Source organism: Petrotoga sp. DB-2, from assembly GCF_054051725.1.
In genome coordinates, this window is sequence record NZ_JBSVZD010000003.1 from 1 (window position 1) to 115,343 (window position 115,343).

At 34.4% G+C, this 115,343-nt stretch carries 106 protein-coding genes, 2 pseudogenes and 1 riboswitch (1 of these 109 running past the window's edge); of the genes and pseudogenes, 36 read left to right on the plus strand and 72 right to left on the minus strand.

Annotated elements, in window-relative coordinates; translation table 11 throughout:
- Positions 1–88 precede the first annotated feature (88 nt).
- From ACW9JY_RS01775 to ACW9JY_RS01785, 3 genes are all read left to right on the plus strand, one after another.
- The gene (locus ACW9JY_RS01775; RefSeq protein ID WP_457283151.1) at positions 89–430 is read left to right on the plus strand and encodes a hypothetical protein; all 342 of its coding nucleotides are present in this window, start codon (positions 89–91) and stop codon (positions 428–430) included.
- The gene (locus ACW9JY_RS01780; protein WP_457283152.1) at positions 423–1,442 is read left to right on the plus strand and encodes a type II TA system antitoxin MqsA family protein; all 1,020 of its coding nucleotides are present in this window, start codon (positions 423–425) and stop codon (positions 1,440–1,442) included. Before ACW9JY_RS01775 ends, ACW9JY_RS01780 begins: the two co-directional genes overlap by 8 nt.
- Positions 1,443–1,862: 420 nt before the next feature.
- Positions 1,863–2,699 (plus strand): DegV family protein, encoded by an 837-nt coding sequence (locus tag ACW9JY_RS01785; RefSeq protein ID WP_457283153.1) that lies wholly within the window; start codon positions 1,863–1,865, stop codon positions 2,697–2,699.
- A gap of 142 nt (positions 2,700–2,841) precedes the next feature.
- Here ACW9JY_RS01785 and ACW9JY_RS01790 read toward each other — a convergent pair whose 3' ends face one another.
- A complete protein-coding gene (locus ACW9JY_RS01790; protein WP_103076124.1) occupies positions 2,842–3,792 on the minus strand; it encodes an ROK family protein in 951 nt (316 codons plus the stop codon).
- A gap of 519 nt (positions 3,793–4,311) precedes the next feature.
- On the opposite strand from ACW9JY_RS01790, the gene ispD reads away from it, so the two are divergent.
- Positions 4,312–4,995 (plus strand): 2-C-methyl-D-erythritol 4-phosphate cytidylyltransferase, encoded by a 684-nt coding sequence (gene ispD, locus ACW9JY_RS01795; RefSeq protein ID WP_457283154.1) that lies wholly within the window; start codon positions 4,312–4,314, stop codon positions 4,993–4,995.
- Here the strand turns inward: ispD and ACW9JY_RS01800 are convergent.
- From ACW9JY_RS01800 to ACW9JY_RS01840, 9 genes are all read right to left on the minus strand, one after another.
- Positions 4,992–6,101, minus strand: coding sequence for an amidohydrolase (locus tag ACW9JY_RS01800; protein ID WP_457283155.1), 1,110 nt, complete (start codon positions 6,099–6,101; stop codon positions 4,992–4,994). The genes ispD and ACW9JY_RS01800 overlap by 4 nt on opposite strands.
- Positions 6,098–7,237 carry an aspartate aminotransferase family protein gene (locus ACW9JY_RS01805; protein WP_457283156.1) on the minus strand — a complete coding sequence of 380 codons (1,140 nt, stop codon included), beginning with the start codon at positions 7,235–7,237 and terminating at the stop codon, positions 6,098–6,100. The genes ACW9JY_RS01800 and ACW9JY_RS01805 overlap by 4 nt, the downstream gene beginning before the upstream one ends.
- The gene (locus ACW9JY_RS01810) at positions 7,234–8,433 is read right to left on the minus strand and encodes an aspartate kinase (RefSeq protein ID WP_457283157.1); all 1,200 of its coding nucleotides are present in this window, start codon (positions 8,431–8,433) and stop codon (positions 7,234–7,236) included. The genes ACW9JY_RS01805 and ACW9JY_RS01810 overlap by 4 nt, the downstream gene beginning before the upstream one ends.
- Before the next feature lie 34 nt (positions 8,434–8,467).
- On the minus strand, positions 8,468–9,169 hold the full coding sequence (dapD, locus tag ACW9JY_RS01815) for a 2,3,4,5-tetrahydropyridine-2,6-dicarboxylate N-acetyltransferase (protein WP_457283158.1): 702 nt from the start codon (positions 9,167–9,169) through the stop codon (positions 8,468–8,470).
- A gap of 362 nt (positions 9,170–9,531) precedes the next feature.
- A complete protein-coding gene (locus ACW9JY_RS01820; protein ID WP_457283159.1) occupies positions 9,532–10,170 on the minus strand; it encodes a 4-hydroxy-tetrahydrodipicolinate reductase in 639 nt (212 codons plus the stop codon).
- Entirely contained in the window at positions 10,167–11,045 is an 879-nt protein-coding gene (dapA, locus tag ACW9JY_RS01825) for a 4-hydroxy-tetrahydrodipicolinate synthase (RefSeq protein WP_457283160.1), read from the minus strand. Before dapA ends, ACW9JY_RS01820 begins: the two co-directional genes overlap by 4 nt.
- A 595-nt stretch (positions 11,046–11,640) precedes the next feature.
- On the minus strand, positions 11,641–12,882 hold the full coding sequence (lysA, locus tag ACW9JY_RS01830) for a diaminopimelate decarboxylase (protein ID WP_457283161.1): 1,242 nt from the start codon (positions 12,880–12,882) through the stop codon (positions 11,641–11,643).
- Between the two features lies 1 nt (position 12,883).
- A complete protein-coding gene (locus ACW9JY_RS01835; RefSeq protein ID WP_457283162.1) occupies positions 12,884–13,855 on the minus strand; it encodes an aspartate-semialdehyde dehydrogenase in 972 nt (323 codons plus the stop codon).
- 74 nt (positions 13,856–13,929) lie between these two features.
- Positions 13,930–14,109: riboswitch (Lysine riboswitch) on the minus strand.
- A gap of 85 nt (positions 14,110–14,194) precedes the next feature.
- Entirely contained in the window at positions 14,195–14,437 is a 243-nt protein-coding gene (locus ACW9JY_RS01840; protein ID WP_103076113.1) for a glutaredoxin family protein, read from the minus strand.
- A 286-nt stretch (positions 14,438–14,723) separates the two neighbouring features.
- On the opposite strand from ACW9JY_RS01840, the gene ACW9JY_RS01845 reads away from it, so the two are divergent.
- A complete protein-coding gene (locus ACW9JY_RS01845) occupies positions 14,724–15,584 on the plus strand; it encodes an alpha/beta fold hydrolase (RefSeq protein ID WP_103076112.1) in 861 nt (286 codons plus the stop codon).
- On the opposite strand, the gene ACW9JY_RS01850 is transcribed toward ACW9JY_RS01845, so the two are convergent.
- On the minus strand, positions 15,573–16,103 hold the full coding sequence (locus tag ACW9JY_RS01850) for a hypothetical protein (protein ID WP_457283163.1): 531 nt from the start codon (positions 16,101–16,103) through the stop codon (positions 15,573–15,575). The two genes, ACW9JY_RS01845 and ACW9JY_RS01850, sit on opposite strands and share 12 nt — an antisense overlap.
- A gap of 16 nt (positions 16,104–16,119) precedes the next feature.
- Between ACW9JY_RS01850 and ACW9JY_RS01855 the strand changes: the two genes are divergently transcribed.
- Positions 16,120–16,536 carry a GIY-YIG nuclease family protein gene (locus tag ACW9JY_RS01855; protein WP_457283164.1) on the plus strand — a complete coding sequence of 139 codons (417 nt, stop codon included), beginning with the start codon at positions 16,120–16,122 and terminating at the stop codon, positions 16,534–16,536.
- Here the strand turns inward: ACW9JY_RS01855 and ACW9JY_RS01860 are convergent.
- The 4 genes from ACW9JY_RS01860 to mreB form a co-directional block, all read right to left on the minus strand.
- Positions 16,526–17,767 carry a hypothetical protein gene (locus ACW9JY_RS01860; protein WP_457283165.1) on the minus strand — a complete coding sequence of 414 codons (1,242 nt, stop codon included), beginning with the start codon at positions 17,765–17,767 and terminating at the stop codon, positions 16,526–16,528. The two genes, ACW9JY_RS01855 and ACW9JY_RS01860, sit on opposite strands and share 11 nt — an antisense overlap.
- A gap of 194 nt (positions 17,768–17,961) precedes the next feature.
- Positions 17,962–19,671: a penicillin-binding transpeptidase domain-containing protein gene (locus tag ACW9JY_RS01865; protein WP_457283166.1), complete on the minus strand. Its 1,710-nt coding sequence runs from the start codon at positions 19,669–19,671 to the stop codon at positions 17,962–17,964.
- Between the two features lie 412 nt (positions 19,672–20,083).
- Positions 20,084–20,650 carry a hypothetical protein gene (locus tag ACW9JY_RS01870; protein ID WP_457283167.1) on the minus strand — a complete coding sequence of 189 codons (567 nt, stop codon included), beginning with the start codon at positions 20,648–20,650 and terminating at the stop codon, positions 20,084–20,086.
- Positions 20,651–20,762: 112 nt separating this feature from the next.
- Positions 20,763–21,782: a rod shape-determining protein gene (mreB, locus tag ACW9JY_RS01875; protein ID WP_103076104.1), complete on the minus strand. Its 1,020-nt coding sequence runs from the start codon at positions 21,780–21,782 to the stop codon at positions 20,763–20,765.
- A 227-nt stretch (positions 21,783–22,009) separates the two neighbouring features.
- Between mreB and ACW9JY_RS01880 the strand changes: the two genes are divergently transcribed.
- Genes ACW9JY_RS01880 through speE form a run of 3 tightly spaced genes read left to right on the plus strand, consistent with a single transcriptional unit; the run spans position 22,010 to position 23,837 of the window.
- On the plus strand, positions 22,010–22,546 hold the full coding sequence (locus ACW9JY_RS01880; RefSeq protein WP_103076103.1) for a helix-turn-helix domain-containing protein: 537 nt from the start codon (positions 22,010–22,012) through the stop codon (positions 22,544–22,546).
- Positions 22,547–22,560: 14 nt separating this feature from the next.
- Positions 22,561–22,959, plus strand: coding sequence for an adenosylmethionine decarboxylase (gene speD / locus ACW9JY_RS01885; protein ID WP_103079574.1), 399 nt, complete (start codon positions 22,561–22,563; stop codon positions 22,957–22,959).
- Positions 22,959–23,837 (plus strand): polyamine aminopropyltransferase, encoded by an 879-nt coding sequence (gene speE, locus ACW9JY_RS01890; RefSeq protein ID WP_103079573.1) that lies wholly within the window; start codon positions 22,959–22,961, stop codon positions 23,835–23,837. Before speD ends, speE begins: the two co-directional genes overlap by 1 nt.
- A 35-nt stretch (positions 23,838–23,872) precedes the next feature.
- On the opposite strand, the gene ACW9JY_RS01895 is transcribed toward speE, so the two are convergent.
- The 28 genes from ACW9JY_RS01895 to ACW9JY_RS02030 all read right to left on the minus strand — a co-directional run bounded on the left by ACW9JY_RS01895 (position 23,873) and on the right by ACW9JY_RS02030 (position 51,011).
- Positions 23,873–24,913, minus strand: coding sequence for a spore photoproduct lyase family protein (locus tag ACW9JY_RS01895; RefSeq protein WP_457283168.1), 1,041 nt, complete (start codon positions 24,911–24,913; stop codon positions 23,873–23,875).
- Complete coding sequence (locus tag ACW9JY_RS01900; RefSeq protein WP_457283169.1) at positions 24,882–25,718, minus strand: 5'-methylthioadenosine/S-adenosylhomocysteine nucleosidase family protein; 837 nt, start codon at positions 25,716–25,718, stop codon at positions 24,882–24,884. Before ACW9JY_RS01900 ends, ACW9JY_RS01895 begins: the two co-directional genes overlap by 32 nt.
- 9 nt (positions 25,719–25,727) lie before the next feature.
- Positions 25,728–27,131, minus strand: coding sequence for a DNA polymerase III subunit gamma/tau (gene dnaX, locus ACW9JY_RS01905; protein WP_457283170.1), 1,404 nt, complete (start codon positions 27,129–27,131; stop codon positions 25,728–25,730).
- Entirely contained in the window at positions 27,128–27,745 is a 618-nt protein-coding gene (locus ACW9JY_RS01910) for an IMPACT family protein (RefSeq protein WP_457283171.1), read from the minus strand. Before ACW9JY_RS01910 ends, dnaX begins: the two co-directional genes overlap by 4 nt.
- Entirely contained in the window at positions 27,735–28,541 is an 807-nt protein-coding gene (locus ACW9JY_RS01915) for an SAM hydrolase/SAM-dependent halogenase family protein (RefSeq protein WP_457283172.1), read from the minus strand. Before ACW9JY_RS01915 ends, ACW9JY_RS01910 begins: the two co-directional genes overlap by 11 nt.
- A 25-nt stretch (positions 28,542–28,566) precedes the next feature.
- Complete coding sequence (locus tag ACW9JY_RS01920; RefSeq protein ID WP_457283173.1) at positions 28,567–29,742, minus strand: ABC transporter permease; 1,176 nt, start codon at positions 29,740–29,742, stop codon at positions 28,567–28,569.
- A gap of 3 nt (positions 29,743–29,745) precedes the next feature.
- A complete protein-coding gene (locus ACW9JY_RS01925) occupies positions 29,746–30,450 on the minus strand; it encodes a hypothetical protein (RefSeq protein WP_457283174.1) in 705 nt (234 codons plus the stop codon).
- A gap of 12 nt (positions 30,451–30,462) precedes the next feature.
- Complete coding sequence (mnmE, locus tag ACW9JY_RS01930) at positions 30,463–31,821, minus strand: tRNA uridine-5-carboxymethylaminomethyl(34) synthesis GTPase MnmE (RefSeq protein WP_457283175.1); 1,359 nt, start codon at positions 31,819–31,821, stop codon at positions 30,463–30,465.
- Between the two features lie 12 nt (positions 31,822–31,833).
- Positions 31,834–34,758 carry a DEAD/DEAH box helicase gene (locus tag ACW9JY_RS01935; RefSeq protein WP_457283176.1) on the minus strand — a complete coding sequence of 975 codons (2,925 nt, stop codon included), beginning with the start codon at positions 34,756–34,758 and terminating at the stop codon, positions 31,834–31,836.
- Between the two features lie 7 nt (positions 34,759–34,765).
- On the minus strand, positions 34,766–35,467 hold the full coding sequence (locus tag ACW9JY_RS01940) for a hypothetical protein (RefSeq protein ID WP_457283177.1): 702 nt from the start codon (positions 35,465–35,467) through the stop codon (positions 34,766–34,768).
- Entirely contained in the window at positions 35,446–35,943 is a 498-nt protein-coding gene (locus ACW9JY_RS01945; RefSeq protein WP_457283178.1) for a hypothetical protein, read from the minus strand. Before ACW9JY_RS01945 ends, ACW9JY_RS01940 begins: the two co-directional genes overlap by 22 nt.
- 357 nt (positions 35,944–36,300) lie before the next feature.
- Positions 36,301–36,606: a hypothetical protein gene (locus tag ACW9JY_RS01950; protein WP_457283179.1), complete on the minus strand. Its 306-nt coding sequence runs from the start codon at positions 36,604–36,606 to the stop codon at positions 36,301–36,303.
- A gap of 2 nt (positions 36,607–36,608) precedes the next feature.
- Positions 36,609–37,304 carry a sigma-70 family RNA polymerase sigma factor gene (locus ACW9JY_RS01955; RefSeq protein WP_457283180.1) on the minus strand — a complete coding sequence of 232 codons (696 nt, stop codon included), beginning with the start codon at positions 37,302–37,304 and terminating at the stop codon, positions 36,609–36,611.
- Positions 37,305–37,316: 12 nt separating this feature from the next.
- On the minus strand, positions 37,317–37,814 hold the full coding sequence (cheD, locus tag ACW9JY_RS01960; RefSeq protein WP_103076087.1) for a chemoreceptor glutamine deamidase/glutamate methylesterase CheD: 498 nt from the start codon (positions 37,812–37,814) through the stop codon (positions 37,317–37,319).
- Positions 37,807–38,439: a CheY-P phosphatase CheC gene (gene cheC, locus ACW9JY_RS01965; protein ID WP_103076086.1), complete on the minus strand. Its 633-nt coding sequence runs from the start codon at positions 38,437–38,439 to the stop codon at positions 37,807–37,809. Before cheC ends, cheD begins: the two co-directional genes overlap by 8 nt.
- A 37-nt stretch (positions 38,440–38,476) precedes the next feature.
- The gene (locus ACW9JY_RS01970; protein WP_103076085.1) at positions 38,477–39,175 is read right to left on the minus strand and encodes a flagellar brake protein; all 699 of its coding nucleotides are present in this window, start codon (positions 39,173–39,175) and stop codon (positions 38,477–38,479) included.
- A gap of 94 nt (positions 39,176–39,269) precedes the next feature.
- Complete coding sequence (locus ACW9JY_RS01975; protein ID WP_103076084.1) at positions 39,270–40,124, minus strand: P-loop NTPase; 855 nt, start codon at positions 40,122–40,124, stop codon at positions 39,270–39,272.
- On the minus strand, positions 40,121–41,437 hold the full coding sequence (flhF, locus tag ACW9JY_RS01980; protein ID WP_457283181.1) for a flagellar biosynthesis protein FlhF: 1,317 nt from the start codon (positions 41,435–41,437) through the stop codon (positions 40,121–40,123). Before flhF ends, ACW9JY_RS01975 begins: the two co-directional genes overlap by 4 nt.
- The gene (flhA, locus tag ACW9JY_RS01985) at positions 41,427–43,559 is read right to left on the minus strand and encodes a flagellar biosynthesis protein FlhA (RefSeq protein WP_457283182.1); all 2,133 of its coding nucleotides are present in this window, start codon (positions 43,557–43,559) and stop codon (positions 41,427–41,429) included. Before flhA ends, flhF begins: the two co-directional genes overlap by 11 nt.
- 18 nt (positions 43,560–43,577) lie before the next feature.
- Positions 43,578–44,711, minus strand: coding sequence for a flagellar biosynthesis protein FlhB (gene flhB, locus ACW9JY_RS01990; protein WP_245855424.1), 1,134 nt, complete (start codon positions 44,709–44,711; stop codon positions 43,578–43,580).
- Complete coding sequence (fliR, locus tag ACW9JY_RS01995) at positions 44,633–45,403, minus strand: flagellar biosynthetic protein FliR (protein WP_457283183.1); 771 nt, start codon at positions 45,401–45,403, stop codon at positions 44,633–44,635. Before fliR ends, flhB begins: the two co-directional genes overlap by 79 nt.
- A 3-nt stretch (positions 45,404–45,406) precedes the next feature.
- Complete coding sequence (fliQ, locus tag ACW9JY_RS02000; RefSeq protein WP_103076080.1) at positions 45,407–45,673, minus strand: flagellar biosynthesis protein FliQ; 267 nt, start codon at positions 45,671–45,673, stop codon at positions 45,407–45,409.
- Between the two features lie 4 nt (positions 45,674–45,677).
- On the minus strand, positions 45,678–46,445 hold the full coding sequence (gene fliP / locus ACW9JY_RS02005) for a flagellar type III secretion system pore protein FliP (protein ID WP_169925079.1): 768 nt from the start codon (positions 46,443–46,445) through the stop codon (positions 45,678–45,680).
- Positions 46,433–46,816 carry a hypothetical protein gene (locus tag ACW9JY_RS02010; protein ID WP_103076078.1) on the minus strand — a complete coding sequence of 128 codons (384 nt, stop codon included), beginning with the start codon at positions 46,814–46,816 and terminating at the stop codon, positions 46,433–46,435. The genes fliP and ACW9JY_RS02010 overlap by 13 nt, the downstream gene beginning before the upstream one ends.
- A gap of 5 nt (positions 46,817–46,821) precedes the next feature.
- The gene (gene cheY, locus ACW9JY_RS02015; RefSeq protein ID WP_103076077.1) at positions 46,822–47,181 is read right to left on the minus strand and encodes a chemotaxis protein CheY; all 360 of its coding nucleotides are present in this window, start codon (positions 47,179–47,181) and stop codon (positions 46,822–46,824) included.
- A 28-nt stretch (positions 47,182–47,209) separates the two neighbouring features.
- A complete protein-coding gene (locus tag ACW9JY_RS02020) occupies positions 47,210–47,638 on the minus strand; it encodes a chemotaxis protein CheW (RefSeq protein ID WP_245855422.1) in 429 nt (142 codons plus the stop codon).
- A 101-nt stretch (positions 47,639–47,739) separates the two neighbouring features.
- Positions 47,740–49,761: a chemotaxis protein CheA gene (locus ACW9JY_RS02025; protein ID WP_103076075.1), complete on the minus strand. Its 2,022-nt coding sequence runs from the start codon at positions 49,759–49,761 to the stop codon at positions 47,740–47,742.
- A gap of 38 nt (positions 49,762–49,799) precedes the next feature.
- Entirely contained in the window at positions 49,800–51,011 is a 1,212-nt protein-coding gene (locus ACW9JY_RS02030; protein ID WP_457283184.1) for a nicotinamide-nucleotide amidohydrolase family protein, read from the minus strand.
- 456 nt (positions 51,012–51,467) lie between these two features.
- Here ACW9JY_RS02030 and nth point away from each other — a divergent pair, with 456 nt between their 5' ends.
- The gene (gene nth, locus ACW9JY_RS02035) at positions 51,468–52,100 is read left to right on the plus strand and encodes an endonuclease III (protein ID WP_457283185.1); all 633 of its coding nucleotides are present in this window, start codon (positions 51,468–51,470) and stop codon (positions 52,098–52,100) included.
- Positions 52,101–52,134: 34 nt separating this feature from the next.
- Here the strand turns inward: nth and ACW9JY_RS02040 are convergent, their stop codons facing one another.
- The 20 genes from ACW9JY_RS02040 to ACW9JY_RS02135 all read right to left on the minus strand — a co-directional run bounded on the left by ACW9JY_RS02040 (position 52,135) and on the right by ACW9JY_RS02135 (position 71,701).
- Positions 52,135–52,584 (minus strand): hypothetical protein, encoded by a 450-nt coding sequence (locus ACW9JY_RS02040; RefSeq protein ID WP_103077148.1) that lies wholly within the window; start codon positions 52,582–52,584, stop codon positions 52,135–52,137.
- Between the two features lie 53 nt (positions 52,585–52,637).
- On the minus strand, positions 52,638–53,642 hold the full coding sequence (locus ACW9JY_RS02045; protein ID WP_457283186.1) for an NAD(P)H-dependent glycerol-3-phosphate dehydrogenase: 1,005 nt from the start codon (positions 53,640–53,642) through the stop codon (positions 52,638–52,640).
- Positions 53,642–54,589 carry a tRNA (guanosine(46)-N7)-methyltransferase TrmB gene (gene trmB / locus ACW9JY_RS02050; RefSeq protein ID WP_103077146.1) on the minus strand — a complete coding sequence of 316 codons (948 nt, stop codon included), beginning with the start codon at positions 54,587–54,589 and terminating at the stop codon, positions 53,642–53,644. The genes ACW9JY_RS02045 and trmB overlap by 1 nt, the downstream gene beginning before the upstream one ends.
- 58 nt (positions 54,590–54,647) lie before the next feature.
- Positions 54,648–54,950, minus strand: coding sequence for a 30S ribosomal protein S20 (rpsT, locus tag ACW9JY_RS02055; protein WP_103077145.1), 303 nt, complete (start codon positions 54,948–54,950; stop codon positions 54,648–54,650).
- Positions 54,951–54,992: 42 nt separating this feature from the next.
- Positions 54,993–56,189, minus strand: a complete 1,197-nt coding sequence (gene metK, locus ACW9JY_RS02060) for a methionine adenosyltransferase (RefSeq protein WP_457283260.1) — start codon at positions 56,187–56,189, stop codon at positions 54,993–54,995.
- 378 nt (positions 56,190–56,567) lie between these two features.
- The gene (locus ACW9JY_RS02065; protein ID WP_457283187.1) at positions 56,568–57,551 is read right to left on the minus strand and encodes a M23 family metallopeptidase; all 984 of its coding nucleotides are present in this window, start codon (positions 57,549–57,551) and stop codon (positions 56,568–56,570) included.
- A 94-nt stretch (positions 57,552–57,645) separates the two neighbouring features.
- Positions 57,646–57,888 carry an RNA chaperone Hfq gene (gene hfq, locus ACW9JY_RS02070; protein ID WP_103077142.1) on the minus strand — a complete coding sequence of 81 codons (243 nt, stop codon included), beginning with the start codon at positions 57,886–57,888 and terminating at the stop codon, positions 57,646–57,648.
- 253 nt (positions 57,889–58,141) lie between these two features.
- On the minus strand, positions 58,142–59,053 hold the full coding sequence (gene miaA / locus ACW9JY_RS02075; RefSeq protein ID WP_457283188.1) for a tRNA (adenosine(37)-N6)-dimethylallyltransferase MiaA: 912 nt from the start codon (positions 59,051–59,053) through the stop codon (positions 58,142–58,144).
- Positions 59,050–59,820 carry a class I SAM-dependent methyltransferase gene (locus ACW9JY_RS02080; protein ID WP_457283189.1) on the minus strand — a complete coding sequence of 257 codons (771 nt, stop codon included), beginning with the start codon at positions 59,818–59,820 and terminating at the stop codon, positions 59,050–59,052. The genes miaA and ACW9JY_RS02080 overlap by 4 nt, the downstream gene beginning before the upstream one ends.
- The gene (locus tag ACW9JY_RS02085) at positions 59,777–60,118 is read right to left on the minus strand and encodes a hypothetical protein (protein WP_457283190.1); all 342 of its coding nucleotides are present in this window, start codon (positions 60,116–60,118) and stop codon (positions 59,777–59,779) included. Before ACW9JY_RS02085 ends, ACW9JY_RS02080 begins: the two co-directional genes overlap by 44 nt.
- A gap of 21 nt (positions 60,119–60,139) precedes the next feature.
- A complete protein-coding gene (locus ACW9JY_RS02090; RefSeq protein ID WP_457283191.1) occupies positions 60,140–62,371 on the minus strand; it encodes an ABC transporter permease subunit in 2,232 nt (743 codons plus the stop codon).
- Between the two features lie 15 nt (positions 62,372–62,386).
- Positions 62,387–63,748 carry a carbohydrate ABC transporter permease gene (locus ACW9JY_RS02095; protein ID WP_457283192.1) on the minus strand — a complete coding sequence of 454 codons (1,362 nt, stop codon included), beginning with the start codon at positions 63,746–63,748 and terminating at the stop codon, positions 62,387–62,389.
- Positions 63,749–63,778: 30 nt separating this feature from the next.
- Positions 63,779–65,107, minus strand: coding sequence for a FliI/YscN family ATPase (locus ACW9JY_RS02100; RefSeq protein WP_457283193.1), 1,329 nt, complete (start codon positions 65,105–65,107; stop codon positions 63,779–63,781).
- Positions 65,094–65,792 carry a hypothetical protein gene (locus ACW9JY_RS02105; RefSeq protein ID WP_457283194.1) on the minus strand — a complete coding sequence of 233 codons (699 nt, stop codon included), beginning with the start codon at positions 65,790–65,792 and terminating at the stop codon, positions 65,094–65,096. The genes ACW9JY_RS02100 and ACW9JY_RS02105 overlap by 14 nt, the downstream gene beginning before the upstream one ends.
- Positions 65,785–66,801, minus strand: coding sequence for a flagellar motor switch protein FliG (gene fliG / locus ACW9JY_RS02110; protein ID WP_103077135.1), 1,017 nt, complete (start codon positions 66,799–66,801; stop codon positions 65,785–65,787). The genes ACW9JY_RS02105 and fliG overlap by 8 nt, the downstream gene beginning before the upstream one ends.
- A gap of 22 nt (positions 66,802–66,823) precedes the next feature.
- Complete coding sequence (gene fliF / locus ACW9JY_RS02115; RefSeq protein WP_103077134.1) at positions 66,824–68,374, minus strand: flagellar basal-body MS-ring/collar protein FliF; 1,551 nt, start codon at positions 68,372–68,374, stop codon at positions 66,824–66,826.
- Positions 68,375–68,400: 26 nt separating this feature from the next.
- The gene (locus ACW9JY_RS02120) at positions 68,401–69,423 is read right to left on the minus strand and encodes a lytic transglycosylase domain-containing protein (protein ID WP_457283195.1); all 1,023 of its coding nucleotides are present in this window, start codon (positions 69,421–69,423) and stop codon (positions 68,401–68,403) included.
- 11 nt (positions 69,424–69,434) lie between these two features.
- The gene (locus tag ACW9JY_RS02125; RefSeq protein WP_457283196.1) at positions 69,435–70,262 is read right to left on the minus strand and encodes a purine-nucleoside phosphorylase; all 828 of its coding nucleotides are present in this window, start codon (positions 70,260–70,262) and stop codon (positions 69,435–69,437) included.
- A 15-nt stretch (positions 70,263–70,277) separates the two neighbouring features.
- The gene (gene hpt, locus ACW9JY_RS02130; RefSeq protein WP_457283197.1) at positions 70,278–70,790 is read right to left on the minus strand and encodes a hypoxanthine phosphoribosyltransferase; all 513 of its coding nucleotides are present in this window, start codon (positions 70,788–70,790) and stop codon (positions 70,278–70,280) included.
- Between the two features lie 176 nt (positions 70,791–70,966).
- A complete protein-coding gene (locus ACW9JY_RS02135; RefSeq protein WP_457283198.1) occupies positions 70,967–71,701 on the minus strand; it encodes a biotin--[acetyl-CoA-carboxylase] ligase in 735 nt (244 codons plus the stop codon).
- A gap of 254 nt (positions 71,702–71,955) precedes the next feature.
- Here ACW9JY_RS02135 and ACW9JY_RS02140 point away from each other — a divergent pair, with 254 nt between their 5' ends.
- The 26 genes and pseudogenes from ACW9JY_RS02140 (at position 71,956) to ACW9JY_RS02265 (ending at position 103,711) form a co-directional block, all read left to right on the plus strand.
- A complete protein-coding gene (locus ACW9JY_RS02140; protein ID WP_457283199.1) occupies positions 71,956–73,059 on the plus strand; it encodes an FtsW/RodA/SpoVE family cell cycle protein in 1,104 nt (367 codons plus the stop codon).
- 3 nt (positions 73,060–73,062) lie between these two features.
- Positions 73,063–73,983 carry a hypothetical protein gene (locus ACW9JY_RS02145; protein ID WP_457283200.1) on the plus strand — a complete coding sequence of 307 codons (921 nt, stop codon included), beginning with the start codon at positions 73,063–73,065 and terminating at the stop codon, positions 73,981–73,983.
- Entirely contained in the window at positions 73,980–74,447 is a 468-nt protein-coding gene (locus ACW9JY_RS02150; protein ID WP_103079522.1) for a 23S rRNA (pseudouridine(1915)-N(3))-methyltransferase RlmH, read from the plus strand. The genes ACW9JY_RS02145 and ACW9JY_RS02150 overlap by 4 nt, the downstream gene beginning before the upstream one ends.
- Before the next feature lie 66 nt (positions 74,448–74,513).
- Positions 74,514–75,776 (plus strand): adenylosuccinate synthase, encoded by a 1,263-nt coding sequence (locus ACW9JY_RS02155; protein WP_457283201.1) that lies wholly within the window; start codon positions 74,514–74,516, stop codon positions 75,774–75,776.
- 20 nt (positions 75,777–75,796) lie between these two features.
- The gene (locus tag ACW9JY_RS02160; protein WP_457283202.1) at positions 75,797–77,269 is read left to right on the plus strand and encodes an NAD(P)H-hydrate dehydratase; all 1,473 of its coding nucleotides are present in this window, start codon (positions 75,797–75,799) and stop codon (positions 77,267–77,269) included.
- Positions 77,270–77,282: 13 nt separating this feature from the next.
- On the plus strand, positions 77,283–77,939 hold the full coding sequence (locus ACW9JY_RS02165; RefSeq protein WP_457283203.1) for a thiamine diphosphokinase: 657 nt from the start codon (positions 77,283–77,285) through the stop codon (positions 77,937–77,939).
- Between the two features lie 15 nt (positions 77,940–77,954).
- A complete protein-coding gene (locus ACW9JY_RS02170; protein ID WP_457283204.1) occupies positions 77,955–78,431 on the plus strand; it encodes a metallophosphoesterase in 477 nt (158 codons plus the stop codon).
- Between the two features lie 18 nt (positions 78,432–78,449).
- Entirely contained in the window at positions 78,450–79,040 is a 591-nt protein-coding gene (yihA, locus tag ACW9JY_RS02175) for a ribosome biogenesis GTP-binding protein YihA/YsxC (protein WP_457283205.1), read from the plus strand.
- A 227-nt stretch (positions 79,041–79,267) separates the two neighbouring features.
- Positions 79,268–81,055 carry an ATPase gene (locus ACW9JY_RS02180; RefSeq protein WP_457283206.1) on the plus strand — a complete coding sequence of 596 codons (1,788 nt, stop codon included), beginning with the start codon at positions 79,268–79,270 and terminating at the stop codon, positions 81,053–81,055.
- Complete coding sequence (locus ACW9JY_RS02185) at positions 81,048–81,812, plus strand: SIR2 family NAD-dependent protein deacylase (RefSeq protein WP_457283207.1); 765 nt, start codon at positions 81,048–81,050, stop codon at positions 81,810–81,812. Before ACW9JY_RS02180 ends, ACW9JY_RS02185 begins: the two co-directional genes overlap by 8 nt.
- A gap of 312 nt (positions 81,813–82,124) precedes the next feature.
- On the plus strand, positions 82,125–83,429 hold the full coding sequence (gene asnS, locus ACW9JY_RS02190) for an asparagine--tRNA ligase (RefSeq protein WP_103077120.1): 1,305 nt from the start codon (positions 82,125–82,127) through the stop codon (positions 83,427–83,429).
- A gap of 20 nt (positions 83,430–83,449) precedes the next feature.
- A complete protein-coding gene (gene ruvB, locus ACW9JY_RS02195) occupies positions 83,450–84,505 on the plus strand; it encodes a Holliday junction branch migration DNA helicase RuvB (protein ID WP_457283208.1) in 1,056 nt (351 codons plus the stop codon).
- Positions 84,498–85,187 (plus strand): YggS family pyridoxal phosphate-dependent enzyme, encoded by a 690-nt coding sequence (locus tag ACW9JY_RS02200; protein ID WP_457283209.1) that lies wholly within the window; start codon positions 84,498–84,500, stop codon positions 85,185–85,187. The genes ruvB and ACW9JY_RS02200 overlap by 8 nt, the downstream gene beginning before the upstream one ends.
- A 243-nt stretch (positions 85,188–85,430) precedes the next feature.
- Complete coding sequence (locus ACW9JY_RS02205; RefSeq protein WP_457283210.1) at positions 85,431–85,733, plus strand: YggT family protein; 303 nt, start codon at positions 85,431–85,433, stop codon at positions 85,731–85,733.
- A gap of 6 nt (positions 85,734–85,739) precedes the next feature.
- On the plus strand, positions 85,740–86,564 hold the full coding sequence (locus ACW9JY_RS02210; protein WP_457283211.1) for an NAD(+)/NADH kinase: 825 nt from the start codon (positions 85,740–85,742) through the stop codon (positions 86,562–86,564).
- 18 nt (positions 86,565–86,582) lie between these two features.
- Positions 86,583–87,341 carry a phosphate signaling complex PhoU family protein gene (locus tag ACW9JY_RS02215; RefSeq protein WP_457283212.1) on the plus strand — a complete coding sequence of 253 codons (759 nt, stop codon included), beginning with the start codon at positions 86,583–86,585 and terminating at the stop codon, positions 87,339–87,341.
- Between the two features lie 47 nt (positions 87,342–87,388).
- Positions 87,389–90,798 (plus strand): annotated as a pseudogene (locus tag ACW9JY_RS02220) (LptF/LptG family permease).
- A 12-nt stretch (positions 90,799–90,810) separates the two neighbouring features.
- A complete protein-coding gene (locus ACW9JY_RS02225) occupies positions 90,811–91,485 on the plus strand; it encodes a uracil-DNA glycosylase (RefSeq protein ID WP_457283213.1) in 675 nt (224 codons plus the stop codon).
- Positions 91,486–91,487: 2 nt separating this feature from the next.
- Entirely contained in the window at positions 91,488–95,012 is a 3,525-nt protein-coding gene (smc, locus tag ACW9JY_RS02230) for a chromosome segregation protein SMC (RefSeq protein ID WP_457283214.1), read from the plus strand.
- Positions 95,009–95,581, plus strand: coding sequence for a methylated-DNA--[protein]-cysteine S-methyltransferase (locus ACW9JY_RS02235; protein WP_457283215.1), 573 nt, complete (start codon positions 95,009–95,011; stop codon positions 95,579–95,581). The genes smc and ACW9JY_RS02235 overlap by 4 nt, the downstream gene beginning before the upstream one ends.
- 176 nt (positions 95,582–95,757) lie before the next feature.
- Entirely contained in the window at positions 95,758–97,065 is a 1,308-nt protein-coding gene (locus tag ACW9JY_RS02240) for a nicotinate phosphoribosyltransferase (RefSeq protein ID WP_457283216.1), read from the plus strand.
- A gap of 15 nt (positions 97,066–97,080) precedes the next feature.
- The gene (locus tag ACW9JY_RS02245) at positions 97,081–97,704 is read left to right on the plus strand and encodes a hypothetical protein (RefSeq protein WP_457283217.1); all 624 of its coding nucleotides are present in this window, start codon (positions 97,081–97,083) and stop codon (positions 97,702–97,704) included.
- 15 nt (positions 97,705–97,719) lie between these two features.
- Positions 97,720–98,661, plus strand: coding sequence for an enolase C-terminal domain-like protein (locus ACW9JY_RS02250; protein ID WP_457283218.1), 942 nt, complete (start codon positions 97,720–97,722; stop codon positions 98,659–98,661).
- Positions 98,662–99,468: 807 nt separating this feature from the next.
- A complete protein-coding gene (locus ACW9JY_RS02255) occupies positions 99,469–99,966 on the plus strand; it encodes a MarR family winged helix-turn-helix transcriptional regulator (protein ID WP_457283219.1) in 498 nt (165 codons plus the stop codon).
- On the plus strand, positions 99,963–101,696 hold the full coding sequence (locus ACW9JY_RS02260) for an ABC transporter ATP-binding protein (protein WP_457283220.1): 1,734 nt from the start codon (positions 99,963–99,965) through the stop codon (positions 101,694–101,696). Before ACW9JY_RS02255 ends, ACW9JY_RS02260 begins: the two co-directional genes overlap by 4 nt.
- The gene (locus tag ACW9JY_RS02265; RefSeq protein ID WP_457283221.1) at positions 101,693–103,711 is read left to right on the plus strand and encodes an ABC transporter ATP-binding protein; all 2,019 of its coding nucleotides are present in this window, start codon (positions 101,693–101,695) and stop codon (positions 103,709–103,711) included. Before ACW9JY_RS02260 ends, ACW9JY_RS02265 begins: the two co-directional genes overlap by 4 nt.
- A 312-nt stretch (positions 103,712–104,023) precedes the next feature.
- Here ACW9JY_RS02265 and iscB read toward each other — a convergent pair whose 3' ends face one another.
- The 9 genes and pseudogenes from iscB to ACW9JY_RS02310 all read right to left on the minus strand — a co-directional run.
- The gene (gene iscB, locus ACW9JY_RS02270) at positions 104,024–105,313 is read right to left on the minus strand and encodes an RNA-guided endonuclease IscB (protein WP_457283222.1); all 1,290 of its coding nucleotides are present in this window, start codon (positions 105,311–105,313) and stop codon (positions 104,024–104,026) included.
- Between the two features lie 434 nt (positions 105,314–105,747).
- A pseudogene (locus ACW9JY_RS02275) lies at positions 105,748–105,876 on the minus strand (oligopeptide ABC transporter ATP-binding protein); the annotation flags it as partial.
- A gap of 380 nt (positions 105,877–106,256) precedes the next feature.
- Positions 106,257–107,933, minus strand: a complete 1,677-nt coding sequence (locus ACW9JY_RS02280; protein ID WP_457283223.1) for an ABC transporter permease — start codon at positions 107,931–107,933, stop codon at positions 106,257–106,259.
- Positions 107,934–107,950: 17 nt separating this feature from the next.
- Positions 107,951–108,925: an ABC transporter permease gene (locus tag ACW9JY_RS02285; RefSeq protein WP_457283224.1), complete on the minus strand. Its 975-nt coding sequence runs from the start codon at positions 108,923–108,925 to the stop codon at positions 107,951–107,953.
- 74 nt (positions 108,926–108,999) lie between these two features.
- Complete coding sequence (locus ACW9JY_RS02290) at positions 109,000–110,754, minus strand: ABC transporter substrate-binding protein (RefSeq protein WP_457283225.1); 1,755 nt, start codon at positions 110,752–110,754, stop codon at positions 109,000–109,002.
- A gap of 18 nt (positions 110,755–110,772) precedes the next feature.
- Entirely contained in the window at positions 110,773–111,981 is a 1,209-nt protein-coding gene (locus ACW9JY_RS02295) for an ABC transporter ATP-binding protein (protein ID WP_457283226.1), read from the minus strand.
- Complete coding sequence (locus ACW9JY_RS02300) at positions 111,981–113,006, minus strand: ABC transporter ATP-binding protein (protein WP_457283261.1); 1,026 nt, start codon at positions 113,004–113,006, stop codon at positions 111,981–111,983. The genes ACW9JY_RS02295 and ACW9JY_RS02300 overlap by 1 nt, the downstream gene beginning before the upstream one ends.
- 389 nt (positions 113,007–113,395) lie before the next feature.
- On the minus strand, positions 113,396–114,631 hold the full coding sequence (locus ACW9JY_RS02305) for a replication-associated recombination protein A (protein ID WP_457283227.1): 1,236 nt from the start codon (positions 114,629–114,631) through the stop codon (positions 113,396–113,398).
- Positions 114,606–115,343, minus strand: the 3' portion of a protein-coding gene (locus ACW9JY_RS02310; protein ID WP_457283228.1) for an NAD-dependent epimerase/dehydratase family protein. The gene runs 204 nt beyond the window's last position; 738 of the gene's 942 nt are visible here — the last part of the coding sequence; the start codon falls outside the window, past its right edge — the gene reads right to left on this strand; its stop codon occupies positions 114,606–114,608. Before ACW9JY_RS02310 ends, ACW9JY_RS02305 begins: the two co-directional genes overlap by 26 nt.

Sequence of the window (115,343 nt, forward strand, 5' to 3'; positions counted from 1 at the left end):
CCGCCGTATACCGAACGGTACGTACGGTGGTGTGGGAGGACGGTAGATAAATTAATTATCTACCTCCTACCCGATTAGGAGCTATAAAATGGTTGAATTTTTTCTAGAATTATTGAAACAATTTATCAATAATAATCAATTACAGCTCGTGAAAAGGGTGAAAAATACTGAGTTTCTAACCAAGATCGGATGGACTGAGGAAGACGTTCATAATTTTTTACTTAACGAATTAACAAAAGATGATTTTATATATGATAGTGTAGAAAAAGATTTTAATTTTCCCGAAGGAACCGTTTATATTTTTAAAAAACAAATTTGTGTTGAGGATGAAGTGTATCAAATTTATATTAAAATTAAATACGTTGAAAAAGAAGATTACATGGTGCTTTTGTCTTTTCATGAATCAGAGGAGGGTGAAGAGAATGTATGAATTGAAAAAACCAAAAGAAAGGTTGTTCTGTGAGCAATGTGGAAAATTGATGGGGTATAAAACTATAAAAAAGAAAGAGAATTATAACGTTAAGAATTTTCCTATTGAAGTCGAACGCACTGTTGCTATATGTGAAGAATGTGGGAATGAATTACTTGAACCATACTATGAGAATGAGAATTTAAAAGCAGCATACAGAAAATATGCTGAATTGAATAATTTGGTGTTACCGGAAGAGATCAAGGAAATTAGAAGTAAGTATAATGTTTCTCAAACATTATTTGCCTTAATTTTAGGTTTAGGAGAAGCTACTATACAACGTTATGAGATGGGTTCGTTACCAACCAAAGTTAATAGCGATTTGATCAAGAGAATTTCCGAACCGATTGAATTTTACAAAATTTTAAAAAGTAATAAAGATAATATTCCCGATATCGAGTATAAGAGGATCTTAGGAAACATTCAAAGAATTCTTAAAGAATTTGAAAATAAACTCGAGATTCAAGAATTGGAAAAAATTCTGTATATTAAACATCCTGAAATAGATATTGAAAAAATGAAAGGTTTAATAGCTGGTTTATTTTATTATTCAAAAGAATATCATCACAAGGATTTTTTATACAAAACCGTCTTTTTTAAATTGCTATGGTTAGTGGAAAAGGAATCCAAAAAAATTCTTGGCAGGCAAATTGCTAATTTGAAATTTATTCATTATAATTATGGTCCAATTCCTAAAGGGGCAAAAAATGAAGAGGGCGTTCTTTTAGATTATTTGATAAAGACGAATTTAATAAAAATGAATATCGATTTTTCTAAGATGTTTTTGAAAGAGACGTATATGATTAGTTTGGTAGATCAAACTCCTTTAAAGAATTTAACAAATGAAGAAAGAAGTGTTGTAGAAAAAATTGTTAAAAATTATGGAGGATTGAGCGCTAGAAAATTAGTTGAAGTATCACATAATGACGTGGCTTATAAAAGTTCAAATTATGATGAAGAGATAGTGATTTAGGGTTAAGCTTTTTATGGATATATCTGATCTATAACAATATACCACCCTATCACACAGCTCCTGTACAACGAGTTTTATAGCGCCCTTCCCCCGCTCCCCACCCATGAGGAAGAGGGACCTGCAGTCCTTTTAACCCTGTTTTTCACACATAAGGAAAAGATCTTTGTTAGCGCCCTTCCCCCGCTCCCCACCCGTGAGGAAAAGGATCTTAGTGCCCCTTTGCCTCGCAGCCCGCCTACTGCTAGCCCTTATGCTTCACAACCGAAGTTTTATCCCTTCGGGCATGTTCTATGATTAATCGATTTTGGAATATTTTTATAAATAAAAATTTCATTAAAAAGTCGATTTTTTATGATATATTGGTATAATATACAATAAAGCTGATTAAATATAATTAAGCTCAATGGAGGGAATAAAATAGTGAAGTTTAAAATAGTAGTTGACAGTTGTTGTGATTTAACAAAAGAAATTAAAGAAAGATTTGATATATCTACAGTTCCATTATTTATTGATGTTGGTGATCAGCATTTTATAGATGATGAGAATCTAGACCGTGAAAAACTACTGGAGGCGATGAGAAACTCTACCGAAGTTCCTAAAACCGCCAGTCCAGGTCCTAAGCCATTTCTAAATTTATACGAGAAATATGAAAATACCTTTGTAGTTACCTTATCTAAGGAGCTAAGTTCGAGTTATCAGAATGCGGTTCTCGCTAAGAATATTTTATTGGAAGAAGCTAAAGACAAATTCGTGAAAGTATTCAATTCTTTTAGCGCTTCTGTCGGTGAAACAATGATTGCTTACAAAATTGGTGAATTAATTGAAGCAAAACTCGGTAGGGAAGAAATAATAAAAAAAGCAGAAAAATATATAGAAGAGATGCAGACCTTATTTGTGCTTGATTCGCTAGATAACCTTATCAAAGCAGGACGTATGGGAAAATTGAAAGGTCAGTTTGCCTCTTTTTTGAATATAAAACCTATTCTGGCAGGTACTAGAGAAGGTACTATAACTTTATTGGATAAAGCACGAGGAAGCAAAAATGCGATTAAAAAGCTAGTTGATAAAATAGGAGAAGTGGGGAATAATTTGAAAGATAAAGTTTTAGGAATTGCTCATTGTAATGCTCTCGAGAGAGCCGAGTATATTAAAAAAGAGGCAGCTAAAAGATATAATTTTAGAGATATAATTATTGTGGAAACTGCAGGAATAAGTACTGTTTATGCTAATGAAGGCGGAGTTATACTTGCATTTTAAAGTGCATTAAATATTGAAAAATCCCCGTTACTACAGACGGGGATTATATATAGTTTTTTGCATTTATCTTTGTTTTATACAGCAAGAACCAATGCGTGCGAAACTTTCTTTCGGTTCTAGATAAGAGATTCTTGATTATGAACTATAAGGGTTTTTCTTCGGCATAAAAGGCTGCAGATGCTGCTCCTAAAATGCCTGCATCTTCCACTAAAGATGATTGTTCTATGGTGTAAGTATCGGCGAAACTGCTCATAACATATTTTTTCGTCATTTCTCTTAATGGAACAAAAAGAGCATCACCTGCTCTGCTTAATCCTCCGCCGATTATAATTTTTTCAGGATTAAAGGCATGAACATAACCTCCAATAGCCCGTGCAAGTGCATCAATGGCAAAATTACACACTACACTGGCAAGAGGATCATTTTTTTCATAAGCTTGAAAAACGTGCTTTGATTCAATCTTTTCCTTTTTCCCAGCTAATTTTAAAACAAGGCTGTCTGGGTACCTATCTATCAAATTTTTGGCTTCTAATGCTATATATTTTGCAGAAGAAGTAGCTTCAACACATCCTCTATTACCACATCCACATTGTGGACCATTTGGTACAACCACAACATGACCCAATTCTGGGGCAAGACCATCTTTACCTGTTAAAAATATGTTGTTACAAACTACACCTGAACCTATGCCTGTTCCTATGGTTAAAGCAATGAAATCGTGCAACCCCTTTGCTTTCCCGAAATACCATTCTCCAAGTGCGAAGGCATTGGCATCGTTTTCTAAAAAGACGTCAACATTTATATTTTCTTTTATCAAGCGAACTAATTCAAAATTTCGCCAGTTTGGAAAGTTTGGTGAAAATCTCACAATTCCATTTTTTCTATCTATAGAACCTGGTGAACCTATTCCAATTGCTGAAAATTCAGTGTTTTCCGTTAAATCTTTCACTGTTTTTGTTATATTAGCTATTACCTGGGCATTTCCCTTTTCAACTTCTGTAGGCCTAGAAATCTTTTTAATTATTCCCTTTTTTTCATCGACTAACCCAGCTTTTATCTCAGTGCCTCCCAAATCGATCCCTACTACTAACATTGCCATCACTCCTTGAAGTGTATTTGCTGTCTTCTGTAATATTTGTTTCTATGATATTTGCTCCCCTTCGCCCAGCAGCGTACCCTTTTTAGGAAGGGACCTGCGGTCCCCTTAGACTCTGGTGGGGGAGGGCTCCGCCCTGTGACCCCTTTTAAAACATTTTTTTGTAAGCTGCGCTTATACTTTGTTAGCGCCCTTTCACCCCGCTCCCCACCCGTGAGGAGAAGGGCCTTTATTAGCTCCCCTTTGCTACGTTCCCCACCCGTGAGGAAAAGGGTCTTTATTAGCACTCCATCAGCCAGCAGCGTACCCTTTTAGGGAAGGGAGCTGCGGTCCCTTAGACTCTGGTGGGGGAGGGCTCCGCCCTGTGACCCCACCTTGCGCACAATTCTGCCAAAAATATATTATAATAAGTTTATCAATCTATTATATCAAAAGTTAAATTAATTATTTAAAAAAAAGATGAAGTTCTACTAAACCTATATTTTAAAATACAAAAAATAATAAAGGGTGAAGAAAATGGTTTATGCAATTATAGTAGCAGCTGGAGAAGGGAAAAGAGCAGGATTTGAAATTCCAAAACAATTTGTAAAATTAAATAACAAAACAATATTGAGAATGTCGGCTGAAAAATTCCAGCAGTCAAAATTAATAGATAAGTTTCTCGTGGTATCACATAGAAACTACGTGGATTTAACAGAAAAAGAAGTTAAAATCTTCTCAAAATTTGAGAATGTGGTAATTGGCGGGAGCAGTAGACAAGAAAGCGTTTATAACGCCCTATTGTATTTGAGTAAAAAAGATAATAAGCCTGATTTAGTTTGCATTCATGATGCCGTAAGACCTTTCGTTGATATTAATAAAATAGATGAAAGCATCTACAAAACAAAAGAAATAGGAGGGGCTGTTTTGGCAGAAATGGCAGAAAACACGGTTTCTCAAGTCAATAACGGTCGGATTTTAAAAACTTTAGAAAGATCCCAGATTTATCTGCATCATACCCCTCAAACTTTCGATTTTGCTAAATTACTTAAAGCTTATCAAAATGTGGAAAAGATCTTATCTTCCTTCACAGATGACGCATCTATATTTATTCATGCTGGTTATGAAACATCGATTGTGGAAGATCACAAAAATAACATCAAACTAACGAAAAAAGAGGATTTTGAACTAGCCAGATGTTTTTTTGAATTGAATCCTTAATCTAAAAATGTTTCAAAAACCTTGATCCCAACATCTATTACCTCATCGGGAGGCAAAAATTCAGGGTTATGAAGACCGTGATGTTCGCCTTTGGAACTCCCTAACCAACACATTAGTGCGGGATATTTTTTTGATATAAAGCCAAAATCTTCACCCGTCATTTTTAGGCCACAGTCAATAAAATTAAATGTTTTTGAGAGTTTAGGAATAAATTTGTCGTATAGCGATGAATCGTTAACGACTTCCGAATAGAAAGACCCTTTGCTTAACGAATAATCAACCCCTGTCATGGTCTTTATCCCTGACAGTATATTTTTCATATCTTCGAAATATTTTAGACTATTTTCGGAATTAACACCTCTGATACTTCCTTCAACATGGGAGTTCCCTGGTAGAATGTTGATCGCGTTACCTGCACTTACTTTACCAACGCCGATTACAAAAGGTTCCATGGGATTTTTTGGAAGTTTATCAAGCACATCTAAAAATATGCGAAGGGCGTTCAACGCATTTTTAGATTGATGGGGAAAGGCAAGATGTGAGGATACCCCTTCAAAATCCACAAAGAACTCAAGGGCTGAAGCAAAAAGCGTACCACGCGTTGAAGCGATGGTCCCCAGGGGGAAGTCATCGTTGACGTGTAGGGCGAAAGCCGCTTTTATATTGAATTTTTCCAATATTCCACTTTTGATAACCCTTTGGGCTCCACCCTTTGATTCTTCTGCAGGTTGAAATAAAAATATTATATTTTTTTTTACTTTATTTTTTATTACGTTGATAAAAAAACCATACAAGATAGCAGTATGAACGTCATGACCACATGCGTGCATGTATTCGTTTTTTGATTTGAAATCAACGTTGGTCTTTTCTTTTATGTTTAAAGCATCGATGTCTGCCCTAAAAAGAAGGTACTCATCGCCACTACCACCATTATACTCAACAATAAGCCCTGTTTTTAGAGGTCTATACACGTTAATACCAACATTGTAAAAGGAAGCGGCTTCTTTTACGGTTCTTTCCAATAATTCTGTAGTTTGATACTCTTCAAGAGATAATTCTGGATTCTCATGTATTTTATGTCTCAATTCGTACGGTGAAAGGATCATTTTAAAACCTTCTCTAATTTTGTCAACATCTTTTCGATATCGTTATATTCAATATTTAAAGGAGGCAGTAGACGAATCACACTATTATGAAGTACATTCAACAAAAGGCCCTCTTGTAGACCTTTTTCCCTCATTTGAGGGTCCTCTTCTTTTAACTCTATGCCAATCATCAAACCTTTGCCTCGAACTTCTTTTACTTTTTCAAAATTTTTCTCTTTTAAATATTGCATTATATAATTTCCTTTTTCTTCAACATCCTTCAGAAGAGAAGGGATGTTTTCCACAACGAACCTAGCTCCCGCAAGAGCTACAGGATTTGGAGCAAAAGTTGAGCCGTGTTCTCCTTTTTCAAAAGCCTGAGATAGATTTTCAAGAAATATCGTACCCCCCAAAGGTATGCCACCGCCTATGGATTTCCCAATGGTTATAATATTAGGAGATAGCCCAAAATGCTGATATGAAAAAATTTTTCCCGTTCGCCCAAGCCCGGCTTGAACCTCATCGCAGACTAAAATAAAATTATATTTCTTTTTTAAGTCCTCTATCAGAGATGCAAATTCTGGTTTGCTTGATACTATTCCGCCTGATCCCAGAATCGGTTCTACAAAAACAGCCAACGTTTCTTCTCCAAATAGATCGAAGTATCTACTTAAATCTTCAACATCGTTATACTTCAGTTCTATAGTGTTGGGAAGTAAAGGTTCAAAGGGCTTTCTTAGATCTTTAAAACCGTTTATAGAAAGTGCACCTAAAGTTCTACCGTGAAAACCATTCTCGAAAAAAACGATCTTATTTCTTCTATCTGTTGCTCTTTTTTTAATAGCTTTTAAAGCAGCCTCTGTTGCCTCTGCTCCAGAATTACTGAAGTAAACTGTACCATTCTTCCCCGTGAAATTAACTAGTTTTTCTGATACGAAAATGGCATCTTCATCGAGAAAAAAATTAGAGGTGTGCATATATCTATCCATCTTTTCCTTCAAAGCTTGTAACAAAGATAGGTGAGAATGTCCAAAACTCATTACTCCTATTCCAGCAAATGTGTCCATAAACGCCTTCCCAGTTTTATCGTAAATGTAACAACCTTCCGCTCTATCAATTTTTATTGGAAACGGATTGTAGACTTTTAGTAGGCTCATAAATCAAACTCCTTTGCTAAACTTTCAACAGCTTTTTGTTTATACTCTTTTGGAATCAAACATGAAATTTTTATTTCCGAAGTAGTCACCAAAAAAATAGGGATATCTTCAATAGCCTTAAAAAACCGGGAAGCCACCCCTCTTGCCTTTTTCATACCTATTCCGACTACTGAGATTTTAACTAAATCATTTTTAAAATCGATAAAATTCTCTTGATAATTTTTAATGGATTCATTTAAAAGTTCTCTAAAATTATCGATTACACTGTCTACGATGCTGAAAGAGAGATCAACTTTTTCATTATTTTTTATGATGGATATCATATCAATGTTTAAGTTTTTATTGGCGGCGATTTCAAAAATTTTATTAATAAAAAAATGGCCCGTTGGAAGATTAAAAATAGTGACTTGAATTTGATTTTCATCCACACTTAAACCGGTTACAACAGGTTCTTCTATATATTCGTTGTAATTATCGACCACGTAACTTCCCTCCTCATCTGAAAAAGACGATGCACAGTATAACTCCACATTAAACTTTTTAGCGATTTCTACCGACCTTGGGTGCAATACTTTCGCTCCTAAAGCCGCCATTTCTAGCATTTCATCGTAAGTAACGTACTTTAATTTTTTTGCTTGGGGATAAATCTTTGGATCAACGGTATAAATACCGGCAAAATTACTGTAAATTTCACATTTGACGTTTAGAGAAGCGGCTAAAGCCACCGCGGAAGTATCAGAACCCCCTCTTCCCAAGGTTGTTAAATCTCCCTCTTCTGTAACACCTTGAAATCCTGTAATAACTAAAACATCGTTGTTTGTAAGGTTTTTGTGGATTGTTTCTTTGTTTATTGCTTTGATCTGAGCCTCATTATAGTCAGAAGTAGTTAATAAACCTAATTGAAAGGCATTCATGGATTTTGATTTGATACCTCTATCGTTCAACATCATCGATAACAGCGAGGCACTGATCTGTTCTCCTGTAGCTAAAAGCATATCCAATTCTCGTGGCTCAGGATTTTTAACTGTTTCTTTAGCTAATGATATCAATCTGTTTGTGGTCTCTCCTCTTGCAGAAACCACAACTAATACTTTAAATCCTTCTTCTACTTTGTTACATATTCTCTTGGCAACATTGTTCAACCTTTCAGAATCTGCAAGAGAACTTCCTCCATACTTTTGAACTATCAATTTCATAAGTAATCCACCCCGGTAAATTTATATAAATAAATTATTTCAAATTTCTAAGTCCTTCTACAAGTTGCGTTTTGGCTTTTGTTTTATCGTCAACCTTCTTAATGAATTTCGCAGGAACTCCGGCTATCACAGAGTAAGGTTCGACATCAGAAATTACAACAGAACCTGCACCGATTATTGATCCCTGACCTACTTTGACCCCTTCTAATACCACTGCGTTAGCTCCAATGAGAACATTATCCTCAATGACCACTGGTTGAGCACTTGGGGGTTCTATTACTCCTGCTATAACTGCTCCTGCACCAATATGGCAATTTTTACCTATTTGAGCCCTTCCTCCTATAACAACGTTCATATCTATCATGGTGTTTTCTTTAATACAAGCACCTATATTGATGACGGCACCCATCATAATAACACAACCGTCGCCTATCTCCACAAGATCCCTTATTATAGCACCTGGTTCTATTCTCGCGTTGTATTTAGACAAATCTGCCAACGGAATAGCTGAATTCTTTCTATCCCTTTCTATTCTGTAATTAATTATATAATCTTTATAAGTCTCAAAAATTGTTTTGAAATCTTCTTCTTCACAAAACAAGATTCCGAATTCATCGTTACCGTAAAATTCTACATTGGAAAAATCTATTTCTTTGAGGTTACCTTTAATGTAGACCTTCAAAGGATTCTTTTTCTTTGAGTTTGCTATTAAATTTATTATTTCTTCGGTGTTCATGATGACCTCCTATTAACTGTTTTAGCGCCCTTCCACCCCGCTCCCCACCCGTTTTATGGAAGGGACCTGCGGTCCCTTAGACCCTGCAGGGGGGGAGGGCTCCGCCCTGTGACCCTTTTAAAACATTTTTTTGTAAGCTGCGCTTAGATTTTGATAGCGCCCTTCCACCCCGCTCCCCACCCGTTTTATGGAAGGGACCTAGGGTCCCTTAGACCCTGCGGGGGGAGGGCTCCGCCCTGTGACCCTTTTAAAACTATTTTTTGTAAGCTATGCTTAGACTTTGTTAGCACCCTTCCACCCCGCTCCCCACCCGTTTTATGGAAGGGACCTACGGTCCCTTAGACCCTGCAGCCGTCGCTGCTTCAAATTACATCTGTAAAGGTAAAATACCCATTCTTTTTATTGGTTACAAACTCTGCGGACTTAAGGACCCCTTCTGCGAAGGCTCTTCTTGATAAAGCCCTATGAGAAATACTGAGAACTTCGCCCAAGTTCGCCATGTACAATACATGATCTCCTGCTACATTCCCCAATCTTAATGAGCTTATCGGTACATCTTTATCCAAGCTTTCTTTTATCATCTTGGCTGTTCCAGAAGGCTTATCTTTTTTAAATCTATGATGTGTTTCAACTATCTCAACATCCCACCCGTCGATTTTATCTTTCAAAAAGTCCACCATCTTTAGAAACAATTGTATGCCGATCGAAAAGTTGTAGCTTTGAACTACGGGTACATCTTTAGCTAAAGCCTTTAAAGCTTCAATCTGTTCATCTTGAAGCCCTGTTGTTCCAATGATCAATGGAACTTTAAATTTTTTCACGTAATCTTCAGTTTTTTCAAAAACTTCGGGAAGTGAAAAATCGATAATAATTTGGGGGGTTTCTTGAAAATACTCACCATCTTTATCGTATCCCCAGACAAATTCATGATTCTTTTCCTCAAAGAGGTCTTTTATTTCTTTTCCCATTCGTCCTTTGTATCCGACTATGCCTATCTTCATAGTAAATTCAACCTTTCCATCTCTTCTTTTAGAAGTTTCTCTGTTTCTTGACTTGCTTTCACCAACGGTAATCTCACGACATTTTCGCATAAACCTAACAAAGAAACGGCGTATTTGACAGGAATGGGGTTGACCTCTTTGAATAAAAGTTTGTTGAGTTTCATAAATTGATTGTTTAATTTTCTTGCCTTTTCTAAATCGTTGTTAAGAATGCTATGAGTCAATTCAACGAAAGGTTTTGGGGCAACATTAGACGTAACCGAGATAAGTCCATCTCCTCCTAAGCTCATTATAGGAAGCACTTGATCATCGTTTCCGGAAAATACCTTTAGAGAATCTGGCTTTATTGAAAATAATTCTACTATTTGTGATATATTACTGCTCGCCTCTTTCACCCCTATTACATTTTTACAGTTTTCGTGGATAGAAACGGCTGTTTCTGGATTTATATTCATGCCAGTTCTCGAAGGAACGTTGTACATTATTATTGGTAAAGTTGTTCTTTCAGAGATGTACTTAAAATACTCTACCAATCCTTTTTGCGTGCTCTTATTGTAGTAAGGGGTGACGATTAATAAACCATCTGCACCAGCACTTTCAGCCAATTTATTGTTTTTCAAAACGTGATTCACGTTATTTGTCCCCGTTCCCACAATAACGGGAACCTTTTTATTGACAATTTCTACTACGGTGTTGACTATTTTTTCTCTTTCTTCCTCTTCAATAGCAGGTGCTTCTCCAGTAGTTCCTAAAACTATTAAACTGTCAACACCGTTATCAAGCTGATATTTAACAAAAGTTTTTAATGAATTATAATCGACGTTTGTTTCCTTGTCGAAAGGTGTGATAATAGCTGTTCCAACACCAGTAAACATTTGGAATTCCTCCTTTAAAGTTTTATATCCCTGTTTATAGCGCCCTTTCACCCCGCTTCCCACCCGTTTTATGGAAGGGACCTGCGGTCCCTTAGACCCTGGTGGGGGAGGGCTCCGCCCTGTGACCCTTTTAAAACATTTTTTTGTAAGTTGCGCTTAGATTTTGATAGCGCCCTTTCACCCCGCTTCCCACCCGTTTTAAGGAAGGGATCTGTGTCCCTTAGACCCTGGTGGGGGAGGGCTCCGCCCTGTGACCCTTTTAAAACATTTTTTTGTAAGCTGTGCTTAGTCTTTGTTAGCGCCCCTTCTCCCCGCTTCCCACCCGTTTTAAGGAAGGGACCTGCGGTCCCTTAGACCCTGGTGGGATAGGGCTCCGCCCTGTGACCCTTTTAAAACATTTTTTTGTAAGCTGCGCTTAGTCGTTATTTGCGCCCCTTCGCCCCGCAGCCCACCCATAAGGAAAAGAGATCTTTCCCTTTCACCCCGCGGCCCGCCCGTTTTTAAGGAAGGGACCTGCGGTCCCTTTAACCCAGCTTGCTTACCATTATGGAAGGGACCTGAGGTTCTTAAAATCTGCTCCCCACCCACAATTGGATTAGAAATTGAAAGTTGCAAAGTAATCATCCAACGTTTCGGCTCTTCTTATCATTTTGAATTCTCTATCTTTGGTGAACAAATACTCAGCAGATCTTAATTTTCCATTATAGTTATATCCCATGGAGTATCCATGTGCACCAACATCATGAAAAACTAAGACATCTCCTCGTTCCAATTTTGGTAATAATCGATCTGTTGCGAGTTTGTCGTTATTTTCGCATAACGATCCCACTACATCGTACAACTCTGTTTTTTCATCAGAATTTTTATTTAAAACAGTTACATGATGATAAGCCTTGTACATAGCGGGTCTCAGTAAATTTGCAGAGTTAGCGTCAATTCCCGCATATTTTTTGTAAGAATTTTTTATATGCAAGACTTTTGTAATGAGGTAACCATTAGGACCCGTGATGTATCTTCCATGCTCCATATATATTTTTGGAGGTTTTAGTCCATTTTCCAGTAAAATATCCTCATACATTTTTTTTATTTGACGTGAGATGTAGTATATATCAAGTTCCTTTTCTTCAGGTTTATAAGGTATACCAAAACCGCCACCGAGATTAATGAATTCAAAATCTATCCCCAATTTTTTATTCACTTCCACAGCAGTTTCAAAAAGAAATTGGGCGACTTTTATGATATTTTGAGGGTTCAATTCGTTTGAGATCAACATCGCATGCAGTCCGAATCTTTTAACCCCGTAATCTTTAAGTCTCGCGAAACCATTCATAAGATCCTTTTTTGGTACTCCAAATTTTGATTCCTTTAAATTCCCTATTATCTCGTTCCCAAAATCCCCACCTGGATTATATCTGATGGACATCATGTCAGGTAACGCATGCTTTTCTTTTAATAAATCAATGTGACTTACATCGTCAAGATTCAAAATGGCGTTTAAAGATAAAGCCTTTTCATACTCTTGCAATGGGGTATCGTTGGATGTAAAGAGAATATCACTATTCACGAACCCGCTTTTTTCTGCTGCCACCAGTTCTGCCATTGAGCTACAATCTACTCCACAACCTTCTTCTTTTGTGATCTTTAATATGTTGGGATTAGGGGTTGCCTTCACAGCAAAAAACTCTTTGAAATCAACCCAAGAAAAAGCATCTTTTAATGTTCTTATTCTATTTCTTATACCTTCTTCATCGTAGAGATAAAAAGGTGTTTGTACTCTCTTTAATAAAGTATTTAACTCTTTCTCTGAAAAGGGAAGTTCTTTTTTCAATCCCTGCACCTCAGTTCAATTCCCTGTGTTTTTGAAGTATTCTAATTGCATTGGTAGCAGCACCAACTCTTATATTATCCGCTATAACCCACATCAAAAAGGTTTTTTCTTCGATCTTTCTTATTCTAGAGACAAATGTAATATCACTTCCCGCAATTTCTATGGGGGTGATTTTTTCCTCGTTGTACTCGACGTTTGGAGTTGATTCAACCAATTTTATAATCTCATCAACAGAAGAATCCAACTTTGTTCTGAAGAAAATCGATTCAGAATGTCCGTAGAGTACAGGCACTCTAACTGTTGTCGGAAATATTTTAATTTCTTCATCAGAAAAAATTTTTCTAGGTTCGTTTATCATCTTTTCTTCTTCAAAAGTAAAGCCGTTCTCCTTTTTTTCGCCTATCAATGGTATAACGTTGTTCTTTATGATCCTTGGAAAATGATTCACTTCGTTTATCCCTTTTTCTTGGTTTAAAAGTTCAGTTATGCCCTTATTTCCAGCGCCAGATACTGCCTGATATGTAGAGACAACTATCTCTTTTAAACCTAGCTCACGATGGATGCCGTTAAGGGCCAAAACCATTTGAATGGTTGAACAGTTAGGGTTTGCAATTATTCCTTTATAATTTTTCAACAACTCTGCATTAATTTCAGGAACAACAAGTGGAATCGTTTCGTCCATCCTAAATTGTGAAGAATTGTCTATTACAACATTTCCGGATTTTTGTGCTATGGGAGCGAATCTTTTTGACACCGAGGCGCCTGCCGAGAAAAAAAGGTAATCAAACTTCTCTTTCATATTCTCTTCTTGCAGCTTTTCCACGGTATATCTTTTAGAACCGACCTCGATCTCTTGCCCTTGAGACCTTTCCGATGCAAACAAACGCAATTCGGAAATTTCGTTTATTAGTTTGTATTCTTCAAATAACTTTAAAAATGTTCTTCCTACCTCACCGGTAGCTCCTACAACTCCAACTTTCAAAAAAAAGCACCTCCAAAAAATCGAAGACCTCTCACAGTGGAGAGGTCTTAATAATAAGAAAATATTTTTTTCTCATTTTCAGCGGCTCTCCACGTTCTTCACGTGACAGTTATGTAGGTATTCCCCACATACCCAGAAGTCAGAAGATGAGGGCTTTCTTCTTACTTCTTCGGCAACCTCGCCTTTCGCTTCTTCTAAAATACCCTCTAAAAATAGAAGAAGTTACTCTTCTCGGTTGCGCCTCCGCTTTAAATAATTAACTTTGTTATAAGATAACATATTCAAATAACACAAAGAATAACAAAAAGTTACTTTTTGATTATTGTTGAAATTATTGTTTTAGTTTATTCCAAGTATACTATCTATTTTGTTTTTATCAAAACCGATTATATAATGATTTCCAATTTGAATTACCGGTGTCCCCATTTGATGAGTTCTTCGAACTAATTCTTCTGCCGCTTTTGGATCTTTTGAAACATCAACTTCTTTAAATTTTATTCCTAAACCTCTAAAATACGATTTGGCTTTTCTGCACCAAGGACAACTTGGAGTTGTATAAACCTTTATCTTTACATGTTGCATGTTATTCTTCCACCTCCTATACCCTATATAGGTATTTTTTATTATAATAACAGAATTTTATAATATTTCTTTTAAGAAGAAGTAAATATAATTTTGTAAAATAGAGATGTATAAATATCAATTTCACGTTTAAAACACGAGGTGACAAACAACGGACTATATTTTTAATTATCCTAAAACCCCAATAAATTACAAAGTAAGAGATGAAAACGATTATTCTGTTTATACTTTCGACACGGTATATACTGACCCTATCTACAAAGAGAACGAAACTCAGGTCATTCATATGTTTAAACCAGAACAAAAAGTTAAAGGGGATATAGTCTTTCTGCACGGTATTGGACCCAACAACGTTCCATACCTTGAATGGTACGGAAGGTATTTTAAGAAATTTGGCTACAGAACAAGTGTTGTGATCCTTCCTTACCATCTAAGTAGAAAACCAAATGATATAGAAGATGGTGACCCTTATTATTCACCCGAGCCAAAGGAATGTACCATACTTTTTCACAATTCTGTAAAAGACGTTCGAAGGACAATAGATTTGCTTGAAACCTTCGATGATTTTTCCGAAAATCATTTGTACTTAATGGGGGTATCTTTTGGAGGAATCATTGGTACTATGACTCTAGCTCTCGATAAGAGGATTAAAAAAGGCATCTTGATGATCACAGGTGGGAATTGGAGATGGATAAACTTTTACTCACCATATACGGAAAAAGTCAGGGAAAGATACGCAAAAGAAAAAAATTCATTTGGTTGTGATTCCGAGGAGTTTTGTAAAAAATTTAGAAGTGATGCGGCAAACTTTGTAAAAAATAATATCAATTCTATAGATGATATATTCCAAAAAACACCTATCACTTGTTATCATTACGACTCTCTGAGTTATGCTAAGTTCGTTAATCAACCTGTCCTTTTTATAAAAGCTCTTTTCGATAAGATCATGCCACATAAAGCCACAAATAATCTTCAACACTTATTACCAAATAAAAAAGTGAAAAGTTTATTGGCAGGACATAAATCAAGTTATATATTCAAAAGAATTGTGGGGCGTTGGGTGATTAATTTTATAGAAAAAGACCAACCCCAAGAGATATGGGAGAAAAGTAATAAAAGAGAAGAAGTTTTAGAATCAAACCGTTAGATCCAATGTTAATCCTAAAATAAACTCCAAATCTAAAGATGAGCTGTTACTTTTATAAATTTCTAAAGATTGAAGGGTGTTGACTAACTTTTTAATTTTTTCTGGATCCGTTTCTGTTCTTAATTCATTCGTTATTTTTTGAATTTCCTTTTCGATCTTTTGCTTTATATCTTTTGTTTCGTCGGTGTGTTTCTCTGTATTTTGCAATTCATAAACGGGATCTTGTGGAGTACTTTTGCTTATTTCTTTTCTATACAAAATAACAGCTTTGGATTTTCCTCCAACAGCGGCTAAAAAACCTCCTCTTCTTTTAAGATTAAGGTCGATGTCTGTATATATAACAATTCCACCTTTTTTTAACGCCTGAGATTTAAATTGGTTTATATTCCCCAACTCATGGGCTGCCACTCTAAGTATACTCAAAGATGCAGGGGAACTATTAGACAACCCTGGTTCACCTGGGTCTAATTTATAGCCCAAGTATGGGTTAAAATGCTCTGGCTTGATGGAGTTAATCATAAAATTCACCTTTCTCTTGGGAGGGATAGAGACGAATAAAGGATCTTACATTTTACTGATTGAGATAAAAAAAGATTGTATAGTAAACTTACATCACAAAGAGATAAAGATCAATAAAGGTTTGTACGCTTACATAGGTTCTGCTATGAAAAACCTTTACCAAAGAGTTGGTAGGCATATGACTTACAAGGAGAAGGCATATCAAAAACACTGGCATATAGATGGTATTTTAGAAAACAAAGCAAACAAAATAATATTTATCGCTATGCTACCTTCACACAAACGCCTTGAAGAAGATATCTCCAAAGAATTTGCCCAGAAATTTCAGTTTATTGAAGGTTTTGGTGCATCTGATTTAACTGTAAAATCAAATCTTTATCTCATTGATAATATCGACTATTTTTTTGAAATTATTAAAAACTTTATTCTCTAAGGATAGTCTTAATCGTCATTCTTATTCTTACTTCATCTATTATATCGAAAACAATATCAATTTTACCTTTTTCCGAGTTGTTTTTTAAATTTTGATAATTTCCTTCTATTTGCATTTCATCTATTTCGATATTGGGTGTAGACATACTCAAGTTAACGATTTGTTTGTCTTTACTGAAGTTTTTCACACTGATCAAAAGGTCTACTATTCGGGAATTTGCCGATTTAACTTCAACATCAGACAATTTTTCTATTTTATACTGTACATCCCAACTCTCACCTAAGTTTATCTTGAACGTGTCTCCAACGGGAGTATCATTAATGTACGCTAACTTTATTGGAAAACTTTCACTATCGAATTCCTCATGGATCCAAACCTTTCCCGAAGGTAACTCTATTCCTAAACCATTGTATTTCGTGTTTTCTACGTGTCTGATTATCTCGGTTTTTGTATAATTTGTTATATTGGTGTACAAAGAAAAATTAATTACGTTTCTGTCTTCATATGACAATATATCGTTTTGGGATATCCTAACGTTCATTAAACTATTTTGAAAATTGACTCTTCCAAGATTCATTGTATAAGTTTGACTTAGAATTGCTTCTTGTGCAACTATTTCAAAATCATCTTCACTTGCCATACGTGTGTTACTCAATAACTTTGTACTCTCTAAGTAATCGCGAGGAGACAAGTTAAGATATTCGTTGACTAAGTATAGATTGGTTTGCCCAACAGGAACACCGTTGATTTGAACGTTTTTGCTGAAAGTTCCGTCATTTTTCATTTCATAGATAATTTCCCATGACCCCTCTCCCTTTAAAGCAATTACGGCGTTCTTAGGGTTTTTCAATAAAATTTGAGTAGGGGGTTGAATCTTATCTTTATTCTTTTCATCAGTAACGCACCAACGATTTAATTGAGGATTGAAAAATAGAATTTCATTTGTTCCAACAATCTTGTAAATGTCCTCATCTATAGCTTCGATAGATTTTTGAGTGTAATCTTCCAATGAAGTGATCTTAAAAGGGAAATGTTGATACACCATTTTGAGTTCCCAAGAATCCACTCCACTGATCCAAAGCACGTCAAAACCCTCAGGAACAAAGAATGAGGTTTCGTTAGAAACTGTATAGAACAGTTGAACATCTTTAAAGATAAAGGTATAATTCTCAGAAAGAACCGTTATACTTAAAAAAACGATGAGCATAAAAAATACATACATTTTCTTCATGAAATTCATCTCCTTTTGATTTATTAAAAGGACCTGCGGTCCTAGCCCAGTAAGGGGAGAGCTCCGCCCTGTGATCCTTTTTTAAAAGCAGAATTTTCTTTATAAAACTATCTATATCTATAGCGCCCTTCCCCCGCTCCCCACGCATAAGGATAAAGGAGCCCTTACCTCTTCGCTCCGCATCCCGCCTTTTTTTATTGAATATGATATTTTTCAACTAGATCATCGAGTATCTCTCTAGCAATAGGTGCTGCACCAGTGGATCCCATCCCTCCATTTTCTATAATGACCACAATCGAGTACTGTGGGTTATTTGCTGGTAAAAAACCAGCGAACCATGAATGAGCAGGTTTTCCACCTCCTACTTCTGCGGTACCTGTCTTTCCGGCTACAGTTATGGGGAAATCGCTAAACGATTGATAAGCAGTACCTTCTTCACCAGGTGGTCCACTGAATGAGGTTACTTCTACCATACCTTGGTAAATGTATTTCAGATATTCTTCGTTCATTTCGTAAGAATCTCTAAGTAAAGGCACATTTTGATTTATGATATTTCCAAAAGCATCTTCTTCCTTTTTAAATAAGCTGAATTGATAATATTCACCTTGTGTAGCAAGAATATTATATATTCTTAGAATTTGAAGGGGAGTCATTGTGACGTAACCTTGACCTATATACGTTAATAATGTTTCTCCTGGATACCATATGGTATCGAATTTCTCATATTTCCATTCTGGATCTGGAAAGATACCAGCTTTTTCATTTGGTATTTCTATGCCTGTTTTAGAGGTAATATCAAATCTATCCGCAACACTATTCAAGTAGTCTATCCCCAACTTTTCTCCAAGCCAATAATAATAAGAGTTAACCGATGCCCTCAGGGATTTCACCAAATCAGTTTCACCATGTCCCAATGTATACCAATCGTAATAAGATGCGATAATGTTACCTTGAGAGTTTTTTAAATCGTATCTTCCAGTCGAATTTATGGTTGCTTGTGGAGATATACCCCCTTCAAGGGCAGCATATGCAACAAAAGGTTTTATAATAGACCCGGGTGGATACAATGCAGATGTAGCTCTATTTAACAAAGGCATATTATTATCATTCAAAATTCTTTGAAACTCTAAATTACTCATTCCTTGAGCAAACAAATTAGGATCTACGGAAGGATAACTAACAAATACTAATATTTCTCCGGTTTTTGGTTCTGAGATTATCACCGAACCATTGTAGTTATTTTCTTTTAAATAATTGTATGCCTTTATCTGTAAATCTAAATCTAATGTCAAATAAATATTGTTTCCATTAATAGAATGTGCGTTGGCTATAGTAGGTGAAACGGATTCATTTGTTGCAATATTGATCATTTTGTACCCTGGCTGACCCTGTAATTTTTTATCAAACACCAATTCCAATCCTGACCTTGGAGTACCTTCATTGTCAACATAACCTAAGACATGGTATAAAGATTCGTGGGCATACTTTCTTATATATCTTTCTTCAACTTGTAGATTTTTGTCAATATTTGCTATCTTTTGAGCTGTCACTGAATTTATTTCCAAATTCACTCTTTTTTGAAAATTTAATTTATCTATTACGGTATACGGATTATCTACCACACCTTTTAGAACTTGGTACAATTCAGTTTCTGTTTCTTCACTCAACGTTCCTCCTAAATTCGTTAAATTATATATCCTTTGGTTCCATGCCAACAAATTCCCATTTCTATCGTATATATTTCCTCTTTTAGGAGAATCTTTTACAATTCTTGTTGATAACTCTTGAACTTCCATCGTGTATTTATTCCAGTTTAAAATCTGCAATTGAAATGATCTAGCAAAAAGTAATACAATACCCAAAAAAAATAAAGAAAACAGTATTTTAGCTCTTTTTTCTTTCATCCAAAACCAGCCTCATGTTCATAAAATATAATACAAAGATGATTATCATGTCTAAGAAAAAAGGATAAAGAGAAGAAGTAATGACACTCATATACAATGACAAAACACCCGTGTATATCAATGCTTTAATTAAAGTCATTTCCAACTGATGTAAGAAAAAGTTGATGAGAAGGAATATAGCGAAAAATATTATCGCGAGGAATCCCAATTCAAACCTTGAATTGAAATAAAAAATAGTATATATAAATACGAAAAAAAGAAGTCTATGGTCATCTTTTTCAAGATTTGACACATATAAGACAATTATAGGAAAGACAAAAAAAAGAATTTCTCCTAACCATCTATCAAATGAAGCAGTAATTAGAGCTAATAAAAAATAAATCAAATACATCATATATTATCACTTCTCTTTTTAATAAGGAAAAAAGTACACTAAAAAATCATCGATCACCACAGGGTTGAAAAGATAAAGGTCTCCATATTTAGAAACAATCTCACCTGATAAAAATATACCCTCTTTTTCTACGGTTTTTACATAAGCAGGAAGATCTATCTTTAGGTATTCTTCCATTACAACTTTATAATTATCAGGTATTTCGACCAATAAATTGCCTTTATCTTCTTTTATTAAAACATCTACAACACCTATTTTTCCAAAAAATTGTTGGTTCCCCCAACCTAATTTTCTCACCACTACTCTATCTGAGAATGTATTTTCAACAAAACCCAAAAGATTCCCATCCGTAGAAACAGCTAAATAACCTTTTTCTAAATTACCTTCATTGCTCGTTAAAACGTTAAAAGAACGATTAGTTTCATTTAAAATTATACCTCGAGGGATCGTTAAATCTATATTTTCACTACTTTTACTTTCAATTATATAAAGAGGCTCTTTTTTGAGTTCATCTAAGATACTAGAAATTTTTTCAGCACTTGCATTTCTTTCCGAAATTTTAGAATGAAACAGTGAAAAAACCATATCAAACGAGTATGTTAGCGGATCTAAAATACCACCTAAGTTCTCAAAAGTATTAAATAATATTGAAATAAAGATCAAAATTACTAAAAATAATATCCCAAAATATCTCATATTAAGCTTTTTGAGATATACTTTTTATAAGATTAATCTTGTCAATAACCATTCCAGCCCCTCTAGCCACACAAGTTATTGGATCATCCGCTATTACAACTCTTATCAACGTTTCTTTTTCTAGCAACTCCTTTATACCTTTAATCATCGCTCCTCCACCAGCTAAAAATATACCTCTATTAACGATATCATACAAAAGTTCAGGTGGAGTTTCTTCAATGGCCAATTTAATATTTTCAACTATCTTGGAAACAGGGACTCGCATTGCATTTCTTATCTCTGAGCCTGTGATCGTAACACTCTTTGGAAGTCCAGATAGAACGTCTAAGCCTATCACTTCCATACTTAAATCACTGTATTGGGGGCTATCAAAAACATTACCAATCTCAATTTTTATCCTCTCAGCGGTTTTTTCTCCTATTACCATATTGTATTTTGATTTTATGTGATTGATAATTTCTTGATCGATCAGATCTCCCGCTACCCTTATAGATTTGGATAATACAATATTTCCTAATGAAATTACAGCTATTTCTGTGGTACCTCCACCTATATCTACAATCATATTACCGGATGGTTCTTCTACATCTAAACCAGCGCCAATAGCCGTTGCCATAGCTTCTTCAATTAAAAAAGCTTTACTAGAACCGGCATCCAAAGCAGCTTCTCTCAGAGCATTTCTTTCTACTTGAGTTGCATCTGTAGGTATTCCCACAACTACAGATGGTTTAAAAAAGCTAAAACCATTCAATGCTGTGTTTATAAAATACTTAAGCATAGTCATAGCGACATTATAATCTGCTATTACACCCTCTTTTAGTGGTCTAACGGCGATTATATTAGCAGGTGTTTTTCCAATCATTTTCTTAGCTTCTTTTCCTACTTTAAGCAATTCTGACGTTTCTTTATTGATAGCTATAACGGAAGGTTCATTTAGAATTATCCCTTTACCTTTCATATAAACTAAGGTGTTTGCTGTTCCCAAATCGATACCAAGATAAGGCCTCAAATACGATCGCATTATATAAAAGTCCTCCTTAAAAGTATATTATGCTCCCCACCCATTTTGTTTAGAATATTCCTAATCAGCTAACTAATAATTAGTATAACACAAACAACTCATTATTGATGTTGTGGAAACATAAATGTAAATTCTCGTAATTGACAAATATAAAATAAAAATTTATAATATTAACCGACTTGTTTAATTAACTGTGCATTTTTGATAGTTTATTGGAGGAACCTTGAATGCAAATAGGTGAAAAGATAAAAAGTCTTAGAATAATGAGAAACATGACCCAAGAGGAACTCGCAACTAGATCTGATTTAACAAGAGGTTTTATTTCCCAAGTTGAAAGGGATTTAGCTTCCCCAACTGTTGAAAATTTGGAAATGATACTAAGAGCCTTAGGAACAGATTTGAAAGATTTTTTTTCAAATCTTGAAAATAAGGAAAAGATTGTTTTCACAAAAGAAGATCGAATACCTATATATGATACACCAAAAGGAGTTAAAGAAGAACTTCTTTTAACAACGTCGGAACCAAAAAATATAGAACCTTCTTTAGTGGTTTTGCAACCAGGTTGTTCGACTGATATCGAAAAACCCCATGAAGGTGTGGAATTGGGATATGTGATCGAAGGAGAGATAGAGTTATACCTCAACAAAGAAGTTTATCTAGTACGTAAAGAGGAAACTTTTTTTTATTCAGCCAATAAGAAACATTTCATAAAAAATAAAAGTACTTCAAAAACAGCAACTCTAATATGGATAGAAATATTTTAAAGGAGGATTGAGAGATGGCAAAATCCCTAGGAAGACATTTAATATCAGAATTATACGATTGCGATGAAGAGATACTAAACGATGTTCAACAAATAGAATATTTAATGAAAAAAGCAGCCATTGAATCGGGGGCAACAATAGTTACTTCTACATTTCATAGATTCTTACCACATGGGGTAAGTGGAGCAATAATTGTTTCTGAATCTCATTTGGCAATACACACTTGGCCTGAATATAATTATGCTTCTTTAGATATATATACTTGTGGAGATTCTGTCGATCCATGGAAAGCTTTTTACTATTTGAAAGATGCTTTAAATTCAAAAAGACAGGAGAGTCAGGAATTTAAACGAGGAGTCTTTTCTACTATTGGAATTCCTGAAAATTCCGCACATAAAGTTGAGGTGAGTTGATGGCTGAAAATAATTATACCTTTCCACATACTATTTTTACCGAGTATGATAAAGCACATAATGTGGGAGTCTTTACAGAAACAACTAATCATATTTATACCGAGCAAACAGAATATCAAAGAATAGATATATACGAAACACCCGCGTTTGGAAAACTATTCTCGTTAGATGGAGTCATTATGACGAGAGATTCAGATGAATTTGTTTATCATGAAATGATCTCACACGTTCCTTTGTTCATACATCCTAATCCCAAGAAGGTTTTGATAATCGGTGGAGGGGATGGAGGAACTGTCAGAGAAGTATTGAAACATGATTCAGTAGAGAAAGTTGTTCTTTGTGAATTGGATAAAAAGGTTGTAGAAGCTGCTTTAAAGTATTTACCTAACATTTCTTATGAGTTAAAAAATCCAAAGGTGGAATTGGTTTATGAAGATGGGAGTAAATTCGTTTCTCAATTTAAAGATGAATTCGACGTTATATTGATTGATTCCACAGATCCCACCGAAGGTGAAGGAGGACTGCTTTTCACCGAAAAGTTTTATCAAAATTGTTTTGAAGCCTTGAATGAAAACGGAGTTTTTTCCGCACAAACCGAGGAGCCTTTTTTAAAGAAAGAATGGATGGTAAGAGCGTATAGGAGAATCAGCAATACCTTCAATATAGCACGATTGTATATGGGTTATGTACCTCAATATATGCCGGGTACGTGGACATGGACGTTTGCCTCAAAAAATTTGGATCCAATAAAAGATTTTGACCCTGAAAAAGTTAAAGAGTTTAATAAAGAACTTAAATACTACGATGAAGAAGTACATGTTGCATCTTTTTCTCTACCTGTTTTTGTAAAAAAATTAATTAGTGAATTCAGTAAATAATGACGGACAATTGTCCGTCTATTTTTCTAAAACAATCAAACTACGTATATATTTGTCTTATTATATATTTTTTCTAGTTCTGAATAGACGAATTCGATCATTTCACTTTTTAATTCCTCAGGGTAGGTGGATACACCATTTGTGGTTTGATAAGGAAAAAATGCAATCGGGGATTTAAAAAACTTTTTAAATCTTTTTAGATAGTCAACTGGAATTCTAAATACTCCTAGTGTAATTGCGTTAATCTTTTTTAGGTTAATTTTTTTAGATATCGAGTTAATAAACTCCTTGTATTTCTCTTGCCAATTTTCTCCGATATAAAGTATAGGATCCAACGCTAAATTGACTTTCCACCCTTTTTGTAGCAATTGAGATATAGCCATTAACCTTCTTTCTAAAGAGGGGGTGTTTTTTTCATATTTTTCTATTGCTTCCTGTGGGGATATGCTCCATGTAATGATCAAATTTTCTAATGGAGAGTAATTCAGGAATTTTTTATAATTGGTTGATTTAGTGCGGATTTCTATAGTTATTAGAGGGTTTGCCTCAGCAAAATCTATCCATTCTTTTAAAAATGGATAGATTCCTTCAAAAAGAAGGATGTCTGAATCATACGATATACTTAGATAAATTTTTCCTTGACCCCGTTCGGGGCGTTCTTTAATCTCGTTTATCAATCTGCTTAATTCATGAAAGTAATCTGAGAGATTAACAAAGAATAAAATGTGGGAAGAGAAGTTCATGCCTTTCAAATAACAGTAATCGCAATCGAATAGACAATTAACTATGAAATTTGTGTAGTAGAAATTTTGTTGTTCAAAATCATGGCACAAAGGTGACCCTTTATAGATAAAATCACCCTTGTTAACTGCCAGAATCAGAGACGGTGAGAGCTTTTGTAGAAAAGGGTTTTGGTTTTTCCTGGAGAATATTTCATTGTAATTATCAATATAGACTATCTTACTTTTGTTGAGTTTGCTTGTAATTTCATTGGTTAGTGGATAATTTAAAGCATCTTTTTCAATGTAGATGTGTGAGAAAGTTTCATTTGTATAGTTTTGTTTTGAGATCTTCAAAAATCGCATCCCTTTCTTTTTTACTTTTCGGAATGTAGTTAAAATATTCTTTTAAGAATAAAGGACTTACTTTTTTATTCGATTTGAAATATGCATATGCATTTTCAAGTTGTTTGGTCTGTGAGAACGTTAGTTTCAAACTTTTAGATACCTTCTCTATGATTTCTTCGTCTTGTTGTTGAAGAATAGGTTGAAATAACTTTAGTAGAGAACTCACCAATTTTGTGAAAGAAAAAATTTCTTCTAATTTATCGTAAATCAACTCATCTATATACTTTTTAGTCAGTCTTTCTAATGGTTGATTTTTGCTTACTTTATCGGAGACTATTTTTAGCACATATACCTGATGCACAGACAAAAATTTTGAAGCAATTTCAAAAAAAGCCGATGATTCCATGTCTACTAGATCTTCTTCAAATTCATAATTGCTGTGGAGAGTATCTATACTTTGTATAGAGCCTTCTTTTTGGTTGTGTTTAACTAAGATATCCGTATAGTACTTTCTTTTTCTCTCGTAATCTACTACTTTATTGACTAAAACTAGATCGCCAACATTAAATTTGTTATTTAAACTACCGCATATTCCTAAATTTATTGCATAATCACTATGGTTCAGATCCTTTAAGGTATCTTTCAATAAATAAGATGTAGCTCCGGCTGCATTGATTTTCCCTACCCCTGATATTACAAGATGGACTTCTTCGTTTTGATAAGTCTCAAAAGGTCTATCTGTTGTTTTTTTTAAATTTAAATATTTTATTATCGCTCGTGCTTCAATGCCCATTGCAGAGATTATATAAAGCATGTAATTCCCTCAGAACAGTTTCTTTTCTCTCAAATTGGCTTTTTCTTTTTGCTGGGTCAGACTTTCCACCTCGCCACCTTCGAGAGAAAAAGTGATTTCGTACGATCCATCGATCAGTAAAAATATATTCACTTTTAATTCATCTACATACTTTTTTAGAATCTCAAATTCTAGCTTTTGGTCTGAAGAAAATTTGAAGTGTATTTTATCGTTTTCAATTTCTGGATTTGAATAAAGCAAAGCGAAGTATATCGCCATGTTGGACTTCTTTTCATGTGGGTCACTGAAGTAATCAAGGATTTTCTTCATAATTGGGTGTTGAGTTTCGTTGGGAACGGATTCTGTGGCTACTTGTTTTCTATTTGGAGTTTTTTTATTTTCATGGGGCAAAGGCACGGAAGTAGTTGAATTTTTGTACATGAAATCTAAGATCTCCACATCGAAAATCAACCTTTTATTTTCACTGTATTTTAAATCTTTAAGTATATTGTTGAAGGCACCCATTAGTTGAATTAAGTTATCTTTTTTATTAGTAATTAGTGATTCAAATATGTATTCTATGGCCTGCTCCAAAAGAATTTCTGGGTCTTTTCCTAAATTGAACAGATCTTCAGATTGTGCCAAAAATTCATCTGTTTTTGAATTATAGACATTTTCTACGAATTGAACAATAAAATTTTCGTCAAATAAACCTAATATGTCGAGGGTGTCTTGGTGGGTGATCTTCATCTCTCCAAATTTTTCTACTTGTTCCAACATAGATATGGCATCTCTCATCCCACCTTTTGCCCTTTTAGCTATGATCTGCAGGGCATCTAACTCATATTCTATTCCTTCAGAGCTTGCTATATTTTTTAACCCTTCTACTATTTCATTCTGACCTAAATTTTTGAAGTTTATAATTTGAGCCCTAGAAATGATGGTATCAGGGACTTTTTCCAAATTTGTGGTTGCTAAAATAAAAATAACATGTGAAGGTGGTTCTTCTAACGTTTTTAATAGCGCGTTGAATGCTTCCCTTGTCAACATATGAAATTCATCGATTATATATACTTTGTATTTCCCATAGACTGGTCTGTAATTGGAGGAGTCCCTGATGTTTCTAATTTCGTCTATTCCTCTATTCGAAGCCGCATCCATTTCTATTACATCCAAAAAACTGTTATTGTTTATAGAAACACAGTTCTCGCATTTGTTGCATGGATTGTACCCTTGAGGATCCTTGCAATTTAATACTTTGGCAAGTATCCTGGCGGTAGTGGTTTTTCCGGTGCCCCGCGGACCCGAGAAAATATATGCATGAGAGACCTCTTGCTTGTTTAAAGCGTTTTTAAAGTATTTTACTACATGAGGTTGTCCTAAAATTTCATCAAAATCTAAAGGCCTGTATTTTCTGTATAAATTGTTGTTCATGAAATTCCCTCCGAATTGCCGATAAAATTTAAATTGTACACCTTGTTTTTTATTAATGATAAAACGTCTTCTTGATTATGCTCCAATACCTCAAATATGAAATAAACTTCGTCTGAAAAGTTTTGCTCTATTATTTTGAAGTTATTCTGTTTTTGCATGAGGTTTTGTATGAAGGAAAAATTACTGTAGTCACATTTTGCCTCGTAAATAAATGTCTTCTCGTAGGTGACTACTTTAGAGGCTTTAACAACTTCTTCAGCAGTTTTAGAATACGCATCTATTAAACCCCGAATCCCTAATTTCACTCCTCCAAAATACCTCGTAACTACTATCGCCACGTTTGATAGACCAAATTTTTCTATTACCCCGTAAATAGGCTTACCCGCGGTGCCAGATGGTTCGTTGTTATCAGAATAATTAGCGATTCCCCTTCCTTTCTCATGCACCTTATAAGCCCAACAGTTATGCGTGGCGTTATTATATCTTTGAGAAATCTCTTTTATAAATTTTTGTGCTTCATCAACCGAGTTGACCTTGGCGATATTTCCAATAAATTTTGATCTTTCTACCGTATATGTAACTTCGATAGGATCTTTTATGGATTTATAATTCAAGATAAATCTTTACCTTCCCTTCAAAATCATCGGTTAGGTTAAATTTATGAGCTGCATTTGATTGATTGGCAGAAATCTCATAAAATCCTGAGCTATCAATATGTAACAATAATTCACCTTTCTTTACTTCAGCGTAGTTTTTAACAACTCTTGCTGTGTTTTTTGCTCCGTTTATTTCAACTGTTACCTTTTTGCCTAGATCTAAATGCTCAAGATAGTTGGAAGATAAGTTAGTTTCTATATTCCCAAAATCATCTGAATATAAATAATCACATATTACTTTGTTGCCTTCAATGATAGGTTTTTGCACATCTAAAGTTACTAATTTGTCAGTTTTTGGTCCAAAATGATCGATATTGATACCTTTAGAAATGTATGCAGTCACTGGTGCAAATATATCACGCCCATGAAATGTTGATGAATAATCGGTTTTATAGAAAAATCTCTTGTCGGCTAACTCAACAGATTCTTCAACTCCGAACTCTTGGATCACAAAAGTAAATAAACCGTTATCTGGACCAACAAAATAATAGTTGTATTTTGACGTTTTCAAAGCGATCGGTTTCCTAGGGCTACCTACGGTTGGATCAACAACACACAAAAAGACGGTACCTTCTTCAAAATCTCGACAAGCCCTGAAAATTAGAGCTGCATACTTCTTTATATTAAAATGTCCTGCACTATGTGTGATATCAATTATATCAGCATTTTTATTTATTCTTTTTATAACGGATTTACACACGGAGACATAATATGAAGAAAGTCCCCAATCCGTTAAAAAGGCTATAACATTCATCGAATTAAACCCTCCTAAACCTCCCCTATGTTTCTTGCGTAGCTTGTAATAAAAGTAATGATGCCACACAGAAAACAATTCCAAAACCTAACAATATTAAGATTTCAAAACTTAGATCACTTAAGCCATACCCTAATACCGTTATTTTTCTCCAGCCATCTAAAGAGTATTTAACAGGAAATAGGTTTGCCGTCTTTTCAAGAATACTTCCTGTAGGTATTGGGATCAAAACACCACCAAAGACCAACATCCCTCCTATCATTGCCGTTACAAGGAAAGAGGCAGCACGAGCCGTTTTTAAAAAAGAAGATAAAAACAAACCAAAAGAGGTGAAAGAGAATACAGATACTAAAACGAGTAAGATTAAATTCCATGGATTACCTTGGGATTGAACGCCAAAAATTCTGAACATATACCACGAGAACATCCCTGCAACGAAGCCTATTATTATGTACGATATTATTTTTGATAAAATGAATTCCCGCGTTTTTAATCCGTTTGATATGTATAGATCCAGTAATCCAACTTCTCTAGCTTGACCGATAGAAGAGGCTATTCCTATCATAGATAACAAGAGGATTACAACCACCGCTACGATGGGAGCAAACATATCATTAATCCCTAAATTTGTGGTGGGAGAAACAACCAAAGAACCATCTGAGGCGTTAGGAATAAGCATTTTTATCTCTGGTTTGGGCCTCGTTTCATCGATTCCAATACCTCCTTGAAGTAAGAATTCCGTAGTGGAGCCCACTTTTATTTCGGGTATCCCTGCAAGCTCATCAAAAACAGCTTTAAATCCGGTATAGACCATCATACTATTCTGAATTTTGTGAGGATTTGGTATGATGTACAAAACCGTTTGCTTGCGATCAACTAAATCTTGCGTAAAACCTTTTGGAATGATCAGTATTGAATCATAGTTTGCTTCTTTAATTAGTTGATTTAATTGTTCCTCATTTTTAATTTCGATGGTATTTTCAAAATTCAAAAATTGTTTTATCAAAATAAAACCTAAATTACCCAAAAGACTGTTATCTTCATTGTATAAAGCTAATTGGAAATCTTGCGCCATATCAGTAGGATAGAATGAAGAGCCAAAATAGGCTAAAATAATAGGTATTATAACACTTAAGATTAATACTCCTCGATTTCTAAGTACTTTTTTTATCTCATACCATGACATCTTCAAAACTTTCATTGTCTATCGCCCCATTTCTTCTAAATGCTCGGATATTTTAAGTATGATGCTTGGTGATTCGTAAAAAGTTAAGGACTCATCCCCCACTAAAAGATATAATCCGTAGGTGTTTATATACGGTTTATGCATCGTGCTCATATTACTTGGCCAGATGAACATATCTCTTATTTTGGGATAGTACAACTCTTGTTTCTTTTGTAATTTGAACATGCCGAAATCATCTATTTCGTTATAATCAATAAACCTCGTATAATACCCACTTCCCAACTTAGTGTTGAAAGCTATACCTTTGTCTGAAAAACCAAATGCGGCAGTGGATAAATTTGTTAATTGATCAATATTTCTAATCTGTCCCATTCCAAAAAAACATATTTCAAAATCCCAATTTTCTTTAGAGTGACCTGTTTCTTTTATATAATCTTTCAAATCGTCAACTATCTTTTCATCTCTTGAGGCAACGAAAATCAAAACCGCTGCCAAAGAGATATATAAAAATATCGGTATATTTGATAGCCCAATTATATTCATAAAAAGTTGTGAGATTAATAAGAGTGCCCCTTCTGTGATGAATGGTTTTGATCCCCTCTTTTTAAGAATAAAATATGAAATAATTAAACCTATAGAAGATATTCCAAAAAAGTACCATCCTTTTATGAAAAATTGTATTAAAGGGATTAGTCCAAAAAAAATGGAAACTAACCGATACATATATTTTACCTCCTACTTTCCAACGCAGAACGTGGAAAAGATTTTATCCAGTAATTCTTCAGTATAATTTTCGCCAGAGAGTTCGTAGATCTTTTCAAGTGCTTTTCTTATGTCATACATAATTACATCGTTAGAAAAACCTTTCTCTAGCGAATGGATGGCGTTTAAAACGGACTCTTTAGATGATTCTAAGGCCATCTTTTGCCTTTGGTTAGTTAGAGTTGGCTCTTCTATGTTGACCTTTTCAAAAAACTTTTCATATATCTTATCTTCTAAAGTTTTAATCTCTCCGTTCTTTGCAGAAATTATAACAAAATCATTTGGATTTTTTTGTTTCAAAGAAAGATAATTGCTCTCTTTAAAATTAGGAGAATCGGATTTATTCAATACAATTATAACAATTTTATCTCCCAATTCATTTAATTTAGTATAAATTATTTCATCTTCCTGTGTAAAGGGGGTTGTGCCATCCAAGACAAACAAGATTAGATGAGAATTCTTTATGGAATTTATGGTCCTTTCTATTCCAACCCTTTCCAACGTGTCTTCTGTGTATCGTATTCCGGCTGTATCTATAAGTTTTAAGTATATACCGTTTATGTTCAGATTTTCTTCTATAGTATCCCTAGTTGTCCCAGGAATGTCTGTTACAATTGCTCTATCTTTTCTCAAAAAGGCGTTTAACAAGGTGCTTTTCCCGGAGTTCGGTTTTCCTACTATAACTGTTCTAACACCTTCAACGGCTATAATACCATTGTCAGCTTCTTTTAGTAGTTGATCCATACTATTTACGATATGAACTAATTTGTTTTTTAAATTGTGATCTTCAAATTCTATGTCATCTGGATAATCCATTTCTACCTCGATCTGGGCAGAGATATTTAGCAAACTGTTTTTTATGTTATTGATTTTTTCAGAAAGAGCATTTTTAAGTTGATTAAAAGACGCTTTTAAAGAGATTTCAGTCTCTGAAGTAATCACATTGTTTACAGCTTCTGCTTTTATGAGATCCATCTTACCGTTTAAAACAGCACGTTTTGTAAACTCTCCAGGTAAAGCTTGTCTTGCCCCATATTTTATAATTGTATTGAATACAGCATAAGTGATAAGTTTACCACCATGGCAAAATATTTCAAGCATATCCTCTCCTGTATAAGAGTGAGGTTGTGAATGGTATACCCAGGTAATCTCATCGACTTTTTCTCCTTTTTTATCGTAAAGCCAACCATAGTACATCTTCTTAGGGGTATATTTTTTTCTTTTTAATGCTTGATCTATTATGTTTTTAACGTGATTGCCTGAAATTCTTACCACCCCTATAGCTCCCGTGCCAATTGGAGATGAAATGGCAACTATTGTATCATTCAACATCTTTGTCACCTCTTATGAAAAAACCTTTTCCATGTATTTCATATGGTCTTTTGGCCCATAACTAATGAGCTCTTTCGTTTCTGGATAAAAAGTAATCTTTCTTGAATATTTATTGTATTTTTCAATGACAGGATTTACATTATTTTCGAATTTAAAAGATATGTATGTGTCTCCTATTTCTATCTCTTTAATTCCTTCCATATTAGCTTTAACTTTTATCAGAGCGTACTGAAACAATCTTTCTACTTCTTCTGGAAGTTTACCGTATTTATCGCGTATTTCAGACCTTATATCCTCAACATCATCAACTGTTTTAGCCACCGATATTCTTCTATATATTCTCATTCTTTCAATAGAATTAGAGATATATGATTCTGGAATAACTATGGAACCTTTTATACCTTTTATTTCTGTATAGGTTTGAGGTTTTTGAATCTCTTCTTCCTTTTTAATTCCATATTCGAATAAAATTTTATTCAACATCTCATGGTATAGATGGTACCCTATCGCATTAATATGACCTTTTTGCTCTATTCCCAATATATCCCCGTATCCACGAATTTCTAAATCTCTCAAAGCAAGCTTTAATCCACTTCCTGGTTCATTGTACTGTTTGATCGCTTCCAGCCTTTTTTTGGTTTGAGGGGTGACTTCTTTTTTAAAAAGAAAGTAGACAAAAGCTCTTCTGTTAGATCTTCCAACTCTTCCTTTAATTTGATATAACTGAGAGATTCCATACCTTTCTGGATCGTCTAGGATAAGGGTATTAACATTGGGTATATCTATCCCATTTTCTATTATTGTCGTTGATAGAAGTAGATCGATATTTCCATCGTACAACTCGTTAATAGATTTTATGAATTCCTTTTTTGGTGTTCCACCATGTACCATTGTTATCTTAACTTCTGGAACAAGGTTTTGTAATTTTTTGTACAGTTCATTTAATTCTTGCACTCTGTTGTGAATATAGATCGTTTGTCCGCCTCTAGATTTCTCTCTCAAAATAGCCGTACGTACTAACTTATCTGAATATTTCCCAATAAATGTTTGAATAGGTAACCTACCTACAGGCGGCGTCGATATCGTGGATATGTCCCTTAAACCGCTAATCGACATGTATAGGGTTCTAGGTATAGGAGTGGCACTCATCATAAGGAAGTTTACTCCCTCACTTAACTTTTTGAATTTTTCTTTTTGAAGTACTCCAAATCTTTGTTCTTCGTCTACTATCACTAACCCAAGATTTTTTACCTGCAGTAAATCTGATAATAAAGCGTGCGTCCCTATTACTATATCTACTTGGCCTTTTTTTATGCTTTCAAAAAGATCTTTCTTTTCTTTTGGTGTTTTATGACGAGTAACTAAAGCTATCTTAATTCCAAAAGGGTCCATTCTTTGTTTGAAATTTTCGTAATGCTGTTTAGCGAGTATCGTTGTTGGAGCTAATAGTAGCACTTGATAATTCGAAACAACCGTTCTGAAAGCTGCTCTTATAGCAACTTCAGTTTTACCAAATCCAGAATCACCTGACAACAATCTGTCCATTGGTTTTTCACTTTCAAGATCTTTCATAACCTCACTGATACTCTTTTCTTGGTCAGGTGTTTCAACGTAAGGAAAGGTTTCTTTGAATTTTTCTTCCAATTCAGAATCTCCGAATAGTTGTATCCCTCGTTGGTTTTCTCTTAATGCATAGATTTTTTGAAGTTCTTTGATCTTTAGTTTAATTTCTTCTTTTACCTTTTGCTTCGTATTTTTCCACCTTTTGCTGTTCAAAGAAGATATTTTAACTGATTCAGGGTCTCCGATGTATTTAGATAGTTTGTCTAACCTACCTACTGGGACATAGACCTTTGAATTATCTGAATATTCTAATGTTACAAACTCTCTCAAACCCAAAGGGGTCTCAACTTTGTTAACGCCGTGATATATTCCTATTCCATAATCTTCGTGTACCACCAAGTCCCCTTCATTTAGATCTTCCCAATCAAGAAGGGGTATATATTCCAACCTTTTGTCTTCCTTTTTGGGTTTGATAAAATAAATCTTTTCTAAGGTAAGTTTTACTTCATCGTATTTTATTTTGTTCAAAATTTCAAGGTTATGTCCTGAAAACATTTTATATATTTTTCGTTTTAGTTCGGTGTCACACATTTCATAATTTTCTTTTTCTTTTTCCGAATAAGATTTTATGATTTCTTCTTTGTTTATTAAATAAATATCTCTGTCTTCATTTAGATAACTTAATATTGTATTTTTATCTTTGTAAAAGATTCCTGGGAGAGTGTTGAATTGATCAAGAGTTAGTAGCTCTTTCCCATTTGCTTCATTAATATATTTTTTTAACCTCTCCTCGTAAATTTTTAAGTTGTTGCCAAATTTCAGGATTTCAGATCCGGGAATTATCTCTACTTCATTTAAATTTTCAATCGATCTTTGAGAATATGTATCGAAAAGAGATATTCTATCTATTTCATCATCCCATAATTCTATTCTTACAGGTTGTTCGTAAATTGGAATAAAAAAATCCCTTACAAAACCTCTTTTAGAATATTCTCCAGGACTAGTTACCTCTTCAGAAAGGTTGTATCCTAAGTTGTAAGGAACATTAGATTCAAGATCGAACGTATCTCCAACTTTGATCTTTTTGCTTACAAATTCATTTTTAGGTAAGGTGTACTTTATTAAAGATGAAAAAGTAGTTAAAATAGTAGCGCTCTTTTTCGTTAATAAGGCATATAATGTTTTCATCCTATTTGCTTTGATGTTTGGAGAGATATACAAATTTTCAAATGGAAATATGTCAAAATCCGGATAAATGAAAATCTCTCCATCCTCATCGAAATCTTGGAGATATCCATCCGGTAAAACTAAAATTTTCTGTTTGTTGACTTTTTTTATCGAGTTTAGAAAATTTACAAGTTCTTTTCTAATCAATTCAACATTACCTCCTGATAAACTTCAAATACTTCTTATTGTTCTCAGAATCAAAAAAAGCGGCACAATCAAAATAGTCAGTAATGTCTGCTTCATTATTTTTGAGAAAGCATATTAATTTTTCACCTTTCCAATAATAATTTATCTCTTCTGCTATAGGAACTTTAACATAAAAACCTAGGAACGATAGTTTTATCTTTTGTAATTTTTTTGATGATGCAATCTCCTGTGCCAACTGTAGAATGTATTCCTTCGAAACAGGTCTTTTTAAAACTTTTCTAATTGGTTTAACTACTATTTTTTGAGGCACACTTTCTTTAATATTAAATTCTATCATTTTTGTCGTATTTAGAATTGTATTCGTTGACATTGGCACGTTTATTAAACTAACCCCTATCTTAATTTCACTATCCCTTATATTTATACCAGACAAAGAAGAACTTTTAATTATATTAATCTTAATAAAATCCAAATTAATTATTTTTTTTGGTAAAAGTTGGTCTGTTTCTTCAATAAAGGTAATTCCCTCTTCAGTCGAAGGGAGTTCTGTTATCTTTACTAACTCGTTGATATTAACGGTCTTTATTTTTAGGTTTTGGGTTTTTGAAGGTAGAAGTTGAAAATTTATATTCTGAAAAGGTACGGAATTTATAGGGGTATCAAATGAAAGGTTAACTTGGTTAATAGTTATTTTTCTTTTGAGGAACATATATACACCAAAGCCTCTTTTAATCGAATAAATGGTTCAAAGATATCAAAAATTTCTATGTAGGATTTGATTTTCTTCAAAGTAAGAGAATCTAGCACTTTCGAAGAATAAAATCTTAGGCTAGAATTTTGATTCATGGGAATTATGCCCTCTTTTTCTTTAACCTCAAAGCCTTTATCACTGCTTACTTCCATTATATACATTATAACTTTGTCAATATCGATATAATTTATTAGATCACTGTCGTCCGTTAGTATTAAGTCCACGTTGTGAGGCGAGTATAATTCTTCGTTACTGAGTATTTGAAAGGCTAAATAATTTTTTAGGTTCGATCCATAAATTATTTTTTGGATTTTGGAAGGTTTTATTGGTTCTGTGTATTTAAAGGAAACAGGGATTCCATTTTCATTGAGAATCAATAATCCACCTGAAAACATTTCGTCTTCTGATTTGTATATTGTAAAATAACCTAACATAAATTTTTATTTCTCCTTCCATACCTGGACGTTAAGGGGTAAACCCCTTAAGATCCCCAAGTTCAAAATCAAAATCATTTAAAAACACAATTTGCATTTTGCAGCAAACAAGGCTTTGCTGCTTAAGATCCCCAAGTTCAAAATCATTTAAAAACATAGTTTGCACACTACGGCAAACAGAGCTCCGCCCTTTGACCCTTTTAAAAACAGACTCTTCTTTTGGAAACTTAATTGTTTATAGGATTTTCCTGTAAGCTGCGCTTAGTCTTTATTAGCGCCCCTTCGCCCCGCAGCCCGCCCATAAGGATAAAGAAGTTTCTGACCTTTTAACCCTTTCCTACACATAAGGATAGATACTTATAACCTTAAATCCAAAAGTTTACCTCTGTATTCATCTACCACATGCCTCTTTACAATGTCTTTGTTTTCATTACTTAAAGACCTCTGAGAGGAAATCCCAGTAGATGATTTATTATCAACATTTTTCTTTTCAACTTGGTCTTTATTTTTTATCCTTTTTTGTAGGTTTTGAGAATATTCACTCGCTTGTTTAACTAGTAACATATTTTTGGCTGCATCGTAAGAATGAGATATTGCTTGCACATTATTTGCAACATCTATAGATTTGGTTACCAATATTTGTAATTCGTGAAGTGAAGCCATATTTATTCACTTCCTTGAATCATTTTTTTTAATTTTACCAATATTACTGAATGCAACTGAGAAACCCTCGATTCGCTTATTTCTAAAACACTTCCTATTTCTTTAAAGGTTAATCCTTCGTTGTAATAAAGGGAGAGTATCAGTTTTTCTCTTTCTTCTAGTTTCTCGATACTTTCTTTTAATTTGTCATGTAAGATATCTTTATAAGCAAGTATTTCAGGGTCGTTTTCTTCCTGTATATATTCAAGCCAGTTCTCTTCTTCGCTGTTTAAAAAATATTCATCCAACTGAAGGATCTGCCTTTTACTCAAGGAGAACTTTATCTTGTCAACATCATTTTTTTCAATATGAAGTTTTTCTGCTACTGAATTATCGTCTATGTACTCATTATCTTTACATTCATAAATCAAATCTTCGTACTTTTTTACTAAACTCCTTATCTCTTTTGGAAGCCAATCTATCCTCCTTAGATAATCATACATAGAACCTTTTATCCTTTTTAAAGCATAGGTGTAAAAAGAAGTGCCTTTCTCCGGGTTGTATCTCTTATATGATTGAAGTAATCCTATAATCCCCTCCTGAATCAAATCCTCCACGTCTATATTTTTAGGTAAAGTGGTTTTTAAATTTAAAGCTATAATCTTTATTTTCGGCAAAAATTCCATTACCAATTGTTCTTCATTAATTTTGTATTTCATTCATTTGCCACCTTAAATTACTGTGATTTCAACCTTTTCTCCTCCGCCAACCTTCTTAACCTTTAGTTCTCCATTTGAAATGTTAAATTCAACACTTCTAGCTCTATTTCCTCCAGTATCTTCAGCGATTATTTTTATGTCGTTTTCTTTCAAAATTTGTCTCACAGCTTCAACGTTCTTAGCTCCAACATTCAAAGAATTATTGGAGTTTTTGAACATCGCTGCTCCTCCCGCTATCTTAGCTTCCAGATATTTAACGTTTCCACCTAAATCAACAATTCCATCTATTATCGCTTTTATACCTGTGTCTGCATATTTACCGATCTTTTCATCCTTTTTGCTGCTTCTACTTTCAGGAAGCATTACGTGGACTAACCCTCCAATGAGGTTTTTTTTATCTCGTAAACAAACCGCCACACAGGAACCTAACCCTAACGTGACCAAAATCGCCGGATTTTTATCTACTATGTATTCTCCAATTCCTATTATTTTTTTCTTGCTCTCAGTCATTATTCGTCCCCATTCCTAAGGTTTTTAATAATTTTAAAATATTTTGTTCGTCTGATAAATATATTAAGAAGCCTTTTACGTTCCCTTCATACTCTTCAATATTTATTTCTGTTCTAATTAGGATTACAAAATCGCTACCTTCAGTAACCATAAGAGAAGATTCAGAAACTATGGCTGTTAACATATCTACTGTAATTTTTGGGGGCAAAGAATGTATGTTCAAACCTGTGAAATTTGAAAGTGCGGATATATAAGAGCTACACATAATATTGCCAATTTCACCGATGGCTGAAGAAGTCATTTCATCAATTTGGGTTAAGTCTTCAGGTCTAGGAAGCATTAACAACTCTAAAATATTTTTAGTCTCTTCGGTTCCTAGCAGAAACAAAATTGCCCCATGCAGTTCCCCACCGATTTCTACCATCGACCCTGCTGTTATCTCTTCAGGATCAGTAAACTCCTCCCATAATTCTGAAAGAGGAATAATTTCAGCAGAAGGAACTGTGATATCAATTTTCTTGTTCAACATCGTTGAAATAGCTGTCGCTGCATTACCTGCACCTATGTTTCCTAATTCCTTCAATGCATCCAATTTTTGTTCGTTAATCTCATCATAGATGGACATTAAACTTCCCCCTTTTTAATCTAAAAACGGTACTGTATCAAATCTTTTTAAATAACTCTCGCTCGAATTTGAAAACAAACCTCACCAGTTCTTCTTCTTTTTCTCTTGTTAAGTTTAAAAACTTAATTCCATAAATGTATTCTCTACTTGTAGTTTTATCAATAAACCGAACAACCTCAGATTCTATGTTTTCGAGTCTGACTTCATTTTTTAAAACTAAATTTATTGTTATTCTTTGTCCGACTTTCATCTCTTTAGAGGTAACGATAGACAATCCTCCAGCACTGAAATCTTTAGTTATAAACCGGTATTTGGTAGGTTGAAGGTTCTCCTCAGTTTTACTATTTTCTTGGTCTTCTTTCAGATAAAAGGTACCTTCCTCTGAAAAAGGGATCCTAGCATGTTCTCGTCTTTGTACTCTAAAAATTATTTCAGGAATGTTTATTATAAGGTATCTGATATTCCCTTCTTTTCCACTACTATAAACTTTGCTTTTGAATAAATAAACAGCCCTTGAAGAGTATGCTCTTACTTTTAGATTTGTACCTCGAAAAATTTGCAGATATGCACCTTTAAAAATGGGCATTCCTATTTTAGCTAGATTACTGTTGAAGTCGTATTCGTAAAGAATACTTTTATAAACTCCTTGAATTCCTTTTTCTTGAATTTCCAAATCCAGAGGCATATTAGTGTATAAAACATTCTTTGAGCTTACTTTTTCGACAAAATCAGACATCTTAAACCCCTTTTCTATCTATATTCTATATCGCCCCTTCGCCTCGATGCCCGCCCTTCTAAGGAAGGAAGCTGTGGTCCTTTCGTTCCGAACATCAATGTCCTTTCCCAAACATCTCTTTCAATCTCTGCGTAAAATTAATATGGGAAGAGGTTTTGATATTGAGTATATCGGAGGTAATCTTTTTTATATCTTTCGAAAACTTACTGTTTTCTTTCAATGAAATCAAAGGTATCTGCCTCTTCACACTCAAATGAACGTTTTCATCGTAAGAAATTTCATGAAAGTTATTTATTTCTCTGTTTAAAAACCTTTTTGCGGTTCTACTTAAGACGGATTTAACCATCTCAACTTCGTTTTTATTTTTGATCATATTTAGAATTATCTCTATTTCCCCATTTACATTCAAAACCGATAAAGCTTTCAGCAAGGTGTAGGCGTTAACAACGGCTGTCGGTTCGGGAACGGTTATTAGAAAGATAGTATCCGAATTTAGATAAAAATTATTGAGTTTTTCGGAATAACCTGCACCAACATCTATTATAAAATAATCGACTTCTTTCAACAAATTTAAAAATTCATCCATGATCGAATCAGTGAAATTATTTTGAAAGACCTTCCAATCTGTGAAATCAAAACCGCTGCTTATTATTTTGACACCATACTCCGTATCTTGAACGCAATCGTTGAAGGTAACATTACCCCTCATATATTCGCTCAACGTGATTTTCACAGTATTCCCCATCAGAATAGAAGCGTTTGCGAAACCAGCATCCGAATCAAATAAAAGTATTCGTTTCCCATGTGTTGCTAGATCAGCAGCGATATTCACCGACAATACCGACTTACCAACTCCACCCTTTCCGCTTACGACTGTTATGATCTTTGTTTGTGTGTTAGAAAATTCTTCTCTTAAACTAGCTGCCTGATCTCGATATATACGGTTCATTTAAATACCTCCTCCACTGCTGAACGGGTCAGCCATTCTTTAGAAGGAAACTTCAAATCTTCAGGAACTCTTTGACCATCTGTTATCCCCAACAAAGGTAATTTAGAATATTCAAGAAAAGAAAATATTTGTCCAAAAGATGAGGTTTCATCCATCTTTGTAAAAATTAATGCGTTGGGTTTTAGATAAGAAAAATTATCGTAAATATGCATCATATCTTCACAATTTGTGTTGGAGGATACCAGCATTATATTGTAATCAGGCTCAACTACGTCTTTGAACACTTTGAGTTCACCCATCTGTAAATTGTTCTTATGGCTTCTTCCAGCTGTGTCTATTAGAATTACATCAAAATTCAAAAGTGATTCCAAAGCAATTTTAAGGTCAGACGGGGTATAACAAATGTGAAGAGAAATACCTAGTATATCTGCATAAGTTTTTAACTGATCTGTTGCAGCTATTCTGTACGTGTCGATTGTAATTAGTGCAATTTTTTTATTCATTTTTTTTAAGTTAGCGGCTATTTTTGCCAACGTTGTCGTTTTTCCCACTCCTGTAGGACCTATAAACATAACTTTATTCTTTATATCACCAAAATTTAAAATTTCTAAGCTTTGATAAAGTTTTTTTTCAAATCTGGTCCTTATAATTTCTTGATTTTTCCAATTTTCTTCTACTTTTAAATCATTCAATTGATTTAAAAAGGATTCAATGAAAACTCTTGAATACGATTTTTCGTATAGCTTATCCTTTATATCTTGAAGATAGAGATTGTTTGCTTCCATTTTTTTGTTCAACTTTTCAACCATATTCATTAGATCTTGTAATTTTAAACTATCTTTGATGCCACTTTCAGAAGGTTCCCTTTGGATGTGTTGATGATAAAATGCTTCTGCACTTTTGTCTATCTTAGAAGATATTTCTCTACTCGTTTTTATAAACTCTGTTAAATCATCTTTTGAATGTTTACCGTTGGATCCATTATCACTATTTAAGTACGATGGTTTTGCTATTTTTTCTTCTCTTTCTTTTTTTCTATAAAATTCAGGTGTATTCCTTTTTATTAGATCGTTTAGCGTATAGGTATTATTAGATTCTTGCGGGTGATTTTTGGATTTTTGAGGTTTGTTCTCAGAATTTATGTTTTCCTCACTCAAAACAGTTACTTCGATATATTTTTCTCCACCGATTCCAAAAAATCCACCTTTTTTCACTTTTTTCGTGTCTAAAATATAGGCGTCTTCCCCGAATTCTCTTCTTATCTTTTCCATTGCTTCAGAAATTGTCTTAACGGTAAGTTTTTTAATTTGCATTGGATCTCTCACCTTCTATTTTCACTATTTCATTCACGTTGAGAGAAGTATCCGAAGGTATTTCTTCGTATGCTATAATACTGATGTTTTGAATAAATTTTAAGATAAATCTAGCGAATGGATATCTTACGTTTTTGGAACAAATTAATATAGGATTAAAGCCTTTCATCATCATGTTTTCAAGAGATTTGGATATTCTTTGTACCAAAATATTTGAATATTCTGGTTCGAGTATTATAACCCTTCCCGAATCCGTTTCTCTTATTGATTCCGATAATTTTTTCTCTATGGATGGATCCAATGCGGTAACATGTAATTCTCCATCGTCAGACCTTAAATTTTCCGCTATTTGCCTACCTAAAGATCTTCTGACATACTCTACTAAATTCTCAATATTGTTTCCATATTTATCGACTGCCTCTATCAAACTCTCAAAAATTAGGGGCAGATTTCTTATTGAAATCCTTTCATACAATAGTTCACTTAAAACTTTTTTTAGTTCATGTATTTTTAGCATTGTTGGGATTAGTGTATCTACTAGATTAGCATAATTAACTCTCAATCCATCGATTAATATTTCTAATTCTTTTGTTCCAATAATTTCCTGAGCATATTTTTTAATGGTTTCAGAAAGATGAGTGGCAAAAACGCTGGGTGCGTCAACAGTAGTGTAACCTTTTTCTATAGCTTCCTCTTTTAAACTTTCGTCTATCCAGAAGGCTTCTAAACCGAAGGCAGGCTCTTTTGTCTTTATACCAGGTAATTCTTCAGAAGCCATACCTGAGTTTATAGCAAGAAGTCTGTCGGGGATCAATTCGAATCTACCAACTTCAACGCCTCTCAATTTAATAACGTATTCATTCGAACTTAATAGAACGCTGTCCCTTATTCGAATGGGAGAGATAACTATACCCAATTCATAAGCTAATTGTTTTCGAACAACGGTTATCCTATCCAATAGGTCGCCGCCTTGATCTGGATCAGCTAAAGGTATCAATCCATATCCAATGTCTACTTCAATTGTATCACCTTGTAAGACTTCTGAAACTTCTTCTGGAGTGGTAAGAGGTGGTGCAAAACCGCCAGAAACACCCCTGTTTTCAACTTTTGGTGCGGTTGAGCTTCCCATTCCTCCGCCACTCGAACCCGTTGTTTCAAATGCTAGCTGGCCTTCACTCACTCTACTCACGTAAGCTACAAAAAGTAAACTTCCTCCTAAAATCAACGATGGAAAAACTGGAATTGGTGTTAACATACCTAAAAATATTATTATTCCGCCTGCTATATTCAAAACCCTTGTGTCAGAAGTAAGTTGTCTTATTAAATCTACACCAAAATTATCTTTTGAGGCGGCTCTTGATACTATCATACCTGCAGAAGTTGAAATCAACAACGCAGGAATTTGAGCAACAAGTCCGTCACCAACGGTTAGTAGAGCAAATACTTCCGCCGCCTCTGCGATCGTCAGTCCCTGCTGTAACATCCCAATTATTAAACCCCCAACTAAATTTATCAGAGTTATTATTAATCCAGCTATTGCATCCCCTCTTACAAATTTACTAGCTCCATCCATTGCACCATAAAAATCGGCTTCTCTTCTTATGTCTTCTCTTCTTTGTCTAGCTTCTTCTTCGTTAATCAAACCGGAAGACATGTCAGCATCTATACTCATCTGTTTGCCAGGCATGGCATCCAAAGTGAACCTTGCGGCTACTTCAGATATTCTTTCTGTTCCTTTAGTTATTACAAGAAATTGTATTATAATAAGGATCAAAAAGATTATGATTCCCACAATATAATTTCCACCGACGACAAAGTCACCGAAGGCTCTTATTACTTTTCCTTCAAAATTTTTACCGTTTAGGAGTATCAAACGAGTAGACGAAACGTTCAACGCCAACCTAAAGATGGTCATAACTAGTAACAAAGATGGAAAAATAGAAATATCCAATGCCCTTTTCAAATATAAAGTGGCCAATAAGATTATAATAGAAACGATTATGTTCAATAGCTGCAAGAAGTCTAGCAAAAAGGTAGGAATAGGTATAACCATCAACACAACTATCCCCACGATAAGTATGGAAATTGCTACATCTAACCCTTTTATTTTATTAAAATTCATCGCTAACCTCCCAATGATTTAATAACTGAGTTTGTAGACATAAGCTAGTACTTCTGCAACTAAGGTGTATAGGTCTTCTGGTATTTCTTCGTTTAAGTCAACTTTCTCATAAATTTTTCTTGCCAAAGCAGGTCTTTCTAAGATTGGGATTCCATGTTTAAAGGCAATTTCTCTTATCTTAAAGGCGACTTCATCTTTTCCTTTTGCTACAACTATTGGAGCCTGCATTTCTTCAGGTTTGTACTCTATCGCTACAGCATAATGAGTAGGATTGGTAACAACAACGTCCGCTTCAGGTACTTTTTGCATCATTCTACTTCTTGCTAAATTTCTCATCAATTCTCTTTGCCTTTGTTTAATTTCTGGGTTTCCTTCTATTTCCTTTCGTTCTTGTTTGACCTCATAATTGCTCATTTTTAGCTCTTTTTTATATTCATATCTCTGGTACCAAAAATCAAATAAACTGAGAAGAAGTAAGGCTATTCCTAATTGAAACAGTATATTAATAACTAAATCAAAAATCACATTAAAGGAAAAAGAAGTTTCTTCCTCCGCCAACGAGAGTATCTTATACCAATTGGCTTTTATGATATTATAAGTTAACAACCCTAATATGGTTAGTTTTAAAAGAGACTTAATTAGCTCCACCACAGATCTTAAAGAAAATAGTCTTTTGAATCCTTTAATGGGGTTTATCTTACTCAGATCCAATTTTAAAGATTTAAAAGTAAATAAAAATTTGGTTTGAATCATTCCCAAAAGGGAAGAAACTACCACGGCAACAACAAAAAACAGTATCAATTTTATGTATAAGTTCATATGTGCCGTAATCTCATATCCAAGCAAATCTGTTGGTGAATAATCTAAATCTAAAGATAAATAATCGTAAAAAACCTTAAAAATATCATTAAGGAGGGGCTCAAATATTATCCACAAAAAAAGCGAAATTGACAAAAAACTAACTGCCATGTTAAATTCGTTCGATTGGGGTATGTTTCCCTCTTCTCGAGCTTTTTCTAATCGCCTAGGTGTGGGATCTTCAGTTTTATCTGGATCTGCAAAAAGTTGAAGGTTTATTGAAATAGAAGGATCATTGAATTTTTCATCCATTCTATTAGTTGAAAGAATAGAGTAGTAAACTGATCTTCCCAAATCAATATCACTCCTAAAAAAAGTAAAAATCCTACCAGTATTTCTAGTGGAATACCAACCATAAAAACATTTACCTGAGGTATCAATCTAGAAACTATTCCCAAAGCAACTTTCAAAAGGATCATAAATGCGATAAATGGCATCGAAAGCTGAAGGCCTATAGTAAATACATCGAATAATTTTTGAGAAAAAACCATAAATCCATCAGGTGCTAGAGTAAAAACTACAGGAACCTTGTTGAAGGAATCAATAATTATTGAGTATAAAATTAACGGCCCCTTAAGGATAAAAAAAAGCAACATACTGAACAAAAATGAAAGCTCTGAAATTAAAGAGACTTCGTCGCTAGTTACAGGATCGAAAACATTCGCCATTGCAAATCCCATTTGTATACCTATCGTTTCTCCAGCAAATTGAAAGGCATAGAACAAAATATTGGCTATTAACCCTACACTACTTCCAAAAACAAAATTCATCAACAAATAAAAAATTATCAACAAAGGAGGTGAATTTATAGGAAAAGTTCCGTTAACCTCAAATAGCACCAAATAAGAAATAAAAAGCGTTATAAAAACTTTCACATGAACTGGAACAAAACGAGTACTAAAAAAAGGAATAAAAAAAGTAATTCCAGCCAACCTAGCAAAGATGAAAAAATAAACCCATAGATGGTATGTCAGATTTTCCAGCACCACCTAAATCATTCCCAAATAATAAGTGAATAATTCGAATGAAAAATCTGATATGTTTTGCATTATCCACGAGAACATTAAAACCAACGAAAGAAAAGTTATTATAATTTTAGGTGCAAATGTCAACGTCTGTTCGTGAAGCTGTGTAACGGCTTGGAAGATACTAATAATCAACCCCACTGCTACACTTATTATTAAAATTGGAGAGACTACTTTTAGAAAGAGCATTATACCGTTTTCAAAAATCTCTATTAGTACCTCTTCACTCATGAGATCATCCTCCCACAAAACTCCTTACTAATCCTCCAATTAAGAGATCCCATCCGTTTACCATCACGAAAATCATTATTTTAAAAGGTAAAGAAATCAGAATCGGAGGTATCATGATCATCCCCATAGATAACAGAATACTTGCTACCACCATATCTACTATTATAAAAGGCAGATAGAGTAATATACTCATTTTAAAGGCGATTTCTAACTCGCTTATTGCAAAGGCAGGTACCAGAATTTGAAAAGGAGTTTCTTCGATATTATCTATCTCTATATTCATTGAAGATGAAAGCATATAGATATCATCTTCATTTTTATGTGCCACAATCTCTGAAATCATGAAATCTTTGAATTGCTGCCAACTAATTTGTATTGCTTCTTGATAGTCAATCTCATTTTGGTTGTACGGGATAATTGCCTCTTGATACACCCCATTAAAAACAGGAAACATTATCATTATGGTTAAAAAAAGGGCCAAAGCCAACATTACTTGATTTGGAGGAGCTTGCCTGGTGCCCATAGCCTGTCTCAAAAAGCTTAACACAACAACTATTCTTGTAAATGAAGTAAATAACATTAAAAACCCTGGGGCTAAGGACAAAACGGTTACGATTAAAAGTATTGTCAACGTCGGCGTTAAAGTATTAACTTCTTCATTCGGGTTTATCTGTATATCTACCCCTGGGAGTTGAAGAGTATTTTGAGAAAAAACTAAACTAAAAGATATGATAAAAAGAATAAGAGTTATTATCGTCTTTACTTTTCTGATTTTTCTTCTTCCCTTCCCCTTGAATTTTTATCTTTTTTCAGTATATTAGAAAAGGTTTCAAGAAATTTAGGGTGTTCATTCATAATTTCCTGAACCTCATCTTCTTCTAACTTTCTTATTATTTCACTAGAATTGGAAGTAGCCAATATAATGTAATATTCTTTAAAAACTTTCAATACTCCAACATATAAATTCCTATCTAGATAATATTTTTTTACCATCTTAACTTCTTTACTTTTAGGTCCCTTTTTTAATGTTTTAGCCAGTATATAATAAAATACCACAAGAAGTATGATGAGTAAAATTATGGCTACGAACCAAAATGACACATTAACCAAATTACTACTAGGAGTTGCATAGTCAGTGGGCATTTAAACTACTCCAACTTTTGTAAAGCTTCTATAACCCTATTAGCTTGAAATGGTTTCACAATAAAATCTTTTGCACCAGCCTGAATGGACTCTATAACCATAGCTTGTTGCCCCATGGCGCTACAAACTATAATCTTGGCGTTGGGGTCTATTTTCATGATTTCTTTTGTAGCTTGAATACCATCTTTAACAGGCATAGTTATATCCATCGTGACAAAATCGGGTTTTAATTCTTGATACTTTTCAACAGCTTCTTGACCGTTGCTAGCTTCTCCCACTACTTCATAGTTTCCTTTCGTTAAGATGTCTTTAAGCATCATTCTCATAAAAGCTGCATCATCTACTATTAAGACAGTTTTACCCATTAAAACACCTCCGAAGACTTTAAAATTTTTATTTTTTAAACTCGGCTTCTAAGATACTTTCTAAATCTAGATATACAATCAACCTATTTTCTATCTTTATAACCCCTTTAACTTTATCTGAGTAAACAGACTCTTTTGATTGAAATTTTTCTAACTTGGTGGGATCGATGGAAAGAACGTTTTCAACATCATCCACATACATTCCTATCTCCTCTTCGTTTATTTTTAACACAAGGATATTTTCATAAATGTGGTCATCGGGAACATCAATCCCTAAAATTTTAGTTAATTCGATAACAGGAACTATTCTTCCCCTTAAATTAATTAAACCAACTAGGAAGTATTTTGAATTCGGAACGGGTGTTACATCAGCCTTATCTACAACACTTTCTATATTCTCTACTGGCAAAGCATATTCTTGATCCACAATTTTGAAAGAAAGCACGTCTTCCATCATATATTTCCCCCTCTTTTACAACTATTTATATACTACTTTTGAAGATATAAAACTTGCTTTAGTGCCCCTTCGACCCGCAGCTAGGGTATTTAAATTATTTATTATATTAGAGAAGCTACATCCAATATTAGAGCTATTCTCCCGTCTCCTAAAATTGCACCTCCGCTAAACTCCTTAACATCATTCAGCAGAGATCCCAAAGATTTAATCACTATATCATCTTGACCTAATAATTTATCAACAACAACCCCATACTTTTTGTTTCCCACTTTCACAATAATAATATATTCGTTAGAAGAATCATTTTTCTTTTCATAACCAAATAACTTCCTTAAACGCACTATAGGCATCACTTCTCCTCTCAAAAGGAAGACTTCTTGACCTTGGACAACCTTTAACTCACCATCACTTATTCTTTGAGTCGTATCAATGTTGGCAATAGGTATAGCATAAACATGCTCATTTACAGTTATTAAAAGAGCTTCGATAATTGCCAAGGTAAGAGGCAAACTAATACTTATCTTTGTACCTTTTTCCTTTTTTGTTTCCAAAGAAATAGTACCCTTCAAACTCTCTATAGTGCTTTTAACTACATCCATTCCAACTCCTCTACCTGACAATTCTGTAGAAACTGTTTTAGTAGAAAACCCTGGTAAAAAGACGAAATTGTATATTTCCTCATCGCTTAATTTCGATGCTTCTGATGAGCTAGTCAACCCCTTATTTATAGCAGTGCGGAGTATCTCATTTTTATCGAACCCTTTTCCATCATCTTCGACTTCTATGATAACTCCGTTACCTTCATGCCTAGCTGATAACTTCAAAGTTCCGGTTTCAGGTTTACCTTTGGCCAAACGCTCGTGAGGGCCTTCTATACCATGATCTATGGAGTTCCGTAATAAATGAACTAACGGTTCACCTATTTCATCAACTACAGTTCTATCTAATTCTGTTTCTTCTCCTTGGATCACAAAGTTCACTTTTTTGCCCACCTCTTTTGCAAGATCTCGTACAAGTCTCGGAAATCTATTGAAGACAAATGCGACAGGAACCATTCTAATTTTCATAACAACATTCTGAAGATCTAATGTTATCCTTGAGAGTTGTGTTAAACTTTCATCTACTTCTTTTACATCGTACTTACTTAAAGTTTCAATGATTCTACTTCGAGCTATAACGAGTTCAGCCATTAAATTCATTAAATCATCCAATTTGTTTATATCTACTCTTATACTTTTCGAAAGCTTAACTTCTTTTTTATTGTTCTCTACACCCTTTTGATTTGATTCTTTTTCCTCGTCCTCATTCATTTCTTTTGATCTAAAGAGATTGTTCGTTGAAAATTCATCTACATAAACCGATTCCACTTCGGCAACTTTATTGACGAGTTCTGCTATCTCTCCAATACTTTTAGAGGTAACAACCCCAAAAATCAACTCTTTATCAAAATTCTCTTTTTCTATCTCTTCAACACTAGGATACGTATAAACTATCTCACAACCGTTGTCTTCTAATTTGTGATGTATAGCGTAAGCTCTTGCCTGCTTTAACTGTACACCGTCCTCTAAAATAACCTTCAAAATTAAAAAGTTTAGATTCCTTTCTTTTGCTTTTTTGAAAACATCCTCTAAAAGTTCTTTAGTTTCTTCGCCCATTTTGGAATAAATGTCGTTACTCTGTTTACCTGTATTTTCTTCTTTTTCAGTTGTTTTATCCTTAGGTGGTTTAGACGAACCAGCTAATTCTCCATATAAGTCAATTTTGTCCAACAATTTTTCCAGTTTTTCTATACCGCCATTTCCCCCTTGTGCTATATCTGAAATACTCTCTTCTAATGCATCAGAAGCTTTAAACAAAAAATCCATCAGATCATCGGTTAAGTCAATCTTTTTATTTCTTAATGAATCTAATACATTTTCCAATTTATGTGAAAATTTAGCCAACGTATCAAACTCCATTGTACCCGCCATACCTTTTAAGGTGTGGATTACTCTGAAAATATTGTTTATTATTTCTAGATTACTTTTATCTTTTTCAAGTTCAAGTAGAAGATCATTAAGTTCTTGAATATTTTCTTTAGATTCCTCTAAAAAGACATTTAAATACACATCGTAATTCGACAATTCTATCCCCTCCTATTTCAAAGTATTCTTACCCTTTTCTAAGGATTTTGATTTCGAACCAAATTTAAAATATTCCAAAAAGCATAGTAAGTGGCTCTTTTTCGAATTTCATCCCGTTCCCCTGAAAAAACTTCTTTTACGGCAACAAAATCTTGGTTAGTGAGAAAACCAAACCAAACTGTGCCGACAGGTTTTTGCTCACTTCCAGAGCTTGGCCCTGCTATGCCACTAACAGATACACAGATATCGCTTTCCATAATTTTCTTTAAACCATAGGCCATTTCTTTGACGGTTTCTTCGCTCACAGCTCCATATTTCCCTATCGTTTCTTTTTTAACGTTCAATAATTTTACTTTTGAGTCATTAGAATACGTTACCACTGCACCTTTAAGCACATTAGAAGCACCTGGAACGGATACCAATGTATCCGAAAGCATCCCTCCAGTACATGACTCAGCAAAAGAAAGTGTTTTTGAAGATCCCATTAATGCTTCAAATAAAGTATTTTCTAAATTTTTAAAACCAATAAAGTACTTACTAAATTGAGATAGTATCTTTTCCAATATAGGTTCGAAATTGTCATTTTTTTGCATTCTAATTCTTAAACTTGGACCAACATATTCTTCAATTTTAGTAGAGTAATCATAATTTTTTAAGATAACTGAAACCTCTTGCATTAACTCAGCTTCTGTTAAACCATAAAAATAAAGGGAATATTCTACATGATCTTTTTTCATATTACTTTTTAATTCATTATATATATACGTATCAAAGATTGCTTTCATCTCATTATATGGTCCGGGTAATAAATAAATAGTTTTACCTTTAACCTGAACTTTTTGTCCTGGTGCACTTCCTATTGGATTTTGCAGTATATCAGCATTTTTTAAAACGTAACTTTGTTTCTTTAAAATACTTAGGTGTTTTTCTGTTTTGTTGTAATAATACTGGTTTATTTTCTCAAATAAATCTTCATTAAATACAATATCTATATTACAACTTTCAGAAACAGCTTGAACTGTTAAATCGTCTTCTGTAGGTCCCAATCCACCTGTTATAAATATTTTATCACACATTTTTAATGATTCTTCAATGGATAATTTTATCAAAGATAAATCATCTTTTACATTCGTTATTTTTAAGGTATCATATCCGATGTTTTTGAGCTTTTCAGCAAGGTATTTTGAATTTTTGTCTAATATAATACCTTCTGTCAGTTCATTACCTGTTGCAATTATACAAGACTTCAATGTTGTCACTCCTAAATGTTTTAGCTAAACTAAATCACTATATTTTACCACAATTTTTTTCTTATTTTCATAATTTACTAATTTTCATATTTTTTGTGCTATCATTAAGCATTAAGGGGTAAACCCCTTAAGATCCCCAAAACCAATTTTCATTTTAGTAAAGATTTTTGCACAAATCAGCAAAAGGTGAACCCCTTAAGATCCCCAAATTCGCGTAACATCATTTACTGGGCAAATGAGAATATGGAAATTGTTTCTAAGGCATTATAAAGAATCATTTTGCACAAAGCTGCAAAAAAACATTGTTTGCACAATGCAACAAACTTAAAAAAGATTTTTTGCACAAATCAGCAAAACGGGTGGGCAGCAGGGCGAAGGGGCGCTAAAGCAAACAAGACTCCAAGCTCTCAAGCTTATTAAAAAGTTTCCAAAAACTTTATGATAAAAGGAGTAGACATGAAGAGAGATATAAAAAAAGAAGCAGAAAAGATCATACATATGTTTCCACGCATTAATTCTGAAACGGATCCTTTTAAGGTTTTAATTGAAACGGTGCTTTCTCAAAGAACAAAAGATGAAAATACCGAAAAAGCTTTTAAATCACTTTTTTCTCGTTACAAAAATGTTTTTGAGATTTCTAAATTGAATCCTGAGGAACTATATGATCTAATCAAGCCAGCAGGTATGTATAGACAAAAATCTGAAAGAATTATCAATATTTCTAGAATTTTAATTGAAAAATATAATGGAAAAGTGCCAGATGAATTGGAAGAGTTGATTAAGCTGCCAGGAGTGGGGAGAAAAACAGCCAATATAGTTCTGTATGTATCTTTTGGTAAAGAAGCACTTGCAGTTGACACACACGTACATAGAATTTCCAATAGGCTCGGTTGGGTGAAGACAAAAACACCAGAAGAAACGGAAGTCCAATTAAAAAAAATTATACCCTCTGAATTATGGGGGCCACTGAATGGTTCAATGGTGAATTTTGGTCAAAAGATTTGTAAGCCAATTTCTCCAAAGTGCATGGAATGCTTTTTGAATGAAGTCTGCCCTTCAAAAAGGGTATATAAAAACAAAAGCCGGTAAATTAATACCGGCTTTTGTTTTTTTAAATCAAACCTTAAGGCATGATTATATTTCCATTATTTTTGCCTTTCTCTTTTTGGTTTTTTCCAATGCCTGCTCTTTCTAATTGATTTAAGAGCTCTGGGGAGGCTATACTGATGTTACCTGCAGCATCCTCTTGCTCAAGTAACTGTTTCATTTTTTCTTGATATTCTGCCATTCTTTTCTTCAAACTCTCTAAGTCATTATCGATCCATTGTATTATTCCCTTTGAGATTTCTTCGATTCTTTCATCGCTTAAATCCATCTTATCTTCACTTAGTTCATTTAAAGCACTTACTTCTTCTTTTACAGATTCTTTCACTTTGTCCTCATCCAACAGGTCATTTTTCTTGATTAACCTTAAAGCAACATTTGTTCTAAATTTTAAATCTTCTATAGAAACTTCTAAACTTTCTAAACGTACCATCAATGCTTGTAAAAGCTGGTCTAAAGAAACTTGCATTCGAATGCCTCCTTAAAATTTAACTTTCTTGCTTAATTATACCATAATATCTTTCAATTAAAAAACTCGGATTTCAAATCCCTTGTCATTAATTCGTAAATAGCCGTTTTGGAATCTACACCTTCATATAGCACCTGATAGATTTTAGTAGCTATAGGCATTTCAATTTCTTTTTCTTTTGCGTCATTATATACAGCTTTAGCAGTGTAAACTCCTTCCACCACCATCACCATCTGTTCCAGAATTGTTTTCAATGGCATATCTTTTGATAGCATTTCTCCAACGTACCGATTTCTGCTATGTGAGCTAGTACATGTTACAACAAGATCTCCAATCCCCGCTAATCCCATGAACGTTTCTTTGTTTCCTCCATAATATGTTCCATACCTAATAATCTCAACCAAAGAACGGGTAATTAAAGCCGCTTTTGTGTTATCCCATTTTCCAAATCCATCTATTATACCCGCACCTATTGCATATATGTTTTTTATAGCACCGCTAATTTCTATTCCTATTAAGTCATTGTTAGTATATACCCTAAAAGTTTCGTTGCTAAAAATTTCTTGTATATATTTGTTAACCTGACTGTCTCTACCTGCAACTACAACCGATGTAGGAACATCTTTTGCTACTTCTTCTGCATGGCTGGGACCACTTAGGGTACAATAATTAAATCCTGATAGGTATTCCTCAAAAATTTTACTCGGTATTTTTCGGTTGTTAATTTCCATACCTTTTGATAGATTGACAAAAACGATATCTTTATTTATAAAAGAGTTTTTCTGAATTTGGCTTAATACCTCTGATATATGTTGAACAGGGATGGCTATAATTACAATTTGTGCGTTTTTTAGACTTTCATTTATATCCCCTTCAACATTTATTTCTTTTGAAGGAAGTTTTACGTTAGATAGATAGCGAGGATTACGTCCTTTTTTTATTTCTTGTAGGAGTTTTTTGTCTCTATCCCAAATTGTTACTTTTTGATGATTATCTACTAAATGCTTTGCCATCGCGGTTCCCCAACTACCTGCTCCCAAAACAGTTATATGAGACATTAATTCTCTATCTCCTTGGCGATTATATTCACCGCTTCCTTAACAGCAGGGGTTCTATAAGCTTTTGCTATATCATCTAATTTTATTAGCCAACCTTCTTTCATTTTGCTGACATTAACAAAATAACTTTGAATATACCCTTCGTCTTCAGAAAAAACCTTCACTAAATATTCTGAACCATCTAATTTAGTATATATGTCCTTTATAACTATAGTTTTATTTTTACAAGATTTTTTAAATCCAACTAAAGATTGTAATTTATCGAAATCTACTTTCTTGATTTTCTGATGAGGCAAATCGAAATCCCCTTCTAACAATCTTTTTATTGTTTTTTTGCATCTTTTTTGTGCAATTAATAAATACTTTTTTCTTCCTTCATTTTCCCATTTTTTTTCGTATCTTGTTTTGAATGGTAACTGATTAACTTCGGAAATATTTTTTACTTCAAAACATCCGTTGTTTAAAAATTTTTCTTTAACATCAGAAGCATACCAAAAAACGTCGGTTGTTAAAATTACTTTTCCATCTACTTCTTCTAATACCGACGATAAGGTGTCTATAAATTTTTCGTCAAAAAGACGGTTTTTTGCGTGCTTACTTTTTGGCCATGGGCATGGGAAGTTAACTATTACTTTATTAATCGAGTTGTCAGAAAAAAGCTCCCTAATAGCGAATTTTGCATCTTCAAGAATTATTTGTATGTTATTTAAATTATTTTGAAAAAGCTTCTTTTTAATTTTGTGACAAGAAGTTAGAGATGTTTCTATGCCAATGTAATTATAGTTATTATTCTCTTTGGCTAAACTTACTAAAAACTCTCCACCACCAAATCCAATTTCAACTATTAACTTATTGCTATTTCCAAAAATTTTATTCCATTCTAGAGGATATCTTTTTATGTCCTTTGGATTTATTTGATACATTTGTAAATAAGAATAAGAACTCAAAACTTTATTACCTCCCCAAAATGGGAGCTATAATTGTAGTGATTGCAAACATCCTCAATTACTCATTTACAGGGGAACTTTCTGGCGCCATTTCACCCAAATGTTTTTTAACCTTTAAATGTAATTTTGATTTTTTCCTTGCTGCGTAATTTTTATGTACAGCACCATGTGATTTTGCAGTGTCAATAATTTTAAAAGACTTGCTTAATAACTGCATCAATTCTTCCCTTTCGGCATTTTCTTGAATTTTCTTGTCTATTTCCTTAGAAATTTCCTTAATCCTCTTTTGATATCCACGATTTTTTTGTCTTCTTTGCTCTGATTGCCTAACCCTTTTTTCTGCTGATTTTTTATTTGGCAATTTTTAAAATACCTCCTCAACTTTTATTTTTTTATTGTTGAATTACAAACCTAATGCCGCTTTCAATTCCTTAACTTTATCCAATTTTTCCCATGGGAATTCTACATCTTTTCTTCCGAAATGTCCATAAGCAGCAGTCTTTTTGTAAATAGGTTGTAATAGATTTAAGTTACTAATTATTGCGGCAGGTCTAAAATCAAATATCTCTTTCACAACTTTATATATCTTTTCTTCATCAACTTTTGCAGTACCTTTCGTATCAATATTTATTGAAACAGGTTGTGCAACACCAATTGCATAGGAAAGTTGAATTAAAACCTCATCCGCCGCACCACTTGCCACCAAATTTTTAGCTACATACCTTGCCATATAAGTAGCGGATCTATCTACTTTGGTAGGATCCTTTCCTGAAAAAGCTCCTCCCCCATGTGGTGCCCAACCACCATATGTATCAACGATTATCTTCCTTCCGGTGAGTCCTGTATCAGCTTGAGGCCCGCCGATTACAAATCTTCCTGTAGGATTGATAAGGATTTTTGTATTTTTTGTAAAAAGATTTTCCGGTATGACTGGAGTTATTACATGCTCTTTTATTGCTTCTTCTAACTCTTGTCTTTTTATATCAGGCGAATGTTGAGTGGAAATGAGTATAGTCTCTATGCCTAGCGGTTGATTATTTTCATCATATTCTACTGTTACTTGAGTTTTACCGTCTGGCCTTAAAAAATCCACGGTATTCGATTTTCGGACATCGGATAATCTTTTTGCAAGTCTGTGAGCTAAGAGAATGGGTAAAGGCATATAAGCATCCGTTTCGTTTGTAGCGTACCCGAACATAATGCCTTGATCTCCTGCTCCTATTTTTTCAAAAGGATCTTCTTCTTCTTTTGATTTAACTTCGAAGGATCTATCAACCCCCAATGCTATATCAGGTGATTGTTCTTCAATAGAAGTAATTACAGCGCATGTTTCACCATCAAATCCAAATTTAGCTCTGTTATAACCTATATCTAGAACAGTATTCCTGACAAGCGTCGGAACATCTATATATGCAGTAGTTCTAACCTCACCAGTTACTACAACTAGCCCTCTTGTCACTAAAGTTTCTACAGCACATCGGGCATTTATCTTATTTTCTTCAGGTTCTTTTTCCAGTATAGCATCAAGTATTGTATCAGAAATTTGATCACAGATTTTATCAGGATGACCTTCCGTTACACTTTCACTGGTAAAGAGCATTTTTTTCACATTTTAGCCTCCTTCATTTCTTCGAGTTTTTCATTGTCTTTAGAAATTCCAAAACTTTGTGTTAGCGTCGGACGTTAAGGGGTAAACCCCTTAAGATCCCCAAGTTCAAAATCAAAGTTTTTTGCATAGATCTGCGGAAAACATCATTTGCTACGCAAATGAGAATTAGGATGTTACTTCTAAAGCATTAGGAAAAAGCTTTTTGCATAAATCAGCAAAAAAACATAGTTTGCACACTCCAGCAAACGCTCCACACCCTATTCGAATTATCTTTAGAATTCCACGTGGAAAATTATACCAAAAAAATCAAATTTCTCAAGTGAATAATACTCACTAATTGTTAATTTTTAAAAATGAAATTAACATTTCTTATGGTTTTATGAACTTCAATTTATAAACTTTTTCATTACCCCATATGTCCTCTAAAACAATTTCTCCATTTAAAGTTGCAGAGGTATCATATGAAAGTGCAGAAAAGTCATTGATAACTATTGGAGATAAATAGTCGTCCGAGTACATTTTCAACCAGTATATGGAAGATGTTGAACCATATCCAAATAAAACATCAGCTTTGTATACTTCCGACTCTTTGATCTGACTGAAATCCAATTTATAAGTTAAAATACCGTTGATATACATAGAAACTTTTTTTGGAAGAATAGTAGAGTTATCTCCTAACTTTTCACGTACTCTAATGTCTATTCTTGGATAATTACCTGTATATTCTACAATGGTTTCTCCATTTTCTGTAACTTCAAAATATTTGTTATTGGATCTAATTCTCATTAATTCCAAAGACTTCTCCCTTGGTTCATGGTACTCTAAAAACTCAAGGGGATCGTAAATGACCAACTCATCTCCGGACTGTTTTAAAATCTCAAAATGTAAGTGAGGAGCTATGGCTTCTCCTGTATCCCCCGAATAAGCTATAACCTCATTGAGGTTTATTGGAATTTCGCCTATGGGAAAAATAATTTCTATCCTTTGATTCCCAAACTCGTTTTGAACTAATTGGGCATATTTAGATATTTTATCAGTGAAGACACTTAAATGCGCATAGCCACTAATTAAGTCAGAGTCTTCATGGTATAAAAATATTGTATTTCCGTAAAGAGGATCGTTTAACCAAATCTTATAAAGAGAACCCTCAGCTGCCGTGTAAACAGGTTCTCCCTTTCTGTTAAAAGTAGAAAAGTCTACCCCTGTATGAAAATGTGGATCCACTCCAGTATCTCTGTATTCGCCAAAAGATGCGGTTATGTATGAGTTTTTTATAGGTGGCTGAAATAGTTGAGAAATAGCAAAAATAGAAAATATTAAGATGTACAAAGATATCAAAAAAGTTTTTTTCAAATTAATTCCCTCCAAAGTGTTTTTGACTTTATTGTGTAAAAAATACTAGAAAACTACCCCTTGTTTCATGGGGCAGTTTTTAATTTTCCTATTTTTACTCATCTTTGGATGTCTGTTCCTGGAAAAGTTTTATATATTTTGAAGGTGCCATCATTTTTATGGCATGTTTATAAACCAAGGATTGTTCACCGTTTTTTTCCAATAAAACCGTATAATCATCAAAAGATCTCACCACTCCGCTTGTTTGAAATCCCCCTTCTAAATAAATTTTTACTTCTATCTTGTTAATCCTCAGGATGTTCAAGAATCGGTCTTGCAAATTAAATTTTTCTGCCATGTTATCACCCCTCGTATCAGAAATTAAATATACTTTCTTTAGAAAATATAAAATTTGCTATAGCTCCCCTTCATCCCGCAGCCCACCCTTCTAAGGAAGGGACCTGCAGTCCCTAGCCCAGCTGTGAGGGAGGGCTTCGCCCTATGACCCATTTAAAATCAAAATCTTACTTATAAAACTATCTATAGCGCCTTTCATCCCACTTCCCATCCATAAGGAAGGCAGAATAAGGCTTTTCCCAGCCCTCGACCCATCAAATAAATTCACTTAATATTTGATCTACTACGTCTTCTTGAGTTGTTTGACTCAAATTAATCCATTTTGCAGATCCTATCTTACGAAAGTATATTATTTGTCTTCTTGCATAGTTACGAGTGTTTACTTTTATTTGGTGAATCATTTCATTAAAATCGATTTTCCCATATAGATATTGTATCACTTCTTTATAACCTATGGTGTTTAAAGAGTTAAGAGTTGTAGAATACCCTAAAGACAAGAGATTTTGTACCTCATCTATCAGACCTTCATCTATCATTTGATGGACTCTTTTGTTTATCCTTTCATGTAATTCTTGCCTTTCCCTATCTAGTACGATTATATGATAATCAAAAGAATTGTCACTTTGCCTATTTTCCTTTACAATTTCCCCCATTTTGATACCTGTTACAACATAAATCTCTATTGCTCTAATGATCCTTTTCAAGTCGTTTGGATGTATCTTTATAGCTCTTTGTGGATCCAAATCTACCAATATCTTTCTCAAAACACCAGGATTATTTTTTTCTAATTTTCTTAAATAAGTCCTTAAACCATAGTCAGATTTTACATTCAAAAACCCTTTTCTCAGAGCATCAAGGTATAAACCTGTTCCTCCAACTAAAATTGGTTTATTTCCCCTACTTAGTACTTCACCAATCTTTTTTTCTGCCATTTTTTTGTAGTCAAAAGCTGTAAAATGGATGCGTGGATCTATTGAGCCAAACAAGTGATGTGGAATCATCTTTTTGGTTTCTTCATCAGGCATAGCGGTACCAATTATAAGATTGCTATAAATTTGTCTAGAGTCCATACAAATTATTTCACCATTAATTCTTCTGGCTATCTCGATTGATATTTCTGTTTTTCCAACAGCCGTTGGACCTGCTATAACTAAAACTTTGTTCACTTTTCAATCACTCCGAAAAATACACCACTTTTTTTACTTCCGATTTTTTTATCGAAGTTGTATAAATCCCATACACTGTCGTTAGAACGTGCTTTGATTACCACTTTTTTCTTAGCAATTTTAATCATCTTTTCTAAATCTTCTCGTGTTATTTTATCGTATCGGGCAAACTTCCTCAAAGGATTTATAGAACTTGATTTGTATTGAGGATTCTCGAACATAGGATCACAATAAACGACATCGTAATTTTCTTCTTTTTGCTCGTTTAGAAAAATTTTATAATCTGAATTGATAATTTCGATCTTTTTTGAAGCTTCTCTCATCCAATTTTCTTTATAATCGTAGTTCGTTATATTCTCTACAACCACCGCATATATAGGAAAAGAAGCCTCTAAGCCTACTACTTTATCACAAAAATACGACAGTAGTAAGGCATCACTTCCAAGGCCAAGGGTTAAATCAAGTATAATATCGTTTTTTTGTGGAGACACAGCGTTTATTAAATAATCAATTCCATTCTTTAAATAATTGTTTAATCTTATTTTGGAAACAGAAGGATGGAAAAATAATTTTCCATCCTCCCATTGAAAGTTCAGCGATAGTTTCTTATCTATTACAAAATAAAAATTCCCTTCGTTCATTCGGAGCTTATTTCTGTCTAGGTACACACCACCGTATTTGTTGGCTAATTGCAACGCTTTTTCTATTTGTTCTTTGTTTGGTTTATGGGAAGTTGTAAAGATCCATTTGCTGGAATTCTTCACCATTTATTATAACTCCTTCGTCAGCTAATCGATTTTTTAAGTCCAATAGGACTTGGTTTCTCTTCAGGATTTCATCATTCAGTTCTTTTTTTCTTTTTTCGATTTCATTGTACTGTTCTTTTAAACTGTAATACAAATTTATCTGTCTATATATTTGGAAGGAGACGAATCCCAATATAAATATTAGAGCGCTTAACAATAAAAGTCGCAAAATGAAAGAAATATTCGGTTTTTTATGATCGAACAATTGTCTTTTCTTACTTTTATTTTTATCTAATTCAATAAATGGGATTGCACTCACTTCCTAAATTGAATCTTATGTTTAACCTTTCAAACCGGTTCTTGCTATACCTTCTATAAAATATCTTTGTAAAAATATAAACAAAATTACTATAGGGATCATAGTAAAAGTAGATGCTGCCATTAAAAGATTGTAGATCTCTCCTGCATCGGTTCTAAAATTTTGTAATCCTACTGAAAGTGTTCTCATTTCAGGACTTTTGGTGACAATCAAAACCCATAAAAAGGCATTCCAACTACCTACAAACTTTAGCAGAGCGCCTGTTAAAATTGCAGGTCTACTAAGAGGGACCATCACAGTCCATAAAAATCGCCAACTTGAAGATCCGTCTATCTTAGCAGCATCCCATAACTCGTTGGGCACAGTCATAAACTGTTGCCTGATCAAAAATATGGCAAAAACACTAATCACCCACGGAACAATCAGAGCATAGTAACTGTCTATCCAAGAAAATTTACTAATAGTTATGTAATTTGGTACTAATAAAACCTCTCCTGGTATCATCATAGTGGCTAAAAAAGTTATAAAAATAAAATCCTTTCCCCAAAAATTAAGTTTTGAAAATGCAAATGCGGCCATCGAGGCGAATATTACTTCTAAAACGGTGGTTATTAGAGAAACGAAAACCGTGTTTATGTAGTACCGAGAAAATGGAGCACCGTTCCATGCGTCCACATAATTTTGAAATATATTCCCTAATACCTGATTAAAAGAATATTCAACTTTTCCAGAAGGTACATCATCAAGCAACCAAATTGATGGTACATTTACTGTATATAATTCAACATTTGAATTGTTTTTGTACAAAATTTTATCAACAAAAGGTGGTGCGCTTACAATAGTTGCATTGGAGATCGTATCAAGGAAAAACCTATCGAAATCCTTTAATATTTTATCATATTCTTTCCTTTTTTCCAATATCCTCTCGAATTCTTCTTCTTTTCCTTGAATGTTTTCTACTAAAAAGTTGTAATCAGATTCTGAGAGTACAGTCTTGGCTTGCTCAAGAGTAACTTGATTCTGTGATAACGTTCTAATAATGTTTGTGTATATTGAGAGGTTTCTAGGGTCTTCTAATAATGAATTACTCACATCATTTACGAAATCGTTCTCAAGATATGAAACGACTTCTTGATTCAAATTATCAATATTTTTTTCGTCAGCCAATGAAATCACAATTTGTTTAAATGACTCTGGATATGCTGTTTGCTGGATACCTTCCATGATATTTTGATACTTTGTTTCGTTCGTAGGAACGTCGAATATTATGTCCACATCTTCAAAGTTAATATTTTGTTCCTCGCCATATTTTTCGTTAAAATACATATAGAAAGTTAAAGTATTGATATCTTTCATAATGGGTTCATAAATATTTCTTTGAATCATAGTATTGGTGTTGGATAGAATTTCATCTTCAAAAGTTTGAATCTCGGATAAAAAATCGGCAAGTAAATTGATTAATTCTTCTACCTCGTTTTCGCTAATTATTCTTAACTCTGCTGGATAGGAGGAGAGTTGTGAATTCAAATCGTTAGCTTTCAGTTTTATCGTTTCCAAATAATCTGAAAATATTTCTTTACTTCTTTTAATACTTTCTATTTGACTTTCTGTCATATTTGGGTTCGTTCTAAAATACGGTAAGATATTGATATTTCTTTCTAGGGTTATATCTATAAAATTTTGAATTGTGCTTATACTTTGTTGTATCCTTCTTATTGTAGTGGTCTGTTTAAAATAGCCATCTTCTTGGGAGAAAAGTCCAAAGTAAATACTTTCAAAGTTATCAAGGGAATAATCTTCTACAGCAAATAAGCTCGCTAGATCTTCTCTTAATTCAATATTTGAAACATAATCGTAGATATCAGTCATCATATCTTCGATACTTGCTTTTTGAGCGTAATCAATCTCGTTAAAAGTGAGTTGTACTCTTCCACGCCTTACAAAGTCTCCATCTATTTCATAGACCAATTTATAAGGATTGTAGCTGTCTTGGGTTGATAAAGTTCTAAATTCAGCTAAACTTAAGCCTGTTCTTGGGGAAGGTTTTGAGGGAATTGATTTTAAATTTAAATCCCATTCATTCTGAAAATTTTTTGTTGTCCATGTTGGAGGCCACAAGTTGATTTCACTACTTGTTTTCAAAGAGGTCATTATCATCCATGCAAAGGGCAAGAGCATAACTATTGCGCCACCTGCTAACAGTAAATAAACTATCAAAGTCCAAAGTGTTTTAATAAACTTTGAATAATTCAAGTATAATTTCCTCCTTTAAGATTCGTAATGTATTCTACTTCTGCTACTTCTCATCTGAAGGATTGTAAACAATAGAATAATCCCAAAAAGTACGTAAGCAGCAGCACTAGCTCTTCCCATCCTTTGTTGAACGTAAAACATATCATACACGTAGTAAACCATTGTCATCCCACTGTTGTTGTAAGGTCCAGGCATACCTACATAGAGGATAAAAATCTCATCGAAGACTTTAAATGCCCCGATCATCGCAACTATAATTATAAAAAAAGTTGTAGGAGATAATAAGGGTAAGGTTATAAACTGAAATTTTTGAAAAGGTGTGGCTCCATCAACTTCAGCTGCTTCATAGTAAGTTTTATCAATATTTTGCAGACCTGCCAAAAAGATTATTGCATAATATCCTACCATTTTCCAAATAGAGATTATGGCGACGGTAGGAATCGTAAACTTCTGATCTTTAAGCCATGGAATCTTTGAAAAACCTATTTGAGTTAAAATATAATTTAATAAACCATTGTCATTGAATATCCATTGCCACACTAGAGAAATTGCCACTACACTTGTAACAAAAGGAATAAAATAAACCGTTCTAAAAAAAGTCTTGCCATATAATTTTCTATTCAACAATAAAGCTATTAACAAGGCAAAAAGAATAGTTATAGGCGTGGAAAGTAGAACATAATAAGTGGTATTCCATATCGCTTTTATGAATAACGACTGTTCCTTTGCTAAGCTCAAAAACTTAATAATTTCAGGCACTCCCAAGGAGTAAAAAGCTATCCACAATCCGATGAACGTGATTATTCGAAGAAAAATTTTATTGGACATTTGATCGATAAAGTGCAAAGATAATAAAATTGTGTAAACTACAACAAGAATTAAAGCGCTCACTACATTAAGGTACTGTATCGAATTAATAGTTAGCAAAGCAAGTATTCCTAATATACTCATAGAAATAATTAAGTATTTTTGACGAGGGTTTTTTATCTTTTTTAGGTCAAAGATTAAATGTATGATAAAAATAGCGGTCATAAAGATTAGAAGTGTATTGAAGAATGCTTCGTTGAATGTTATATTCACAGGTTGATTTAATTTAAATAGTTCTATATAATTCTGAAATCCAATGAATATTGGATTATCTTGATTTTGGAAATCCCACTTGAAAAAACTCAGATAGAAGGAATAAAAAATAGGCCAAAAAACAAATATCCCCAGAACTACAAAAGAAGGTAGTAGATACAAATAAGCTGAAATACTTTCTTTAACTTTCCTGTATTTAACAGGTTTTAAATATTTTTTCGATAACATTCTGACTAAAAGCAAGGAAAAGACGATCAATAAAACATAAAAGATGATGGCGTATTCAGCTTTTAACAATATTTTCTGCCTCCCGCTGTTTAGTTAAATCTAGTTGTACCTTTGGTATATTTCGAATAACTTTTTCAACGTTTGTTCGAATGGGGCTTTTTCTTCTATTCTCTGCGTTAAAAAATTATTTATATTTTCAATTTCTTCCAACGCGATATCTACTTTTTTATTACTCCCCTTCTTATACGCACCAACTTCTATTAAATCCTTGGAATTTATATAACTTGCGTAAATATCTCTAATAAACATTGCTGCTTTTAGGTGTTTTTCATCTACTACTTCTTTCATCAACCTGCTTACACTGGAAAGAATATCTATTGGGGGATAATGAGAAGAATCTGCGAGGCTTCTTGAAAGAACAATATGACCATCAACTATACTCCTTACAGCGTCTCCAATTGGATCGTTCATATCATCGGCTTCAACCAATACCGTATAGATCGCAGTCATACTTCCTTTTTGTGAGTTTCCAGCTCTTTCTAAAATTTTTGGCATATTTGCAAAGACGCTTGGTGTGTATCCTCTGGTGGTTGGTGGTTCACCAATGGAAAGGCCTATTTCTCTTTGAGCCATAGCCCATCTAGTGATTGAATCCACCATCAATAAAACATTGTAACCTAAATCTCTAAAATACTCTGCGATAGTGGTGGCTGTGTAAAGAGCTTTGACTCTGAGTAAAGCAGGTGAATCTGAAGTTGAAACTATCAAAACGGATTTTTTTAGTCCATCCTCCCCAAGATCTTTTTCAATAAAATCTTTAACTTCTCTTCCTCTTTCTCCTATCAACCCAATAACGTTAATATCTGCTTCGGTATTCCTGGCTATCATTCCCAGTAAGGTACTTTTTCCTACGCCACTTCCTGCCATTATTCCAATTCTTTGACCTTTACCAAGGGTTAAAAAAGCATCAATTGCCCTTACTCCTACAGATAAAGGTTCTTTAATCCTGTTTCTTAAAAGAGGGTTAGGCGCGGGGCTATATATGCTTTTACTCTCGTAACTCTTTATTTTGGAACCATCCATAGGCCTTCCTAAACCATCCAACACGTGTCCTAAAAGTTCTGAACTAATTTTCACGTTGATTTTACTATCTACTCTTTCTACCGGCGCCCCCACATAGATACCACTGACATCTTCTAATGGCATCAACAACACTTTATTGTCGGAAAAACCTACGGTCTCTGCAAAAATCTTTGAGCCATCTTTCAATTTTATTCTACATAGATCCCCTAAAGCAACACTGGGGCCGATTGATTCAATAGTAACACCTATTATCCTACTAATTTTACCATCAAGCTCAAATAGAGGTCTGTTTTGTAATTTATCAGTAAAATAAGATAAAGAAGAAGAAAAATCATTTATTTGCATTTATAGCTTCCTCCAACATGTTCAAAATGTCTTCAAAAAATGTTTGAGGAGTCAGATCGAAAATTCCTTGATCTGTTTCCAGAACTATTTGATTATCTTTTAAAGAAGGGTCTTCAACTATATAAAAAAAGTCAGAAAACCTGTCTCTTATTAAATTCGCGTATTCTTTATTGAAAGAAGGACTTATTTTAATTTTGGAATCTTTCAACGAGGAAAGCTTCTTTTCAAAATTTTGAAAAATAATTTCCACCCACTGAGGGAAGTTAATCTTTTCTTTAAGATATCTTTCGACGATAGCCTTTATAGTGTTTTCACAGAAAATCAAACTCTGCTGTGACAACTCTTTGATATAAATATCATACTCTTTTGATATCCTTTGAATCTGAGCTCTAACCTTTTTGAGTTCTTCTTCGAGGACCTTCTTCTTCTCTTCAATATATTTACTTTGCTCTTCTTTTAATTTTCGGGCTTCTAATTCTGCGTTTTCAATTATTTTTTGGCTAGTAATTTCAGCGTTTTCAATTATCTTTTTAGCTTCTTTTTGAGCATCTGCCTCGATCTGATCTTTTAATTTATCTTTTTCTTTTTTACTTTCTTCATATTGTGTTTGCTCTATTTCTTCCACAGATAATTCGAAGGTTTTATCTAAAACAACAAATTTATTATTTACAATTCTTTTATTCAATCAATTCTTCACCTGCCCCGCCACCAGCTATAATTATCTCACCAGACTCTTCAAGTTTTCTGATTACGTTGATAATTCTTTGCTGCGCTTCATCTACATCCCTAACTCTAACAGGCCCCATGAAATCCAATTCTTCTTTTATAATCTGTGAAGCCCTTTTAGACATATTTTTAAAGATGGTATTTTTAACTTCTTCACTAGAGCCTTTTAATGCAATTGTTAAATCCTTGCTATCGACTTCACGAAGTATTCTTTGTATAGATCTGTCGTCCAATTTGACGATATCTTCAAAAACAAACATTCTTCTTCTAATTTCATCCGACAGTTTGGGATCTCTTTCTGAAAGCTTTTCAAATATTTTATTGCTGATCGCTCTATCGATGTTATTCATTATTTCTGCGGTAATATCTATCCCACCAACCTGAGAAAAAGTTTGAACGGTGAAGGCTGAGAGACGATCCTTTAACCTACTTTCTATCTCTTTTACAATATCTGGGTTGGCAGAATCCATAGTTGAAATTCTTTTTATTACGTCTAGTTGTAAAGATTCGGGTAGTTCAGAAATGACTTGAGAAGCGGCTTGAGGTGGAAGATAACATAAAATCAACGCAACCGTTTGTGGATGTTCATTTTGTAACACATTAACCATCTGTGACACATCCACTTTTCTTAGAAATTCAAAAGGTTTTACCTGTAAGTTCGAAACCAATCTGTCTATTATATCAATGGCTTTTTCTGGACCAAAAGTTTTTTCTAGAAGATTTCTTGCATATTCGACACCACCACTGTTGATGTAATCTTTTGCCTTTATGTATTCTCCAAATTCGTCCATAACTGCCTTTTTTGTTTTTTCATCGATTTTTTCCAAATTTGCTATTTCTAAAGTTAACTGTTCTACTTCTTCTTCGTCCAACTTTTTTAATATTTTACTTGCCCGTTCGGGCCCCAACAGTACCAATAATATGGCGGATTTTTTTAAACCATCTAATTCTTTACTCTTTTCAGCCATTTAAAGCAACTCCTTTTAACATTTAACGAGTTTTAAGCCAAGATTTAATGATATCTGCCACCTCATCTGGATTATTTTCCACCAAAGTAGCAATCTCTCTAAATTTCTCTTGTTCAGGTGAAACTTCTTCAACCTCTACCCCTCTTTCTTTCATCGCTTCTTCAACTCTGGATTCTAACTGGCGCTTTCTTTCTTCGACAAGTTGTGATGTCTTTCTAACTCTACGAGCCCTGGCAATTAGGATGATAAGCATCATAATGAATGCGATCACAATTATAGCGATTACAATATTAGTGATTCTTTGTCTTCTGAGTTGTAATTGATGTTCAATATCTGCTCTCATTGCTTCCAAATCCCTATTGAACTGTATATCAACTAAAGAGATATTATTTTCAGGTGCACCAACAGCTGTGGCAACGGCTGTTTTAATTTGAGATATCAACTCCTGAGTATCGCCGACTTTACTATTTTGAAAATCGATAAAGATCGTTATGCTTTTAGTGGATATTTCTCCGTTTTTATCTTCAATTGTCCTTTTATAAATCTCATTTACATCGTAGTTGGTTATCACATCTGAGCTGCTGTAATAATTCCCCGTACTTGTAGGCGTTTGATAAGTATACGGTGGAATGTTGGAATCAACACCAGGCACCCCACCAGAAGAAGGAGAAGAACTGCTTTGTTCAGTCTTAGTCTGTTGGCTTAAAATTATTCCATTTTCATCCACAACCGGTTCGATCTTTCTTTGTTCTTCTTCTATTTTTTGCCAATTTAATTCTATCTCAGGAACAACAACAACATTTCCTAAACCAAAGACTGATTGTAAACCGCTTTCTACTTTTTCTTTATAATACTTTTCTATCTCGGCTTTCAGCTGAAATTTAGTATCCGCACTATTGATATCTTCTCCCAAGGCAACCTGAGCGCTCAAATCGTTAGAAAAATTATCTACTACTTTTATGTTCTCTGGTTGCAACCCGGCTACAGCTCCAGCTACTAAATTAATTATCCCTTTAATTTGGTTTGGAGTTACACTCGCCCCAGGATTTAGTACTAACAAAACAGACGCAGAAGGTTTTGGGCTTTCACCAACTTGGTAGTAAGTTCTTGGAGGAATAACCAAATGAACGCGGGCACTTTGTACCGGTTCCATAGAAGCTATACTCCTAGATAACTCGCCTTCCAAAGCAATCTGATAGTTAACCTGCTTATCGTAGCTGGTAGCTCCAAAGCCTTGATTTTGAAGAAGTTCATAACCTTGAAGATTGTAACCCAATGAACCTTCACTGGCTAATTTCATTCTCAACTCTGATACATTCTGATTTGCAACGTAAATATTACCATAATCATCTACTTTGTAGTCTATACCCATTTCTTCCAACGTTGTTACAATATTACCCGCATTTGCCTGATCCAAACCTCCAATAAAAAACTCATAATTCTTTCTTGAAAGCAATATTGAAAAGAATATTATAAACGCAACGACAGAAATTAACAAAACTATATAGTTTCGTTTCTTTCTATTATCTAGATTTTTCCACCAGTCTCTTATTTGTTGCATATACTTTTCCATAGGGACATCCCTTTCTGAGGCATTTTTTAAAAGGCTAATCTAAAACCTAGATTTATAGAAGTTTGATAAATTTCGTATCCAACAAAAAGATCTAAGTTATAAATTGAAAAATAACTGGAGAGCAGTAAAGTATCAGCATTAATTAATATTTTTGAGGTCCAACTATCTGTTAATTCGTGCTTGTAAATTAATTCAGGATTTTCAGGCCCTTTAAGAATAAAGTTTTGCCACGGTAAACCAACGCGCAAAACAATATCTTCTGGAACTGTTTTGCCTTTTATGCCAAAGCCAAAATTCGTTCTAGGTACGTAGAAAAAGGTATAGCCATAATTTGTTTGGATGTCTATGGAATCTATTTCTTGAATTTCTTCTAAAGGAAGTACTAAACCAAAATTTCCGTATATTTCAAATTTTCTATATGCAAGTCCGGCTTTAAATTCTGTAGCTATTTTATCTACTTTATCTTCTGAGTAATAAGACACTTTGCCTCCTACGAAATAAGGGGAATATATTTTTGTGTTAGAATAATTTAGTTGAGCATTTTTTACCTTCTCGTAGTATGCTTCACCACCAGGAGACACTTTCCCTGCCATAACAGCGGTAGGTCCATCATGGTATGCTATAATCTGCAACCTTTCGTCATCAAAAAGGCGCCGAAGATAACCATGATATTCTAAGGCCCCCTTTAGATTGTCATATGGATCAAATAAATTATAAACATGTAAATCCACTCCCGTTGGATTTTTTAATTGAAGTAGTCCCATCGCTTTAGAAGACGAAATAGCATGAGTGTAATTAGACGATTCCACAACCATTTGGCCACCTATCAAAGTTCGCGGTTGGGACCAAACACTTTCTAACAATTTATTAGAATCCATTATCGGATATTTATTAATAGTATAAAACTCCATTCCAAATTCTCCGGAGGAATTTGAATTGTATTCAAAATAAGTGTTTGGTTTCATGAACAAGTAATCATAAACTTCATAATAAGAAAAAAACAAACTTGGCAGAAATATAAAAATTGCCAACGAAACAAGAGCTTTCAAAAAAACACCTTCTATAAGATATCTATTAGGTCCATTATGATATCCGCTATACTTTCGCCTGTTTTTTCTGCAATCTTCAAAACTTCTTCTGCACTAACTTCTTTTAATTGTTCAGGAACAGCTTTATCGGTTATAGCGGTGATACCTAAAATCTCCATACCAGCATGTTTTGCAACTATAGCTTCTGGTACTGTAGACATCCCTACCAAATCAGCACCAAAATTTCTCATCATAGCCATTTCAGCTGGTGTCTCAAATGTGGGACCACTTAAACCTAAATAAACACCAGAATATACTTTAATATTAAGTTTTTTAGCGGATTTAAAAGTTTCTTGCACCAAAGATTTCGAGTAAACTTCCGTCATATCGGGGAATCTAGGACCCCAATCATCGAAATTTGGTCCGATCAATGGATTGTCACCAAAAAAGTTGATATGATCGGTAATTATACACGGTACACCCACTTCAAAATCAGGGTTCAATGTTCCCGCTGCGTTAGTTATTATGAGAGTTTCAATACCTAATTCTTGCATTACGCGAATTGGAAAGGTAACCTCTTTCATAGTGTACCCTTCGTAGTAATGAAATCTCCCATTCATAAGTAATGTATCTTTACCCTTCAAACTTCCTATCATCAATTCACCTTTATGGCCGGGGGCGGTAGAGCGTGGGAAGTTAGGAATATCAGAATAAGGGATTGAAAGTGCATCTTCTAAATTTTGTGAAATTTTCCCTAATCCAGACCCCAAAATGAGCGCTATTCTAGGTTTTTTATTAGTCTTTTCTTGAATATATTGAGCTGCTTCTCTCACTTTTGATACGTATTGTTCAATATCCATATAATGTTAGCCTCCTTATTCTATATATCCAATGTATGGTAAATTTCTATATTTTTCGTCGTAATCCAATCCATACCCCACTATAAATTTATCTCCTATTTCAAATCCAGGAAATCTTACTTGAATTCCATGTTCATGAATTGTTTTTAAAACAATTGACGTAATTTCTAAAGAGGAGGGATTTTGCCTTTCTAAATATTTTACTATATATTTTAACGTATTTCCAGTATCTACAATGTCTTCAACTATTAAAACATGTTTATTTTCAAGAGGCTCATCCAACCAACTTTTTACCTTAACCTTTCCGGTGGTTATATCCCCTGAATAACTCGATACCTGTATGAAATTATAATTAACGTTCAACTGTATCTTTTTTACCAAATCACTAAAGAAATTGACGGATCCTTTTAAGACGCATACGGCGACAATTTCATCCGTTATATTTTTATAATAATCATCTATTTGCTTAGCCAAATTTTCAACCTTTTGTTGTATTTCTTCTTCTGAAATAAGCACTTTTAGACTCATTATATACCTCCCAATAGAAATAAAAAAATTACTATTTGTATTGTTATTCTTTTAAAAATCAAAACTTATTTCCCAAATAGAATTGTTTTCTAAAATATTATAAGTTGTTTTATTGATCTAAGCTCAACAAACATATTGTATCATATCTAGCAATCAATTACTCTCTTATTTAAAGATTATATCACAATTAATTCGCCAGAGTTTATTTTTCTTAACTCCCCGTTATCGTCTATTATTTCCAAATAATCTGACTGGATATCGTTTACTATACCATAAATACTTCCGTTATTTTCAGTTGATACTTGGACCTTATCTCCTACTTTCACATTCAAATGATTCAACCACATTTTTGTGATAGCTGAAATTGCTTTGGGTTTGAAGTATTTTAGATAATATGAATGGTAAGCAACATGGTTCAATTCATTCAAAAGTTTTCTCAATGGAATTTCTTTCCCAACCACATCTTTTAAAGCAATTGAGTTATTGGAGATTTTTTCAGGCAATTCATTGTTGACGTTTATTCCTACTCCCACTATAACGCAACTTGGTGTACCACCATTATAAACACTCTCTCCTAAAATCCCGCACACCTTTTTAGAATTTATCAAAATATCGTTAGGCCATTTAATGATAGGGTTCAACTTGTATTTTTTTTTCAAGACATTATAAATTACCAAAGAGTACATTCTCAAATAATAATATGGGATCAAAGGTCTTTTACGGGGTTTGAATAACACCGAAAACCATAAACCTCCCAGCGGAGAATACCACCTACTGTTTTTCCTTCCGTAACTTTCTGTTTGTTCTAAAGCCCAAACAACAGTTTCTGATGGCAGTTCACGCCAGTGTTTTTTAATGTAGTTGTTTGTTGAATCTACTTTATCCAAAAGAATCAAATTATCACCTATCATTTTAGCAGACTTTTCCTCCTCTTAAAAACTCTTTAGATAGCGCCCCTTCGCCCCGCAGCCCACCCATAAGGAAAAAGTAGTAAGATCTAATTCGTTCCCCACCCATAAGGAAAAAGGAGTAAGCTCTACTCCGCTCACCACCCATTCTCTATCTTTAGAAACGCGTTGTTTAATCTTTTGTATATCAATATGATATAATATATTGTTGATAAAAGGCAAACTCTTATCGAAATTTGTAAAGGGAGATATTTTTAGTGAATTCTTTTATTACAAATTTAATAGGTGAAAGAAAAGAACGCATAAAAAAAATAGAGATTATCCTCGTTATCGCTTACGTGATGTTGGCAATTGTAGGATTTTTATCCGTTAAAAGCGCTGTAATCAATAGCCCTCTAGAGGGAATAGAAAATCAACAATTGATGTGGATTATTATAGGGATCTCTTTTTTTGCCATCAGCATCTTCATCCCAGAAAGGTTTATTAAGAAATATACCCCTATTCTATTTTATTTAGTAATTCTTGCCTTGGTTTTGGTACTGTTCACCACACCAGTTAGTGGGGCTAAAAGATGGATAAGGCTGGGTCCTGTAGGTTTTCAACCATCTGAAATATTTAAGCTGGTATTGTTATTATATCTTAGTTATGTTCTTTCTCAAAACGATAATAAAAAGTTTTATTTTGCATCAATAATGATTTTTTTATCCGCAGGGTTAATATACAAAGAACCGGATTTTAGCACTTCGATTATCGTATTATTTACATGGTTTGTTCTAGTTTTTGTTTCAGGAAGGTTCGAAAAATTATGGCAGTATTCTTTAGGATTAGCTTTGATCGGTAGTCCAATAATTTTTTACAATCTTCAAGAATACCAAAAAGGGAGAATAATAGGATTTCTCTTTCCTCAAACCTACTCACTAAGTTATTATTATAACACCGCCCAAGCGATAAAAGCTATAGGTTCTGGTGGTTTGTTAGGGGAAGGATACATGAATGGATACATGAATTTGAGTGGATTCGTACCTGAAAGTCATACGGATTTTATATTTTCCGTTATCGGAGAAGAGTTGGGATTTATGGGGGTAAGTTTTATTCTAATACTTTATTCGGCAATACTTTGGAGACTATACGAAGGATACAAAAAAAGCGATGACCTATTTTGGAAGTATTTTTATGTTGGATCCGCATTTTTGTTCTTTTTCCATATTTTTCAAAATATTGGAATGAATCTAGGTATGTTACCAGTTACAGGCATTCCTCTGCCTCTGATATCAAATGGTGGTTCTTCTTTTGTTACTTTTTCTATAATATTAGGGATTGCAACAAAAGGTTTAATGATAGAAAAAAACATTACGAGGTGAACAATGATGAAAATCGTAGAAACTCTACCAAACATCAGTGAAGGGAAAAATAAAGAATTAATCAACCGAATCAAAGACCTTTCTGAGAATTTTGATAAGATTTGGTTTATTTCTTGTAAAAGCGATGAATACTTCAACAGAAGCTTCATCAGTGTTGTAGGTGAATTAAACGAAATAGAGACTTTCTTATTCGAAATGGTTAAAATATGTGTGGAGAATATAGATCTCAGAAACCATAGTGGGTATCATCCAAGAATAGGTGCTGTAGATGTTATCCCAATTGTTCCATTAATATCAACGACCTTTGATGAGGCGGATAATCTTGTAAAAAGATTAGCAAAAAAAATCTCTGAAAGTTTTGAATTGCCTATATATCTATACGAAAAATCCGCCAAAAACGAATACCGTAGAAATATTAACACCTTGCGAAAAGGTGAATTTGAATTCTTAACTAAAAAAATGTCTTTTCCTGAATGGGAACCAGATTTTGGTCCGAATCACCCGCATCCCACTGCTGGAGCAACTATTATAGGGGTTAGAGATTTTCTAATATCTTTGGAATTTCATATTAACACCTTAGACAGGTGGCTTGCAGAACAAATAAAGCAAGAAATAAGCTTGAGTTTACCTGCCAGTGTATTTTTAGAAAGAAAACAAAACGGTAAATTCAGTCTCACTTTAAATGCAAAAGAAGGGGATGTATCTCTCTATTTGCTTTACAGTAAAGTTAAAACAATAATAGAACATTTTGGAAGCGAAATAGAAAAAGTATCTCTCCCATCTCCTTTAACGGGAAAATTGTTTTTACAATCTTTTAAAAACTTAATAGGTAATTTGGACGGAGAATTATTTACAATAGAAGAAAAATTGTTAACCGAATCACAGATCACCAAAACAAAATATATTTCAAATGAAGAAAAATGACTAGAATCATAGTCGTAGGACCTTTAAAAAGTTCCTATATAATAGATGGAGTCAAACAATATTTAAAATGGATAAAGAAGTTTGAAAAAATTGAACTAATACAACTTCCTTTATCTGGTGATTTAAACAAGACACCACCTTCGATTTACAAAGATAAAGATTTCAAAAAGTTTGAAAAATATTTCCCGGATTCTTTCAACGTTTTATTGGATGAAAGAGGAGAACAAATGGATTCTATAAAATTTTCGGAATTTTATGACCGCACAAAAAGCAGATCGCAAGGGAAACACATAAACTTTATTGTCGGTGGTCCTCTGGGTCATTCTGATAAAATTTACAATAAAGCGGATTATATTTTATCGTTATCTAAATTGACTTTTACCCACGAATTTGCGGTTTTGATTCTTTTAGAGCAATTGTTTAGAGTTAACAAGATATTGCACAATGAAACTTATCATTATTAAAATAAAAAAGTTACGGTATTTTTATCACAGGAAGGGAGGAAGGTACGGTATCATCGTACAAAAATTATGGAAAAAATGTCGATTGTAGGTGCCCAATGGGGCGACGAAGGTAAAGGTAAGGTTGTTAATTACTTTTCAGAAAAGTTTGAATGGATCGTGCGTTTTTCTGGAGGCGCGAATGCAGGTCATACCATTTATTACAAAGGCAAAAAATATGTGAATCACATGCTTCCTTCTATTATGCCCAATTCTAAATCTAAAGGTTTTTTAGGTGCAGGAATGGTGTTGGATTTAGAAAAACTTGTAGAGGAACTAAATATACTAGAAGCTGATTTTCCTGGAATGTCCTCTAAATTTTACATTGATTTAGAAGCCTTTTTGGTCCTTCCTTGGCACAAAGAAGAAGACGAAATTATAGAAAGTATGAGAAAAAAGCCAATTGGAACAACAAAAAGAGGAATTGGACCTGCCTATACCGATAAGGTATCAAGGGAAGGCATAAAACTTTACTACTTGTTCGACGAAAAAATGCTTAAAGAACGTTTGGAAGATATATATTACCTAAAAAGTAGTCAATATGGTGATAAATTGAAAACTTCAAAAGATGATGTGTTTGAATACTTAATGAAAACCAAAAATGAATTGGAAAAATTGAAAATAAATTACGCCAGTGCGGTAGAGATGGGGAATGTTTTCAGAAGTACATCGGTACTGTTTGAAGGAGCTCAAGGTGTTTTGTTAGATTTGGATTTTGGCACCTATCCTTTTGTCACATCGTCTTCTTGTATGGCTCATGGAGTTTCCTCCGTAGGCTTTTCAACGTTCGAACTAGATGAGGTTTATGGCGTACTCAAAGCTTACACAACACGGGTAGGATCGGGACCTTTCCCAACAGAAATTTTTGGAGAAGAAGCTGACAAAATTAGGGAATTAGGAAAAGAATACGGGGCGACAACTGGAAGACCAAGAAGGGTTGGTTGGTTAGATCTCCCTGCCTTGAGATACGCAAAAATAAGGTCTGGGTTAACAGGGCTTGTAATCACCAAGGCAGATGTTTTAAACGGGTTAGATAAGATAAAAGTTTGTACACATTATGAGGTCAACGGAAAAACAAAAGATACTCCATCTTCTTCGTATGACTTTTTTGTTGCCAAACCTATTTATACTGAATTGAACGGTTGGAAAGATACCAACGATATTAATTTCCTAAAATATTTATCATATATTGAAGAACAAATCGGAGTTGATATTGACTACATTTCTTACGGACCAAAAACCGAAGAAATGTGTTCAAAAAATGATTTGATATTGAACATGAAAAACAAATAAAAAATCTAGGGGTGAATAAATTGAAGATAATTACTTCCTCCCAGGCAAAATTAATAGACAAATTGACTATAGAGAAAGGAATAGCCCCAGAAACGCTGATGGAGCAGGCAGCTTTTTCTGTAGCTGACATAGCGGAAACCTTTGAACCTACTTCAATTCTTTGTGTAGTAGGAAAAGGTAACAACGCAGGTGATGGAATTGCAGCGGGTAGGATTCTAAAAAATAGAGGTTACAACGTTGAAATACTTATAGTAGGTGATCCAACTCAAGGAAGTCCTGGCTTTAAAAAGCAACTTGAAATCGCCAAAAAATACGAAATTAATATTTATCGTTTCAATGTTGACAAAATTAATTATTTGCAATACGATCTCATAATAGACGGATTAATAGGTATAGGCTTGAAAGGAGAAGTCAAAGGAGAGGTCGCCGAAGCGATAACACACATAAACTCTTCAGAATCAAAGGTATTATCAGTCGATATTCCATCAGGAATATCATCTGACACAGGTGAAGTTCTAGGAACGGCAGTTAAGGCCGATCAAACGGTTACATTCGGCTTTTTAAAAATTGGTCATCTACTCTATCCGGCAAGAGAATATTGTGGAGAAATAAAAGTCGCTCCTCTATCTTTCGACAACTCGCTGGTAAACTCAATCAATCGAGAACTCATACTAGAAGATACCGTTAAGAACTTACTCCCAAACAGGCCTGAAGACTCTTACAAATACAAATTTGGAACGGTTTTGATACTCGCAGGTAGTGAAAAATACCCTGGTGCACCTATCCTTTCCGCTATTGGGGCTCAAAGAACTGGAGCTGGTATGGTTAAGCTGATTACACCAGGTGATTCCTCGTACATTTTAGCTCTTGAACCATCTATAATTTACAGATCATTAAAAAAAGAACATTTTGAAGAAGAAGACGTCAACAATTTAAAAGAAGAAATCGAAAAATCTAACGTCGTAGTTTTGGGTCCCGGTATAACTGAAAATGCAAAAGGTTTTGTTACAAAATTAGTTGACACCTACAAAGATGACAAATTATTCGTTTTAGACGCAGATGCTCTATTAATCTTAAAAGAGAAAGATGTTAAATTAAACAAAAATTTTGTTATAACCCCTCATGTGGGAGAACTATCGAAGGTTTATAAAAATTTAAAAAACGACGTGTACGCTTTGGAAGAGTACGCAAAAAAATTGAACTGTACCATCGTATTCAAATCATCAACTACCTTAATAACTAACGGTGAAAAAACATATTTCAACATAACAGGGAATTCAAGTCTAGCCAAGGGAGGATCGGGAGATTTATTATCAGGTGTAATCGGATCGTATATTGCTCAAGGTTTACCCACAATGCAAGCTTGCATAATTGGAAGCTATGTGGTATATAAAACTGCAAGAGATCTATCCTTAGAGTACACAAACTACTCTTTAACTCCAAAAATAATTGCTGACAATCTATATAAGATTATCCATCAACTAAACTCATAAAGCTAAAATCCAATTGGGAGGCGAACAAACTATAATTTATATAATATCTGGAGCAGAGCCAAGAAGCTCTTTAGAATTCTATGAGAAAATGATACAAAAGGCATCCTTGACAATCGCCTGTGATGCTGGAATCAAAATCTTCAAAAAGTTAAACTTACCACCAAACTATTTAATAGGAGATTTTGATTCTGCTTCTATTGAAGACCTTCAGTGGGCAGAAAATAACAACACGGAGATATTGAAATATTCAAAAGAAAAAGATGAGATCGATACCGAATTGGCTTTAATATTTCTGAAAGAAAATCACTATAAAAACATTGTTTTATCAGGGGTTTTGGGTAATCGCATCGATCAAGAAATGGCAAGTGTATTCCTCCTAGCCGAATACATAGATCTAAATCCTGTTATTCTTGAAGAAGACGTTAAAATTGGTATAGTAAATAAAAAAGTAGAAGAAGAGGCCCAGATCGGTGAAAGTTGGTCCATTTTAAGAATAGGAGAACCCGTTATAGGCCTTACTCTCAAAGGGTTCAAATATCCATTAAATAAAAAAGATATCTTTGATTTCAAATCCTTAGGAATCAGCAACGAAGCAAAAGAAAATAAAATAGAAATATCCGTTGAAAGGGGCATGGTCGTTTATATCAGATGGATCAACAAAAAATGGTAAGCAGGGGGCGATCTAATGTGGTTAGTATTATCTGATTCTCACGACAACATGGATAAACTTAAAAAGATTCCAGATATAATCCAAAGGTTCAATATTGATACCATTTTCCATTGTGGGGACTTTGTAGCTCCTTTTACTTTACCGTATCTAATATATGATGATATGGACTTTTATGGTGTCTTTGGTAACAACGACGGAGAAAAGTTACTACTTTATGAAAGATCAAATAAAAAGATAAAAAACGGACCAATCACCGTAGAAAAAGATGGTAAAAAGATATTTATGATGCATGAACCTTATTCCTTAGAAGCCGCTGAAAATTCAGGGATTTATGATTACATCTTTTTTGGTCATACCCATGAAATAGTAAATAGAAAAATCGGTAAGACCTTTGTGCTCAACCCAGGAGAATTTTCTGGATGGCTAACTGGGAACGCAACTTATGGTATAATAGATCCTAACGAAGCAAAAGTTGAAATCAAGGAACTTTAGAGGAGGATCATTGACATCTTGAAAGTATACAAAGCTCAATTAATAAAAACTGTTTACAACATTGAAGATCTCCCACCACCCGATAAAAAAGAAATCGCCTTTGCAGGAAGGTCTAATGTTGGAAAATCGAGCTTTTTGAATGCCATTTTAGGCATAAAAATAGCAAAAGTGAGCTCTACCCCAGGAAAAACCAGATCCATCAATTACTATTTGGTGAATGATAAATATTACTTTGTTGATTTGCCGGGATACGGTTTCGCCAGCGTTTCAAAGCAGGAAAAAGAAAGATGGAACATATTAATGAACGAGTACTTTAAAAACAGATTTTCTTTGAATGCCGTTTCTTTGCTTATCGATCATAGACATATGCCTCAAAAACTGGATTATGCTATGGTTGAATGGCTCAAAGATCTAGGCACACCTTTTTTGTTTATCTTAACAAAATCTGATAAATTAAAGAAATCTGAAAAAGCTAAACTTTTTGAAGATATCAAAAGTAGTTTTTCAACTTATGGCGAATATATATACTTGCCTTCCTCTTCGAAAACAAAAGAAGGTTTAAAAGAAGTTTTGAAAACTATCGGCGAAATATTAGGCGAAGTTGATTAGTCTCAATCAGGCTGCTGAGCAAAAGGGTACTAAAAGTAAGATTTAGAAATTATTCTTATAATAAACGCTTCAAAATTAAGATATTGATTTTAAAAGGGTCACAGGGCGGAGCCCTCCTCAACCTTCCTGGGTTAGGGACCATAGGTCACTCCTCAAGAAGGGTGGGAAGCGGGGCGAAGGGGCGCTAAAATAAAATTTCTAAAAACCATCAAAAGGGAGGGTAAAAAATGAGTTATGAAAGAACTGTATTGATTCCTGGGGAGGTATCTTATAGTAACATATCTCAAATACTAAATTCGAGTTCTCTACTAGAAATAATCTCAGAATTAATCGAGGATGCCCAGGAGACACGCAATACGTTATATCCTTTTTTTCAATTATTTTTAGTGGATGAAAGCAAACAAAAAGTTCATGAAAGGTATGACTTAGAACAAATTCGGCAACTACTCTTAGCATTATCTATAAACAGCTTAGACCATTTGGATGAATCCTCTTACTTTAGTTTCCCAAAATTATCTTCATACAGAGAAACGTTGGCCCTCTTTGTTGAAGATACTTTCAATCTATGGCGTTCAAAACATAGATTTATGAAAAAAGCGGATCCTTTCAGTCACAATTCAAGAACTAGGATTCATAAGCAAATATCTTTAGTCAAGAACAACTCTGATCTAAAAAGTTTAGTGTTGGGAGTATATAGACAAATCCTTGTCAACATTTCAGCCAGAAGGGTAAAAGTGCTGAGGCAACTTCCCGGTGGAGCTCAAGCAGGATTTATAGTTGATCGTCCTAAACCTAAACCAGAAGCTAAAATAGCCAATGCTGATTTTTTATATAACATGGAATATGTTTGGAGTGTAGTACTGGAACCACCCGTTATCTTTTATACATACTCTAATAAAAGAAGAGGGGTATTCAAAGTTGTCGATCGTCCTATATTAAACAAAATTAATATAGATAATCCACAGGATTGGCTCGTTTTCCCCATATACGTTAACGATAAATTGATATATGTTGTTGTTTACAAAGAATACTTCGCGATGGCAACAGGTTTGGCAAATTTGTACGAGTTTGCAGATTTTGAAAGTTTAGAAAACAGAAGACCTGATGGTATATACATCTTCGGTATGAATAAAAGTTTTTTTGAAGATGAAGACGATTACAATGGTATCATCTATAAAGAGGACGATGGAACTTACGTAGGACTTGTTGGAGATGATCCTTCTATAGACTACTTTGGTTATATGAAGAAAATGGTATTAACGATTCACAACTTAATAGTTATAGACGAAGATAGACTACCAATTCATGGGGCTTTAGCTGAAATAAAGTTAAGAGATGGTCAAAGTTTCAATGTAATGATAATGGGAGATAGTGGAGCGGGAAAATCTGAAACATTGGATGCTTTAAACAGAATAAGAAAACAAGTATCCGAAGTGAATATATTGATAGATGATATGGGATCATTAGATATTTTAGAAGATGGAACAGTAGTTGCATACGGGACGGAAACTGGTGCTTTTGTCAGACTTGACGACTTACAACCAGGTTATGCCTACTCTGCCATGGATAGAAGTATCTTTATGAATCCAAACATAACCAACGCCAGAGTTATTGTACCCTACTCCAATTATGAAGATATCATAAGACCTACTAAAATTGATTATTTCTTTTACGCCAACAACTATGAAAAAATAGACGATAACAAACCACCAATTGAATTTTTTGATGACGTAGATAAGGCATTAGATGTATTTTCCAAAGGTGCAAGAATGGCAAAAGGTACAACTTCAGAGAAAGGTCTAACCTATAGTTACTTTGCTAATCCTTTCGGTGCAATCCAAAGAAGAGAAAAACATGAAAAAATCGCTAGAAAATACATGGAAACACTAATGAAAAGTAACGTCAAAGTTGGGACACTTAGAACGCAACTTGGTGTAGAAGGCTATGAAGACGAAGGTCCTTTAATAGCCGCCCAAGAACTTTTGAAATTTTTGAAAGGTGGGAAAGATGTCTGAAGTTGCGAAAAAATGTGCAGAATTAATTTATAAGTCAAATTCCATTGCGGTCTTAAGTGGTGCGGGGATGTCTACTAACGCAGGTATCCCCGATTTTAGAGGCCCAAACGGGATCTATACAAAGGCAAATATAAAAAATCCTGAAAGGATTTTCGATTTGGATTATTTCTATCGTGATCCTTCTTTGTTTTATAAGTTTCACAAAAAATTTTTAGAGTACATAACTAAAGCAGAACCAACCTTTACCCACAAATTTTTAGTTCAACTTGAAAAGGAAGGAAAATTGAAAGGGATAGTAACTCAAAACATCGATTCTTTACACCAAAAAGCAGGTTCAGAAAAAATTTATGAAATCCATGGAGGATGCTGGAAAAATAACTGCACAAAATGTAAAAAAGAGTATTCTCAAGAAGAAATATTAGAAAAGATGAACATCGAAATAATACCAAAATGTGATAACTGTGGTGGAGTAATAAAACCAGACATAGTATTCTTTGGAGAACCTGTAAAATACCTAACAGAATCTGAAGTATTGATGAAAAATTCTGATCTTGTCTTAGTTTTAGGATCCTCTCTTGCGGTTATACCAGCAGCAATGTTGCCATCCTTAACTAGAGGGAAGATAATTGTTGTAAACAAAGGTGAAGTATCAGAATGGTATCTTCCCCCAGAAAAGGTAGCTCTCATTGTTAACGAAGAATTGGACAACTTTTTTACGCAAGTTGCCAAAGAGTATGAAACACTCAAAGAGGGATAAATGAGCAGGGCAGAGCCCCACTCATCCTTAGGGGTGAGGAGCGGGGCGGAGGGCGCTAAAACAGAGCATTGAGGGATTTACCCTTTTTATCCTTATGCAAAAAAATATTTTAAAACAAAAATATGAATTTGGGGATTTTAAGGGGTTTACCCTTTTGCAGCCTTGTGCAAAAAAATTTTAAAACAAAAATATGAATTTGGGGATCTTAAGGGGTTTACCCTTTTGCAGCCTTGTGCAAAAAAATATTTTAAAACAAAATTAGGTTTTGGGGATCTTAAGGGGGGAACCCCCTTAACGCTTGGAGGTGAAAGCATGGATCCAAAATGGGTATATGTAAAAGACTTCAAAAAACACATCGATCAAACAGTAGAATTTCGGGGATGGGTATGGAACAAAAGAAGCAGCGGTAAAATAGCTTTCTTACAGTTAAGGGATGGAACAGGTTTTATTCAAGGAATAGCTGAAAAGAAAAATTTTGATGATGAAACCTTTGAAAACATCAGGAAAATAAAGATGGAAAGTAGCATAATATTACAAGGAACCATAAAAAAAGACGAAAGATCTCCTGAAAACGTTGAATTACACATAACTTCTTTCAAAAAAATACAAGAACCCATTGAAGACTATCCCATTTCTAAAAAAGAACATGGCATAGACTTTCTAATGGAAAACAGACATCTATGGATCAGATCGAGAAGACAGTTTCATATTTTAAAAATTAGAAACGAAATTTTAAAGGCAATTAGGGATTTTTATAATCAAAATGATTTTACTTTGATAGACACCCCCATATTTACCGGTTCTATAGGAGAATCTGCCGGTAACACATTCAAATTAGACTATTTCGATTATGGAGAGGTGTATCTAGCACAAACTGGTCAACTTTACTTAGAAGCTGCGGCGATGTCTTTTGGCAAGGTGTACAACCTTGGTCCTACATTTAGGTCCGAAAAATCAAAAACAAGAAGACATTTAATTGAATTTTGGATGAATGAAGCCGAAGTAGCTTTTTATAAACATGAAGACAATATCAAATTACAAGAAAACTTAGTTTCTTTCATAATGCAAAGGGTATTAGAAAATGCTTCAGATGATCTAAAAGAAATTGGTAGGGATACAAATAAACTACAAAAAATTAAGCCGCCTTTTGAAAGAATGACATACACACAAGCGATTGATTTCCTGAAGAAAAAAGGTTTTGAAATAGAATGGGGAGAAGATTTCGGAGCAGATGAAGAAAGTGCACTTGCTTCCCAATTTGAAAAACCTCTCTTTGTGGAGAAATATCCTAGGAAAGCTAAAGCTTTCTATATGCAACCTGATGAAACCAATCCTGACGTTGTACTCTGTGATGACTTACTTGCCCCCGAGGGTTATGGTGAAATAATAGGGGGTTCTGAAAGAATATGGGAAGAATCAGTCCTAATGGACAGATTAAAAGAATTTAATCTTCCTCTAGATCAATACCAATGGTACATAGACTTAAGAAAGTTTGGAAGTGTTCCACACAGTGGTTTTGGTTTAGGAGTTGAAAGAACAGTAGCTTGGATATGTGGATTAGAACACATAAGGGAAGCTATACCTTTTGCAAGAACACTTTACAGAGTTTACCCATAAGATTCTAAGGAGTTTTTAATATGATCGAAAAAGAAAATACAAATCCAAAGAGGTTACTGGATCCCTCTTTTATTGGAGAGGATACAGGATCAAAGAAATTAAGGCCAAATTACTTGAATGAGTTTATCGGCCAGGACAACATAAAAAAAAAGTTAAAGGTCGCGATAGAAGCTGCTAAAATAAGAAAAGAAGCAATGGATCATGTGGTTTTAGCAGGTCCTCCTGGTTTAGGTAAAACAACCTTAGCTTATGTAATTTCAAACGAGCTAGGTGCTAATTTGCAAATTACAAGCGGCCCAGTAATCGAAAAAGCAGGAGACCTCGCCGCCATTTTAACCAACCTAGAAAATGGCGACGTACTATTTATAGACGAGATCCACAGGCTGAATAGAACCGTGGAAGAAATCTTATACTCAGCTATGGAGGATTTTCAACTTGACATTGTTATAGGGAAGGGACCTTCTGCTCGTTCTATTAGGATTGACTTACAACCTTTCACCTTGGTGGGTGCTACTACGAGATTAGGCCTTATAGCTCCACCATTGAGAAGTAGGTTTGGCATAATTTTGGAAGTTGATTTCTACTCTCCAAAAGACCTCAACTTAATCATAAAAAGAAGTGCAGAGATACTCAATATAAAAATAAAAGAAGATGCATCACTTATTTTAGCCCAAAGGTCTCGAGGAACCCCCAGGATCGCCAACAGACTCTTGAGAAGAGTTAGAGATTTTGTCCAAGTTTCTGGAAAAAACGTCATAGAAACTGAAGATGTGGACAACACAATGAAATTATTAGAAATGGATGAAGATGGCTTAGATAAAATGGATCGAAAAATTCTTAAAACTATAATAGAAAACTATGAAGGTGGGCCGGTGGGTGTAAATGCCCTAGCTTCATCGATTGGGATAGAGCCCGATTCAATCAGCGAGGTCTATGAACCATTTCTACTACAAGCAGGTTTCATTATCAGGACCCCACGTGGTAGGGTAGCAACTGAAAAAGCTTATAAAAAATTGAATTACACCCCAAAATCTTCCAATCAAAATATTAGTTTATGGGGGGAGTTTAATGAATAATTTTTTAATAGATAATTATCACACCTTGTTAAATGAGATACAAGAAGTTGCTGAAAAATCAGATAGAGATCTGAACTCTATAAAATTAGTTGCTGTATCAAAGAATTTTCCAAGTGATTACATAAAAAAATTATACGAGGAAGGTCATAGAGATTTTGGAGAAAATAAGGCTCAGGAATTAAGAGAAAAATATGAAGATCTCAAAAATCTTGACATTGTATGGCATTTCATAGGCAGGATACAAACCAACAAAATAAAATACATCGTTCCTATCGCAGAATACATACATTCAGTTTGGAGAATGAAAGAAATAAAGGAAATTCAAAAAAGAGCCGAAGAAATAAATAAAACACAAAAAGTTCTTTTAGAAATCAATATATCTGGTGAACAATCAAAAGCCGGACTCATTCCAAGTAAAGTAGATACATTTTTGCAAGATGCAACATCTTTTAAAAATATAAAAATAATTGGTTTAATGACGATGGCTCCTTACACTGATGAAGTTGGTGTTATAAGAAATGTCTTTCGAAGCTTAAGGGAACTTAGGGACAACTTAAATAAAAAATACCCTTCAATAAAGGAATTATCTATGGGTATGACTAACGATTACAAAATAGCCATAGAAGAAGGAGCCACTCTTTTAAGAATAGGAACAAGAATCTTTGGCAACAGATATCTTTAGAAGGGCGGGCAACGGGGCGAAAGGATAAAGATTTCCTTTCCTTTCCTTAGAAGGGTGGGGAGCGGGGTGAAAGGGCGCTAAAACAAGGCATTGAAGGATTTACCTTTTTTATCCTTATGGGCGGGCAACGGGGCGAAGGAATAAAAATTTCCTATCCTTAGAAGGGTGGGCTGCGGGGCGAAGGGGCGTTAAAACAGAGTTTTAGAGCTTTCATATCCATACATATTATACGAGGAGGAAAAAATGTTCGTAATAGCAAATCTTTTAATAGCATTAGCAAGTATATTAAGAATAGTAATAGTATTTTTTGAATTTTGTATAATTGTATCCGCTTTATTAAGTTTCATAATGCCCTTCCAATACAACAGATTTCGAGGTTTTGTTGATTCAGCTGCCAATATAATTTTGAATCCAATAAGAAGGTTTATACCCACAGTAATAGGCAACATCGATCTATCTCCAATGATTGCTTTTTTGATATTGATGTTTTTAGATAGATTTTTGGTACAATCTCTATTGGACTTAGGTTATAGGATTGGGATGTAATTTTATATGAAGATCTTTATCTTTTACAATCCACTTAAGCTTTCTAACGATAACCTTGAAGAAAACATATTAAAACCTTTTAATGAAAGCAATATAGAGGTTCTTGGTTACGCTGCCGCGGGTTCTACTGTGGAGGAAAAACAAGCCCAAGCAGCTGATTTTTTCGTTGTTTTTGGGGGCGATGGGACAGTTTTGAAAATAGCTGAAATAGCCGCAGTATTTTCAAAACCTGTAATAGCAGTTAATACAGGAAATTTAGGGTTTTTGAGTTCTTATTCCAGTTCTGAGATAAAAGAATTGATCGAAGATATACAAAAAGAAAACATTTCTTTTTCATTTCGCCACCTTTTAGAATGTCATGTAGGTACAAAAAAAGTTGTTGTTTTAAACGATATCGTCTTATTGAAAAGCCAGCCACTGGGCACGATGAATGTTGATGTAAAAATTGAGGAACACATTTTATTTTCATTCGCCGGAGACGGATTAATTGTATCAACACCGACTGGATCCACTGCATACGCCTTATCTGCTGGAGGTCCTATAATTCACCCTGAACTCAATGTTGTCCAACTCATACCGTTAGCTGCCCATGCCCTCAACATTAGGCCTTTCATAGCCCCTCCTACACAAAAGATAGAGATCATTTTGAAAAACATGAGTAAGGGCTTTGCATATGTAACCGGTGATGGAGATATCATTCATAGGATGGAACCAGGGATGTCAATATTTGTGACTTCCAGTGAGATGACGATAAAACTAGCCCAAAGAAACGGGAACAATTATCTCAATGCGTTGGATAAAAAATTAGGGTTTGGCAGAAGGTTTGAATGATTTTAGGAGGCATATAATTTGTTCAAAAAAGAGAATGTTAGCCAAATCAACAGTATCAGTTTGAATCGATTGACACGATATTTGAATAATGTCTTGAGAATGGGCAGAATAGTTCAAGAAATGTACTATAAATTTGGGGATACTTATCTAGAGAGAAACGATAAATTAGCTAAAGAAATAATAAATCAAGACGATAGATTAGATTTTATCGAGGCAAGCCTAAATTATGAAAGCGTTATTTTATTGTCATCTGGTAATTACACAGGCATTTACTTAAAAGCTTGTTTCATGAGCTCTAAATTAGTTCAAATATTTGAAAACATGGGAGACATATGCGAAAAAAATGCCAAATTAATGATTGAAATACTCAAAACCCCTTCTACCGTAAACGCTATAAATTTTGAAGACAGTTTGGAATTAACCAAAGAGAACCTTTCAATAGTTTTATCCTCGTTATCAGATTTGATCAATATCAAAGCCGCCAAATTGATGACAGATCAGGTAAAAGAAAGTTTTTTTGAAAAAGCCAAGAAAAGTTGTATTCTCAACGAAGAAGTGAAAGGGCTCATAGATGCTTACAAATCGTACTTGTACAAATCCAAAGAATCCATTAAATCCGCTTCTCTTCATATAGAAGTCTTAAACAATTTAGCAAACTTTTCTGATTTAATCACAAACATTTCCGAAAATATCATTTGGGCGTTGACAGGAGAGCTGTACAAATGTAGAAATAACGATTTAGAACTCTTCTATTTCTTAGGAGAAGAAAACCCGTGAAAAAACTCTTCAAATACGTTTCAAAAGAATTCATACCACCATTTTTTATGGGCTTAATCGCTTTTATAGTCTTTGTGAGCTTAGAGTTGCTTTACCAACTATCGGAAATAATAGTTAGAAACAATGTGGGATTTTCAAAACTACTGATATTGATTTGGTATCATCTACCATATTTTATTTCCATGGGAATTCCTGTGGGAGTGCTGTTTGGTATATTTTGGGTTATCTCAAAACTCTCCTCTGCAAACGAAATAATCGCTCTACAAACGTTGGGAATACCGATGAAGAAATTAATTATACCTTTTATGACGATTTCTCTATTGTTATCTTTTTTACATTTGCACTCTTCAACACCATCGTACCCGTATCAAACTACAAGGCAAAAGAAGCGATGGCATTGTACGTTTATCAAAGACCTCAAGCACAGATCGAAGAAAACCAATTTGTCGATGTTGGTGATGGAAGATACCTCTTTGTAAAACAAATAGATAGAGAAAGTGGGATTCTATACGATGTGCTCTTATACGAGGTAAAAAATGATTACACCGCTGTTTTTAACGCTCAGCAAGCTCAAAAAGGTCCCGACGGCTGGTACATGAAAAACGGAAGGATGTTTAGAACCAACGAAGATGGTTTCCTCGACTTAGACATAACTTTTGATCAATTGCAACTCGATATTCAAGAAGATGTCGAAGAATTTCTGAACTTCTCTAAAAGCGCTAACGAAATGACCTCAAAAGAACTAAAAGAAAAAATAACTACTTTTTCCAAACTTGGATTAGATGTCTCCGGTCTAATAGTTTCTTACCAGTCGAAATTCGCTAACTCGTTGGCTCCCTTGGTAATTTGTATTTTAGGAATTGCCTTGTCCCTGTTTCTGAACCTGACAAGTAAATCTTGGAGTGTAATTACAACGTTTGTGTTGGTTATAATTTATCAAGGTTCTGGGGCTTGGTTGTCTGCTTTGGGAAAAGAGCATATAATAAATCCAACGATATCCGTTTGGATTCCCAACATAATATTTGGTATTATTGGTACTTTTCTATTCTTGATGCTGGATACAAGAGTATCTTACAAACTTCTTGAGCCTTTGAAAAGAATTTTCTCTGTAATATTGTTTATTCTTGTTGGTTCTTCCTTTTTTTCTGCACCTGTAAATATAACTAGTGAAGATTTTTATTTAAAAGATGATATGTTATTTTTAGAAGGTAACGTCTTTGTAGAGTATGAAGGTTCTACAATAAAAGCCGATTCAGCTCAAGGTGAATTAAATGAAGATGGAACGATTAAAGCAGCAACTTTCTTTGGAGATATTACTTATCTATATGAAGATACCTCTATACAAGCCTCAGAGATAACCGTAAACTTTGAGGAAGACTCCGCAGTCTTTTTAAATTCATATACCATACAAAAGTATAAGGCAGAGAAAGAGGTAGATGTACGCATATGGTCTGAAAGCATGGAAAAACCAATGCAAGAGAATATAATAGAAACCAACCAGACGAAATTAACAACATGCGAAGATTGTATTACTTATTACTTCTCAGCCAGAAAAGTAGACATTTTTCCAGGATATTTTTTGATAGCCAGGGACGTTGTCCTTAGTTTTTTCGGGCTTCCTGTTCTATACCTACCTTTCTATTTTCAAAGTTTATCAGAAGATGAAGAAGAACCCATGTCTCTCACCTTTGGATACGATAACAACGAATTTTTCCTATTAACAGAAATTAATTATAAGTTTGAAAATGGGGCCAAGGTTCATTTATCTTACAACACGATCAATGATCTAGCCACTTCGGAAACTGATAAAGAAGTGACACTAAAATACGGGGTCCCCTTTTTATATGGAAGTTTGAATCTATTTACAGGTCTAAATTCCCCAGATACATACAATAACAACTTAGGAGTTTCGTACCAATTTTTTGAAGATAACAAGGAAAGTGAAATTGCCAAATTAGAGTTTCAACTTGAACCGTCTACAAAAGACAAATCTTTGTTGTTAAATATCCCAAAACTAGAAACGAATTTGGGGGATCTTAAAAATATAAAATCACACATTTATTGGGATTCGAAGGGATTTGATGATATTCTATTTTTAAACGTAGAATCTCAAGCCTTTCAAAAGAGATATGGGAGATCTTTGATTTCTCTTTCAAAGCTTAAGCTCAACTCTCATTCATATGGAAATATATCCAACCTTTCAATGGATCAAATATGGGATACGAAAGAAAGTGAAATAGATGTAGAAGGAAAGTACAACTTCTATGAAACATTTGCCAGAATGTACGGTAACTTTGATTACGCTTACACCACCGTCGCAACCGAAACCACTAAAAATCGATTAACAACGAAAAACACCTTCTCTTACACAGATACCCTTTATGAGATTGATAGAAATAATTTTGATTTAAAATTCAACATGGAAGATACGATTCATTTCAACTATTATAACGACTTTATACCTGGTGAAACCTACTCTTCTGGAAAAACGCTCTTTGATTACTCTTTAGAACCCGGATTTGATATTAGTTTAGGTGTTTTCGAATTTGGTAACTCCTTAGAATACATAAAGGTTTTAGAAAACTCTCTCACTCCCTCTGCCACAGACGAATTGAATTACAACGATTACGTAGGATATTCCTTCTCTATCTTTGAAAAAAATTTTACGAACTCCGCAAAGTTAAGTAGAAGTTTTGATCTGAAAAATGCCGAAAATTTCCCCAATTTGCAAGAAATGGAACTTCAAACTCAAACCAACATAAATCTATTAAAAACTAAAAATACCTTACAAACACAAACAGAGTTTGATATTACTAATCCCAATACGATCCAACCGGATACAACAAACGTAAAACTAACCAACGTCATTGGCCCTTTAACCCATAGAAGTGAATTTGATTATCACCATCAAGAAGAGATTAAGGTTGATTATATTGAAAACAGAGAAATTTTGAGGTACAATAGAAATCGACTACAATTGGATTATAGGTATTATATTCATGAACAAACATTCACCAAAAAGATCCCAGAGCTTTTAACATATTTTCTTTTTTATTCTGAAGGTAACAAAATTTACGGGGATTTTGACATGAAGGAAGAGTACACTGTCTACGACTTAGACCTAAATTTTTTAGAAAAAAACTCGAATTACTCTTTTGGAATAGACACAACCTACCGTATTTCAGAGTCTCTTAAAACGGGCTTCGACATAAACAACAGGGATAAAAGCGAGTTTGCAAAAATAACCTTTGATTATAATATAGAGAATCAAAGCTGGGATTTCACCGAGTTTGAAATACAGAAAAAGATTATATGCTGGACGTTGAACATACAGTCTAAATTTTCCTTACTACCCCAGTTTGATTTAGCTTCGCTCAGAATATCTTTTTTTATCAATTATATACCCGATAAAAATATCTCATATGGTGATGAAGGGTTTGAATTTGGATTAATGTGAGGAGGAATATTGATGTTCTTATACGGCAACGAGGAAAAACAAAAGAATATGGAAATGATCGCCAAAAGAATAGAGGTATGTGAAAAGTGTCCCTTGAACCTTACAAGATCTAATACTGTTCCAGGTTCGGGAAACGTTGATTCGCCAATAATATTTGTAGGTGAAGGTCCTGGTGCAGATGAAGACGCTTTGGGAGAACCTTTCGTTGGAAGAGCAGGGCAACTTTTAGAAAAGATGCTCAAAGAGTATGCAAAATTGGAAAGAAAAGATGTTTTCATCACAAACATTGTGAAATGTCGACCTCCTCAAAATAGGGTTCCCACACAAGAAGAGGTTAAAAGCTGTCAATCCTATCTTGATGGGCAAATAATCGTTATTAAACCAAAAATAATCGTAACCCTTGGTAATACACCATTGAATTACTTTACTGGTGAATCTAAGATAACTCAATCACGTGGACGTTTTTTCAACTGGTATGGAGATATTAAAATCTTTCCAACTTTTCATCCAAGCTACCTCTTAAGAAACCAAAGTTTGACTAAAGGATCTCCAAAATGGTACGGATACCTGGATATGAGAATAATTGGCATAATGTATAGAGCATTAAAACAGGGTAAAGGGGTTGAAGAGGTTACTAAAACAATTGAAGAAAAGATTAAAAGCCTTGAAAATGCTGGGGGGAGTTAAAATTGAAACTCTTATCCCTAGAGATAGAGGGTTTTAAAAGTTTTAGCAGAAGAACATATTTTAATTTAGATAAAAATATTATCGCGATAATCGGTCCCAATGGATCGGGTAAATCTAACATTGTAGACGCGATTAGATGGCTATTAGGAGAGCAATCTCAAAAACAGATGAGAATATCAGAAAAAAACGATGTATTGCACATAGGAAGCAATGGAAATGGGTCTTCCAACTATGCAAAAGTTTCGTTAGTAGTACAAAACGATGACAATGAAAAAATTAAGGTCTCGAAAATATTGGAGAAAGACACACCCAACAGGTACTATATAAACAACAAAGTCGCCACGCTTAAAGAATTACAAAATATATTCAACAAAGGAACGGGGAAAAGTTTTTACTCGATTATTGGACAAGGCCAAATTGGTGAAATAGTCAACTCCTCACCTGAAAATATTAGAGATATTGTGTTGGATGCTTCAAACATAGCTAAATACTTAGAAAAAAAAGAAGTATCGATCAATCTATTGAATAAAACAACCGAAAATTTAGACAGAATCAACGATTTACTATTTGTCGTGGATAAAAGATTAAAATCTTTATCCATTAGGGCTGGAAGGGCAAAAAAATACCTAGAATATCGCAAGGAAATTAAAAGAATAGGAAAAATATATTTTGGTGCTTCTAAAATATCATTTCTAAAAAAGATAGAAAAATATCAAAAAGAAATACAAGAAAATTCTCAAAGAATGAAATCTTTGCTATCAGAGCTTTTTGAAGTAGAACGAAGCTACAGAAATTTAAAAAACGAAATAGAAGATACTGACAAACAACTATCCATAAACGGAGACATGGTAGAAAACTACAGGCAAAGGGTTCAAACGATAGAAAATGAAAAAAACCAATTAACAGAAGAACTAAATGAGAACAACTCTTCAATAATAAGCAAAGAGTGGGAAATGAACTCTTTAGAAGAAAAATTGGACAAACTTGAACAACAGTTAAAAGAACTCTCTAAAAACGAAAGAAATTTTAGAGAAATAGAAGAAAAAACCCAAAACAAAACCAACCTTATAAACGAAAAAAAGAACCGTATTATACAGGAAATAGAAAAACAAGAAGAAACGCTCAAAATGTTAGAATCCGAATTATCAAAGGCATCTCAAGAAAAAGAACGAAAAGAAACAGAACTAAAAAACCTCCAAACAACATACAGCAGTAACCAAGAAAGAATTAACTTACTAAAAGATCAAATAAATAGCTTGAAAACAAAATTAGAAAATAACTCACAAAAAATGAAAGAAATAGAAGAACTACTCTCCCATTCAAAAGGGACTGAAATTCAATTAGAACAAAGGTTAAAAAAGAAATTCGATGAGTTAAAACAAACAGAAAACTCTTACAATACCCTTATATCAGAAATTGACTCTCTTCAACAAAATGAAAAGAATCTATTTTACACATATCAATCTTTAAACAGGCAGATCAACGAATACGAAGGATTCTCAACAACGATAAAAGAATTTTTCAAAGTCTTCAAAGATGACGATAACGTAGTGGATGTTGTTGCCAATTTAATTAACACAGAAGAAAGGTATGAAGAAGCGGTTTCGACAATAGCCAGCTCAAGAATACAAAACATAGTAATAAAAAATTCTTCAAAGGCAAAAGAGTATTTGGATCTGGTAAAAAAGGGCAACAATGGAAAAATCACCCTTCTTCCACTTGATCTATTAAGAACTAAAGTTCGATTACAAAAAAACTTCTTAAACGAACCGGGCACAATAGATTTTGTAATTAATTTAGTAAACTACAAACAAGAATATAGAAAGGTTATGGAATACGTTTTCTCTAATGCTTTGTTAGTTGATAATATTGAAACAGCTATAAAAATTTCAAAAATGAAGTATCCTGGAAATATTGTTACTCTCAGCGGCGAGTTAGTCTACTCTTCTGGTGCCATAACCGGAGGAAAATCAAAATACGATCATTCTTCTACGGTACTTAAAAGAAAAAGGGAGATCTCTGAAATAGAAGAAGATCTTAAAAAAATCAGAGTTGACCTTTCAAACAAACAAACCCTATACAACAAAGTAAAAGAAAAACTTAACCTTCAAAAAGAAGAGTTGGAATCTATAAAAGACGAGTTAAGACAAGCAACACTCACGAAAAACTCACATGACTTAGACTACAAAAAAATCAAAGAAGAAACAAGCAATTTGCAAGAAAGTATAACTCTTTACAACGAAAAATTAGCCAACTATGAAGAAAAAAACAAAACCCTTGATCAAGAGATACAATCATTAAAAATGGAAATAGAAAATAACTATCAAAATACTACCCAAACAACTAAAAAAATGCACGAAATCGAAGAAACCATCAAAGACAAAAAAGCCCAACTCAATCAAATAGAAAAAGAGCTTATAGGCCAAGAAATGGAGTTAAAAAGCATAAAAGAAAAGTATGAATACTACAAAAATCAAAAGTTAGCAATTGAAAATGAACTAAAAGAAATAAAAATTAAACAGCAAAAAACAAAAGAATCCTTTGATAACTTAAAAGAAAAAAACGACAAAATAAACCAATCCATAAACGAACTCAATAAAGAAAAAGACTCCCTCAACAACGAAATTTCAAAATTATTTGAACTGATGAAACAAAGTAGAACAGGCAAACATAACAAGGCTAAAGACTTGGAAAATTATGAAAACCGTATAGACAAATTAAAAAATGAAGTAAATACAATAAAACAAAAAAATCAGGAGATTGAATTTGAGATAAAAGAAGCCAACCACAACATACAATTCCTCAAAGAAAAAGCCCAAAACTTAGAAATTAACGAAGAAGAGTTCGAGTTAAAAGAATTATCCGAAAAAGACATAGAAGCCTTAGGGAACAAACAAAAAGAATTGGAAAGTTCATTAAAAAAACTTGGTTCTGTTGATTTAACTGTTTTAGACGAATACGAAGAAGTAGAAAAAGAATACCAAGAAAATCTAAAAAACAAAGAAGATATAATGAAATCAATAAATTCTCTTAAACAAAGTATAAAAAATCTTGATGAAGAAGCTCAACGTCAATTCAACACATTTTTTAACAATCTCAACAAAGAATTCTCATACTTTATCTCAAAACTTTTTCCAAACGGATACGGTGAACTCAGGTTAATTGGTGAGGGCAAAGAGTTTGAGAAAGGAATCCAAATATCTGTAAAAAAATCTGGGATGAACTTTCAAAAACTCTCTCTCTTTTCAGGAGGGGAAAAAGCTCTCATAGCGATAGCTTTTCTCTTCTCACTCATGAATCTAAACCCGAGTCCTTTTTATATACTAGATGAAATCGATGCCCCTTTGGATGATCTAAACGCCGCAAAAATATCAGACTTAATATTAGAGAACTCTAAAAAGTCCCAATTTTTGATAATAACACACAATAAGATAGTGATGGAAATTGCTGAGCTTTTTTACGGAATAACTATGAGAGAAGGAACTACCTACATAGTTCCCGTTGATTTCAAGGAGTTAGAACGATGAAAGCCGTGTTAGGAACGCCTATCGGTAGTGTGATAATCTATGTAAAAAATGACAAGATAACCAAAATAAAACTAACCTTTCAAAAAGAAGGGAGATCTGCAAGGCAAGAGAATAAAGACTTTCCTTCCTTAGAAGGGTGGGCTGCAAGGCAAGAGAATAAAGACTTCCCTTCCTTAGAAGGGCGGGCTGCGGGGCGAAGGGGCGCTAATAAAAATGAGAATTATTACAATTCAAAAACAAAGAAACATTTTGATATAATATATGCATATCTATTCGGAGATCTCCACAAAATCCCAAAAGAAATATTCGATTTCCCAGGTGAAACAGCTTTTGCAAAAAAGGTCTATGAAACTTTGTATAACACAAAAAAAGGAAGTGTAATTACCTACAAAGAATTGGCATCAAAAGCTGGAAATCCAAAAGCTTACAGAACGGTGGGAAATTTGATGAAGAACAACCCTTTACCCATAATTATCCCATGCCACAGGGTGATAAAAAGCGATGGCAGTATAGGAAAGTTTAGTCCAAATATCAAATGGAAAAAATATCTACTCGATTTAGAAAGATGAGAAATGGGTGAAGGGTAAAGCTCCTTTTCCTTATGGGCGGGCTGCGGGGCGAAGGGGCGCAAATAAAGACTAGGCGGAGCTTACATAAAAAAACCTAAAAATCATTTTACAAAACTAACAATCTATTTTTAAAAGCGCCACAAGACGGCGAAAAAATTTATCAGAAGGTGAAAAAAATGGATTTAAACGAAACAAATAAAAGATTACATCCAAAGCTCTTCAAAGTACCCATCGACAAAATAAGAATGGGGTACTACACTGACAAATACTTTACAAGGTATGTAGAAGTCCTAAAAAAAGACAAAAGAAAAGTAAATGTAACCTATCAATTTTTTCCAAGGACGGATTGTGTAGTAGTTGGAATAGATGAAGCACTAGCTCTTCTAACTTATGGAACAGGTTACTACAAAGATGAAGAAAAGGCAAAAGAGATTTTTGATGAAATTTTAACCATAGAAAGAGCAATACAAGACGCCTCTACACGAATGGACAAAGAAGAACTTCTAAATTGTACAAATAAAAAATGGGACCTTAGAATGCTACTAAACAGTTTATGGGTAGATAAATGGGACGAGATAGAGGTACTTGCTTTGAACGATGGAGACGAAGCAAAGAATATGGAGCCCGTGTTCGTAATCAAGGGTAATCCTGCTTTTTTTGGACATTTGGAAACGCTTCTTTTAGGGGTAATGGCAAGGGCTTCCAGCACGGCTACCGCTGTAAAAAAAGTTGTCAACGCTGCCAAAGGAAAACCGATTTTGTTTTTTAGCGCAAGATTTGATCATTTTTGGGTTCAAACAACTGATGGTTATGCAGCCTTGAAAGCTGGAGCCTTTGGAGTATCTACCGATGCAAATGCTGATTATTGGGGAGTTGAATCTCTCGGAACCATACCCCATGCTTTAATTGCCGCTTACAATGGAAACACCTCGGACGCAGCTATAGCTTTTAACAAATATATAGATGGTCATGTAAATAGAATGGTGTTAGTAGACTGGGACAACGACGTTATTGGAACTACCATCAAAGTAGCAAAAGAGTTTTATGAACACATATACGGTGAAAAACCCAATATTGATAGAGGGGATTTGTCCAAAATAGTTGGTGAAGGAAAAGACAAAATTTGGGCCGTTAGATTTGACACATCTGGATCCTTAAGAGATAAATCTGTCATTCCAAAAGACAAATCATCTTTAGGAGTTAACCCTGAGATGGTATGGCGGGCAAGAAGAAAATTCGATGAACTAGGAATGAACAATTTAAAAATAATGGTCTCAGGGGGATTTAACCAAGAAAAAATCGATTTATTTGAAACCCTTGAAGTTCCCGTAGATCTATACGGTGTAGGATCATCGTTGCTAAAACAAAAAATTGACTTCACAGCAGATATAGTAGAAGTCGATGGTAAACCCTGTGCAAAGGTAGGAAGAAAAAAAGGAGACTTCTCACGACTAAAAGTCGTCGAAAGAAATTACTGGGAATAATAATGGAGGTATACTATGTTTTCAATGACTCTCTTTTTAAGTCATTTTGTATCTGATTTTGCCTTTACCAACGTTTATTCTGATAAATTCCTGGAAAAGTCCAGTTATTACAAACATCTAATCTGGGTCTTATTGGTTTTTTTGGCTTTCAATTTTGATATGTTAACGGGATGGATGCTTTTAATAGTTTCACTCTCCGTCCTCCTACACATAGGTATAGACTTACTAAGAATAAAAAACCAAAACACCAACATCTACTTTGAAATCATATTTTTAGGGGCCTTTTTGATCTGGTCATACCTATTCAGAAACTTTTTCCAAGATTCTTTCTTATCTAACGTCTTTCAGTTCTATATTGTAGGAATGATCGTAGCAACAAGTTTTGGAAGCTTCTTATTCAGAACTTTCAACCTATTTGAAAAAGAAAAAAAAGACACAATCGGTGCATCGGAAAGGTTAGCGATATTCATTTTTATGATGGCTCAAAACTACCTTTGGTCCATTATAGCAGTAGGCGCCGGATTAGCATACAAACTTATCTTTGTAAAAGAAAAAAATATAAAAGAGCTAATCTTATCGCCAACCTATGCAATATTAGTTTCCTTATTTTGGTATTTACTAATGCAAAATATATACTAAGAGGGCTGAAAATTCATGAAAGAAAGAAAAAGAGACGTATACTACTGGCAAGAAAGAACGATCTTAAAAAATCTAAATATAGAATGGCAAGAGCATGCTATATTTAAATTCATAGACAAACAAGGAATTCAGGGGGTTGGGGCAGCCACCCCCAATTACTATTTTGGTGAGACATTTAAAACTACCATGGCGATATTGGAATTAATTAGAGATCTATTTGAAATGGAAGATGATATTGAAAACCTACCCAACATCGAAGAAAAATTCAATGAAAAGATAAAAAGAGACAACTCTTCAAAAACCGCTGTTTTTTTAGCGATCTTTGACTACCTAACAAACAAATACAATTACGATCCTGCAAAATTGCTCTTCCCGACTAAAAAAAGTATCTCGCAGGAATCTCTCTTTAGAATTTTTTGGAAAAAAGACATTAATATATTTGACTTACTTCCAGAAATTCAAAAAGATGAAAAAATTATAAAAATAGAGTTCTTAGAAAAACCGTTGCTCACAGAGTTTGAAAAAATATTGAAACTCTTCAAAGGTAAAAAACTATGGATTGACCTGAGAGGTTTATTCTCCCACCATGAAATCAGACAAATTCTAAAACTTTTGAAAACCTCTGAAACTATGGCTTTAGAACAACCAACCCCGAAGTATAAAGAAAATACTTTAAGCAATCTACAAATAAACTACCCAATTTTTTGGGATGAATCCATCGAACAACCTGAGGATATTATCAGAGTATCAAATATTGCTTCAGGAGTCGTCTTAGATATCACCAAAGTTGGTGGACTAACCAACTTAAAAAAACACTACGACCTAGCCAATATCCTCAACTTGGAAACAGTCATCTCCACAAGAATAGAACACCCCATAAATCTAAACTGGTCTAACAAAATAAAAAACGCATTCGATATAATAGATTTGAATATAAATCATTATATTGTAATATAATATACTGGCCAGTAATATACTGGTGAGTATATTACTAGCCAGTATATTACTATGATGCTTAATTTTATAAATTTCTCTTCTTGTCAGCATTTCTAATGGTGGTTTAAGTCCCCTTCGCTCCACAGTCTGCACAAAAGGAATGAAAAAAGTAATACTCTACAACACAACATCAAAACCGTCAAAGAAATTTTCCCCTCTTGGTTTAGCAGCTTGCTCCTTAAAAATTGGGAAATTTTGCTCAGTAACTCCTCTAAACGAAGTATTAATCTCTCCCCCTCCCCTCGACTCATTCAAAAGATATAAACTATTAATCAAAATTTCAAATAAAAACTTGATATTTCAAAAAAAGATAGTATACTAACTATTAGTATGCTAATAGTTAGTAAGTTAATTATTAGCATACTAATAGAATATTGACGCAGCCGTTGAAACTACAGATCTTTTCCTCAAATGGGCGGGGTTGTGGTGCGAAAGGGTAAAGCTCCATCCTTAAATGGGTGGGCTACCGAATGAAAATGAAGAAATAAAGATTTTCTTCCTTATGGGTGGGGAGCGGGGGTAGGGTGCTAATAAAGACTAAGCAAAGTTTACAAGAAAACTATACAAACAATTAACTCACAAAAAAGTTCTGGTTTTAAAAAGGTCACAGGGCGAAGCCCTCCCCCACCACGGGTTAGGGGCCGCAGGTTCTTTCCTCAAATGGGTGGGCTGCGGGGGAAGGGCGCTAATAAAGACTCTTTTCCTCACGGGTGGGGAGCGGGGTGAAAGGGCGCTAAATAATAAAGATGAAATGAGAGGAGAAAAGAAATGAAAGACAAAACACTTTGCACCGAAAATTTCCCTTTTGATAAACTCAATCCATCAACGATCAACGTTGTCCAACAATTCTTTCAAGTGATGAATCTCCAAAGACAGTTAAATTTCAAAATTATGGCAGAAAAAGATGTCTATCCTGGACAAGGAGTCTGTTTATGGTACATTTGGAAAAACCCTGGTATAAATCAAACAAATCTTGCAAAGCTCATGAACGTAGCTCCTCCAACGGTTTCTTTGATTCTTAAAAGGCTAGAGAAAATGGGACTCATACTCCGCAAATCCGATCCTGATGACATGCGCACACTTCAGATGTTCTTAACTGAAAAAGGAGAGGAAGAAATAAAAAATTTAAAAACTTCCTTTTCAAAGATCGTGAGATACAGCTTTGAAGGGTTATCAGACGAAGAACTAAATACCTTTAACGAGTTACTAAAAAAAATATCCAACAACCTATCAAAACATTTACAAAAAGGAGAAGATCAAGGATGAGAACCATACTAAGCAAATATTTAAAACAGTATTATAAAGAGGTAATTTTGGCATTGGTGTTACTTACCGTCCAAGCTGTCTCAAACTTATACCTTCCAAACTTAAATGCAGACATTATCAACAACGGTGTTGCCAAAGGAGACCTCAATTATATCATGCAAGCAGGAGGGAGGATGTTGTTATTTTCCCTATTACTCGTAGGTGCTGCTATAGGGGCGACATTTTTTGCATCTAGAATCTCTGCAAAATTTGCACATGACTTACGTAAAGATCTTTACTATAAGGTACTTAGTTTCTCTCAAAACGATATAGACAAGTTTGGAACCGCCTCGCTGATAACGAGAAACACGAATGATGTATACCAAATTCAGATGTTGATATTGATAATGTTGAATGTGATGATTCTTGCACCCATAATGGCAATAGGTGGTGCCATTATGGCTATACGTCAAGACGTTGTCCTTTCTACTTCGCTTTTAGTGATAATCCCACTGATGGGAATTGTTGTATTCTTTCTAATGCGTAAGGCAATTCCACTATTTAAAAGCATGCAAATAAAACTCGATAACGTCAACCGTGTTCTACGTGAAAAATTAATGGGCGTACGCGTCATCAGGGCTTTCGTGAAAGATAAAAGTGAAGAAAAAAGATTCGACAAAGTTAATAGCGACTTAACCCAAACCGCCATAAAAGTAAACAGATTATTAGCATTAGGTATGCCTCTTCTAATGCTTATTATGAACCTTTCAACTGTTAGTATTCTCTGGTTTGGTTCAATGCGAATAGACAGTGGAGCAATGCCAATAGGCAACTTGACAGCCTTCTTAACATATATCATGGAAATACTCATATCAATAATGATGGCAATGATGATGTTTGTCATGTGGCCTCGTGCTGAAGCATCTGCTGATCGTATCAAAGAAGTATTAGAAACAGAACCTACGATTAATGAACCAGACGATCCCGTAATTTTAAAAAGTAAAAAAGGCACTATCTCCTTCAAAAATGTGACATTCAAATACGAAGGCGCTGAGGAACCCGTACTAAGAAATATTTCATTTGAAGCAAAACCAGGCAAAACTACCGCAATTGTAGGTAGCACCGGAAGCGGTAAAAGCACTCTTATAAACTTGATCCCACGTTTTTACGAAGTCACCGAAGGGAAGATAGAAATCGACGGTGTAGATATAAGAGAACTGTCGATGGAAAACCTTAGAGACTCACTAGGTTTTGTACCTCAAAAAGCTTATCTATTCAGTGGAACGATAGCTTCCAACCTAGCATATGGTAAGAAAGATGCAACTGAAGAGGAAATGTGGCATGCCTTAGAAATAGCCCAAGCGAAGGATTTTGTAGAAGAATTACCTGATAAACTACAAGCTCCAGTTGATCAAGGAGGAACGAACTTCTCCGGTGGTCAAAGGCAACGTCTATCTATTGCAAGGGCAATTGTCAAAAAGCCAAAGATCTATATATTCGACGATAGTTTCTCTGCTTTGGATAACCGAACCGATGCGAACCTTCGTGAAGCCTTAAAGGAAGAGACTAAAAACTCTACAGTTATAATAGTAGCTCAAAGGGTAAGTACCATACTTAATGCAGACTTAATAATCGTTCTAAACGACGACGGAACGATAGCTGGGCAAGGAAAACATTCAGATCTTATGCAATCATGTGAAGTATATAGAGAGCTCGTAAAATCCCAGTTACCAGAGGAGGAAACCGCATGAGTCACAATAATACAAAAACTTCTAAAAGTTCAACCAACCGACATATGGGGATGGGAATGGGAAGGCGAGGAGGAGCAACCCCTGGGGAAAAGCCAAAAAATTTTTGGGGTTCCTTAAAAAGATTACTTGGATATTTAAAACCTCAATTAATACCACTTTTGTTCGTTGTTTCTTTTGCCGTTTTAGCTACGGTCTTTATGATAACAGCCCCTAAGATAATAGGGAACGCCACAAATGTTTTGTTCGAAGGTATAATTAGCAAAAATATGCCCGAAAATATGACAAAAGAAGAAGCTATACAAATGCTTAAGCTCTCAGGGAACGATCAAATCGCTGAAATGATTGGGCCAATGAATATAGTCCCAGGTGAGGGAGTTGATTACAACAAACTCGTACAAATCTTATTGACCCTATTAGTAATTTATGGTTTATCAGCCCTGTTCAATTGGCTACAGCAATATATGATGGCTGGTGTCTCTCAAAAATCCATCTATAGTCTCAGAAAAGAAGTTGACAAAAAACTAGCAACACTTCCACTTAAATATTTTGATAGTCATTCCCACGGTGATATTCTCAGTAGAGTAACCAATGATATTGATAATATAGGAAGAACGCTTCAACAAACGTTAACACAGATCATAACAGCTACTGTCACTATAATCGGTGTAATAGTTATGATGTTAACGATAAGTCCATTGCTCACATTAATAGCCTTGACGATGATTCCTTTATCTCTGATTGTCACAATGTTCATTGTAAAAAAATCTCAGAAACAGTTTGAAACGCAGTGGGACAGTACGGGAAAACTCAACGGTCATGTAGAGGAAACATATTCAGGCCATAACATTGTAAAGGTTTTCAACAAACAAAAAGAAGCTAAAGAAACATTCGACAACGAAAACGCTAGATTATACCAAGCAAGTTTCAAATCTCAGTTCATATCAGGCATAATACGACCTGCAATAGCTTTTCTAAACAATCTTAACTACGTAGCTGTCAGCGTTATCGGTGGACTTAGGGTAGCAAACGGTCTAATGACACTTGGAGATGTACAGGCGTTCATTCAGTACTCAAGAATGTTCACCCAACCAATAGTTCAAACAGCTAATATTATAAATATTTTACAATCAACCGTCGCTTCTGCTGAAAGAGTATTCGAACTCCTAGATGAAGAGGACGAAGTTCCTGATCCAATCGATCCTGTAGAATTACCTGAAGTAGAAGGAAGAATAGCGTTTGAAAACGTATCTTTCAGTTATGATCCTAAAAAACCTTTGATAGAGGGCTTAAACTTAGTTGTACATCCTGGAGAAAATGTAGCGATAGTTGGCCCAACAGGCGCTGGAAAAACAACACTTGTAAACCTTCTAATGAGATTCTACGATGTCACAGATGGAAGAATAACCTTGGACGGAACTGATATTAGGCAAATGAGAAGATCAGACCTTAGAAAAAACTTTGGTATGGTGCTTCAAGATACCTGGCTTTTTGGAGGCACGATAAAAGAAAATATCGCTTACGGTAAAGAAGATACCTCTGATGAAGAGATCATGGAAGCTGCTAAAGCGGCGTATGTGGATCATTTTGTGAGAACATTACCCCATGGTTACAACACAATAATAGACGAAGAAGCCTCGAACCTATCACAAGGTCAAAGACAATTGATAACCATCGCAAGAGCTTTCCTTGCAGACCCTAAAATTTTGATCTTGGATGAAGCGACGAGCTCTGTCGACACACGTACAGAAACATTAATACAACAAGCTATGGAAAAATTGATGAAGGGACGCACAAGTTTTGTAATTGCTCATAGATTATCTACAATCAGGAATGCCGATACGATCTTAGTAATGAATCATGGTTCCATTGTAGAAACTGGAAATCACGAAGAACTCATGAAAAATAAAGGCTTTTACTACAATCTCTACATGAGCCAATTTTTAGGAATCGATTTAAAAAAACCAATAAAAGAACTAAAAACACCACAAGAAAATATAGCATCTGTCAAAAGCTAAACTTTCTCCACCCCAACTAAGTTGGGGTGTTGAATGGATGAAAGTAATAAAATAATTTCCGAAAATGCGCCCTAAATGGGCGTTTTTTCAATTAAAAATTGCCAATAATTTCCACTTCAGAATTATATTTGGTTATTGATTTTTTCAAATCACGTAATGTAGAAATAGTGAGCATAGAAAAACAAATGGTGAATTTCGAAAAGATATTCATTTCATATACTAATGGGGATAGGGGAAGACAAAACTAAACTCTTGGCGGGATTTTATTCACTCTTTCCCGCCAACTTTTATATTCACTTCGGCTGAAAGCTATTAAACTTTTCTAAACATGTATGGTTCAACAGCTTCTGTCCTAACTGGTTTTGAAAGCCCTGCAAGTTTAATATAACTTCCCTTGTTTTGTATGCCTTTAACAGTATACTTTCTACCTTCGTATATAACTATATCCTTTGGTTGGTAGAAATACCTTTGAATACGTATGCTTCTTCTACCTTTAGTTACTTTCTTGCCTCGATACTTTCTAAGGTTCTCTGTATTGTGATTCTTATTGCGTGTTCTTCTACCGTTAAACAACTCTTGTCCTTTCTTAGTAGAACCATCTCTTGTATCTATATACTTTGCATCATAAAATTTCTCTAACGAACGATTGTTTCGTCTAATTTGTTCGAAGTATATAGGTTCTATTCTTCTTTGATTAGTTCCGCCTGCAATACAAAATGCATCGTTATAGTGAGTCTTGTCAAGGTTAAACTCTATTCTTCTGGATTTAGTTATATAACCGTATGTGTACCCACAACCAAGCATATCTATTAGTTTCCATCTAATGGTTGTCATAAAAGTAGCCGCTTTCAATGGTTTATAAACAGGTTTCATTCCATAAAGCTTACCATTTTCCCCATGATTTGCTGGGTTATGACATTTGGTACAAAGTGTAATCAAATTGCTTGGCCTATCAGTTCTATCGCCTTTCCAATAACCTATATGATGTATTTGCAACGGGACGTTAGTTTTGCCACATAATTGACAAGTGTGATTATCTCTGTGAAATATATACTCACGAAGATTATAAAAATCTCGTTGTTCTCCTTGTTGGTACTCTATACCTTCTATGTTAGGATTTTTAATCTTCTGAGTATCGAATTTTGCTACTTCAATTACTATGCTCGTTATTGGAAGTATATTCTTAATGAATTCTATAAATCGAATATGAGTATCTAACTTATGTTGGATACTAGGAGCTAACCAGCCATCAGGTTTTCTACGATTATCGAACCTTGGTTCTCTATACCTTAACCTATTTCTCCGAATTCTACGATACATTCCCTTTTCTTTGATAAGCTCACTTACATCATCTCTAAGTTCAACTTCTCCTGATAATACTTCTTCTTTCTCTGTTACAGCAGAAAAACCTATATGTTTGTGACCGCTATCTACACCAACCGTTATAGGTTGAGTGTAATGTGTTGTGTCATAAGTAAGTTGTATAGTGAACGGTTTGTTTCTAACTACTGTTGCTTTACCACTTCTAAGCAAATGCTTAACTTTACCATGCCTTTTAGTAGGCATTAAAGGTGTACAATCTTTCGCAATAACGTATACCATTTTTAGATCTCCTTACGGAAATAAATCCGCTTTTCAGCGGTAGGTTCACTTCGCCAATGTTATTCAAGGTTTTTAGTAGCAACACTTTTCCTACCATCAGAAATGTTTAATCACTACACTTAGAGTCTGGGACTAGTGAAGTATCCCAGAGTAACTATATCATTCTTGAATAACGTAGTCAATTAAGACTTAGGCTAATCAACTGACTTGTAGTTTCCTACAAGTCACTACCCTCTAGGGTAGTTGGCTGTTGACTCTAGGGTCTAAGAAACCGTATATTAAATCTAAAATTACGATACCGCAGATGTATAAAAGAGTTGTAAAAGACGACAAATTACCCAAAAAAACCAGGAATATCATCCTGCTGAATAGTAGCCAAAAAAGGTTCCCCATTCCAGGCCAATTAAATATACCTTCGATGATCAATGCTATAGATGTAAAGACCTTTCAATTATTTCGTCTGCGTCACTTAACTCAACTATTCTTCCAAGATACATAAATACTATCCTATCGTAAAAATATCCATCAGTTGATAAGTCATGAGTTATGTATAGATACGTTAGTCGTGAACTACTTCATCAATGAATTGACGAGCTTCGGATTCCCACTGAAATGATGTTCTTTTCATTAGTACATCTCTGATGTATCCAACACCACTACTCCTGGATTGGTTCTACCAATCCTACACAAATACTTTTTTGTATTTTTGTTCGTATTAGGATGTTCTTTTGTACCTCGAATATTTTACGCGGGGAAGGTAAGCGCGGTTATCGCATATTTTCTCCCTGCAACCTCATATATTCAGTTGTCAAAGAATATACAACTATATACATTATACATATTTCGACGTCTGTCAAATAGTGATGGAGAGGTTTGAAAAAATGGTGGACTCATGCTGGTGAGCATAATAAAAAACCCCACAAAGTACGGGGGTTTATATTAATTATAGACCCAAGGCTCGTGGATCCAGCGCATCCCTTATGGCATCTCCGAATAAATTGAAGGCAAGAACCGTTATAATGATAAACAATCCTGGTAAAAGCACCCATGGGTAACTGGTTAAAACTTGGATATCCTGAGCCTGAGAAAGCATCAAGCCCCAAGAGGCTCCAGGTTCTGTTACTCCCACGCCCAAGAAACTGAGACTAGCCTCACCTAAAATATATCCTGGTATAGATAAGGTAGCAGAAACGATTACGTAAGTGTAGGTGTTTGGTAACAAATGGTTCCAAATCACTTTTCTTGGAGGATATCCTAAGGCTATGGCTGCTTGAACAAACTCTGTTTGCTTCAAACCCATAGTCATTCCTCTTATAACCCTTGTCATTCCGGGCCATCCAATAAAGGACAGAATTACAACTATCAAAAGATACCGAATCTCTGGTGAGATACCTGTAGGCAACACAGCACTTAAAGTTAATATCAAATAAAGGCTAGGAATGGACATTAATATTTCCGTGAACCTCATAGTCACTTCGTCCACCCATCCTCCAAAGTATCCTGCCAAACCGCCTAAAAAAATACCGATTGTAAATGTTAATAATATTCCAATCAACCCTATAGAAAGGGAAATACGGGAAGCAAAGAATATCCTACTGAAAATATCCCTTCCATATTGGTCTGATCCCCATACATACAGAATCCCATCGTTTGAAAAATAATCAGACAGTGAAGGCAATTTTGGTTTTTCAACTCCAAATAAATGTAAATTGGTAGGAAAAAGGCCTAAAAGCTTGTAATCCCAAGAATGAATAAAGAATTCGATTGGATAATTTTTCAAATTAACCGCTTGCAAATCTGACGGAGTCAATACAACAGGTATAAAATCAAAATAAACATTTATTTCTTCCAACGTTGTGAAAGTATCTATGCTGATAATTTCTTGATTTCTTATTTTAGGAGCGTATCTATAATCGCTTTTGTAAGTATTAATTGCCATACTTCTGTTATCTTCGTTAACAACAATCGTCTCTCCACTCAAAAGTTTTGAAAAACTAACGTCAAAAAGGCCATTTTCAAATGAAACGGGGCCATTTAAGTTTTCTTCTTTAGTAAAATAATATAAAGGAATCAAATTCTGATCGTATTTTCGATTAGTTGCTAATTCAATGTACTCCCCATCGGCAGTTTTTGCCATGACGGTATTTTTAAATGTATAAGTTATATCTGAAACTGTTGCATTGTAAGTTGGATTATATGCACCCAATTCAAAGGTAGTTAAATTACCCGTTTCGGGATCTCTTGCCTTAATTATATCCAAATGGGTTGCTTCTACATAATTACTCTCGTACGTGATTGGATCTCTTTCACTCATATACAGGTAAGTATGAGGGCCAACTCTTTCTCCTGTGAATAAATCTTTTCTATAAATCTTAGAAGGTGGTGCAAATCTATACGAAATATGGTTATTAAATGGATTCATCGGAGAGACAAAATCAGCAAATATAGCCAATAAATATAATATAATCAACACGACAAGAGATATCATTCCCAATTTATGCCTTTTTAATGCCCTCCAAATAAGTGCAGGGGTTGACATGAATTCTCGTTCAAAAAGTTCTTCATCGGTTTGTGTGTTTTGGGGTGTGTTCTTCAAATTATCCTTCTGCTTTTTTCTCACTTATAAATCCCTCCAATTTAAGCACTCATTCTTAATCTGACACGAGGATCAGATGCAGCAAGTAAGATATCAGCGATCAAATTACCAGTAATTAAAAGAATACCTTGCAAAAACAAATTTGCCATCACCAAATAAATATCTTGCTGAAATATCGCATCTCTCATCAATGATCCTAAACCTGGCCACGAAAATACATATTCTGTTACCAAGGCACCACCCAATATCGAGGCTAAACTGAATCCCAGTGAGGTAATTACAGGATTGATAGCGTTTCTCAACGTATGCTTGTAAATGACTACATCTGAAGGCATCCCCTTTGCTCTTGCAAACTCTGCATAATCTTGGTTCATCTCATCTAACATCTGGCCTCTCATAATACGCATAGTTCCAGCAAGAGATGCGGTTCCCAAAGTAACTACAGGACCGGCCACATGCCAGAAAAAATCACCTATCTGCTTGTACCAGGGAAAATTAGCAAATTCGCGTGAAAGCATCCCACCAATTGGAAATATTCCCGTATTTGCGGCCCACATTAACCATAATAGAGCGAAAAAGAAGTTTGGAATTGAAATACCTATGAGTCCAAGAGTTGAAAGGGCTTGGTCCGTAAATTTGTATTGGTGAAGCGCCGCTGTTATCCCTAAAGGTATACCAATCCCCCAGGTAAAGATAAAAGTTGTTACACTTAATAAAAGTGTTGCTTCTAACCTTCTGAGCATAACCTCCCAAACATCCATTTTATAGATGAAAGAGTATCCCCAATCTCCCCGCAGAACGTTTCCTAACCACAAAAAATACTGGGTTACAGGGTTTTTATCTAATCCATACAATGTTTCTAATTCTTGAAGTTGTTCACGACTGATATTGGGGTTTATTCTATATGTATCTAAAAAATCACCAGGTGCCAATTGCATTACAAAAAATGAGATAACCGATACTCCCAACAATACAGGTATAGCAAGAATAAGTCTTCTAACTATATATTTAAGCAAGATCGAAGCCTCCTTACTACGATTTTAAAAAGGCAGAAGGTCTCCCTTCCGCCCTTATTTACTAAACCTAAAAATTACTGTTCTTTCCAAGTGTACTGAGCATTCCATAAACTTCCAGTGTAAGGGTTAATCGTTCCATGTTTCTCTACAGGATACAAATGTAAAGTGTTTTTATACAAGAGCAAATAATTTTGAGAAATTGTGTAAACTAAGATCTGATTCTCTGCAATCAACATTTGCCATTCGTCCCAAAGCTCTTGGATCTCATCTTTGTCCAAAATTGAGCGTTGAATTCTCATAATCTCATCAATTCTTTTTTCGGCAGGGTGTACCCAATATTCATTTGGATCAACCCATTCCATAACTTCAGGAGACCAGTTCCAGAAGTGTAATCCACCATCTAACAACCAAACGTTTTGACTCCATCCAGGATCGTCTCCTCCAACTAATCCAATGATAATTGCATCCCAGTTAGGTGAATACATTCTCTGAACTAGAGCGTTGAACTGTATAGGTCTGTAATTTACTTTGATTCCTAGTTTTGCTAAGGAATCAACTAAAATAACAGCAATTTCGTTTCTTACCACGTTTTCCCCGTTGGTGTTCAATTCAAATTCAACGACGTTTCCATCCCAATCGACTAACTCACCACTCTCATTCCAACTGAACCCTGCTTCTCTTAAAAGTCTCTGGGCTGTAACAAGTGAATATCTGAATCCCAATTCCTCGATTTCTGGATTGTAGAAAGCAGAAGAATTAGTTCTTGGACCATAGTTAGGCACACCTAAACCGTTGTACAAAGTATCTATGATAGTTTGTTTATCAAAGGCATACGCTACAGCTTTTCTGAAATTATCGTTTCTGAACCATGCTCTATGAACAGGATCGGCTGCATTGAAATTGAAAGCCACAAAGTTTGACCCGGCGGTCGCTGGTCCTACTATTACATTCCATCCCTTCTCCTCGGCTTGAGCTCTCAGAGATGGGAAATCCTTAGCTTGAGGACCATACAAATCTATTTCTCCTGCCTCGAATCTCAATCTTTCAACGTTCGTGTCTGTCACTATTTCATAGACAACTCTATCTAAGTAAGGAAGTTGAACCCCGTCTTTTGACTTTTCAAAGTAATATGGGTTTCTTTCCAAAACTACCCTTACGCCTTCGGTGTACTCTGTAACTTTAAAGGGCCCACCAACTACTATTTGATCGACTTGTTCTACCGTCCAGGTGGACTGGAAGGTTTCTGCATCCGTTACTTTATCTTCTAAAACATGTTTTGGCATTATGAAAAGTTCGCCACCGAGTGTTTCAAGCCCAAATCTGAACGTTGTAGGATATTTGAACATTATTCTATTACCTTCGACAGTCAATTCTGGGAGATTGCCTTCAGCATCCATATAAAAATCGTTACCATCTGCTGTTAAATCTGGAACTATTATCTTTTCCCATGTGAACACTACATCGTCAACGGTTAATGGATGTCCATCAGACCATTTAACTCCCTCTCTCATCTCAAACCAGTAGAGTGTACCTCCATCTTCTGTATGTTCTACTCCCCAATCTTTTGCAAGTGACGGTTGTGTTGGTTGTCCATAAAAATCACTACCTAGTAATGTGACAAGAGTCCAACTGATAATATCCTCAGATGATGTTTCTTGAGACCAGTAAATATTCAAAGTTTTTGGGCCAGAAGTTGTTGCAAGGTACAGGGTTCCTCCTTTTTGACCACCTTCCACATCGGCGATAAGCCACTCAGGGTTGTAAGCTTCTTGCGCAAAAATCGCCAAAGCGCTTAAAGTAATGACTAAAAGTACCAACAACTTTCTCATGTGAATCCCTCCTTTAAGTTATTTTACTAACTTACCCTCTTTTTCTTGTGATAAACCTCTATCTCTATCCTCTTTGTATAAGAAACAAGCAACATAATGGTTTTCGTTTATTTTATAGTAATCAGGGTAATCTTTTTTACATATCTCCATAGCATATGGACATCTTGGGTTGAAGAAACATCCCTTGGGCCTGTTAACTGGACTTGGTACTTGACCTTTAACCAAAAACTTTTTTCTATCTCTTCGTTTTCTTGGATCAGGAAGAGGGGCGGCATTTAACAAAGCTTGGGAATACGGATGTAAAGTTCTATCAAATATTTCGGAACCATCTCCATACTCAACTAATCTTCCAAGGTACATTACACCAACATGGTTTGAAATGAACCTAACAACCCCTAAATCATGAGAAATAAAGAGATATCCAACGTTGAACTCACTCTGTAAAGACTTTAAAAGATTGATTATCTGTGCCTGTACTGAAACATCTAATGCAGAAGTAGGCTCATCCAGGATGATCAGCTTTGGATCTAAAATAATCGCACGTGCAACGGCAACCCTTTGTCTTTGCCCCCCAGAAAATTGATGAGGATATCTGTCGGCATGGTAGGGTTTCAAACCAACTTTTTTCAACATATCAAGCGCAATATTTTTTGCTTCTGTTTTATTTTTTGCCATCTTGTGAAACAAAAGCGGTTCAATCAATGTTTGCCCTACCGTCATTCTTGGATTCAAAGAAGACGTAGGATCCTGAAATACTATTTGAACATTCCTTCTAAAATCCGTTCTTTTTCTATCTATATCTTTAAACATATAATCAAAAAATTTTTCTTTTCCATTATCATAGTAATATTGAATATACTTCCTCTCTTCATCTTCAAGGGTTTCTAGAACCTTCTCTTTGCTCCCTAACTCTTCTTCTAATTCATGAGCGTATTCGATGTATTCCCTTTCCAAATACTTTGCCCCGGCTCTTTTGCTCATAAAATAATGAGAAGTTTCTTCTCCGTTTAAAAAAATCTTCCCCGAAGTAGGATCTTCCAACCTCAGAATCGTTTTACCGATGGTTGTCTTTCCACAACCTGACTCTCCAACCAATCCATAAGTCTCATTTATATCTAAATTTAAATTGATCCCATCCACTGCTTTAATGTACCCGACAGTTCTATCTATTAAAAATCCCTGTTTAATCGGGAAATATTTTTTTAGATTACGAACTTTTAAAAGCATCAAAGAGCCTCCTTTTTATCTATCACATCGTCATAATGAAGAGGAGTAGAATCAGATAAAGGATTAAAACATCTTAGGTAATGATTTTCTTCAACTTCTTTTAACTCAGGCCATTCTTTCCTACATTTTTCAGTGGCATATGGGCATCTTGGTAAAAAAGGACACAATGGTGGGGGATCCAGCATAACAGGAGGTTGCCCTTTTATCGGGTTTAATAGATCTACCTTTATATCGTGCCTTGGTATACAGGAAAGCAAAGCATGGGTATATGGGTGCATAGGTTTTTCAAAAAGTGTATAAATATCTGTCATTTCCATCTGAGCCCCACCATACATTACGATAACCTTATCGGCTACCTCAGCTATTACAGAGAGGTCATGAGTTATGTATATCATTCCCATATTATACTCTTGTTGTAAATCTTTCATCAATTCCAAAATTTGCGCTTGAATAGTAACATCCAAAGCGGTGGTAGGTTCATCAGCTATTAAAATTTCTGGATTACAAGAAAGCCCTATAGCTATTACTACCCTTTGCCTTTGTCCACCTGAAAGTTGGAAAGGATAATCATCGATCCTTTCGCCTGGATTGGCAATACCTACATCATCTAAAAGTTTTATAGCCCTTTCCCTTGCTTCTTCTATGGATACATTTTGGTGAAAAACAATGGTTTCAATCATCTGATCCGCTATTGTAAACATTGGGTTCAAAGAAGACATTGGATCCTGAAAGACCATTCCTATGTGTTTCCCTCTTATCCTTGTAAAATCTTTCTGTTTTAATTTTGCAAGATCAACAAACTCTTCCTTACCGTCTTTACTAAATTCGTTCGTTTTAAATAATATCTGACTCTCTTTAGTAATATATCCTGGGCTTTTTATCATCCCCATTATAGATTTCATAGAGACACTTTTGCCAGATCCCGTTTCCCCAACGATTCCCAAAGTTTCGTTTTTACTCAATGTAAAGGAAAGTTGATTAACAGCTTTAATCGTTCCTTCTGCTACAGGAAAGTGAGTGCTCATATTTCTAACGTCTAAGATGATATCATTCAATATATTCACCTCATCACATAAAATTTTGCAGACTTTAGAAGTTCTAAAGCTTGTGTTAGCGTCCCTTCGCTCCGCACCCATAAGGAAGAGTGTAAAACGTTTTCCTTCATCCCACTTCTCCCCACTCAGAAAATACCTACCCACAACAAAAACTTAAAATTACAATATATTATTACTACTTAACAATATTTTCAATCCCATAAACAATTATAGTAAAGTTTACAGAGATTGTCAAGTAGAAAAAAACTAATTAACAGTAATCTACAAGATTTATTGCCAATTATTCCTAAATAATGAAGAAAATTTCAATAATGCTAACTTTTTCGAATTTTTATGAAAAAAATTTCATGAATCGTTGTTCAGTAGTTCTTCTTGTCTTTCCAGAGATCTTTTAATCGCTCTTTTATACGCTTTTCAATCCCCATTTCCTTTGGTGTAAAAAATTGGGTATTTTCAAAACCTTCTGGCATGTAACTTTCTCTAACGAAACCTCCATAATCGTGAGGATACTTGTATCCCTCTCCAAAACCTTGTTTTTTCATTCTTTTGTTCAAAGGATTTATCAATTTAGGGGGTATCTCGAAATTATTTTGGCTTATAAACTCTTTGGCTTTAGCGTAGGCTAGGTATGCTGAATTGGATTTTGGTGATGAACATAGATAAATTGTAGCTACAGATAATGGAAGATAACATTCGGGGTAACCAACGTGTTCAGTAGCTATCATCGCTGATACAGCGATATTTAAAGCATTAGGATCAGCCAAACCGACATCTTCGGCAGATAAAATAACCATCCTTCTTGCTATATACATCGGGTCCTCACCACTTTCAAGCATATAAGCAAGATACAATAGCGCGGCGTCCACATCGCTACCCCTCATACTTTTTATATATGCAGAAATTAAGCTATATTTTGCATTTTTATCGTAAGTTAGTCGATACCCAGTAAAATCTTTAAGAAATTCTAAATCAATTGAATTGATCCCAGCTTCATTTGCTGTTTCTATTAAATTCATTATCCTTCGAAGATCATTTCCAGCATATTCTATCAGTGCTTTGCGTGCCTCTTTTGTAATTTTCAAATCTTTGTAATAATCCTCTATTTGATGGAATAATTTTTCATAATCGTCAGTAGTTAGTTCTTTAGTTTTAAAAACTAATACCCTCGATAACAAAGCAGGATTTACACTAATAGCTGGATTTTCTGTGGTCGCCCCTATGAGAGTTAATTCTCCCGTTTCAACACTTAAAAGTAAGGTATCTTGTTCGGCTTTATTCAATCGATGTACTTCGTCGACAAATAATAATTTGGGTTTTGAAAAAAGATTATTCTTTTGCTCTATTATATCCTTAATTTTTTTCTTTCCTTCTATAGCCCCTGAAATAGAAAAAACATCGTAATAATCTTTTATTTCGTTTATTAAAGCCCTTACAATCGTAGACTTACCGCTGCCAGGTTCACCATATATAATGAAAGATCTAACCTTTTTATTCTTTATCCAGGTTTTAAGTATTTCTTTCAACTTTACGTTACCCAGTACCTCGTCAACCGTTTTTGGCCTAATTATCTCATAAAGAGGTTGTGTACCACTCAATAGTATTTTCCACCCCTTTTTCTAAATCGTATTTAGGCTCCCATCCTAAAATACTTTTTGCCTTAGCATTCGAAAGTAAGCTTATCTTCACATCACCATCTCTTTCTGGCTTATAAACCGGGTCATTTTCATATCCTGTTTTTCTTTTCATCACTTCAAAAAGCTCGTTTACGGTGGTCTTTGTGTTGGTTGAAATATTTATCGTCTCCTTATCCGCTTTATTTATTGATAAAAAGTTGGCTTCAACTACATCAAAAACATGTACAAAATCTCGTACCTGTTCTCCATCACCGTAAATAACTATCTCTTTTTTCTCAACCATATTCTGAGTAAAGATTGCCACTACCCCTGCTTCTCCTTTAGGGGTTTGTTTTGGGCCATATACGTTGGCATATCTCAATATGGTGTAATTCAGATCATATTGGAGTGAAAAAAACTCTATGTACTTTTCGCAAGCAAGTTTTGAAATAGCATAAGGGCTAATAGGATGTGGGCAGTAATCTTCTGAAGTGGGAATAGGAGCGTTATCACCGTAAATAGCCCCTCCTGTAGAAGAAAATACAAACTTTTTAATCCCGTACTTAACGGATAATTTCAATAAATTCAAAGTACCCATCACATTGATTTCTGCGTCCCAGTTTGGGTCTTTAACAGAATCGGGAACAGAAATCTGTGCCGCTAAATGAAAAACATAATCAAACTTGTGTGTTTC

What these genes read in the sequence shown, in the direction of transcription:
- fliQ (WP_103076080.1), bottom strand. Translation starts at nt 45,673, where the DNA reads ATGAGTGAAGAGGTACTAATAGAGATTTTTGAAAACGGTATAATGCTC.
- ACW9JY_RS02210 (WP_457283211.1), top strand. Translation starts at nt 85,740, where the DNA reads ATGAAGATCTTTATCTTTTACAATCCACTTAAGCTTTCTAACGATAAC.
- ACW9JY_RS02250 (WP_457283218.1), top strand. Translation starts at nt 97,720, where the DNA reads ATGAAAGAAAGAAAAAGAGACGTATACTACTGGCAAGAAAGAACGATC.
- ruvB (WP_457283208.1), top strand. Translation starts at nt 83,450, where the DNA reads ATGATCGAAAAAGAAAATACAAATCCAAAGAGGTTACTGGATCCCTCT.
- ACW9JY_RS01915 (WP_457283172.1), bottom strand. Translation starts at nt 28,541, where the DNA reads ATGAATGTTATAGCCTTTTTAACGGATTGGGGACTTTCTTCATATTAT.
- ACW9JY_RS02265 (WP_457283221.1), top strand. Translation starts at nt 101,693, where the DNA reads ATGAGTCACAATAATACAAAAACTTCTAAAAGTTCAACCAACCGACAT.
- ACW9JY_RS01920 (WP_457283173.1), bottom strand. Translation starts at nt 29,742, where the DNA reads ATGAAAGTTTTGAAGATGTCATGGTATGAGATAAAAAAAGTACTTAGA.
- nth (WP_457283185.1), top strand. Translation starts at nt 51,468, where the DNA reads ATGAAGAGAGATATAAAAAAAGAAGCAGAAAAGATCATACATATGTTT.
- ACW9JY_RS01790 (WP_103076124.1), bottom strand. Translation starts at nt 3,792, where the DNA reads ATGTTAGTAGTAGGGATCGATTTGGGAGGCACTGAGATAAAAGCTGGG.
- hfq (WP_103077142.1), bottom strand. Translation starts at nt 57,888, where the DNA reads ATGGCAGAAAAATTTAATTTGCAAGACCGATTCTTGAACATCCTGAGG.
- ACW9JY_RS02260 (WP_457283220.1), top strand. Translation starts at nt 99,963, where the DNA reads ATGAGAACCATACTAAGCAAATATTTAAAACAGTATTATAAAGAGGTA.
- ACW9JY_RS01925 (WP_457283174.1), bottom strand. Translation starts at nt 30,450, where the DNA reads ATGTATCGGTTAGTTTCCATTTTTTTTGGACTAATCCCTTTAATACAA.
- flhA (WP_457283182.1), bottom strand. Translation starts at nt 43,559, where the DNA reads ATGAATTTTAATAAAATAAAAGGGTTAGATGTAGCAATTTCCATACTT.
- ACW9JY_RS01805 (WP_457283156.1), bottom strand. Translation starts at nt 7,237, where the DNA reads ATGAGCCTACTAAAAGTCTACAATCCGTTTCCAATAAAAATTGATAGA.
- ACW9JY_RS02225 (WP_457283213.1), top strand. Translation starts at nt 90,811, where the DNA reads ATGTTCTTATACGGCAACGAGGAAAAACAAAAGAATATGGAAATGATC.
- ACW9JY_RS02180 (WP_457283206.1), top strand. Translation starts at nt 79,268, where the DNA reads ATGAGTTATGAAAGAACTGTATTGATTCCTGGGGAGGTATCTTATAGT.
- ACW9JY_RS01950 (WP_457283179.1), bottom strand. Translation starts at nt 36,606, where the DNA reads ATGGCTTCACTTCACGAATTACAAATATTGGTAACCAAATCTATAGAT.
- ACW9JY_RS02150 (WP_103079522.1), top strand. Translation starts at nt 73,980, where the DNA reads ATGACTAGAATCATAGTCGTAGGACCTTTAAAAAGTTCCTATATAATA.
- ACW9JY_RS01860 (WP_457283165.1), bottom strand. Translation starts at nt 17,767, where the DNA reads ATGAAGAAAATGTATGTATTTTTTATGCTCATCGTTTTTTTAAGTATA.
- ACW9JY_RS02290 (WP_457283225.1), bottom strand. Translation starts at nt 110,754, where the DNA reads ATGAGAAAGTTGTTGGTACTTTTAGTCATTACTTTAAGCGCTTTGGCG.
- ACW9JY_RS01970 (WP_103076085.1), bottom strand. Translation starts at nt 39,175, where the DNA reads ATGTCTGATTTTGTCGAAAAAGTAAGCTCAAAGAATGTTTTATACACT.
- ACW9JY_RS01955 (WP_457283180.1), bottom strand. Translation starts at nt 37,304, where the DNA reads ATGAAATACAAAATTAATGAAGAACAATTGGTAATGGAATTTTTGCCG.
- speE (WP_103079573.1), top strand. Translation starts at nt 22,959, where the DNA reads ATGGCTGAAAATAATTATACCTTTCCACATACTATTTTTACCGAGTAT.
- ACW9JY_RS01880 (WP_103076103.1), top strand. Translation starts at nt 22,010, where the DNA reads ATGCAAATAGGTGAAAAGATAAAAAGTCTTAGAATAATGAGAAACATG.
- mnmE (WP_457283175.1), bottom strand. Translation starts at nt 31,821, where the DNA reads ATGTTGAATGATACAATAGTTGCCATTTCATCTCCAATTGGCACGGGA.
- ACW9JY_RS01865 (WP_457283166.1), bottom strand. Translation starts at nt 19,671, where the DNA reads ATGAAAGAAAAAAGAGCTAAAATACTGTTTTCTTTATTTTTTTTGGGT.
- ACW9JY_RS02300 (WP_457283261.1), bottom strand. Translation starts at nt 113,006, where the DNA reads ATGAGCACTCACTTTCCTGTAGCAGAAGGAACGATTAAAGCTGTTAAT.
- ACW9JY_RS01975 (WP_103076084.1), bottom strand. Translation starts at nt 40,124, where the DNA reads ATGAACCGTATATATCGAGATCAGGCAGCTAGTTTAAGAGAAGAATTT.
- ACW9JY_RS01775 (WP_457283151.1), top strand. Translation starts at nt 89, where the DNA reads ATGGTTGAATTTTTTCTAGAATTATTGAAACAATTTATCAATAATAAT.
- cheY (WP_103076077.1), bottom strand. Translation starts at nt 47,181, where the DNA reads ATGGGTAAAACTGTCTTAATAGTAGATGATGCAGCTTTTATGAGAATG.
- ACW9JY_RS02045 (WP_457283186.1), bottom strand. Translation starts at nt 53,642, where the DNA reads ATGTCTCATATAACTGTTTTGGGAGCAGGTAGTTGGGGAACCGCGATG.
- cheD (WP_103076087.1), bottom strand. Translation starts at nt 37,814, where the DNA reads ATGACTGAGAGCAAGAAAAAAATAATAGGAATTGGAGAATACATAGTA.
- ACW9JY_RS02200 (WP_457283209.1), top strand. Translation starts at nt 84,498, where the DNA reads ATGAATAATTTTTTAATAGATAATTATCACACCTTGTTAAATGAGATA.
- flhF (WP_457283181.1), bottom strand. Translation starts at nt 41,437, where the DNA reads ATGCAAATTAAAAAACTTACCGTTAAGACAATTTCTGAAGCAATGGAA.
- ACW9JY_RS01800 (WP_457283155.1), bottom strand. Translation starts at nt 6,101, where the DNA reads ATGATCCTTTCACCGTACGAATTGAGACATAAAATACATGAGAATCCA.
- ACW9JY_RS01940 (WP_457283177.1), bottom strand. Translation starts at nt 35,467, where the DNA reads ATGTTCCTCAAAAGAAAAATAACTATTAACCAAGTTAACCTTTCATTT.
- ACW9JY_RS02010 (WP_103076078.1), bottom strand. Translation starts at nt 46,816, where the DNA reads ATGCCCACTGACTATGCAACTCCTAGTAGTAATTTGGTTAATGTGTCA.
- ACW9JY_RS01845 (WP_103076112.1), top strand. Translation starts at nt 14,724, where the DNA reads ATGTTTAAACCAGAACAAAAAGTTAAAGGGGATATAGTCTTTCTGCAC.
- dnaX (WP_457283170.1), bottom strand. Translation starts at nt 27,131, where the DNA reads ATGAACAACAATTTATACAGAAAATACAGGCCTTTAGATTTTGATGAA.
- ACW9JY_RS01850 (WP_457283163.1), bottom strand. Translation starts at nt 16,103, where the DNA reads ATGATTAACTCCATCAAGCCAGAGCATTTTAACCCATACTTGGGCTAT.
- ACW9JY_RS01870 (WP_457283167.1), bottom strand. Translation starts at nt 20,650, where the DNA reads ATGGTTTTTTCACTGTTTCATTCTAAAATTTCGGAAAGAAATGCAAGT.
- ACW9JY_RS01900 (WP_457283169.1), bottom strand. Translation starts at nt 25,718, where the DNA reads ATGCTTTATATAATCTCTGCAATGGGCATTGAAGCACGAGCGATAATA.
- ACW9JY_RS01810 (WP_457283157.1), bottom strand. Translation starts at nt 8,433, where the DNA reads ATGAAATTGATAGTTCAAAAGTATGGAGGAAGTTCTCTTGCAGATTCT.
- ACW9JY_RS02080 (WP_457283189.1), bottom strand. Translation starts at nt 59,820, where the DNA reads ATGGTGAAGAATTCCAGCAAATGGATCTTTACAACTTCCCATAAACCA.
- ispD (WP_457283154.1), top strand. Translation starts at nt 4,312, where the DNA reads ATGGTTTATGCAATTATAGTAGCAGCTGGAGAAGGGAAAAGAGCAGGA.
- ACW9JY_RS02235 (WP_457283215.1), top strand. Translation starts at nt 95,009, where the DNA reads ATGAAAGCCGTGTTAGGAACGCCTATCGGTAGTGTGATAATCTATGTA.
- ACW9JY_RS02145 (WP_457283200.1), top strand. Translation starts at nt 73,063, where the DNA reads ATGATGAAAATCGTAGAAACTCTACCAAACATCAGTGAAGGGAAAAAT.
- fliF (WP_103077134.1), bottom strand. Translation starts at nt 68,374, where the DNA reads ATGGAAAAGTATATGCAACAAATAAGAGACTGGTGGAAAAATCTAGAT.
- asnS (WP_103077120.1), top strand. Translation starts at nt 82,125, where the DNA reads ATGGATCCAAAATGGGTATATGTAAAAGACTTCAAAAAACACATCGAT.
- ACW9JY_RS01840 (WP_103076113.1), bottom strand. Translation starts at nt 14,437, where the DNA reads ATGCAACATGTAAAGATAAAGGTTTATACAACTCCAAGTTGTCCTTGG.
- ACW9JY_RS02185 (WP_457283207.1), top strand. Translation starts at nt 81,048, where the DNA reads ATGTCTGAAGTTGCGAAAAAATGTGCAGAATTAATTTATAAGTCAAAT.
- mreB (WP_103076104.1), bottom strand. Translation starts at nt 21,782, where the DNA reads ATGCGATCGTATTTGAGGCCTTATCTTGGTATCGATTTGGGAACAGCA.
- ACW9JY_RS02255 (WP_457283219.1), top strand. Translation starts at nt 99,469, where the DNA reads ATGAAAGACAAAACACTTTGCACCGAAAATTTCCCTTTTGATAAACTC.
- metK (WP_457283260.1), bottom strand. Translation starts at nt 56,189, where the DNA reads ATGCTCTTTACCAGTGAAAGTGTAACGGAAGGTCATCCTGATAAAATC.
- ACW9JY_RS02295 (WP_457283226.1), bottom strand. Translation starts at nt 111,981, where the DNA reads ATGCTTTTAAAAGTTCGTAATCTAAAAAAATATTTCCCGATTAAACAG.
- ACW9JY_RS01780 (WP_457283152.1), top strand. Translation starts at nt 423, where the DNA reads ATGTATGAATTGAAAAAACCAAAAGAAAGGTTGTTCTGTGAGCAATGT.
- ACW9JY_RS01820 (WP_457283159.1), bottom strand. Translation starts at nt 10,170, where the DNA reads ATGAAGATAGGCATAGTCGGATACAAAGGACGAATGGGAAAAGAAATA.
- ACW9JY_RS02155 (WP_457283201.1), top strand. Translation starts at nt 74,514, where the DNA reads ATGGAAAAAATGTCGATTGTAGGTGCCCAATGGGGCGACGAAGGTAAA.
- ACW9JY_RS02240 (WP_457283216.1), top strand. Translation starts at nt 95,758, where the DNA reads ATGGATTTAAACGAAACAAATAAAAGATTACATCCAAAGCTCTTCAAA.
- ACW9JY_RS02100 (WP_457283193.1), bottom strand. Translation starts at nt 65,107, where the DNA reads ATGCAAATAAATGATTTTTCTTCTTCTTTATCTTATTTTACTGATAAA.
- ACW9JY_RS02020 (WP_245855422.1), bottom strand. Translation starts at nt 47,638, where the DNA reads ATGATGGAAGACGTGCTTTCTTTCAAAATTGTGGATCAAGAATATGCT.
- speD (WP_103079574.1), top strand. Translation starts at nt 22,561, where the DNA reads ATGGCAAAATCCCTAGGAAGACATTTAATATCAGAATTATACGATTGC.
- ACW9JY_RS01945 (WP_457283178.1), bottom strand. Translation starts at nt 35,943, where the DNA reads ATGTTAGGTTATTTTACAATATACAAATCAGAAGACGAAATGTTTTCA.
- cheC (WP_103076086.1), bottom strand. Translation starts at nt 38,439, where the DNA reads ATGTCCATCTATGATGAGATTAACGAACAAAAATTGGATGCATTGAAG.
- ACW9JY_RS02040 (WP_103077148.1), bottom strand. Translation starts at nt 52,584, where the DNA reads ATGCAAGTTTCTTTAGACCAGCTTTTACAAGCATTGATGGTACGTTTA.
- ACW9JY_RS02135 (WP_457283198.1), bottom strand. Translation starts at nt 71,701, where the DNA reads ATGATAGGTGATAATTTGATTCTTTTGGATAAAGTAGATTCAACAAAC.
- ACW9JY_RS02245 (WP_457283217.1), top strand. Translation starts at nt 97,081, where the DNA reads ATGTTTTCAATGACTCTCTTTTTAAGTCATTTTGTATCTGATTTTGCC.
- dapD (WP_457283158.1), bottom strand. Translation starts at nt 9,169, where the DNA reads ATGAACACCGAAGAAATAATAAATTTAATAGCAAACTCAAAGAAAAAG.
- hpt (WP_457283197.1), bottom strand. Translation starts at nt 70,790, where the DNA reads ATGAGTCTAAAAGTGCTTATTTCAGAAGAAGAAATACAACAAAAGGTT.
- ACW9JY_RS02125 (WP_457283196.1), bottom strand. Translation starts at nt 70,262, where the DNA reads ATGGATATTGAACAATACGTATCAAAAGTGAGAGAAGCAGCTCAATAT.
- dapA (WP_457283160.1), bottom strand. Translation starts at nt 11,045, where the DNA reads ATGTTTACTGGTGTTGGAACAGCTATTATCACACCTTTCGACAAGGAA.
- ACW9JY_RS02205 (WP_457283210.1), top strand. Translation starts at nt 85,431, where the DNA reads ATGTTCGTAATAGCAAATCTTTTAATAGCATTAGCAAGTATATTAAGA.
- ACW9JY_RS02170 (WP_457283204.1), top strand. Translation starts at nt 77,955, where the DNA reads ATGTGGTTAGTATTATCTGATTCTCACGACAACATGGATAAACTTAAA.
- fliG (WP_103077135.1), bottom strand. Translation starts at nt 66,801, where the DNA reads ATGGCTGAAAAGAGTAAAGAATTAGATGGTTTAAAAAAATCCGCCATA.
- iscB (WP_457283222.1), bottom strand. Translation starts at nt 105,313, where the DNA reads ATGGTATACGTTATTGCGAAAGATTGTACACCTTTAATGCCTACTAAA.